Source organism: Psychrobacter sp. PSi21, assembly GCF_054960615.1.
Genome location: NZ_JBHNYR010000003.1, coordinates 57,672 through 173,014 on the forward strand (window position 1 = coordinate 57,672; position 115,343 = coordinate 173,014).

Below are 115,343 nucleotides of genomic sequence, written 5' to 3' on the forward strand. Positions count from 1 at the left end.
ACGCCAGTTTTGATCGTGGCAGAAACCGCAGGCCGCCGTGAAATCTTGATTGAGCTGTTTAAGGGTAAAATTGATACCAAGGCGTATGGCAGTTTTGCCGACTTTTTAGCGGCGGATAACGCTACCTTTATCAATGAAAACCACCGTCCGCATGTTGGCTTGACCGTCGCGCCCATCGAGCGCGGGGTCTATGTGCCTGAGCGACTGGTGTTGATTAGTGAAACACAGCTGTTTGGCAGACAAGTGCTACAGACGCGCCGCCGTCGCCAAAGCGGGGTGTCAGAAGAGTTTTTGGTCAAAAGCGTTACGGAAATGACTGAAGGCAGTCCAGTGGTGCATATTGAGCACGGCATTGGCCGATATAGTGGCTTGATTACCCTTGATGTCGGTGATGGTGAGCAAGAGTTTATTCATCTAAAATATGATGACGATGCCAGTATTTATGTGCCTGTTGCCAGTTTGCAGATGATCAGTCGTTATAGCGGTGGTGATCCCGCCCTAGCGCCGCTACATAAAATCGGTAGTGGCAAATGGGATAAGGCCAAACAAAAAGCGCTGCAGCAGATTCATGATGTTGCCGCTGAGCTGCTAAACATGCAAGCGCGCCGCTCAGCGAAAGAAGGTATTCATTTTAAAGTCGATATGTCGCAATACGAGCTGTTCGCCAGCCAGTTTGCGTTTGAAGAGACGCCTGATCAGGCCAATGCCATTCATGCGGTCATCCATGATATGAAACAAAATCAGCCGATGGATCGCTTGATCTGCGGAGATGTGGGCTTTGGCAAGACGGAAGTGGCGATGCGTGCGGCCTTTATTGCCGTTAGTGCAGGGTATCAAGTGGCCGTATTGGTACCGACCACCTTGCTGGCAGGCCAGCATGAGGACAATTTTTTAGACCGTTTTGCTGATTGGCCGGTACGTATTGAAACCCTGTCGCGTTTTGGTGGCAAAAAGCACCAAGACAGCGTGTTGGCTGATTTGGCCGAAGGTAAAGTCGATATCGTCATCGGCACGCATAAGCTGTTGCAACCTGATGTGAAGTTTGCCAATTTAGGACTGATGATCGTGGATGAGGAGCACCGCTTTGGCGTGCGCCACAAGGAGCGTATCAAGGCCATTCAGACCAACGTCGATAGCTTATCCATGACTGCCACGCCCATACCGCGAACGCTCAATATGGCGCTCTCAGGCATGCGCGACATGTCTATTATTGCCACCCCGCCCGCCAGACGGTTGGCTATTAAGACTTTTGTCATGGCAAAAACTCAAGCGCTGATGAAAGAAGCCATTTTGCGTGAGCTGTTACGCGGCGGACAGGTCTACTTGCTGCATAATGATGTTGCCAGTATTGAACGGATGGCAGAAACCATTCGGGAATTGGTGCCTGAAGCGCGGGTAGGCGTGGCGCATGGGCAAATGCATGAGCGTCAACTTGAACAAATCATGCAGCAGTTTTATCATAAGAAATTCAATGTGCTGGTCTGTACAACCATTATTGAAACGGGTATTGATGTGCCCAATGCCAATACCATTATTATTGAGCGTGCTGATAAATTTGGTTTGGCGCAGCTGCATCAGTTGCGCGGGCGCGTCGGGCGCAGTCACCATCAGGCGTACTGCTATTTGTTAGTGCCTTCTATCAAAGGTCTTAAAGGCGATGCCAAGCGCCGCCTACATGCCATTGAACGTGCCAATACGTTGGGCGCGGGTTTTATGCTGGCGAGTGAAGATTTAGAGATTCGCGGGGCAGGCGAGATATTGGGCAAGCAGCAAAGTGGTAATATGCAGGCCATTGGCTTTAGCTTATATATGGATATGCTGGAACGGGCAACCAAGGCCATCAAGGCAGGTAAAGAGCCTGATCTGAACACACCGCTATCTTTGACCAGTGAGATTAACTTGCACAGCTCAGCACTGATACCTGAAGCGTATTTGCATGATGTGCATCAGCGACTGCTATTTTACAAACGTATCAGCAATGCCGATAACAGCGAGGCGCTTACTGATATTCGTACTGAAATGATCGATCGGTTTGGGACACTGCCTGACCAGACCAAGCAGCTTTTTGCTATTCATGGACTGCGCCTGCAAGCAGAGCCGCTACAGGTGAATAAGATTGATGCCAATGGTAGCGCCCTGAGTTTGGAGTTTGCGCCAGACACGCCAGTCGATGCGCTGGCCATTATCAAGCTGATTCAAAGTGACGGCCAACATTATCGCATGAACGGCGCCTCTGGTATTCGCTACAGTCACCCAAAAAAGCTGGAAACGGTGCAGCAGCGGGTTGATATTATCCAAGAACTGCTACAATACTTTAATGAACATTTGGTCTCTGAACCTGCCTAAGCCCTGCGCGATGGCAGTATTCATAAGAGAATCAGGTCAATGCGCTATTTTATCGGTCAGATACCTGATAAAATGGCGTGATTCGCTATCGTATTTACTTTTATTGCTATTTTATAACAAGAGAAACCGTCATTATGTTTCAACTGCATCCTAAGCTTGCTGCCGATAGTTTTTTGGTGGGTGATTTTCCATTATCAACATGTCGTTTGATCAATGACTGCCAGTTTCCTTGGTTGATACTTGTGCCGCGCGTGTCGGGTATTAAAGAGTTGTATGAGCTATCAGAGTCAGATCAGGCACAGTTCTTGCGTGAGTCAAGCTGGCTATCAAGTCAGTTGGCAAAAACGTTTCAAGCTGACAAGATGAATGTCGCTGCCCTTGGTAATCAAGTCCCGCAGCTACATTTTCACCATATCGTGCGCTACCAAAACGATCTGCAATGGCCCAATCCAGTTTGGGGCATTCCCGCTGTACCTTACACCAAAGAAGTGCTTACCCAAATGCAGCAGCCGCTTATGATGGCACTGCGTGGTCACCATCAAATGCCATTTGACTGGAAAATGTAGTCTCCTACCGCCAGTACGATGATGGGCCTCTGCTCCTTTTGACTTAGATAGTACATTTTTCTGTTAAAACAATAGTAGACAAATGTTTTTATATGAAGTCGATTCGAGTTTTATCCTCTATCTTATCAACATTCGTATTGGCAAAATATCTCTGTCTCTACCTCAAAAGTATCACTATGTCGTTATTTACTGTTTTTTTAGTAAATAATGCTGATTAGTGGTACTTTTTTGGTGGTTAGCGGCATATATCACCATTAGTGAAGTCCGTATAATCAATACTACGAACCACACTCTAAGGTGAACTAAAGTTGTCTTGTCAGCAACTTTGCGTGATCAATATTGTCTTATTAATCGTCTATATACTTACTTAACTAAGTGGGTGCAAAGCATGCCTTTTACCAATCCGCTGACCATGCTGCTACCGTCTAAAAGAGATGGCATGGGTAGTTTTGATTATCCAGAAGTATTTGCGCTGCTATCAATCGTTATTGCCATAGCAATATATCTTAAGTTCAGTCCACTGGCGATGGCACTGTTGCTGGTTATCGCGTTACCAAGCGTACTGATTCTTGTTTACAATTATTATCGTCCAACCAGCTTTTGGACCTCTAGTATTGTGGTGGTTTTGCTCTCTACAGTCATTGGTATGATGCAACCATATTCGGCAATGGCGCTCAGTTTAGTGCTGCTTATTGGTAGCCGGGTCATTGTCAGCAAAGCCAATAAACGCTTAAAGCTATTGATGGTTGCGGTGGTCACTGCTTTTATATTCTATTGCGTTAGTAGGATATTAAATGCCGAGATTATCGATTATCATAGTGCGCCCTTAACGGCTATCGCGCTAATTGCCAGTATGGCCTCAGTGCTGTGGCAGTTTTGGCAGATATATCATCAATATATGGAATGTCGTAGCGCATCGGAGCAGGCGACCAAACGCTTAGGTACCATGGTAGCGGTGATTAACAAGTTGACGCGCTTCATACCGCTGCAAATATGGCAGCCGATAGTCACGACCAATACGCCAGTCCATGTTGCTAACAAACGTGCAAAACTGACGATTATGTTTTCGGATATCGTCGGTTTCACTGATTTGTCAGACAGTTTGAGCTCAGATAATTTGGCTGATATTTTGAACACTTATATGCACCATATGACAACCATTGCTAACAAACATGGCGCGGTGCTTGATAAGTTTATCGGTGATGGTATGGTCTGCTTTTTTGGTGAGCCAAACAGTCGCGGGGCGCGGCAAGACGCGCTTGACTGCGTGGCGATGGCCATCGATATGCGCCGCGAGATGCGTACTTTGCGCCAAAAATGGCGGCTGATGGGCTTTGAAGGGTTATACGTGCGCATTGGTATTACTACGGGGTATTGTCACGTTGGTAACTTTGGCAGTAATAGCCGCCTGAGCTACACACTGATTGGTAAAGAAGCCAATTTGGCCGCGCGTTTGGAATCCGCGGCAGGAAAAGGCGAGGTGCTAATCAGTCAGAGTACTTATGATTATATTTGCCATGACTATGAGTGTGAGTGTGCAGGCGAATTTCAACTAAAAGGGTTTGATCAGCGGGTGGCGGCGTGGCAGGTGCTTGACCCTGATATGCATAAAGGTCAGTCTTCAAAGTGGGTTGACCATACCTTACCAGGGTTTAACCTGCATTTGAATTTTAAAGACATGAAGAATTATGATTATCAAGAAATCAAAAATCGTCTGAATTTCGCTCTAGAGCGACTGGAAAAAGAAGAGCGTGTGGCCATGCTGGGCGACGATGAATGATGCAAATTTTAGCTCAATACGGCATAACTAAAAAGCCCGCAATGACATATGTCAAGGCGGGCTTTTTAATAGCACCAGTGTCGATCATTTATCGATGCCACCATGATCAATCAATGGTTTTCTTTAGCATGGTTTAGGGTATATTTAGGAATCTCAATCGTCAGATCTTCGTCATCAAGCATGACTTGGCAAGACAGACGTGAGTCAGGCTCAAGTCCCCATGCACGATCCAGCAGATCGGCTTCAATATCGTCCATTTCTTCTAAACTATTAAAACCTTTACGGACGACCACATGACAAGTGGTACAAGCCTTTGACATCTCACAAGCATGCTCGATCTTGATGCCCTTATCCAGTAGCGCATGGCACAAGTTGCTGCCTGATTCTAGCTCTACTTCAGCGCCTTCAGGACAGATTTCGTGATGGGGTAGTACAGTAATTTTTGGCATAGGGTATGGGTCCGCTGCTAATCAATTCAAAATATAAAAAGGTTACGATGTGCGTTTTGCTCAATCATCGCAACCGATACGATAAAGTTACCAGTCTTGTGCGCTGGTGCCTGCCATGCTGGTTTGGACACTTTGGTTCATGATGCGTGCGGCAAAAGCATCACTGTGCGGCTTTAAGCTGGCCTGCTGTGCTTCAATATCTGCAAGGGTACCACTATCGATAGCTGCTTTCAGCGCTTGCATTTCTACTTTCAGCGCCGTTTGTTCTGGTTCTGATAGCAGATGACCAAAGTCTGGTAAGGCCGACTGTAGTGCCAACAGCTCACGCTCAGCTTCGACTTTGGTTTCAATCAATGAGCGGGCATTTTTATCTTCTTCAGCGTGCTTAAAGCCTGCAATCAACAGTTGCTCTTTTTGTTCATCAGACAGACCATAAGACGGTGTGATTTCGATCTTGCTTTCGGTTTTGGTAGTAGTTTCAACCGCACTCACTGTCAACTGACCATTGGCATCGATTGAAAATGTCACTTCAATACGGGCAAAGCCTGCTTTCATTGGCGGGATACCATACAACTCAAAACGGCCTAATGAGCGGCAGTTGTCTACTGTTTCACGCTCACCCTGCACCACATGAATCACCATACCAGTCTGACCATCTTGATAAGTGGTAAAGACTTGGCGTTTTTTAACTGGAATCGGTGTATTACGCGGGATTAAAACTTCAACCAAGCCGCCCATGGTTTCAAGCCCCAGCGACAAAGGCGTCACGTCAAGTAATAACAGGTTATTGTCGCTATCACCGTTAACCAGTTGGTGCGCGGTTTGAGCCGCCCCAAGTGCGACGACTTCATCAGGATTTAAGCGGCATAATGGCTCTGTACCAAAAAAATCACCGACCACTTGCTGAATGGCTGGCATGCGCGTAGAACCACCCACCAAAATCACATCATCAAGGGTATCTGCGCTCAGTTTGGCGTCACGTAAGACTTGCTCACACACGCTCAAAGTGCGGCGGCTCACAGGTGCGATGATGGCTGACAAATCACTGCGGGTCAGTTCACCTTGAAAAGCCTGTCCATTGACTGTGATATCAATGGTAACTTGCTCTGATTCTGTTAACGCTTGCTTATAGGTTTTGGCTTGCTGCGCCAATACAGATTTGTCATGGACACTCACCTCAGCAGGATCAATATGCAACTGCTTAATCAGCCAATTGGTCAATAAGCGGTCGATATCATCACCGCCCAACGCGCTATTACCACCAGTGGCCAATACTTCAAACACACCATCGGTCAGCTTTAAAATAGACACATCAAACGTGCCGCCGCCCAAATCATAAATCAGATAATAACGCGCTACATTGTCCTCAGTCTGACGATCAAGGCCATAGGCTACTGCTGCCGCTGTTGGCTCGTTTAAGAGCCGCAAGACCTGAATACCTGCTGCCTGCGCAGCATCTTTGGTCGCCTGACGCTGTGCCTCATCAAAATAAGCAGGAACGGTAATGACCGCGCCTTCGATGCTGTCATCTGGTAGTGCACTGGCCGCGCGCTGCTCAAGTGCCGCTAAAATCCGTGCTGACACCTCAACAGGGGAGACTTCTCCTTGCGCGGTAACGAAAGCAGGCATGCTGTCAGCAGCGCCGCTGAGCTCGTAAGGGTGAGAGAATTTGATGTCTGCTTGACTGCGACCCATAAAACGCTTGGCTGAGATAATGGTATTTTGGGGATCATCGGGCTGATAGGCTAGGGCAGAGTGACCCACAACCGGATTGCCAGTACTGGGATAATACACCACAGACGGCAATAGGGTATCTTGTGCTGTCTTAGCCTCAAGTACTTGCGCTTTGCCAGAGCGTACGACCGCGACTAATGAGCGCGTGGTACCAAGATCAATGCCCAGACCAAAACGATGTTGATGCGGCTGGGTACTTTGATTGGGTTCAGCAATTTGCAATAAGGACATAAGACAACTCAGATTTAAAATGAATAAGTAGGTAAAAAGACGTGGCGCTATATATCCAGCGACTACTGTACTGATAGTAAGCTTACGCGAATACTAATTGGCTATGAATTATACGACATTGCGCAGATGAAATTAAGCTGCTTTGTGCATGTTAGTGGGTCATCACACATATAAGTCGTCATCATCATCTTGCTGCATATGAGCAAGGTCATCGAGGCCTGTGGTGATATCAGCATCAAGTTTGACCAAAAACTTGAGTTTTTGGGTCGCATCAACGGCATTTGGCCACGCTTGCTGCGTATAGGCAGACTTAAAACGCGCCGATTGTATCTGCAGGCGCTCAGATACTTTTGGTTGCAATTCGCTAAGTGCCGCAAGATTGTTATCTACCAGTGCCTCATCGAGATCAATGCGCATTTGCATGGCGTCATCCAAAAAGTCAAAATCAGCGATAGAGTTTTCAAGTTTTTCAGCGTGACCTGCCATCTCTAAAAGGTAAGCGGCGCGGCTATCAGGTGCACTTAAAGTCTGATACGCGTGATTGATGATGGCTGATGCTTGCTCAGATTGTTGCTGCGCGGCGGCTTGGTTAGAGGTGTTTTTGGCAACGTTATCAGGGTGATAGCGTTTTTGTAAAAGGCGTAGACGCTGGTCTAGACTGTCTTGGGACAGCTCAAACTGGATAGGCTGCTCAAACAAAGCAAAAAAATTATCAAATTGTGCGTCTTGGTTTATATCAGTCATATCATACGCCTTGCATTAAACGGTTTGTGAAGTCAGTCAAAGTAGCTGGCTACATCGTTAAGCAACGACAAGCCATGGCCAGCTGGCCATTAAACAGTAAATGACTCACCGCAGCCACATTCGCCTTTTTGATTTGGATTGGTAAATTTAAAGCCTTCGTTGAGACCTTCAGCCACGTAATCCATCAACAAACCATCTAAATACACCAAGCTTTTTGGATCAACAAAAATACCCACGTCATGGCTTTCAAACCGTGTGTCGTTATCGTCTGGTGTATCAACGAACTCCAATACATAAGCCAAGCCTGAACAGCCTGCGGTACGGATACCGACGCGGATGCCTGCGCCTTTACCGCGATTGTCCAAAAAATCTCGAACATGCTGAGCGGCGCGTTCTGTCATTTCAATCATGCCAACCCCTATTGAGTGCAAATAATGATAGTGAGCCAAAATCATTAAACAAACGACTTAGCTCATAAATAACGGTGTGATAAATGCGCGCTAAGCGCCGTTTATCAGTAAGCCACTATAAAAATTAGAAAATAAAAAGTGACAACCACCAACGTGTTATTGTCACCTTTGTTGAACCATCGGCCACGTGTTGCGGCCTGATGATGTATGGCAAATATTATTGCGCTGGCGCTTCGGTGCTTTCAGTACCGTGCTTGCCTTGATAGTCGCTAATAGCTGCTTTAATGGCATCTTCTGCAAGTACAGAGCAATGCACTTTTACAGGTGGCAAGGCCAATTCTTGCGCGATGTCATTGTTTTTGATTTCGCCCGCTTGATCCAAGCTTTTGCCTTTTAGCCACTCGGTGACAAGTGAGCTTGAGGCAATTGCTGAACCGCAACCATACGTTTTAAAGCGAGCATCTTCGATGATGCCATTATCGTTGACTTGGATTTGTAGGCGCATCACATCACCACAAGCGGGCGCGCCAACCATACCCGTACCAACGTTTTTGGCATTTTTATCAAGGTTGCCAACGTTGCGTGGGTTTTCATAATGATCAATAACTTGGTCGCTATAGGCCATGGGTTTTCTCCTGGTTAGGTGATGAGTGGTCTGTCTGTTACTCATCGATAATTGGGGTCAAACGCTGTTTTGCTAATGGTTTGATTGATTAAGTAATGGTGGCCTTGCTGTCAGTTGTTATCTGATATTAATTTAAGACCACCACAAAATGTGCTTAGTGCTCTGCCCACTCAACAGTGTTCAAATCGACGCCTTCTTGGTACATATCCCAAAGTGGTGACAGCGCGCGTAGTTTATCAACGGCTTCATGCATTTGCTTGATAACGGTATCAATGTCTTCTTCTGTGGTATAACGACCGAAGCTGAAGCGAATAGAGCTGTGTGCCAACTCATCCGGACGACCAATGGCGCGCAATACGTAAGAAGGCTCTAGGGTGGCCGACGTACAAGCTGAACCAGAAGACACCGCTAAGTCTTTGAGCGACATCATTAAAGACTCACCTTCAACAAAGTTAAAGCTGATATTAATGATGTTTGGCACGCTGTGCTCAAGATCACCGTTGAGATAGATCTCTTCGATGTCTTGCAGGCCGTCCCATAGGCGCTGACGTAGGGCAGCCACATGCGCATGGTCTTCTTCAAAGCGCTCATTAGCGAGGCTAAATGCGGCGCCAAGGCCAACGATTTGGTGCGTAGGCAAGGTGCCTGAACGCATACCACGCTCGTGACCACCGCCATGCTGTTCCGCTTTTAGGCGAATACGTGGCTTACGGCGTACAAACAATGCGCCGATACCTTTAGGGCCATACGCTTTGTGACCTGAAAAGCTCATCAAATCAATTTTGGTGTTTTCAAGGTCGATACGTACTTTACCAACCGCTTGGGCACCATCAACATGGAAGATCACGCCAGCGTCACGAGTAATGTCACCAATTGCTGCAACATCGGTTATCGTGCCCAGCTCATTGTTGACCATCATAAGCGATACTAAAATAGTGTCTTCACGCAAAGCCTCTTTCACTTGCTCAGGCAAAATCAAACCTGTGCTGGTCTGAGGCTCAAGATAAGTGATGTCAAACCCTTCTTGCTCAAGCTCACGGCAGGTATCAAGAACTGCTTTATGTTCGATTTTGCTGGTGATGATGTGTTTGCCGCGTGACTGATAAAAATGCGCCGCGCCTTTGATAGCTAAATTGTCTGACTCTGTCGCACCTGAGGTGAATACAATTTCACGTGGATCAGCGTTGATGACTTCAGCGACTTGCTGACGCGCCGTTTCAACCGCTTCTTCTGCTTGCCAGCCATAGCCGTGCGAGCGTGAGGCCGGATTACCAAAGATGCCATCCACGGTCAGATATTCACTCATTTTGGCAGCAACCGATTTGGCGACTGGCGTAGTAGCGGCATAATCTAAGTATATAAGGTGGTTATTCTGGCTCATGCTGGGTTTGCCTCGCTGGTCGATAAAGTAATGGTAGTGATGTCTTTAACAGAGGGAATGTGCTGGCGTTCGGAGACAGACTGCACGTTTTCCATGTCTAATAATTGTGCTAATGTAATATTTTTCAAGTACTGCTCAATATGATTCGATAGCGCACACCAAAGGTCGTGGGTCAGGCACATGGTGCCGCCTTGACAGTCGCCGCGCCCTTCACATTGCATGGCATTGACTGACTCGTCAACGGCTGAAATGATGCTCATCACATCGATTTCATCGAGCGGTTTTGCCAAATAGTAGCCACCAGATGCACCGCGAATACTGGTCACCAATCCACGCTTACGCAATTTAGAAAACAACTGCTCAAGATAAGAGATTGAAATAGATTGTCGTTTTGCAATATCAGACAACGATACCGCTCCTTCTTGCTGACTGGTCTGCAATGCCAAGTCCAACAAAGCGGTTACTGCATATCTGCCTCGGGTAGTCAAACGCATAAAATGTCTCCAAACTGATCAGTAGTAAGTCGAATTCAATAACGACTGTGGTCTCCATACCTTAATATTTTGCGCCTATCAAGTGAGATGCCAAGTCAAACGTCATCGCTCTTAGACAACAGATGGTTAGCCCGGTGTGTACTGCGATAAGGATATTATACGTAATCCTGAGTAATTTAGTCAAGATTAAAATAAGAGCGAAACAGTTAATCTTATCTATGATTATGATTGATAAAAGCAATCATGCCAAAAGCAGCATCATAAAAGGCAGTCGGCAATGTGACATCAAACCATCGAAAAGCGCTAGCGCAAAAAAGTAGCACGTTATCGCGAGAGGCTAATCGACGATGACTAAATAACATAGCGAACAATGGGTCAACATGATGCTGTTAAAGGTGTCAGCGGTATGATTAGCTGACAAAAGAGAAAATCAGTGCAATAACGGTCACGATGACGGCCACCACTGCGACGATCATCAGTGTTTTTTGCTTGCTTTGTAGTTCTTTTACCGCTGTTTCAAGCTCACGGTTTTTCATGGTTAAGGTATTGATCTGCGTTTGCTGTTCAGTGATACGTTGTTTGTAATGGTTCTTTTTTTCTTCCATAGCGGCGGCATCTGGTTTTTCTTTGCCGCCTTCACCTTTGACCTTTTTGATGAGGCCTTGTACCAAGCTGCCGACGCCCAGCTGCATAATGAATTGTTTGACCAGCTGTACTTGATTGGACTCGCCGCGCATTTGTAACTTTTCTGTGGCGTCACTATCATGAGTGGCAATGGCGCTGAGCACTTGGATGCTATACGCGTTAATGATGACATCTGGCTCAGTACGAGTCACTGGCAAGTCAGAATCGAGCAGCACGCCTTTGTTACTAAAGGTAGCAAACACTTCCACATGAGGCAGGTATAAACGCAGGCATACCACCGTGCCTTTTTTGGCAAGCGGATAGGCCGCTTTACGCAGCTCAGGGTCTAAGCGCAGCAGGAGCGTCAATGCCGACTCAATGAACACCAAAATGATATTAAGAAAAGAGTGGGACAGTGTAGAACGCTTCATGTAAATCATCCATTGTTTATGTAATAAGTGAATAAGCAGTAAAAATCGTGCAAGTGTCTAATTATCTAACATTGTGCTTATCATAACGTCTTCATCATAAAAAGTAACGCATACCGCTGTCAGTTAGCAAATTGTTGCGCGGTCGATATAGGGTGATATAACCACCAAAAACGCAAAACGGCGCTTATGAGCGTTATCAGTGGCGACAAACGGTAAATAGCAGATATAGTGGGCAAAAGTCCGACAAACTGGTAATTACAGGCGTTTTGCGTAACGTTAGGTGTCAAATACGTAGCTTGGACGGCAAAAAAATGTAAAATCACTTGCGCTGTCTATGTGCCCTTGATATAAAGGCGTTAATAACACGCAACCCGTGCTCGCAGAGCCATATTGGTGGTCGTTGCCCAAATTGAATAAGGGTGATACAACCTTTGGGTTAGCGTTTATTTTAGCCCTTAAACTTGAAGGAATTTTTATGAATAAGTCAGAACTGATTGATAGCATCGCAGACAAAAGCGGTTTAAACAAAACTCAAGCTGGTGATGCACTCAATGCTGTAATGGAAAGCATTGGTGAAGCACTAGAGTCTGGTGACAGCATTTCACTAGTTGGCTTTGGTACCTTTAGTGTAAAAGATCGCAAAGCGCGCACGGGCCGTAACCCTAAGACTGGTGAAGAACTTAACATTCCAGCAAGCAAAGTACCAAGCTTCAAAGCAGGTAAAAACCTAAAAGAACGCTTGAACTAATTTTGTATAGAGCGGCAGCAGTATCAGCGCATTTAATACCATTAAGTGTTTAAGCTGTGGCTAAAAAAAGCACCTCATTGAAGGTGCTTTTTTTATTGGCGAATTTTGTAGTGCAGATGAAGTGAATATTTTGAGTCTACAACAAAATTCACGTATTATAGAGCCCGCGTTATATTATTGCACCAAATGGGCCAATCAAACGACACGGTAATCTGGCCATTTGATGGGTTTAGATAACGATAGTGCCAAAAATAATATGACTTTTCTTTTTTCACCATTGTTTGCCGCGTTGCAAAAAACAGCAATGGTTTTCATCAATATAGGTTAATAGAGCAGAAATAACTATGGATAAATTGCGCGATTTTTTAAAAAGCTGGCCTGGTCGCATTTTATTGATTCTATGCTTATCGCCACTCGCTCTATTGGGCATCGAGAGTTACCTTCATAAAGGGGTAGATCCCAATCAAATTGCGCAGGTGGGTGATGCCAGTGTTGGACTCTCAGAATATCAGACAGCGGTCAATAACCGCCGCACTGAGATCTTAAACGACTTAGATGATGCCAGCTTATTAAATGAAGACGTATTGCATGAGCAGGTACTCAGAGGCTTGGTTGATCGTACGTTGCTTGAGCAGCAGGCCGGTAAGCTTGGCATGACGGTCTCTGATGACACCATCAACCGTCTACTGCGTGAAGAGGCTATCTTTAAAGATGAAAATGGTAACTTTTCTAACGAACAGTTTGCTTATTTTCTACGTCAGCGTGGCATGAACAAAAACCAGTTGTTTGCTGAATTTCGCAACCAGCTGAGCATTGATCAGCTCAACGCCAGTATCGTTGGTACTGCCATCTACCCAATGCAAGCGGTAAACCAGCTGATCGATTTGCAGCTAGAAGCCCGCAACATTTGGCTGCATCGTTTCAACTGGCAAGATTATCAGCAGCAAGTCACAATAACCGATGCTGAAGTCAAAGCTTATTATGATGCTAATAAAGTCAGCTTAAAAAGTGATGCGATGTTGGATCTAGCCTATATTCAGCTCGATCCTGCCGCCATCAAGATTGACGAGGTCACAGAAGAAGAGCTGCAGCAGCAGTATGAAAGCTATAAGCAAAAACAGGCCTTAGTTGATGAGCGCCAAATCAGTCAGATTTTGCTGAGTGATGATGATGCTAAAGTGCGTGCAGAGAAAATCAAAGCGCGCCTTGATGACGGTGAGTCATTTGCCAGCTTGGCCAAAACAGAATCTGATGATCCGTCAGGTGAGACAGGCGGCGCGATAGGCACATTTAACCCTTCAGTATTTGGTAACGATGCGCAAAACGTACAAGCAGCGCTTACAGGCCTTAGCGTGGGTGAGGTGACGGATCCAATCAAAACCAGTTTTGGTTATCAGATATTTATGGTCACTGAAGACAATGGTGACAAAGTACCGAGTCTTGAGAGCATGCGCGATGAGCTGACGCTCAAAGCAGAAGCTTACAAGCGTCAAGCGATTTATGCAGACAAAGTCACCGCCATTAATGACTTGGCAGCTGATGGGTTTAGTATTGATGATATCGCTCAGCAAGAGAATGTAGCGCTAAAACGTATTAAAGATTATCGCAAAGAGAACAACACTTCAGTACTTGCTCAGCCAGCAGTCGTCAAGCAAGCATTTGATGAATTTACCATTCAAGATCAAGCAGTGACGGCAGGCATTGAAGTGGGTGACGGTATGGTATGGCTACAGCCAAGCAACTATCGTCCAACCAAGACGTTGACGTTGGTAGCGGCCACGCCGCAAGTCACCCAAACCTTGCGTCAGCAAAAAGCCAATGCGCTAGCGCTTAAAGACGCCCAGCAGTTGGCGGCAAATATCAAAACGGTAGCAGATATCACCAGTCAGCCTGTCACCATGCAAGCGCTTGGTGAAGTTAAACGCCAGACCTCACTGCTGACCGAAAAAGAGCGCAGTCTGGCCTTTAGCGAACAAGCCCCTGCTGATGGTATCGTAGCGCTGGCAGACAATACCGAACTGGGTGCAACAGTCATCGTTGGTGATCGTATCAAGACTGAGCAGCAATCGCAGCTATCAGACCTTGAAAAGGCCAGAACCGCGGGTATTATTCGTGATAACTTAGGGCAAGATCAATTGCAAGACTATCTGGACTATTTGCGTATGGTGTATCAGGTAGACGTGAATGAAGCCAATATGGCTGATGCACAAGGCCAGTAATCGCCATTAATATTGTGAATATTTAGGTGTCTCGTCCGAGCATGTCTCAACTTATTCTAGGACGGGACAAGGCTATTAAAAAAGCCACTATCATGTGATAGTGGCTTTTTTGATGTGCGAAAAACAAGGGCTTAAGCCTAAGTTTGAGGCTTAGTGACGGAAATGACGCATGCCAGTGAAGACCATCGCAATGCCGTGCTCATTGGCAGCTTCAATGGTTTCGTTATCGCGCATAGAGCCACCAGGTTGAATAATAGCAGAGATACCCACGTCAGCGGCGTTATCAATACCGTCACGGAATGGGAAAAAGGCATCAGATGCCATGACAGCACCTTTGGTTGCCAAACCAGCATGCTCAGCTTTAATGGCAGCGATGCGTGCGGAGTTTACACGGCTCATTTGCCCTGCGCCCACACCGATGGTGCGCTGGTTTTTACCGTAAACAATGGCATTAGATTTGACATATTTGGCCACGTTCCAAGTAAAGAGCAAATCAGCGATTTGAGCTTCTGTTGGCTGCACGTCTGTAACAATTTTTAAGTCATCGGCACCAATGATGCCCAAATCTTGCTCCTGTACCAACAAGCCACCGTTAACGCGCTTGTAGTCCATTTGAGCGATGCGTGCATCTGGTGCTGGCAGCTTACCACACACCAATACGCGAACGTTTTTCTTGCTGGCAGTGGCTTCTAGTACGCCATCTTCAACGCTTGGTGCGATGATGACTTCTACAAATTGGTTGTCAATAATCGCTTTAGCAGCAGCCAAGGTCAATGGGCGGTTAAAGGCAATGATACCGCCAAAAGAAGATTCAGGATCGGTGCTAAAGGCAGTGCGATAAGCCGTGACTTGATCGCTATCGATGGCCACACCGCATGGGTTGGCATGCTTGACAATCACACAAGCAGGCGCATTAAAGGCTTTAACACATTCTAATGCTGCATCAGTATCGGCAATGTTGTTGTAAGACAGTGCTTTGCCTTGTAGCTGCTTAGCGGTAGCAATAGAGGCTTGCTTGTCTTGTAGCGGCTGATTTTCGACATAAAAGGCCGCTTGTTGGTGCGGGTTTTCACCATAGCGCAAGTCTTCGGTTTTATCGAACTGCAGGTTCAGTGTACGCGAAAAGGTGTCAGCGCTTTGTGTTTTATTGACGCGGCTACCCAAAAAGTTGGCAATCATACCGTCATATTGAGCAGTATGTTCAAAAGCTTTGACCGCTAAGTCGTAACGCAGCTCAGTGCTCAGCGCCGTACCACTATCAAGGGCATCTAATACGCGAGTATAGTCTGCAGGATCGGTGACAATACCGACATGAGCATGGTTCTTAGCAGCAGAGCGTACCATGGTAGGGCCGCCAATATCGATATTTTCGATAGCATCGTTCATGGTCACGTCAGCGCGTGCAATGGTTTGCGCGAATGGGTATAAGTTGACCACCACCAAATCAATACGATCGATAGCATGATCACTCATAACCGTATCGTCTGTGCCGCGGCGACCCAAAATACCGCCATGAATCTTAGGGTGTAAGGTTTTGACGCGGCCATCCATCATCTCTGGAAAGCCTGTGTAATCAGAAACCTCAGTCACTGCCACGTTATGCTCTTGCAGCAAGCGGTAAGTACCACCGGTAGACAGTAAGCCAAATCCTGAGTCAACCAAGCCTTGAGCGAACTCAACAATGCCTGATTTATCAGAGACGGAAAGTAATGCAAGTGGTTTTGTGCCCATAAGAAATTCCATAAAAAAAGCCCGACGTGATCGTCTGGCAAAATGATGAAGACGCTCACAACCCTGATATCAGCTGAAGATGAGCGCCATATATGCCTATCTTGACATAAAAACAGGTGATAAGACTAAGCTGAAAGCGCCAACACAAAAAATCAAGCTGCTATGATAAAACATCTGGGCATTTTATACAAAAATGATCATACGAAATGTGTACGCTTAGTCCATCAAATCATAAGTTTTGAGCTTTTTACGCAGCGTGCCACGGTTAAGTCCTAGTATCTTGGCGCATTTCGTCTGGTTGCCGCGTGTCTGTTCCAACACGACAGTCAATAAGGGCAGTTCGACTTCTTTTAAGATTAGATCGTAAAGATCCGTTGGTATTTCATCACCAATCGCAGCAAAATATTCACGAACCACACGCTCAACATGTACACGTAAGGGTGCCTTTATTTCAGGAGGTGCCGCATATGAATCATCATAGACGATATGGCCCAGATCATCTGAGGGTTCTATGCTTTGGGCAAAACGGTTGGCAGAGTATGGTGCATGATGTGCCATAAGCTGATGTCCTCAAGAATCGTGGGTTAAGCCTGAATCAGTAAAGTGTTTGCATCAAGCCATCTTATCAATAAACATCGTATCAATAAATAGGTACTATGGTGACATCTTTAATTTGCTTATTTGCAATAGGGATAGTGAACATCACAGCCTTGCTGTTGTTTGCCGCCATTTGACTTTGAGTGCTGAGCAAATAATCATGAGGCTGCGCGATAAACTCGCCGATTAAGCCGTTGGCACCATAAATACTCACTTTGAGGCTAGGCAGCAGCTGCATATATTCGCTTTGATTGACCAAGTTGGCAGTTACATCGCTAGCGCCTGAGTTTTTTTGTACACGGCTTGCTTGATGAGCAACGTCAGAAAGAGTAAATGCCTCAATATCGGCATGAGGTAGACTGCAGGCAGCCACTGCACAAATAGACTGTAGCGTGTCTGCATGATCAGGATTTTTAACGATATTATCTAAATTAAAAATCAGATATTGTGCAAATAATAATAATGCCAATACAATGCAGCCTATAGCCCACAAAATGGTTGCAATAGACGTTTGTGTGCGTGATTGTGATGGAGTAACAGTAACGGATGCTGACTGAGGATCCTGCGCAGTATCAGAGGCCATTCCCATATCGGTGAGCAGTTGTGAGAGGTCTGTTTCGGGAGACTGGAGAGTAGGCGCTTCTGCCTGTTCATTTTGTTCTTTGAGCAAGTCCTCAAGCCAAGAGTTTTCCTTATTGCCACTATTCATGGGCGTATCGGCATAGATGCTATTAGCATCCGCCGAGCTCATGGTAGATGATTCTGGGGCTAAATAGTCTTGAGTATGGGTAGGATTTGTCTCTGTTGAGGTGTCAGAGTCCAGCTGTGTCAGCCATGCATCCATATCTTCTAACGAGCCATAATCCAATTCAGATTCTGCTGTGTCCTCTATTTCCATATCATCATAGATTAGCGCATCATCATCGATGTCATCTTCCTTAATCATAGATGGCTTGGTTACGTCAGTCTCAGGAGCGGTGTTCTCTAGGGTAGGAATATTGTCTGTCTGAGGAGCGGGAGTGGTTTGAGGCTGCAAGGTTAAATGATCATTAATGCGAAAAACATGTTGGCAATTACTACAACGACCCTTGGCATCTTTTTGATCTAGCTGTGCGCGAGGTACGTCAAAAACTGTCTGACATTGAGGGCACTGGGTTTCGATAAGCGTGGTCATAGGTTTGAATCCAAAAAAACGCAGTAATGGTACCGATGATGCACTGATGAACCATCATTTATGAATGGGTTACTCGGCCTATCCTTAGTGCTATTGCCCGTATAAGACAAATTGTTAGCCAAAAATACTGTTACATGTGATATGGCGTCTGTAAAAATTTTAAAAAATAGGATAGTGCCACAAAATATCAACTAATGTTGTTGCACTATCCTAACAGATGTAATTAAATGTTGCTAGCCTGTAAATGTACCTGATAAACGTTGCCAATGCTGATCTTCTTGAGCAGTAAAGGCATGCTGTGCATCAAGCAAAAAATAGGGTTCATAGGCCTCTTTTACTTGCTCCGTTTGTGATTCAATGAGTCCTGCCAGCACAATGCGCCCCTGCGGGGCAATCAAGCTGGCAAGATAAGGTGCTAGTTCGATCAATGGTTTGGCCAGAATATTCGCTACCACGACATCGACGGGAATAACGTCATGCTCTTTGCAATAATCGTTAAATGCTTCTGGCAAAAAGGCTTGGAGCTTGTCTTTGACCTGATTACGCTCGGCATTTTGATTGGTGGCTAAGACGGCTTGGGGGTCAATATCGACAGCATAGACATGACGTGCGCCAAGGAGCAGGGCGGCAATACCCAAAATACCTGAACCACAGCCATAATCAATCACCACCTTATCAGTCAAATCTTGCTCAGTGAGCCAGTCAAGACACAAGCGCGTGGTGGCGTGATACCCTGTACCAAAAGCAAGGCCTGGATCCATGATTATGTTGGTGGCATTTGGGTTGGGTGGTCGTAGCCAGTTGGGAACAATCCATAAATCATTAGCACATTCGATAGGGTGGTAATGGGTCATCCATTCACGCTCCCAGTCTTTATCATCGACGGCGCTGAGCCAAATACGACTGGCGTGAACTTGTGCTGCAATGTCGTGGCTCAATGCTTCGACCGCTTGGCGATTGCCAATATCTGTGTTGGCATCAAAGAGTCCAGTTAGGATGACCTCATCCCATAGTGGCGACTCACCCGGTAGCGGCTCAAACAGCGGCTGATCACCAGCGTCATCTAGTGCAATAGATAAAGCACCCGCTTCTAACAATAGCGCTTCTGCGAAGTCGACATTTGATTTTTCACATTGTAAGTGCAGTTGTTGCCATGCCATAACGATAACCTTATTAAATAAAAGGAAGATAAAATAAAGGATTGAGCGACAGATTAAAAGCTGTTCATTGCTTTTATGGTCATTCTAACGCTTATTTAGCGCAGTGCTTGCTGTGCTTCGCGAATAACGCGGGTATTATTTTGCATTTGCCCCGATCTTAGTACCAGTTGCCAAAGCGTGCGGCGGCGGATGCTGTCTTCTGAAACACTCAGTCCGCGCCGCGCCATGGCTTCAGCCTTGCGTGGTTGATTCTTTTTAATCGCCACTTGTGATAGGTAAAAGTATACCGCTGAGGATTTTGGTGCCAGACGCTGCGCTCGTGTAAAACTATTTTCAGCACTGGTTAAGTTGCCTGCGCTCAGCTGATTGATCCCAGCTTGCATTAAGTTGCGAAAGGCGGGCAGGTTGCTGTTGCTGGAGGTTGTTTGCGGTGTCCGCTGAACTGAGTTTTGCCGTGCTCGTTCTAACAGCTCGTTGTGTGAGGGCGTAGGCAGGGTTGGTGGTGTGACCACAGGCGGCAAAACAGGTGGTGAAATAGGCGGCGGCGTTGACGGTACTACAAGCACTGGCGGTTGTATGACCACGTCATCTTCTGCAGGTGTGATGATGACGCGACGTGGTGGCTCAGGTTCGGGTGTCGCACGGTCTGGCTGAGTCATTGGTGGTGTATCAGGCTCGGTAGGGTATGTTTCTTGATCTACCTCGTCGCTGCTATCTGCTGGTATTGCGACTGTGGTTTTTTCTACGGTATTAGTAGCTACTGGTGCTGGTGATCCTGTAGCAGGTGGTGATGGTACGGTTTGGCAGCCGCTGAGTATCAGCAGGCAGGCTGTAGAGACGGCCGTCAGTAGTATTGGCATTCCTGCGGCTTTATTAGCCTGTGCTAAAGGACATGATTGCTGTTTTGAAGTTGCCATATCGTATTCCGCTTTATGATATTAGTGATACTGCCACATCCATATTTAGGGTTTAGAACCATTCAAGAGCACGATCATACCAAGTGTCAGCCTGTCTTGAGTTATCCTCTTGATCGCCCTGCTCAATTACGCTGCTGTTAGGAATATTGAGTCCCTCACGGCGGCGCTGCTGATTGATACTGTCTTGCTGCCGTTGCCACTCCATTTGCTCGCGCGCGCGTTCTTGCTGATAGATAGACAAGGCACAGCTGCTGGCTTCTTTTGGTAGATGTGTTGACATCACGGGTAAGTAGCGTGCATCGGCGCAGTTTTCATTTGATAATTTACCAGAATTATTTTCCAGCCACAGCCATTCAATGCCCTCAGGTTCAGGCAATGCCACAGGTGTCAGTTTCAGGCGATCCATATAATCTTCCCATACTGGCAAGGCCCCAGTCCCACCGCTTAGACCAATGGGCTCATTGTCATCGCGTCCGACCCATACCACGCTGACATAGTTGCCACTATAACCTGCAAACCACGCATCACGGTAATCATTAGTGGTGCCGGTTTTACCTGCCAAATTGAGCTTGCTGCCCAATGACTGAATACGTTTGGCAGTGCCTTTTTTGACCACTTCTTGCAGCGCATAGTTGATCAAAAAGTTGGTCTCAGGAGGAATGCTGCGCTGAGTATTGAGTCCAGTGCGCTGTAAAATACGTCCGCGATCGTCAATCACGGTACGAATACTGTGAATCGGCGTGCGAAAGCCGCCTGTGGCAAATACCTGATAAATACCGAGCATATCCATAGGACTCAAGTCAACCGAACCCAGTAACACTGATGGGTAAGACGGTATTTTTTCTTTTACGCCCAATCGGCGCAGTTGTTTGGCAAAGGTATCGACACCAAACTCCATACCTAAGCGTACCGCGCTTTGGTTATAAGACTTGGCAAGGGCTGTCGTAAACGGTACATAGCCGTGATCGCGGCGGTCGTAGTTTTTAGGTGTCCAAGGTTTGCTGCCACTGATATTCACGGTGATGGGTGAGTCGTTAACCGAGCTGGCCAAATTATAGCGCCCACTTTCAAGTGCGGTCATATAAATCACAGGTTTGAGCAAAGATCCAACTTGGCGCTTGGCATCGACTGCACGGTTAAACCCTGTAAACTCACTACCGCTACCGACCACAGCGACCAACTCGCCAGTCTCTGGATTGGCACTAACCAAAGCGCTTTGTAAGTCTTTGGTTTTGCTGCCTTTACGGCGTAGCTCGCCCAATTTTTTCTCGACTGCTTTATCTGCTGCCATCTGAGCAATGGGGTTTAAGGTACTGATGATGGTTAATCCTTCGTTTTTTAGATCATCAGAGTAGTACACGTCATTTAGCTCACGCTTGACGATGTCCAAAAAGTCAGGAAATAAAGATTTGCCTTCGATCGCTTTATCAACCACGCCCAGTGGCTTTTCGATGGCCGCGTCATAGTCCTCTTGTGACAACTTACCAATAACCAGCATGTTGTTGAGTACGGTATCACGGCGCTGTTTGGCCGCTTCTGGATGGCGACGTGGATTATAAACACTTGGGCCTTTTGCCATGCCTACCAACAGGGCTTGCTGATCAACACGCAACTCATTTAACGGCTGATTAAAATAAAACTGCGAAGCCAAACCAAAGCCATTGATAGAGCGCTTGCCATTTTGACCCAAGTAAATCTCGTTAAGATACGCTTGTAGTATCTCATCTTTGCTATAATGCAGCTCAAGCAAAACTGCCATCAAGGCCTCATTGGCCTTACGTTTTAAGGTACGATCTGAGTTGAGATAAAAGTTTTTGATCAACTGCTGCGTGATGGTAGAGCCGCCCTGTCGTGAACCGCCAGTAAAGTTGTTAATAACCGCGCGGCCAATACCACGTATCGACACCCCTTTGTGCTCATAAAAGCCGCGATCTTCGGTGGCAATTAAGGCATCAATCAATGGCTGCGGCACATCGTCTAGCGATACGACCATGCGGTCTTCATTATTATCGGGATAGATGCCGCCGATACTGACTGGTTCTAAGCGAATAATACCCGTCTTGTTTTGCTCAGTGCTCTGAATAGACTTGATCTCGCCGCCTGAGAGCGTCATTTTGATGACTTGTCCCGGGTCGACATCATTGGCACTATAAGTGAAGCCGCGCGTATGGATAAAATAGGTGCTGCCTGATTTGTGGAAGCTGCCTGTCCGCGCATAGTCTTTGCTGCTGCGATAATTGAGCAACTCAAGCCATTGTTTGATTGTAGCGTTGTCGACACTTGCGCCTTGATACAGCTCTAGTGGCTGAGAATACACCTTGGCAGGAATGTCCCAGCGTTTGCCTTCAAACTTGTGGGTAATGGTGCGATCAAGCTTGACCAAATACAATGCCAATAGCACCATGCCTGCAATGACGATAATCAGCAAGATGGTGCTGAACACAAGACCGCGCTGCTGCGAGGGTAAGCTGTTAACAGCAGACTGAGACGATTGTGAGGGAACAAACTGGGACTTTTGCACTGATAACGCACCGTTTTGGGATAAAAAAACTGCCTCATAATGACGCAAAATGACAAAATTTTCAATCTATCATCAGTAGCATGATCATTCATGAGCCTGCTACTGCGGCCAAAGCTTGTATATACTGGACGGAGATCACTGGTAGATACTTGAGTAAGCCGCTATCTATAATAAAGCCAACCTTAAATGCTGGCGATGTTTTTTATGTGAATTTAGAGCCATCTGTTTGTGTTTCCTGCGTTTTTTCGCTTAGCGCTTCTTTATTTATGCTGACGCTCTAAGGAGTCTGTATCTACCATGTCTAGTGCCATTCCTACTACCTCCACAGTTCAGACCAAAGATGATGAACTAAACCATGGGCTGGTACTGCCGCCTATCGGCCACTGCTTTCATTGCGGAGACCCCGTGCCAAAACCGCCATTTGAAGCGTACATATTGGGTGCGCCGCGTGAGATGTGCTGTATGGGTTGTCAGCTGGCGGCACAAAGTATCATGGAGGCAGGACTTGAGCAGTATTATTTGGATCGCTCCGAAATCAACCGAACAGCCAGCTTGCCCACAGAGATGACTCGGCTGGAAGCATATGATCATGATGAGATCAAATCACAATTTGTGTATGCCCAAGATGGGTTGTCGGTGGCTGAGCTGTCGGTGAATAACCTACGCTGTGCGGCATGTACGTGGTTGATCGAATCTCGGCTGTATGAGGTTGATGGCATTGATAGGTGCCAAGTTAATTTAACCAATCAGCGGATGCGAGTGATTTGGGATGAAGCAAAGCTGCCCATCAGCCATATTCTTGCGGTGATTAACGAGATTGGTTATGAGGCCAAGCCCTATCGCCAAGACACTCATGAGGCCATGCTGGCGCGTCACAATAACAAAATGCTGATACGCTTAGGTATTGCCGCGCTTGGGGCGATGCAATCTATGATGTATGCCGTGGCGCTATATTTTGGTGAATATAGTGGCATGCTGATACTACAGCGGGATTTTTTGCGCTGGGTGTCGCTGTTTGTCAGTGTACCTGTATTTTTTTATGCAGGTATTCCATTTTTTGTCTCCGCATGGTCTGCTGTGCGCGCGCGTCAAGTGAATATGGATGTGCCTGTCAGTGTGGCCCTGGTGGTGACTTTTTTTGCCAGTCTTTATGCCACCATCACAGGCAGCGGGCATACTTATTATGACTCTGTGAGCATGTTTATTTTCTTTTTGCTGGCAGGGCGCTATATCGAACACAATGCACGGTTAAAAGCGGCGACTATGGCCAATGACTTGGTAGTGGTTGACCCAGTGTTGGTACAAAAAATCGCGGCAGACGAGCTAGCTGTGCAGCGAATACTGGCTCAAGTTGCAGCCGAGACGTCCGATACCAATGCGGCTACTGCGATTGATAGCCCTGCTCAAAATAACAAGTCGACACCGCCAATATCAAATACGTTGCAGCACATGAGTGAGGAGGTGCGCCGTATCACTACGCGCATCGCCCAAGACTGGCAACAACAAAACCATCTGCAAACCGCAACGCCAGAAAACACAAACATGGTGACCACGCAAAGCTTACAAGTGGGCGACATCATCATGGTTGAGGCTGGTGCTGAAATCATCAGCGATGGTATTTTGCTCAGTACCTCAGCAACCGTGTCACAAAGCCTGCTGACAGGTGAGGGCGATCTGATCGTCAAGCATCAAGGCGAGTATATCGTGGGCGGCGCGCAAAATGACAGCCAACCGTTTGTGATGCTGGTCACGGTAGCGCCTGAAGACAGTCAAATTGGTTTGATTGATCGCCTTATGAACCGTGCAATGAGTGAGAAGCCCAAGCTGGCACAGCAAGCTGATAAGCTGGCGCGCTGGTTTGTGGCGCGCATTTTAGTTTTATCAGTATTGGTCTTTGCAGGCTGGTATGTGGTGGATCCGAGTCAAGCTATTTGGGCGACAGTGGCCGTGCTGGTCGCGACCTGTCCTTGTGCGTTGTCACTGGCCACGCCGATCGCGCTGACAGTTGCCACCAACCGGCTGGCAAGCTATGGCTTTTTGACCACACGTGGACATACCCTGCAAACCTTGGCTGAGATCACGCATGTGGCTTTTGATAAAACGGGTACATTAACCTACGGTAAGCCCAATCTATTAAATATTGAGCTGTTTTCAGCGGCCAACAATGCGTCTGCCGCAGACAGTGTTGCCAAAAAAGACACCGTACTGGCCACGGCAGCAGCGCTTGAAGTGGGCAGCCGTCACCCCATTGCGCATGCATTACTGACAGCGGCCTACCAGCTACACTTACCAACGCCGCAGGACTTGACCCATTATCCTGCAGGCGGAGTAGAGGCGATGATCGACGGCGTACGCTATCGTATCGGGCATATGGATTTTGCGCTAGATACTGAAGCGGGTGCGCCGCTTCACAAGCCGACTATTGATTTAGAAGCGCACCGTGCCAGTTCAGCGGTCGTACTGTCTTACTGCCACATTGAGCAGGCAGCAGAGCATCAATGGCAAGCGTTGGCCTGCTTTTATTTTAACGACAAGGTGCGTGATACTGCGCCCCCTATGCTTGACCAGCTCAAGGTACTGGGTCTTGAATCGGTGATGCTCACGGGTGATCCAAGCCCGCAAGCCCTGACAATGGCTGATTCCTTGGGTTTACAGGCAGCCTATAATGGCTTATCCCCACTGGAAAAGGTACAGCATATCAAAGCGCTACAAAGCGATAACGCTGTAGTACTGATGGTCGGTGATGGTATCAATGATGCCCCCGTACTGGCGGCAGCGGACGTGTCGACCTCAATTGCAGGTGCGGCTGATCTGGCGCAAGTCTCAAGTGACAGTATTATATTAAATGGTCAAATCGAAGCCATTGCGGCCGCAAAACGCATCGCCGACAAAACGCAGCGTATTATCAAGCAAAATTTCCGCTGGGCGCTGGCCTACAACGGCATCGTATTGTTCCCTGCGGTGCTTGGTTATGTACCACCTTGGCTGGCTGCCATAGGCATGTCACTCAGCTCGCTGGTGGTGGTGTTAAATGCTTTGCGTCTAAAGCGCGCCTAACTGGATAAAGTGGTGAAAAAAAAGCCGCCTAATCAATAGGCGGCTTTTTGAATACAGATATGTAGTACGATATTAGTCTTGTAGGTAGCTGAGCAGACGCATAAATTCGATATACATCCACACGAGCGTCGCCAAAATACCAATGCTAAATACCCACTCGTAATCTTCAGAGATACCTGCTGCCACGCCGCGCTCAACGTTATCAAAATCAAGCAACAAGCTAAATGAAGCAATCACGACCACAAACAAGCTAAAACCAATGGCAATCATGCCGCCATCAAACAAAAATGGCAAACTTGAACCAAAGAGAATAAAACCCCACTGCACGATATACAGCAGCATAATGGCAAAAATGGCAGACATCATGATCGAGCGGAATTTTTCAGTGACTTTAATCAAGCCTGAACGATATAGCCCTAGCATAACCGCTGCGGTAACAAAGGTCGCACATAGTGCAGTTAGCGGTACACTTGGGTACATGCGCATAAAAAATAGTGAGATACCACCTAAGAAGATACCCTCTAGCAACGCATAAGGTACGGATAAGCTCTTAGCCGTATGTGGTTTAAAAATAATCACTAGGCTCAGCGCAAAAGCAGCAAACATGCTACCGAAGGCGGCTATGGTAATAAAACCTGCTGACAAACCAGCCATCATTGCATAAAAGAAAAAACCGATGCCCGATATGGCAGACAAACCGAGTAGCATACTGGTTTTTTGTACCACACCCTTGACGGTCATCGACTTACCGCCGACCGCAAGTTCGGCGCGACTGACAATAGGATTGGCCATACATGTATCCTTAATAATATAAATAAAATGATATAGATGTCGCTACTTTAGCAAACCCGAAATGATTGTCAACTGTGTTTGCGTGAGCGAGAATTTATAGGGTTTCAGCCTGATTGCAATTTGTGAAAAGTGTAAGCGGTCAAAGAAGCTGCCTGCGCCGCACTAAATCACTATCGTGTACCTGTGAAGGGTTAATAGACTGTTGTTAGTAATTATAAATAATATATGGGGTCAATTACTACAGTTAACAACAACCATTGGCAAATTATGCTAGTTTCGCTACTCATTTATCGCTATCATTATCGTGTGATTTAAACGTTATGCCGAGCCGTTTTATGGAAAACTCAGCGCAGTCAGCACGGCTGCCGCACTTACCCGAATCAGAATTGTTTCGCGCCATTAAGAACCCAGCGTTTCGCCGTATTGGGTTGATGGGACGTGCGGGTAAGCGCAGCGTAACCACCAGCCTGATACAAATCGCCCAGACCATCAATGAGATAGGGCTGACTCTAGTGATGGATGTGCAAACGGCGCATCTACCCACGTTAGACTTGACCGAGATCGAACGTATCAAAATCGTCAAGCGCGGTTTGATTGGTGAAATATGCGACTTGGTTATCGTGGTCGGCGGTGATGGCTCAATACTGCATGCTGCCGAAGCGCTCGCGCGCTACCGCGTGCCCGTATTGGGTATTAACCGTGGGCGCTTAGGGTTTTTGGCAGATGTTAAACCTGAAGAGGCGGCGTTCAAACTGCGCCAAGTGCTGATGGGTGATTACCAGCTAGACCATCGTTTTTTATTGACGATGGAGATTCGTGACGGGCGCAAGATTATTTATGAAGACATGGCGCTGAATGATGTGGTCTTGCATGCAGGCAAGTCAGTGCATATGATTGACTTCCAAATGAAAATTGATGGTCATGATGTTTATCGTCAGCACAGCGATGGCTTGATCGTCGCGACACCGACAGGGTCGACCGCATATGCACTGTCAGGCGGTGGGCCTATTATCCATCCGAGTATGGACGCCATTTGTTTGGTGCCTATGCATCCGCATACCTTATCCAGCCGTCCTATCGTGGTTAGTGGCAATAGCGAAATCAGCATTCGTATTCATGAGGACAACCGCACCCAGCCCATGGTCAGCGCCGATGGCAAACAAGGTATGCCGCTTGAACAAAATCAGCGCTTGTATATTCGCAAGCATCCTGACAAATTAACGCTGCTACATCCACCAGGTTTTGATTTTTATGAAGCTTGCCGCACCAAGCTGCATTGGAATGTACACGCGGACGAATTCAGTCTTGATCATGATGACGATGATGAGTAGGTTATTTGATGGTCATGCATTAGGGACACGCCCTAGCATATCAAGCGCGCAGAAAACAGTAGAGAGAAAAGACTATGAACAAAGAGACGATATTAGCGAGCCTAACCCCTGAAGTGGTAGAAAAATTCCGCTTGGCCATTGAGATTGGCAAATGGCCAGATGGTCGCCGTCTGACGCCTGAGCAGCGTGAGACCTGCATGCAAGCGGTCATGATTTGGGAACACGAGCATCTGTCACCTGCTGAGCGTACAGGCTATATCCATAAGCCTATCAAAGAGGACGGCAGCGTGGTTGGCGAGGCGTGTGATGTTGAACATGAGCACCACTATCCCAATATGCCAAACCCCAAAGGAGAGATCCAACCCGTCAAGTTTCAAGATAAATAAAAGATCGCTCACTCATGCGCATCTCTGCTTGAGTGAACGCATCAAAAACGCCGCACTATCTTTAGATAATGCGGCGTTTTTATGGTCTATATTGTCGACATTCGCGACAACTAGGCAGTGATTATAATGACGCGGTATCCACACTTGGACGCAAGGTCAGTGGATTGTGCTGCATCAAAAATCCTTGCCAACCCCAATGCAAAAAGTTACGGATATTGGCATGGTCGGTACCATTTGGTGTGGCACGTACTTTTTCATAATGCTCACCAAACAACTGCAAGGTATCAATTTGGCTTAAGCTATGATGTTTGGCAAATCCAAAAATCTTAGCGCTGCCTTCATTTTCTCCTGCATCATTGTGTACCATGCCATTAACAAAAGATACAGGAGTATAGCGATAAAAATCATCAATAAAGCTGATGACATCATTAAATCCAATGGCTTTTTTGTTCAAACCATTAAGCAATGCCGATACGTCTGACTGGCGGATACTCATAATTAAATGACCTCAAAGCAAGTTAAAAAGCAAACACTATATTAAACGCATATGACTTAACGATTAAAATAGTCTTCGTCATCAAAAGAAGGCGCAAAGTTGCCTTGTTCTAGATGCTGCATTTGCGATTGTACAGAACGTTCATGCTGAATACGCTGATAAATCTCTTCACGGTGTACAGCGATGTCTTTTGGCGCATTGACGCCCAGACGTACCTGATTGCCTTTAACACCCAAGACAGTCACACTCACTTCATCACCGATCATTAATGTTTCGCCCACACGGCGTGTCAAAATCAACATGCGTCACACTCCTTATGTCGCATTAGTAAATTATTACTCATTACGTTACATCTCAATTGCAGGATATCACCCATTAGCAGCAGTTGCTTGGTTTTTATACGGATAACCTTATCAGCATATAACCAATATCAATCACACTCAACCCGAGGGCGCTGCCTTGTGGTGACAATAGGTAAATTCATTTGGCCCAAATGAAGTGTCCATTATAGGTGGCATAACCGATACTGTCACGGCTTTTCATAACATTCACTGGTGGCTATGTATTTTATGAACCTCTATATGTATAAAAAATAGGATCTTAAAAGACCCTATTTGGTATGAACCATCAATGTTGTCCCAGCCCTAACAGCATAGTGCTGACATAGTGCTTAGCTGGCCACTTTGCTCTCGCCATCTTCACGGTCAAGGCCAAAAGCGGTGTGCAGTGACTTAACAGCTTTTTCTAAATGCTGCTCTTGAATCAATACAGATACTTTGATTTCACTGGTAGAGATCATTTGGATGTTGATGTTATTTTCTGCCAAGGTTTGAAACATCAAGCTGGCTACGCCCGCGTGTGAGCGCATGCCAACGCCGACCAAAGAGACTTTGACCACGTCGCTGTTACCAACCACTTCTTTGGCACCAATGTCGTCTTTGACTTCATTGTTCAGCACAGACATCGCCTTGTCCATATCGTTGCGGTTTACAGTGAAGCTAAAGTCAGTGGTACCGTGTGCTGATACGTTCTGAACGATCATATCAATCTCGATATTGGCACGACCGATAGGGCTGAGGATGGCTGAGGCGATACCAGGGTGATCAGGCACACCGCGTACTACAATTTTCGCTTCGTCGCGGTTAAAAGCGATACCTGAGATGATTGCCTGTTCCATGTTGTCTCCTTCGTCTATCGTAATTAGGGTGCCGACGCTGTTTTTAAAGTCGTCATCAAAACTGCCATCAGTATCTTCATCAAAGCTTGACAACACGCGTAACGGTACGCCGTATTTGCCTGCAAATTCTACTGAGCGAATTTGTAAGATTTTTGAGCCAAGACTTGCCATCTCAAGCATTTCTTCAAAAGTGATCTTTTTAAGCTTTTTGGCTTTTGAGGTGACCCGTGGGTCTGTGGTGTATACGCCGTCAACGTCGGTATAAATCTGGCATTCATCCGCGCCAAGCGCTGCTGCAATCGCAACCCCAGTGGTGTCTGAGCCGCCGCGTCCTAGGGTGGTTGAGTTGCCTTCATCATCAATGCCCTGAAAGCCTGCGACGATGACGATATTGCCCGCATCAAGCTGCTCGCGGATGTTTTCATCATCAATACTTTCGATACGGGCTTTGTTGTGCGCATTATCGGTTTTGATCGCAACTTGACGCCCTGTAAATGAACGTGCGCCAATACCCAACTCTTTAATCGCCATCGCCAGTAAGGAGATAGAGACCTGCTCACCCGTTGAGACCATTTGGTCGTATTCGCGTGGGTCGGGCTGCTTACTGATTTGGCGCGCCAAGTCAATCAAGCGGTTGGTTTCGCCGCTCATGGCTGAGACCACGACCACTACTTGGTGGCCATTGTCATGCCAGCGTTTGATACGCTTGGCGACGTTTTTGATGCGGTCGATACTGCCCATGGACGTACCGCCGTATTTTTGTACTATTAACGCCATAAAGGTTTACCTATGATTCATCAATGGCCATTGCTTCGTACCAATTATGCAACAGACTTATGGTGCATATCTGTAAGACCCTGCTTACCAGATAAAGCTCAAAACGTATGCATTGGCACTCGTAACAATCGCGCTGGATTATAGAAATTGCAAAACTCGTATGAGAGGGTGATGTATTTATTGTCTGACCGCTGTACTTTATAGCACACTTGCGCGGCAAATTTAAGTCGCAGTCTGGGTTAGACCTATGGCGATTGGTTATAGTCCTTATAACCAGTCGCCATAGGCGTGAGCTATTGAACCCATTTTAACCCAATTGGGTCTCAATCCATGCAGGCAAGGTACCAATGACAGCGGCGCTATTGTCCGCCTTGGGTGCGCCGCCTTGGGCATAGTCAGGCTTGCCGCCGCCCTTACCACCCAGCTCACCCGCCAGATGACGAATGATATCACCTGCTTTGATGCGGCTGGTGACTGATTTTGCCACACTGGCAGCCAGTGCCAACTGACCTTCTTTATCACCGATTAGGACAATGACGCTATCTGGTAGTTTGGATTTGATATCGTCCATTAGGGTACGAATGGATTTGCCATCAATGCCTGCAAGGGTACTGACCAAGACAGGCGTACTGGCGATGGTTTGTACCTCATCCAATAAGTCGGCTGCTTGTGCGCTGGCCATTTTTTGCTGCAAGCGCTCTAATTGTTTTTCAAGCTCGCGCTGCTTGTCTGCCATGGTGCGCACACGCTGTGCCACTTCGGGGCGTTTGACTTTCAGTTGTCCTGCGAGCTCGCTTAATTGCTGCTCGCTTTGCTGAACGTATTTTAAGGCGTTCATACCTGTGAGGGCTTCGATACGGCGGACACCTGCGGCAATACCTGCTTCACTGGTGATCTTGAGCATACCAATATCACCAGTACGCTCAACATGCAAGCCGCCGCACAGCTCAATAGAGAAGGGCTGGCGCTGTCCGTCAACGATATGATCTGTACCCATGGTTAAGACACGTACATCTGAGCCATACTTTTCGCCAAAGAGTGCCATCGCGCCTTGATTCATAGCCGCATCGATACTCATGTGCTCGATACGAGCTGGGGTATTGGCTTGGATCTGCTCATTGACCAAGCGCTCTACACGAGCAATCTCAGCATTGCTAACTGGCTGATCATACGAAAAGTCAAAACGTAGCACGTCACTGGTGACCAGTGAGCCTTTTTGCGTGACGTCATTACCCAAGACGTGGCGCAGTGCCGCATGTAACAGGTGAGTGGCTGAGTGGTTTTTGGCACTGGCCGCGCGAATGCTAGAGAGTACTTGGGCAGAGGCGCTTTGAGCCGTGGTCATTTCACCCATAGTGACCACGCCATAATGAATAATGGCTTGCCCTGATTTTTTGGTATCTTGTACTTCAAAAACACCCGAGCTGCTACGAATCTCACCCAGCTCGCCTGCCTGTCCGCCGCCCTCTGCGTAAAATGGCGTACGATTAAGGACGATCACGCCTTCGCTGCCTTCGGGTAGGCTATCGACGGCTTGGCCATCTTGATATAGCGCGTCGATGTGTAAGTTTTCTTCGCTTAATTGTTCATAACCGACAAATTCAGTCGGTGTTTCTACCTGAATGACACTGCTGTAATCGACATCGAACTTACCCGCATCACGAGCGCGTTCACGCTGCGCTTGCATGTGCTCGTCAAATTCGTCTTCGTCAATGATGATGCCGCGCTCACGAGTGATATCAGCAGTCAAATCAACAGGGAAGCCATAGGTGTCATACAATTTAAAGGCCGCTTCGCCTGAGAGCGTGTCGCCATCTTTGAGGTTTTCAAGCTCGCTGGCAAGTAAGCGCAGGCCCTGTGCCAAGGTTTTGGCAAACTGGGTTTCCTCTTTTAAAATGGCATTTTCAATACGAGCTTGCTGCTCTACCAGCTCAGGATAGGCATCACCCATCTGCGCAACAAGCGGCGCAACCATCTTGTAGAAAAATTCACTATCAGCGCCCAGCTTATTGCCATGACGGACAGCGCGGCGAATAACACGGCGTAGCACATAGCCGCGCCCTTCATTACTTGGCATCACCCCATCAGCAATCAAAAACGATACGGCGCGGATATGATCGGCGATCACTTTCAGCGATGCTTGCTGCTCATTGGTGATGTCCAAGACGTCAGCAGCGGCATCCATTAATTCGACAAATAAATCGATCTCATAGTTGCTGTGTACGCCTTGCATGATGGCACTGATGCGCTCAAGGCCCATACCTGTATCCACACTTGGGGCAGGTAATGGCAGCATAGTGCCATCTTTTTGGCGATTAAACTGCATAAAGACGCAGTTCCAAATCTCAATATAACGGTCGCCATCTTCTTCAGGCGTGCCAGGTAGGCCGCCTTCGATATCTGCACCGTGGTCATAAAACACTTCGGTACAAGGGCCGCAAGGGCCAGTGTCACCCATGGTCCAAAAGTTGTCTGAGGCGTAAGGTGCCCCTTTATTATCGCCAATACGAATGATACGATCGGCACTGATGCCAATATCGTTGTGCCAAATATCAAAGGCTTCGTCATCGGTTTCATAAATGGTGACGTACAAGCGATCTTTATCAAGACCCAGTTGCTCTTTAGAAGTTAAAAACTCCCAAATATAAGCGATACCGACTTTTTTGAAGTAGTCGCCAAATGAGAAGTTCCCCAGCATTTCAAAAAACGTGTGATGACGCGCGGTATAACCAACATTGTCCAAATCGTTGTGTTTACCACCAGCACGTACGCATTTTTGTGAGGTCACGGCGCGGCTGTAGTCGCGTGGCTCCATCCCCAAAAAAGTCTCTTTGAACTGGTTCATGCCCGCATTGGTGAACAGCAACGTGGGGTCATTGTGCGGAATCAGGCTTGATGAGGCGACATTGGTGTGCTGCTTGCTTATAAAAAAATCGATAAAGGCTTGGCGAATATCGGCTGAGCGAAAAGGCTGGCTCACAGCGGCTCCTTACTAACAGAGAAGATGAAAAGAATAATAGAGTAAATAATTTTGCAAGCGATTTTAGCACAATCATCTATGACGTGTGGGTTATTCCTCAGTAAGCAATCGATAACGCGCCACTGATAGCGCGTGTTGCGTAGAGCAATATGGTTGGGCTGGCAGGCTTGGTTGGTTACATCAGTTGGTCAAAATGGCAGCATCAGTTTCATCAAGCTTGTCTTTGATGAGAGGATCGGACTCAATCACTTGCACAGGTAGATAACGCAGTTGCAGCTTGATAGGAGGATACTTGGGGAAGCGCTCAGTCATCTCTTTGGTGATCACATTTTCGATCTCTTGTACATCTTGTGAGTTTGGCGAGGTTTCACCGCGAATCACGGCGCGGATGATTTGAAAGCCATTGTTTTTATCAAACTGAGTATTGGTTAATACATTTCCCTGATCTTTAAAATGGGCATTGATGGCTTCTTTAACCTGATTTTCGAAGGCTTGCTGTTTGGCATTACTATTTAGGTTCAGTGTCAAATAAATACCCAGACCGACCAATAGACACAAAGTGACTGCATTACGGCGTAAAAAGGTCAAATAGGTGCCTGATTTATAATCATCATCGACCAATCGGCGAAACCCTAGAAACCACAGTACCATTGCGTTGGTAAACTGAATGGCAATGATGTTGGTTATGGCAAGTAGCAGCGCCCCAAGCCCCATTTGTAGCTCACCGTTGGCAAACAAGATGCCACTGGCAGCCAGCGGCGGCACCAAAGCCGTGGCAACGGCAACGCCAACAACCGCCACAGATAAGTGCGGAGACACCATCGCATAAGCGCCTGCAGTACCACCAGCAAGGGCAATCATCAAATCCATTGAGGTTGGCTGTGTGCGTGACAATATCTCAGAGGTTAAAGGCTGCCCCTGATGCAGTAGTCCAACCACGAAGCCCACCACTATCACCAGTGACACACCAGCAGCCACGGTTAACAAAGATTTGCGCAGTAGCGGCATGCGATAATCGATAATCGCTAGCGCCACGCCCGTGATGGGGCCGAGCATCATGGCGACGAGCATCGCACCGATCACCACCGCCGCTGAATTGGTCACCAAGCCATAGCTGGCAATAATGGCGGACAGCGTATTCATGACAAAGTACATTTTACTTGGTAGTGCGTTGGCCTCAATGGTAACGCGTACTTCAGGGTAATCTATTTTTTTATCACTAAATTGCTCAGCAACAAATTGTTTGTAAGCCTCAAGTTTGGCTTCTTTTTTCTCTTGCTCAGCCGCTTCTTTTTCAGCTTCTGCACTGACGGCATCTTCTGGGTCAATACTGCCTTCTTGGGTATTTGGATCGGCGCTGATGACCTCTGCGGGTATGTCGTCACCACTATCGGTTGCAGGTGTCGTTGATGACTTCAAGCCTGCTTCTGTATGGGTTGCTTCTGATGCCGCTGGCGGGTTAGTGGCGTGAGATACATCCGTATGGGTATCTGTCGTGCCAGCAATATCCGTGTTCGTGGTAGAGGCAGGCTGTGCCGCTGCACTAGAATCGTTGAGGCTTTCGTCTACAGGTACGGAGTGGCTATTATTGGCATCATCTGTATGATGCGCCGTGGTGGTTGGTTCTTGTTTGTCGATGGTGTCTGAGCTGTCTTGATCTGAGTTGTCTTGAATAGTACGGCTATCAGTGTCTTCAGTACTTGAGATGTCCTCTGTTTCTGCCTGCGCGGCTGCATTCGGGTCAGGGGTTTCTAAGGTGGCAATGACCACATCGGGGCTGGGCGAGGTGATGGTGACCTTAGGTTCTGGAGGCTGTGCGCCTGAGCGTGCTTCTTGTTCATAGTCGTCTTCACTGACACCAGATAAGGTATCAGAGGCAGCATAACCTGTGTTGTCGAGCAGTATTTCAGGTGTTTCTGTGCTTTGCTCATCCATTGCAGGTGTGGTCGCAGGGTCAGTATCTTTTGGTGGCGGTGCGGCGTCAGAAGCAGTCATGGCAAGTAGGCTTTATCAAGAGGGTGACAGAGAGTCATTATTGTAATGATAAAGCGCTGCGTACGTGTCTTTTTTTTGTGCAAGAGCATTCAACCATATCCAAAAAATGATGGTTTTGATCAAAAGTGAGGCAGTTTGAAGGTAAAAATGCGTAAAAAAAGTAGGTTAGGAAAGTATGAGAGTAAATCCATAATATTAACATGGTTTTGAACACAAGTCAGCTATTATGCGTAAACGTGGCGTTTATATTAAATACTTACTATTAGTATGGATATGGCGTATAAAGTACTTATACCCACACAATGTATGAGGATTAAATCATGAACTGGCCATTATTCTCTATCGTTTACTCCATGGCAGCAACGGTCATTACTGGTTTATTTATTATTGGCGTATTGGTCGCAGGCTATGATGGCATTTGGCATATGCAGGTCACAGTAGTTGCAGGGTTGGTCGCTTCTATCCCTGCTGGAATTTTCTTTACCAAAAAAATCAGTAGCATCACTGGGAATGAAGATGTTTATAGACTGTAGTCGCATGATGACAAGTTAAGAGCACAGTATTGGTCAATGCAAAGGCCATGAACAAAGAAAAGACCTTTAGCGTATAAAGGTCTTTTTTTGTACAAATATAAAAGGCTTATGAACGTTATTTGAGCTCAACGGTGGCACCATTTTCGATGTTGGCATATACCTCAAGTACATCCCAGTTGGTTAGACGGATACAGCCATGCGAGGCTTGACGACTGATACCTTCAGGTTTTGGTGAGCCATGTAGACCATATGAGGGTTTTGATAAGCCCATCCATACCACGCCAACTGGGTTGTTGGGGCCTGGTGGCAGCATAAAGACTTGTTTTTGAGCGTCTTCACCAACGGTAGCTTTGTACCACGGCATTTTGACTTTATTAACGATTTTATAAGTACCATGCGGTGATGGGGTGCTGTCACTACCGACGGTGGTCGGATAGGTGGCCACCAGCTGGTCACCGTTATAGGCATATAGTGTTTTGTCAGCTTTGTTGGCCACAACGCGATTGATGCGCTGGTTTAGCGCGCCACGCGTGTTAACCACGGTGATGGTTTCACCTGCTTGGTAAGTTTTGTTTTTGTTCAACTTATCAAGGTAACGTACGTCCATATGAAAACGCTCACCCAGCATCTCTTTGATATCTTGGTAATAGAGACCTTTCATCTTAGATTTGGATTCAGCCCCTGATGGCGTGGCAGCAAAGTTGGTATTGATGTCATCTTCGGTTAGCGTGTACGTCACCAAGACTGGTTTGTTGCTTGATATGTTTCTGTTTAACGCATCCCAAGTCTGTTGATTCATGCGACCAGTCGTCGGCAGACCCTTCATTGCTTGGAAGTTGGTCAGGGCTTTTTTACTGTTCATGCCCCAGCCGCCATCAATTGGGCCAGGAGAGGCGTGATTCCAATCCAGCAGCGCCTGCATCTTGATGGTCATCGCTGAGTTGACTTTCATATTGGGTGACCACGCAGCGCTGTTCACTTTTTGAGCGTAGTCAGATAAGTTTAGCGTGGTGTGACGTTTACCATTGATGTCTTCGATGCTTTTGATGGTGGGGTCATCGCTAAAGTCTTGTAAGCGTTCGCTTTCAGGCAGCTCAAACGACAGGGGGTCAGCAGAGCTTGCGCTGTCGCTCATTGAGCTGTTTGGCGCGGCAACGGCTTGGCCTTCGTCGATGTCATCGACTCTGTCTGATTGCTCATCCTTACGGGTCAGCTCTTCGGCGCTCATATTGTCAGCCGCAATTGCAGGTGTGGGACTGGGTGTAACAGGCTTGGCTCTTTGCTTGTTTTCAATCAGCTGACCCATGCGGTCGGTAGGGTTGACATTGGGGGTTGGCGCGTCTGTCGCACTATTTAGTGAGTTACTGCGGTTTTCTTGGACATTGAGGCTTGCCAGTACTGCCATAGAGGGCATTTGATTGTTACTAGGCGCGGCAAGCGCACTAACGTTAATACCCACCGCGCATGCAGCGATAGAGATGGCGGTAATCAGAGGCTTTTTTGTCATCATATTCAATCACAGTCAGTAATTACAATGCGGTTATTATGCGCATAATTCTGGCGCTTCGCAAACTTTTGTCTCAGCTTTTGGTTATTATTGAATGCTGCAGTGTGCTTGTTGACGTATTCACTACAATAGGGTGAGAATCGGGTCAGGATTTGACGCTTATATTGCGCAAAAACCCAGTAAAGAAAGGTTTTGGAGAGGCATTCTAGCGAATAGATAAGCACATTGGTTGAAACGGTTTGGATTTTAAGCGCGCAGCGATGGTGGCTGGCAAGTGGAACTAATATGTACAGTGGTTGGCGCTCTCTGATGTTTATGTCTATAATGCGCTAATAGCCTATTACTTAACCCATTAGACGTGCTTATCAGGTGCGTAATTAAAAGGTGCGATATGTCAGATCATGAGACCATAAGTGCAGAAGAGTTTCAAAATCAATATTTTAGCGGTCAAGAGGCTCATGATTTAGCGCTTGATGGTGATGAAATACTAGACGCTGATGAGTTGGTTGAGCAGGATCAGTTTGCCACGTTGCATGCTGAGCTTGAGGAAGCCAGAGCTCAGCTGTCTAGCATTCGAGATTTTATCCGTTTTGCAGTCACCCAGCTGCGTAACTACGATGTGGTGGTGGCGCAGGGTACGACAGATGAGTTTGCAGAAGCGTCAGCGATTGTATTACATACGCTGTCGTTAGATTGGGCTGCCAATGAGCAGATATTGGATTGCCGCTTGACCGATTCTGAAAAGCAGGCGGTACTTGGCTTGCTAGAAGAGCGTATCGCTGAGCGCAAGCCGCTCAGTTACCTCATTAACTTGGCTTATTTTTGTGAGTTACCATTTTATGTTGATGAGCGCGTCCTGATTCCAAGATCGCCTATCGCTGAGCTGATCCGTCAACAGTTTTATCCGTATTTTGATGTCAATGAGTTGGCCAAGCCTTTGGGCACAAAACCGAATGATCAGTCAGCGATGTTTTTTGATCATGGTCTTGAGATGAAACAATTGTCCCAGCCTGAGCATATTTTGGATTTGTGCACTGGTTCTGGCTGTATTGCGATTGCCTTGGCGACGCGTTTTGTGGATGCTATGGTCGATGCCACTGATATTGATAAAGGCGCGCTTGAAGTAGCGGCGGTCAATGTCGAGCATCACGGACTGAGCCATCAGGTCAATGTGATCGAGTCCGATTTGTTCGCCAAACTGCCAGCCGATCATCAGTATGAGCTGATCGTGACCAACCCACCGTATGTAGATGCGGCTATTATGGCGGATCTGCCTCCTGAGTTTTTGTATGAGCCTGAGCATGCCTTAGCCGCAGGGCAAGACGGTCTAACCTTGGTACATCATATCTTATTTGAAGCGCCAGATTATCTCAGCCCTGAGGGTCTGCTGGTGTGTGAGGTAGGCGATAGTGAGTGGGCGCTGAGCCAAGCTTACCCTGATATTCAATTTGACTGGCTCAAATTTGCTAACGGTGGTCATGGTATCTTTGCCATTACCTTTGATGAGTTGATGGCGCACCGTGATAAATTTGCCCATTATGTTCAGCTGCTAGATGCCAGCCAGCAATAAGTGTAATCAATAATCAACGGGGCTACTGCGCTCTATAGACGGTATTATTTTAAGGATAACCATGTCAGGCAACAGTATTGGACAACTTTTTTGTGTGACAACCTGCGGTGAGTCGCACGGCGCGGGTTTGATGGCCATTGTCGATGGCGTACCGCCCGGCCTTGCGCTATGCGCTGACGATCTGCAGACGGATTTGGATCGACGCAAACCCGGCAGCTCAAAGTACTCAACCCAGCGCCGCGAGTCAGATGAGGTGGAGATCATCTCTGGTGTGTTCGAAGGTAAAACCACAGGCACATCGATTGGATTGCTCATTCGCAACACCAATCAAAAGTCAAAAGATTATAGTGATATCAAAGACACCTTTCGTCCTGGCCACGCTGATTATACCTACAGCATGAAATATGGCTTTCGCGACTATCGCGGCGGCGGCCGTTCTTCAGCCCGTGAAACAGCGATGCGCGTTGCGGCAGGAGCCATTGCCAAAAAGTACTTACAAGAGCGTTTGGGCGTACAGGTACGCGGCCATGTGACCCAAATCGGTACTGAGCACAGCCACGTCAAAGACCCAAGTCAAATTGATTGGGACTTTGTAAACAGCAACCCATTTTTCTGCGCTGATGCTGAAGCTGTGGGTCGTTTTGAGGTCTTGATTGACAGACTGCGCCGCGAAGGTACCAGCTGCGGTGCTCGCCTTGAAGTCATCGCCAGCGGTGTACCTGTCGGCCTAGGTGAGCCTGTGTTTGATCGTTTGGATGCTGATATTGCGCACGCGATGATGAGTATCAATGCAGTTAAAGGGGTTGAGATCGGTGATGGTATGGCAGTTGCCGAGCAGTTCGGTCATCGTAGTCGTGATGAGATGACACCAGATGGCTTTACAGCCAACCATGCGGGCGGTATTTTGGGTGGGATTTCTTCTGGCCAAGACATTTGCGTCAGTATTGCGCTCAAGCCAACCTCTAGTATCACTACTAAGGGCAAGAGTATCGATACTGAAGGCAATGCTGTCGATATGTTGACCAAAGGTCGCCATGATCCATGTGTCGGCGTCAGAGCCACACCCATTGCCGAAGCCATGTTGGCCATTGTTCTGCTGGATCACTATTTGCGCCACCGTGGTCAAAACGCCGATGTTAAGCCGCCTGTGAGTGCCATCAATTAACGTGATGTGCTAATGGTGCGGTCTTGTGAGGCCTTATAACAGACCGGATAAGTGAACATAAAATTATTAGCCCTAAAACGAACCCCTGAATATTTTTGCGCGGCTTAGTCACTCAAAAATGTTCAGGGGTTTTTAGGGCGTGTCCCTAATAGTTATACTTGGTCATGTGCTGCTGGTTAAGCGGCTTGCAAGTCGCTACGGTCTGATAACAGTGCATGCTGATCTATCGCCACGCACTGCTGGTTGCGAAAAACAAGCAGTACTTGCTGGCTGGGAATGGCCAGCCAGTGACCAAAGGGAATACTGTCGATGCCTTGTGCTGAGAGTGTGTGTAGACAGTGTCTGCGGCTATGACCAAGCCAGCTTGATGTTGATGATGCCATGTGCGGATACCTTTTGGATAATGATGAAATCGATTAAAAAAAGCAGATCAAAAGTCTTCTGGTGATGGCGCCTTTTGATCCTTTCCTTTTTTGATTGTCTTATCCTAAAGCAGTGGTATATAAAACCGATGCAAAAAGTATGAAAAACCAATGAATCAGGCGGGCGTTTGCTGTTCTGCTTTATTGATTTTAGCTTTTGTTTTGGCTATCGGTAAGCTTACAGTGACCTGTACGCCAGCGTCCCGTGCGAACATGGCATCTGCTGCCATATTGCTGATACCAACAGACCCGCCATGATGCTCGATCACTTGTTTGACCAGCGTCAGACCCAATCCTGTGCCTTTTTTACGTTGACTGTTTTTTGATGGTGATTGCGCTGTTGTTTGTGACATTGTTTGCTGATTGCTTTGATGTGACAAACTAAAGTATCGATTAAAGGCTTTGTCCACCGCATAGTCGGGCAGCAATTTGCCATCATTAAAGATAGCAAGGGTGACCATGGATGCTGAGGTGTAAAGGCGAATAGTGACGGTGGTTGCTGCAAAATAAATGGCATTGTCGAGGATGTTTTGTAGCGCTTGTATCAGCCAAAAAGAGTCAGCAAAAACAGTGGTTGCATTGTTATATTGCTGATGCGTGCTAGCAGATAGCGGCACATCATTGATATAAATAGCAATGGGCGGCAAATGCTGCTGTTGTAGCTTGGCACTATTATCAATACTTAAGCTGTTGAGTAGCGGCAATAGTGGTAGCAATTCACGGTTGAGCTTAAAGGTTGGCTGCTCAACCGTTGCCAGCAATAGTAAGCGATCGATCAGCTGTTGCATTTTCAGCGCTTGTTCGCTGATGGTTTGACTGAGCATGTGCCGATCTTCATTATCGAGTCCATCGTCCTCAAGTAGCTCACTGCTGGCACGAATGGCCGTTAGTGGGCTTTTTAACTCATGGGTTAAGGTATGGACATAATCATTGACGTAAGCACGATTTTCTAACCGATGTTTCATGGTTTCGATAGTATCGGTCAGGCTGTTAAGCTCACAGCCAAGATAAAAATAGGGTTTTTTGGTGTTTTCTGCCAATGCGCCAGTATACTCGGTCACCAAGGTAATGCTTTGTTTGAGCCACCATGCCACAAGCCCTGCAAGAGTAAGCGCGGCAATACTCATTAGCAGCGCGGTAATCAGCATTCGCTCACGGGTGTTATTTAAATAGGGCAGTACGCTAGAGACTGATTTGCCAACACTGACCACACCAACCAGAGATCCTGCATTATCTCGAATAGGCTGCGCCACATACATGACGGTGTCGTTAGGGTTTGATGCTTGTATGGTGCTTCTGGCTCCATATTTGCCGCGCAAGGTCAGATAGACGTCATTCCAGCGGCTATAGTCTTCGCCTTCGGCATTATTAGGTGTCGGCAGTGAGTCATAGATTACCATGCCTTGATCATCGGTCACATAAACCCGAAAGCGACTGTCTACGCCTTCGGCTGGATAGACATCGATAGGTGGCGTATCTGCAGCTGGCTGGACATTTGCCAATGACCCACCCAAAAAAGCGGCATCAAGCTGCTGCTGATAATCGGCATCATATAACTGCTTGGTTTGCATTGGTGCTTGCAAACTTGCCGCTAGTAAATGACTGGTATCTGAGAGCGTGTCTTCAATCACTTGCTGCGCTGTGGGTTTGACGTAACCAAATAGCTGCGAGAACACCGCCATACCGCAAAGTAACAATACCAAAGCAACTGCCAGCCAAATCCGAAAAAATATACTCAGATTCAGCAGGCGCTTGGGTGCTGGCGTTTGCTGCGGTGAGGTGCCAATAGGATGCAACTTGGCGTACCAATTGGCAGCCTCTGGCTTGGCAAGGCGCTTTTGGTCACCTACAGACGCAGACGAAGGAGCATTATCAGGCGACATCGACGTGGTTACTCCTTAGCATCAGGCAGGACAAAGTCCATAGCCTAACCCTCGGTGTGTATGAATCACATCAATGCTGTCATCAACGCACGCCAGTTGTTTGCGAATGGACTTGACGTGGCTATCAATGGTACGTGCTAAGCGGTGATCAGGATAGTCGCTCACCGCATTGAGCAGTTGCTCTCGGCTAAAGACTTGGTTGGGTGCTTGCAGTAGCGTCAGCAATATTTTGCGTTCCGTATTACTCAGATCCAATTTTTGGTTTTGCCACAGCAAAGAATAGTTAAGTGGCTGATAATGCCACAGCCCCGAGCGACAATGAAAACTGACCACCTGAGTTTCGGTTGAGGTTTGTCCCGATCCGTTACCCGATGCATCTTGATTCGGCGCATCGTCCCTCGGTGTACTGGTTCTCGCTTGTTGTAAAAATAACTGCTCACGCCGCCAAATGGCCTTTAATCGTGCGACTAGTTCCCGAGGACTAAACGGCTTGGTACAGTAATCATCACCGCCCATCTCAAGCCCTAAAATACGGTCTACTTCTTCACTGCGTGCTGTCAAAAACACAATTGGCAAGTCTTTTAGATCGCCAATATCAGGCGCGCGGCGGATATCTTGACATAAGCTTAAGCCATCACCATCTGGTAGACCCACATCCAAAATAACGGCCGACAGTATGGGCGCTGGCTCATGCTGTAAAAAGGGTAAGACATCATGGGCATTATCTAGCCACGTTATTTGCCAGCCTTCGCGTTTACAGGTGATTTTTAATGAGGTAGCGATGGCAGGATCGTCTTCTACCAATAAAATATGGGTCATGAGCGTTGTGACTTCTGTGGTTAAGATAGATAAATGGCGGCAGCAATAGTCATAAAGTATAGATTGATAGCTACCCAAACACTTGTCAGTTATCCTAACATAAAAGCCGATAGATAAAATCAGTGGGCAGCTGCAGTGCTGTGAAAAATCAATGAATCACGCGGCTGAACTCAAACGGTGCTTGTGTATGGCGAGTAGAGACTATGAGTAGCAGTCGCCAGTCCTTATCGAGGTATAGTATACTGCTGGTTTTGCACAGACACCTATAAATGCTATTGCTTCATTGGTGGTACCAATGGCTTTAATAGTAAACGTCAATTTGTCAGAATGAAAGGACATAACATGAGTGACTATTTATTAGAATGCCTAGAATGCGTTATTACCGAGCACAACCCTAAGCAAAAGGTTATCGACCGTGCGGTTATTTGGCTACATGGCTTAGGCGCGAGTGGTCATGATTTTGAGCCTGTTGTGCCGCAACTGGGTCTCAATCCTGAATATGGTATCCGTTTTGTTTTCCCACATGCACCCAAACGTGCCGTTACCGTCAACGGTGGGATGATCATGCCAGCATGGTACGATATCTTAGAGATGAGCATTGAGCGCAAAATCGATGTGGCTCAAATTGAAATATCAGCGCAGCAGATTGGCGCGCTGATTGAACGTGAAATCGCGCGCGGCGTAGCCCCTGAGCATATCGTCATTGCGGGGTTCTCACAAGGTGGGGCAGTGGCTTATCATACCGCGCTTGCCTACCCGCAGCGTTTGGCAGGACTGATGGCACTCTCTACTTATCTCGCCACCAATGAGCAGTTAAGCTATAGCGCAGCCAACAAAGACTTGCCGATTTTAATTCAGCATGGCAGTCATGATCCTGTCGTGCCAGTGATGCTAGGCGAGCAAGCGTACGATACGCTATCCAAAAAAGGCTACGAGGTCACTTATCAAACTTACCCGATGGCGCATCAAGTTTGTATGCCGCAAATCCAAGATATCGGTAAATGGCTGAATAACGTTCTTGGGTAATACAGTAGTTACAGATATGTTTATTAATAGTCAAGAGTATCTACTGCCATAGTGGTTGTTAGTAGTACTGCTAGTGATGTGTGATTTGAGCGATAGCAAATTTGTCCTTATTTTTTAATAAGAAGCGTAATATTGTTATCGCTAAATCTGTTAAATGTGCCAAAAACTATCCAATGTATCAACGTACAATCTTGGTGTTGATCGCCTCTGCCCAGCCCAAACATTTTTCATCGCAGCGCTCGCAAGGTGCATTATGTTCTGACAGCAAATGCTCCACATAACCACAATACATACAAGCGTATGGCTGCTGGGCTTTGACTTCTCCCACTGACTGGTAAGCCTTAGGAAATATGGGTAATCCATAACGTATTTCATTATCAGCAAACATCAAAATGCTAAACGTACCGTCGGTTTCTAATAGCCCAACGCGCACCTGTCCCAAATGCTCGATGCCTTGCTGGCGCATCTCGGCAAAGAACTCATCATGTGACATCTTTCCTTTGTCGATTTTTTCCAGCACCAGCTTGCCATCTTCGACAATATACAATGACCTGCCTTCTAATAAGTCTTCAATAAGCTGATACTTCATCATCAGCCATGTACATAAGCGATATAGAGCGATAACTAAGCTCATAATCAATATAGCTTGGATAATCGGCAGCTCCTTGGTGAACATTGGATCACCAGCGATAGAGCCGAGGGATAGAATAATAGTCAGCTCAAATATGGATAACTGGCGTACACCGCGCTTACCTGTAAAGCGCAAAAAACCAATGATCAGCACAAACATCACGATCACACGAACAGCAATTTCAGCAGCAAATGCCCAGGTTGTATCGTATAAAAAAATATCTACTAAATTCATTGATGAGCATGCCTATTATGGTATTAGCCGCACAATATAGCCAAGTACATCACGCAATAACAAGAGGAGATGTGTAGTGGTAAACTAAGCGTATGGATCGAAGTTTATCATGGCCAATAAAATAAGAACCTATAGTACAGACTTTAAAGCCGAAGCCGTTAAGAAGATAGCAGACAATCATGGCAATATTTCAGCGACGGCGTACTTCGCCAATGAGGAACATTAAGAAACAGTGTAGGAGACTGTTTTAGTGATGCAAGACGTAGGGCTATGCCCGCAGTGACAGCTAATCCGGTACGCCTTTATCAAAGATAACCAACACTTCTTTAGCATCACCACCATGTGCTGATTACTAAATGTTAAGCCATCAAGATATTACGACTGGATAAACCGCGATATTAGCTTGTATATGGCCAGAGGTATTAAAAAAGAAATGGCATTAAATGCCGTCGCCACAAGCGTTTTAAAGTCACCACGGACTCCGAGCACAATAAGCTTGTCTATTCACACATACTAAATCAGCACTTTGATGCTAAGCGTTCTAGCCAAAGGTTAATTGTACATTGTCGACCACAAGGTAACATTAGCTTATTGGTTCAGCGAGCGCTAAAGGCAATATCTGTGCTCGCAGTGGAACGAGAATTAAGAAAGACTTGGGCTATAAAACGCCAAGAGCGGTAACGGACAAAGACAATACCGTGCTTTGGCGTTGGGAGGGTGATGCGTTTGGGACAAACGCGCCAAGCATCGCTACGATAAAAATGCTTCTGCGTATGGCGGGACAGTATGCCGATGATGAGACGGAATTGTTTTACAACTATTACCGCTTCTATGATCCTAAGACGGGACGCTATGTAACCTCTGATCCCTTAGGATTGACTGATGGTACTAACCCTTATAATTACGTTCATGGTAATTTTTTATCCAAGGTTGATCCTGATGGGCAGTTCGCTTTTCTAATTGTGAATCCTTATACCATAGGTTTGGCGATTAACACTATTGGCATTTTAGCTACAATTGCGATAGATATATCCATCGACGACGAGTTTAATAGATTAAAAGAAAACACTTGTAACAATTGTAGCTCAATGAGTAAGGGTGGAACGAAGAATGTGGATAATGAATATGTTCGTATGATCCAATATAAAGAATGTGGCGATGAAGATCCATGTAAGTTTTTGAAAAAATTATACGATTCAAATAAAAATACTAACGAGCGCAAAAAAATTAAAATAGCACTAAAACGCTATAATTGTGATGGTAAAAACAGAAATGATAGGAAAAAATAGCTTTATACATACATTTATTTTTTAAGGAGTAAATAATGACTTGGGTAGTTGCCAGCTTTATTAATGTAATAGAAGTAGTTGAAGGTAATCAAACTGAATTCCCAGTTTTTGAAGACTTTTATTTATACCAGATAGTATCTGACGAAGAACTTATAGATAAGATTAATCAAGAAATAAAGTCTATAAACGAAGCAGGAGCTGAAGGTACGCGCTACTATAACCAGAAAGCTAAATTACATTGTTTAGGAGTAAGAAAAGTTAAATCAATAATGAATGCTAATCCTGAATTAGATATTGATGAAGATCCACCTACTGATGGTACGGAATTATCACATTGTTATATGACAGTTAAATCTCTAGATGATGCTCGGCTTTTAGCAGAAGGAAAGGCTGTTATGGTTCATTACATAGATGATGACCAAATGGACGAATAATGACGGTATTAATGTATGGAAATTAGCATTCTTAAAATAGCTAATAAAGCTGATCTGATGGATAAAATTGCTTTCATGAAGCCGAAAGGCATTTTTGCAAATGAACTCATCGTAGACGTGCTCATGTCCTACTATGTTATCGGAGATTTGACGATACCAAGTATGTCGTCAGAAGATATCTATTACGAATGTTTGAAAATTGCTTGTAATCAAATTGCTATAGGAGGCATTCGTAGCAAGCGATATATTGCAGAGCAACTAATGAACGTAGAAAATAGATATTTAAAGCCTGACAAAGTGTTAGCTGAATTCTTAATCAATTTAGCCGCTTATGAGAACGAGCCTGACGCTTGTGATATTTTAGAAATACATTGTTTAGAAATAGAGCGTCATGATCTAGCAAAGTTTTGGAATATCAAAAATCAAATAGGGTGTCTTGATAAAATTGGAGTACCGTTAAATTTAGTTGTTGATAAAAAAGGGAAATACATTGAACTAAGCTTGTTTGATTGACTGCCATATGCTTATAAGCAATGCGAGGTATTACAAATCCATAGCGATCATTTGGGTAAGCCAAGGGCAGTAACAGATAAAGATAATGCGGTACTTTGGCGTTGGGAGGGTGATGCATTTGGTGATATTACTCGACAGATAGATGCTATCGAAATGCCTTTAAGAATGGCCGGACAATATAGAGACAATGAGACTGGGCTATTTTATAATTATTTTAGGTTTTATGATCCCCAAACTGGACGGTATGTGGAAAATGATCCAATTGGATTGAAAGGTGGTTTAAATATTTTCGCTTATGCAGATAACAACCCCTTAAAGTTAACTGATCCAAAAGGAAAGTCACCTGTAGTTATAGGAATTGGAGTTGGGACGGCTACTTGGTTAGGAGCTTGCAGTCTGTATTCTTTTGTCTTAGGGCAGAACTTTGAAACTACTAATGCTGTAAATGATGACCTACTTTCAAATGATACCGATAAAAAACATCATTGCTATGCTAGTTGTGTACTTATCAAATGTATGGTTGGTTTACCCTTCGCACCTTCTGTTGGAGTTCTTAAAGAAGCTGTGGATTATTTTAAGACAGATGGAGAGTTCAGTATTGATGATATTAGAGCCAACAACGTAGGGGTAACATATGCCTATGCAGGAAAGGAATGCAAAGAATGTGATGGCGAATATTGTGATTAGCTTTCTAATTTTATTTTCAATACTTCTTTATTTAGACCATAATAGATTGTTGTTATTTTTACCTCAATCAAAAAGTCAGGTTAGATATGAAGTTGAAGAAATATATAAGAAAGTTAATGTGGGACAATCAAGAGCGACTGTAGAAAATTTTGTTAAAAATTATACTAAAGGTAAAAAATTCAAAGTACATGAAAAAACCTCAAGTATATATATAATTCCACCTACAGAGCTAGATGGTTTAACTTGGTTTTGGACTATTTTAATATTTTTTGACGATGATAATGTAGTTGAAGGAGTTGCTATTAGACCAACAGATGGATATAAGTATTGGTTCTGTGAAGCCCCTAAAGATAAAGGCTATATTGCAGAAAGATATAAAGGCGATGGGGATTGTATTGAATAAAATAGTTTATTATAAGTATACCCCACTGAGATCACTCAAATAGATTCAATAAGCCATAAAATGCCCACTTATAACAGACTGTTCTAAGTGGTCGTTTTTTGTTGTTATCTTGAGACATCATAGTCTGCTTCATTCTCGTTTTAAGTATACATGCCAGAAAATTCTACTGAGTAATTTTCTAAAATCTCTATATCGTAGATATACTAAGCAAGACCCTTAACAAAACCCTGCATCTGAGTAGGGTTTTTTTACGCCTCCAAACCACGGAACACGCCTCAGACAAGCCATTTATCTTTGCGACAATAGCCTTATCAACATACATAAGGCTACTATCATGAAACCGAAGCTAAGCGCCAGTAGCGTAGGCATGAAGAAAGTCTCTGCGTATGGCGGGACAGTATACGGAGGATGAGACGGAATTGTTTTATAAATAGCATCGCTTTTATGATCCTAAGACGGGACGATATGTAACCTCTGATCCTTTAGGTCTAGCGGATGGCACTAATTCCTATAATTATGTCCATGGTAATTCTTTATCCAAGGTTGATCCTGATGGGCAGTTCGCTTTAACAATAGGCGTTGGTGTTGCAGCAGCAGGAGTAATATGTTATGCCGTTGACTGTGGTCAAGCTGTAGGCGATGCTTTAAGTGGCTTAGGAACATGGATGCAAAGTGTTACTAACTCAAAAGATACTACCGATACTAAAGCTAAAGAAAATACTTGTCCTGACAGTAAGTGCCAGATGATAATAGATCAAATTCTTGCACAAACTGGCGTAGTTAGAAGAAGATATTACTTAATGTTACTAGATGAGCACAACTTAGCTACTAAGGCTAAAAAAACGCCTCATCCAGATGGACACGGCTCTTGGAAAGGACATCAAGATAAGTATGAAGCGGAGAGAAAAACATTAAATGGTCTAATAATGGAAGCTTGGTTTGCTGGTTGCTCTAACTATGTGCCACAGGAGTCTAGAAGATGGGCAGAAACGAAAGCTCCTAAGAAACCAAATCCTACTGAAGCAAATAATAATAATTTTTTTGTAAGATAATAAGGCTTAAGAGGTATTAGCATATGAAGATTAGCATGTTTGAGATTGTCGATAGAGCTGAGTTAATGAATAAGATTACCTTTATAAAGCCCAAGGGTATTTATCCAAATGAGCTGATGGCAGATTTACTTTTGTCCTCTTACGTTTTTGGAGACTTAAATATACTCGATATTTCATCGAAAGAAATATATTACGAATGCCTAAATATTTTTTGTGATCAAGTTGCCGTAGGCGCTATTCATAGTAAATGGCATATTGCCAGGCAGCTTATTGATATCAACAATGAGTATCTAATTCCTGATAAAAAATTAGCAGCGTTCTTGATAGACTTAGCTGCTTATGAAAATGAACCTTATGCCTGCGACTTTTTAGAGAATAAATATCTTGAAATAGGACGTCATGATCTAGCAAAGTTTTGGAATATCAAAAGTCAAATAGGGTGTCTTGACGAAGTAGGAATGCCGTTGAATTTAGTTGTTGATAAAAAAGGGAAATATATTGAGATAAGCTTGTTTGATTGACCGCCATATGCTTATAAGCAATGCGAGGTATTATAAATCCATAGCGATCATTTGGGTAAGCCAAGGGCAGTAACAGATAAAGACAATGCGGTACTTTGGCGTTGAGAGGGCGCTGCGTTTGGGACAAACGCGCCAAGCATCGCTACGATAAAAATGCCTCTGCGTATGGCGGGGCAATATGCGGATGATGAAACGGGATTGTTTTACAACTATTACCGCTTTTATGATCCTAAAACAGGACGGTATGTCACTTCTGATCCCTTAGGATTGACTGATGGCACTAATCCTTATAATTATGTTCATAGTAATCCTTTGAGCTATATTGATGCATATGGGTTATTAAGCGAAAGTGTCAAAAAGTGCGTCTGTGATCTAATGCAAGAAAATAATTACAATGCGGATAAGGCTCTTTACTCAGCCCAAAAATTACGTTGGAGCATAGGTTGGAATGATAAAGTAGCCAGACCATGCGAAAACTACTTAACAGCTTACTCTGAAGTTTCATCGGGAAGAACAAACCCAATACTAATGTTTGGAGGTATTGCACTACATAATGCAATGAAGTTTCTACCAAAAAAAGTTAGAAAAACCTCACCCTATAGTCAAGAAGCTACAGATGCACAAATTGAAGGAACTCTAGATGGATCGCGACAAAAGGATTGGCGTCAAGTCTGTGAAGGAAGTATCTGTTTCCTTGCATAATAATAAACATATAGCTTGTTTACTTCTTTCTTATATGTTTATAACACTCAGTATTTTAGTCAGTCGTGATACATGGGGGGATACATCAACAGTTATATTATTCACTACAATTATTTATACAATATACTTCGTACTAATAATTAAACTGCGCCCAAAAATAATTTTTACTAGGATTGTAATTTTTTATATATTTGTGCTTTCGCTAGTATGTTTACCTAATATTTTAAGTACAGCCGATGATGGGATTCAATATAATATATATGACAGTTTAATTTCTCTAACCTTAAACTCTATATCAATAATTTTTATATATTTTGTTGAAAGACAAAATAGTCAACATCGTAATTCGTGAGCATGTTCACATGGGGATCAGGCTTGGTGGGAGTTTGAATACCTATGGGTATGTGGGAGCTAGTCCGCTTGGGTTTGTTGATTCTGATGGACTGAATCCTTTAGCAGGCTGTGCCGTTGGTGCTGGTGCGGGTCCTGTTGGCTGCGGTGTTGGAGAGGCTATTGGACTTGCCATCAATTCTCTTGGTATATATGCAATTAGTCAGGCGTTTGACGATGCGAGTGCAGAGACTAAAGCTGATGAGAATACTTGTACAGAAGAGGGCTTTCCGCCTTGTAATCCAGTTAAAGGTACTATAGGTTATCGTCCTGATCCCGCAGATTCTAGTCCTCATAATAAAATAGGAGGTGTTAGAGCAGCACAAGCGCTTGGTATTCATGTTACTGTTGGCTATGAGCCTGCTCCACATTTCAACATGTCTCAGATGAATCAAAAACCAAACAACTGTAATTTTTTTTGGAAAAGCTTGAAAGTAGCCGTGCCACCAGCTCCTAAGCCCAGTTGGTATGGGCCATTATCGAAACAATTTTCAAGATAAGGTGAATTAAAAATGGATACCATTTTAATGGGCTATTCTATACATATGCTTAATGATGATTGCGAATGGACTAATGAACGAAGATTGCAGTTTTTAATAGACCCTCATATTAGGCTACCTAAGTCAGTAGATAGTAATGTTTGGGAGGAAAGTTATGATTTTTTCGATGAGTTATCTGAACAAGAAAGGATGGATAACTACATTAAATGGCGTGACAAAGAAAGACTTATAGATTTAACAGGTTATAGAATTACAGAAAAAAATAGAGTGTTAACTGCAAGTTATTTGCACTTTTTAGACTATGTTCCAACTGAAGTATGGGCAATGGAATATCGATCAGAACCTGTTGATAAAGATTTAATATTTCTTGGATATGATATTGCCAATGGTGGCACATTGAGTGGATTATCAAACTGTGGTTACAGAGATATAGAACTTGTCTATTGTAGAGAGCATTATTTACAGCATCTGAATGAACACGGTTTATTTGAAAGCTTCAATGTAGCTTGGGACTTCTTGAGTTATACCAATCAAAGAACACCAGCAGATTCACCTTTTTACGTCTATAGCCTCTATACAGATAAGAAGATAGATTGAGCTATGCTGAAGAAACCGTACAACTGAACTTGGTAAACTAGCGACTCGACAAGGAGTTTATCATGACTAAGAAAGTAAGAACCTACAGTGACGAATTTAAAGCTGAAGCTGTCAAGAAAATAGCGGATAACAACGGCAATATTTCAGCGATCGCAAAGCAGCTTGGCATCGCCATGCAAACGCTATCAAACTGGCACAATAAAGCCAACCAAGGCAAGCTTATCGGCACAGAACAATATGAACCTGATCTTATGACAGCTCTTCAAGAAATAAAGCAGCTCAAGCGACAACTTAAAGTTGCTGAGGAGGAACGCGAAATTCTAAAAAAGGCGACGGCGTACTTCGCGAAAAACAGCCCGTAAAGTATGCCTTTATCAAAGATAATCAGCTGCTTTTTAGTATCGCCACTATGTGCCGTGTATTAAGCATTAAGCCGTCGAGCTACTACGATTGGCTGAGTCGTGATCTTAATAAACAGCAGATACACCGCAACCATTGTGAGCTACTTGTCAGAGCTGCTCACAGTGAAACTCGTGGGCGCTATGGTGTTGAGCGACTGCACGCAAAGCTGATAGAGCAAGGACATGATATTAGCCTATATATGGTCAGACGTATCAAAGAAAAACATGGTATCAAATGCCGTCGCCACAAACGCTTTAAAGTCACCACGGACTCAAACCATAATAAAATGGTTTATCCAAATGTGCTCGACCAGCAGTTTGATACTAAGCGTCCTAATGAGTCTTGGGTCAGTGACATCACCTATATCTGGACCAATGAGGGTTGGTTATACTTGGCAGGCGTTAAAGACTTGTACACTAAAGAACTGGTCGGCTATGCCATCAACCTCGATGAGTGGTCGTGGCAACTGCTTTGATAATGCTCCGATAGAAAGCTTCTCGGGTGAGGAGCACTGCTCCGCAAGGAGAAATGAATTGGTATATCACCAAGACTATAAGACAAGGTTTGTAGCGATCAGCGATATCATTGGCTATATTGAGCTGTACTATAACCAAACGAGGATTCAAAAGAATCTAGGTTATAAATCGCCAAGACAGGTGTGGTTTGACTTTTACCGTCAAGCTGCGTGACTAAAATCTCCCAAGTTTAGTTGTACGGATTTGACGGCAGGGATCAGGATACTCGAAGGTGTGGGATATAAAAGAAGAGAGTTGTGATTGTGAGTAAAAAGTTTTTATTAGTAATATCTACAATTGTAGTGAATGTTTTAATACTCGTTTTCGTCGTCGTTTTCGTCGATTCTACATACTGTAAACCAGCATGGTGGCTAATTATTTTAGGTTTTTCAGTACAAGGTGTTTGTGCGTTTTTATTACTACAAGGGGGACTTTTGCCTAAAAAAGAAACTTCTCATTTACAGCTTTCTAGAGAGGGTGCAGTCATAATGTTACTAGGAAGCTTCTTTATGGTTTATGGCGGTAGTTTGGGAATTGACGAAACAGGTAGAATAAACGACTGTCCTAATACTTTGATTCAACATATGTATAAGTAGCCCAGTAAGCTGGATAAATATACGATTATCATTTATATCTATATTCCATTGCTGGACCACTAGATATTTTTTGGGAGCCAAGCCTATACTTTTCAAAACAATCTATAAAGAGATGTTAAGTCATTTAGTTTTCGTTGGATGGAATGTTGAAATGGGGTCTGGGTCAGCATTTACTGATGGCATATATCCTATATATTTATCAGAGGGAATATCTGGAAAGCTATGCTTCGATAGTAGTATACCTATTAATGTGAATAGATATGGCTTGTTAGATAATTTTACTGATAGTGAAGCTGTCTATAAGCTTAATAATGAGTATCCAAATAATGAAGACTTCTGGTACAGCTCAGTAATGACTATGTCATGATATGCCCAGAAACGAGCCAGCCGCTTTTTAATGAAAAGCCTGCACGTAACAGGATTGCTGAAGCAATGAAGGGAACAAGGGTGGGGCATCGGCCAGCATACAATACGCGTCATACTTACGCGACTATGCTTTTGATGGCAGGGCTCAATCCTGTTTTTGTGGCCAATCAGCTGAGCCATAGCTTGCAGATGCTCATAAAGCGATATAGACGCTGGATACATGGCGACCAAAACAAGATAGAAATATCTAAGTTGATCACAGACTAAAACGGCTTTTGAATGATGTTCAAATTTAAAAGTTGCCATAAAAAAAGCCAGCCACCTAAGTGACTGACTTGATTTAATATATTTGGTGGAGATGGCGGGAGTTGAACCCGCGTCCGCCAATACTACACTCATGACTCTACATGTTTAGGGTCTGTCTTTGGTTTTAGCCTGCACCGATCCGACAGTCAGGATGGATTAGGCGAGTCTCTAAGTTTGAACCCAAGCGGTTGAGACAACCACTTGTGGCGAACCTATATGCGTGCGCTTCAACTGAGTTAACCGACTATAGGTGATCAGCAACTGAGTAAGCAGGGTTTAAGCTGCTAGAGCGTAAGTTTCGTCGTTTGCGACTATTACATTATATACTTGATTAACGAGAGGGCATACTCTCTCGACATGCATCATTGAGTTTCGTTACCAGCGTCGAAGCCAGAACATCCCCAATAGAACGACGTATTATATAGGCAAAAGGTATGTTTTGGCAATAGCCGTATGGGTGGTGGTTACATTTCATAACACAGAGCAAAAAGCATGGGTTCAAATTATACGACAGGCATAAAAAAAGCCAGCATTATGCTGGCTTTTTTAAGACCTAAAAGGGTCATCCAAAGCTTATGCTTCAGAATCGTCTTCTTCGTCTTGAGCAACAAAATCTTCGTCGCCATCTTCAGACAAGATAGTAACAAGGATGTTTGCAGTTACATCATGGTGCAACTGGATATCAACGTTGTATTCACCAACTTGACGTAGCGCGCCTTCTGGAAGCTTAACTTCAGAACGGTCAACTTCTAAGCCTGAGCTGGTCAATGCTTCAGCGATATCACGAGTACCAATAGAACCAAATAGCTTACCTTCGTCGCCTGATTTAGCGCGCATGATGACGTTAACGTCAGTCAATGCGTCAGCACGAGTTTGAGCAGCATTTAGTTCTGCAGCTTCTTCAGCTTCAAGTTCAGCACGGCGTGCTTCGAACTTTTCAATGTTAGCTGCAGTAGCAGGCAATGCTTTGCCTTGAGGGATAAGAAAGTTACGTCCGTAACCTGGTTTCACATCGACAGTTTCACCGAGCTTACCAAGGTTGACGATACGCTGTAACAAAATAACTTGCATGAGTCACTCCTAGATAAACGTCAATTACTGATGGTTGTCAGTATACGGAAGTAGCGCAAGGTAGCGGGCTTGCTTAATAGCAGTGGCCAGCTGGCGCTGATATTTATTAGATGTACCAGTAATACGGCTAGGTACGATTTTACCATTGTCACTGATGTACTGTTTTAGCAATTCAACATCTTTATAGTCGATGTGAGTGATGCCTTCAGCAGTGAAACGGCAGAATTTGCGACGGCGATAGAAACGTGCCATGAGTATTCTCCTTTAATTAGTCTTCACTGTTGTCGTCGTTGTCGTTGTCAGTACGACGGTTAGCTTTGCGTGCGCGTTTTTCATCGGCATTCTTAGCTAACTGCGACTCTTCAGTGATTGCGTCGTCACGGCGCATGACTAGGCTACGAATGATCGCGTCATTATAACGGAACAGCTCTTCAAGCTCAGCCAAAGTGTCACCGTCAGTTTCAATATTGAAAAGAACATAGTGAGCTTTGTGAATCTTGTTGATTGGGTAAGCCAACTGACGACGACCCCAGTCTTCTAGACGGTGGATGATGCCATTGTTGTCTTGAACCAACTTGATGTAGCGTTCAACCATGCCAACCACTTGGTCGCTTTGGTCTGGGTGTACAATTAACACCACTTCGTAATGTCGCATAATGGACTCCTTACGGTTTAGTCAGCTATCAACCCAATGTCGATAGCAAGGAGATTTATAAGGTAAGCCAATGTTGCCCATATAAATATGAGTAAAGGCTTAGGATATAAAGCGCCGTATTATAGCAGTATCAGTCAATAAAAACAAAGGCCAATCTATCGGTAATGGCCGATAAGTGAAATAAATAAAGACTGCAAGGCGTTTAGGCAAAAAAAATGCGGTGCCAGAGCACCGCTTTCTTATGGTGATAACGGCATATGATCTATTTATCGTTTTTCTTTAGCTGACTGTTGTCTGCCTTAACGACTAAGGTCTTTGCTAACTTATCATGTAAGCCAATATTCTCAGCACTTTTTGATGCCATGTAATAGTTAATAACCAAAAGTATGAGCATGATAGGTGAGGCAAACAGAGGAATATAAATCAGTGCCAATAGAAAAGTGCGTATAACAACCAATCTAAAGAAAGAAGGTAAACGATGGGTAGTTTGATCAACGACGCGAATGCCAGTAATTAGCTTGCCTAGTGACTGACCGCGTAAGATAATAAAAAGTAATTGTAAAGCGATGAGACCGAATACCATAACATTGGATGTCAGCTGTGTCGCTTGTGGAATACTTTCTGAAAGGGTTGCCGAATATTGAATTACCGCGTTTATATCTTGAAGGTCTGTCGGTATATTGCCTAAGTCTTTGACGGCTAACATTAATGGTAAAAATGCTATTATCAAAAGTAGCATATCAAGCGCTGTAGCCAGTACTCGTGACATAATTGGAGCGAGCACGACATTACCGATAACTTTGTCTTTATCCGTAGCAGACTTGCTCAAAGACACATTGCCTTGCGGGGTATGCTGACGATTGGTGGTCATGTCTGCACGACTGCGCTCAGGCTTGCCATAGAGTCTATCAGTAGACACTTTGCCACTGTTTTGGTCATGAGTGTTATTGGTGGTTGTGCTGTCCTCAGGAAATACCGTGACGTTGTTGATCAAGTGATCATCTGGCGTCGCTTGAGCAGGGCGATAGACGTACTGGTTTTGCGTTATATCTCCAATACGTTGCCATTTGCTAAAGCCTTCATGCCACATTAAATCATCAAGCTGTACTTCACCAGATGCGAGCATGATATTGAGCTGATCCAAACGGTATGGACCGGCTTGTACATTATTTCGAGCAAGAAAAATCTGCATAGTCGCCTACATAGTTAGTCATATCTTAGATCATTATATGGGGGTCTGTTAAAGATTTAACAGACCCCAATGACAAAGTGGCTTACTTTATGGCCTTTATAGCTTATTGGCTTTCTTCACCAGCTAAGAAGAACCAAGTATCAAGCACTGAGTCAGGGTTCAACGATACTGATGTGATGCCTTGCTCCATGAGCCAATACGCAAGATCTGGATGGTCAGATGGGCCTTGGCCACAAATACCGATGTATTTGCCTTGTTTGCGACAGGCTGCAATGGCCATAGATAACAGCTTTTTAACCGCAGGATCACGCTCATCAAACAGATGTGAGATGATACCAGAGTCACGGTCAAGACCGAGAGTCAACTGAGTCAAATCGTTTGAACCAATTGAGTAACCATCGAAGTACTCTAGGAACTCTTCAGCCAGTAGGGCATTGGTTGGTAGCTCACACATCATGATGATGCGCAGACCGTTTTCGCCACGTTTTAGACCATTTTTCTCAAGTAGCTCAATCACTTGTGCTGCTTCATCGGTGGTACGGACGAATGGAATCATGATCTCAACGTTGGTCAAGCCCATTTCATCACGAACGCGTTTTAGTGCTTTACACTCAAGCTCAAAGCAGTCGCGGAAGTTTTCAGACACATAACGGCTGGCACCGCGGAAACCAAGCATTGGGTTTTCTTCTGATGGCTCATACAATTTGCCACCAAGTAGGTTGGCGTATTCGTTTGATTTAAAATCAGACATACGCACGATTACTGGCTGATCCATAAAGGCAACGGCGAGGGTTGAGATACCTTCGACCAATTTATCAACATAAAAATCAACTGGTGATGCGTAGCCAGCAATACGTTCGCTGATGGCTTGTGACACTTCACGTGGTAGGGTATTCATGTTCAGTAGCGCTTTTGGATGCACACCGATCATGCGGTTGATGATGAACTCAAGACGCGCAAGACCAACGCCTTGGTTTGGCATTTGTGTGAATGAGAAAGCACGGTCTGGATTACCCACGTTCATCATGATTTTGAAGGCCAAATCAGGCATAGACTCAATAGAGTTGGTCTGTACGTCAAAGTCAATTTGGCTCTCGTAGATAAAGCCAGTGTCACCTTCGGCGCAAGACACAGTGACGTCTTGACCGTCGACCAACAATTCAGTGGCGTTACCACAACCAACGATAGCGGGCACACCAAGCTCACGGGCAATGATAGCTGCGTGACAGGTACGGCCACCACGGTTGGTGATGATGGCTGACGCACGCTTCATGACTGGTTCCCAATCTGGGTCTGTCATGTCTGAAACCAATACGTCGCCGTCTTCAACCTTGTCCATCTCGTTTAGATCGCTGACGATACGCACTTTACCTGCGCCGATACGCTGACCGATTGAGCGGCCTTCGCACAATACTTTAGCGCCAGTGGTGTCAATGACATAACGCTCCATGATGTTGCTGTCTTGACGGCTCTTAACGGTTTCAGGACGTGCTTGTACGATGAAGATTTCACCTGTGTCGCCATCTTTAGCCCACTCGATGTCCATCGCTTGACCATAATGCTTTTCAATGGTCATGGCTTGCTTAGCAAGAGAGGTTAGCTCTTCTGTAGATAGTGAGAACTGCAAGCGATCTTGCTTTTCAACGTCAACAGTCTTGACCGATTTGGCTGTGCTGCCTTCGTCGCCATAGACCATTTTCTTGTGCTTGCTGCCAAGGTTACGGCGAATCACTGCAGGTTTGCCATCAGCGAGTAGGCGTTTTGATAAGTAGAATTCGTCTGGGTTGACTGCGCCCTGTACCACCATTTCACCTAGGCCATAGCTTGAAGTGATGAAGACCACTTGGTCAAAACCACTTTCTGTATCTAGGGTGAACATCACGCCCGCAGCGCCTGTCTCTGAGCGTACCATGCGCTGAACACCTGCTGATAGTGCCACACCAGCGTGCTCAAAGCCTTTATGTACGCGGTATGAGATGGCGCGGTCGTTGTATAAAGAAGAAAAAACTTCTTTAATGGCGATCAATACGTTATCAATACCGCGAATGTTCAAATAGGTTTCTTGCTGACCAGCAAATGACGCATCTGGCAAATCTTCTGCTGTCGCAGATGAACGTACCGCTACCGCGATGTCTTCGCCGCCGCTCATTTCTTCAAAGGCTTGACGAACTTCTTGCTCAAGATCTTTTGGCAACTCTTGATCGATAATCCACTGACGGATTTTTTTACCTGTCGCCGTTAGTGTATTGACATCATCAACGTCCAAATCCTTAAGCTCGGCATTGATCTTGTCAAGCAGGCCTGTTTCGGTTAAGAAACGGTTAAAGGCGTCAGCGGTAGTGGCAAAGCCGCCCGGAACACTTACGCCCAAATCAGATAAATGGCTGATCATCTCACCGAGCGATGAATTCTTGCCACCGACGGTATCAACGTCATTTTTGCCCAGTTTATCAAGATTGATTACAAGTGCTGTAGATTGCGTTGCCATGATAACTCCAAAAAATAAGGTTATTTAGTAAGGATTATAACGCCGAATTATACCGTTATATTCAAACAATTTCGATAGCCAAAGCCAAAAACTTTTGAAAAAGATACAAAATGTGAGTATCGGCAAGTAATCGATTGATGGAAATTTATAAAACAAGGTTTTCTTATAGATTTTTAAAACGATAAAATCAAGTACGCACGTTACTCAGTTTGTCACCATTGCTACTGGTTATGGCTTTCTCTATTGCCAGCCGCCCGAGTATGGTGCGGCGATGTCGATAGCAAGGTGATTGCCGTAAGAGCCGTAAGAAAGTAGGGTTATGCTAACATTGATTCCTATTGCCTTGCGATTGTGCGTATAATATGAAGCATAAAATAACCCGCTACTATGGCGTATATGTGGCAACAAGTTGCTAGGGCGTGTCCCTAATTCAAACGTTTATCACCATTTTTAAAGAAATAGGGACATGCCCTAGTAAAAGCAGGCGCTGATGTGGTCAGGTCAGTAGATTTTGTCTCATTCGTCTCATCAATCAGTCGTGGTGCTTGGGTCTATGGGTAACTTCATGGCTTAAGTGCATACAAACACATCATTACTGTTTTTTATCGCGCTATCATTAAGGTCTTTCATTTATGTATTCAAGCACGTCATCTGAGCAAGACAAGCCTACCATTCAAAACCGTCATGCGCTGAGTCTCGATAACTCTCAGGCTGTCAGAAGCGCTTTTTTTATCTCTGATGGTACGGCCATCACCGCGGAGACGTTGGGTCGTTCTATTTTGAGCCAGTTTGCCTCTGTACCGTTTGAGACGCGGGTATTGCCTTATGTCGATACCTTAGAGCGTGCCCAAGACGCGGTGGAGCAAATCAATATGGCTTATCAGCGCGATGGCTTGTTGCCGTTGGTATTTGACACGATTGTCAATGCTGACATCCGCGAAAAGATCAATTCTGCAGACAGCTGCAATCTGGATATGTATGAGGGACTGATTGGCCGTATTGCCGAAGAGACTGGTATTGAGCCTGATGGGCATTCAGGACACGCGCATGATCATGTCGATTCAGAAACTTATAAAGAACGTATTGATGCTGTGCACTTTGCTTTGGATAATGATGATGGTGCGCGCACGCGGCATTATAGTCTGGCTGATATTATCCTGATTGGCGTATCACGTTCAGGAAAAACACCAACGTCGCTATATTTGGCATTGCAATTTGGTATCCGCGCCGCCAATTATCCACTAACCGAAGATGACTTGTACGACAATCAGTTGCCCAAAGCATTGCGCGAGCATAAAGATAAGCTGTTTGGTTTATTGATTGATACCGACCGTTTAGTAAAAATCCGTCAAGAACGCCGAGCAGGTAGCCGATATTCAAGCTACCAGCAGTGCCAGCAAGAGCAGCGTGCGATACAAGGTATCTATATCTCACAAGGTATTCCTAGTCTTGATGTCTCAGAAATGTCGGTAGAAGAAATTGCCACGCGCATTCTACAAATGACGGGGCTCAAACGCCGTATTGGCTAATCCAAATGATAGCGCAGGTGGATCATATAAACTGTAAAATAGGTGCTTATCGCATAGGTCGATGCCTATACCATAAAAGCGCCTAAAGACCGCCTATCATAGCGACACCACCCAACCTACCAATCAACACACAAATGGACGATGAACCAAAGAGGACAAGATGGTAAGCAAACGTAAAAACGATACCACCAACGATACCGGTCTGGATACCCATACCGAAGTATCCAACAAAGACAGCGGCGTTGCCCCTGTGACCACTCCTGAAAAAACCACTGACAACAGCAAAAAAGAAAAAATCGAACAAACGCATGAGCAAGTTACTGAAGACATCATGCACCACCCTGATCTGATCAGCCCACTCGATGATAAGCGTATCGATGTTAAGTCAGGTTCGACTCGTGATTCCAAGCGTCTAAAAGCGGATGCGCACGAATACGACTATGATGCGGTCGTTTTGGGCGCAGGGCCTGCTGGTGAAGCTGCTGCGATGAAGCTGTCTAAATCAGGCAAAAAAGTGGTGGTGATTGATCCACGCGAGCAAGTTGGCGGCAACTGTACTCACGTCGGCACTATACCCAGTAAAGCGCTGCGTCAATCCGTCTTTAACCTGATCAACTATCGCCGTGATCCGATGTTTACCCAAGCGATGGATTACCATCAAGTCCCGCTCAACAAAGTATTGGCAAGCGCGCGTCAAGTTATTCGCAGACAGGTCAATACCCACACACGTTTTTATGAGCGCAATCAGGTTGATGTGATTCAAGGTTGGGCGAGCTTTATCGATGGTCATACGCTACGTGTTGAAGTCGACGATCACATGTTTGAAGTGTTGACCTTTAACAAAGCCATCATCACCGTGGGTAGTCGCCCTTACCGTCCTGAAATTTTGGACTTTGATCATCCTCGCGTCTTTGACTCTGATAAAATCCTACAGATGGATTACACGGTCAAAAAGATTATCATTTATGGTGCTGGCGTGATTGGCTGTGAATATGCGTCTATCTTTACTGGTTTGGGTTATAAAGTCGATTTGATCAATAACAAGGATCAGTTGCTCAGCTATCTAGATAGTGAAATCAGCGACGCCATCGCGCACGATTTTAGACAGTTTGGCGTTTTGATTCGCAGTAATGAAGAGATTGACCACTTAGAGACCCACGATGACTGTGTGATTTTGCATCTAAAAAGCGGCAAAAAAATCAAGTCAGATGCTATTTTGTGGTCTAACGGTCGCTCAGGTAACACTGAAGGCTTGAACCTAGAAGCCGTTGGTCTAAAAGCCAATAGCCGTGGACAGCTCAAAGTCGATGACACCTATCGTACTGACGTTGAAAACGTCTATGCTGCTGGCGACGTGATCGGCTGGCCATCATTGGCATCAGCTGCCTACGATCAGGGGCGCTGTGCGGCGGCATTTATGGTCGGCGACCGTGATGCTGAGCCTGTCTCAAGCGTACCAACGGGTATCTATACCATTCCTGAAATCTCAAGCATTGGTAAAACTGAGCAAGAGCTGACCGATGAAAAAGTGCCTTACGAAGTGGGTCAAGCCTTCTTTAAACATTTAGCGCGCGCCCAAATCATCGGTGAGCGTACAGGTGTCTTGAAGATTTTGTTCCACCGCGAGACGCTTGAGATATTGGGTATTCATTGCTATGGCAACCATGCCTCTGAGATTATTCATATCGGTCAGGCCGTGATGAAGTGCAACCATACGCTAGAGTATTTTGTTAATACTACCTTTAACTATCCCACCATGGCAGAAGCATACCGCGTGGCCGCGTTAAACGGTCTTAACCGCGTGTTTTAAGGTCTCTTGATAAATCACCATAAAAAAAGCGTCTGCCTCTATGCAGGCGCTTTTTTTATGGTGATTTATCGTTGCTGTCCTAGGGCGTGCCCCTAATATTTTGCTGCTCACGGCAGTTTGTATGGCTGCTGCTGACGCATCCGCTTGCACATTAAAAACAGCAAAATACCATAGCTCAGCCACAGTCCAGCCAAGGCATAAAAGCCAGTCGCCACGTGCATGACAGATGCGCCCATCTGGTTGAGCTGTACTGAGGTGTTGATGGCTGGCGTGGTCGGCACGAGCCAACGCATCACTTGTAGTATTTCAGGTAGTTGACTTGCAGGCCATGGATAGCCACTGACAAAAAAGAGTGGCAATGAGCTGAATATCAAAATCTGCATGCCGCGTTCACGCTGGCGGAACCACAGTCCAAGTAAGCAGCCCAGCGTGGCCACAGTGGGACAAAACAGTGCCAAAAATAGCAAGCTGCCCAGCATGTTCGCGCCGCGCGGATAATGATGTAGCTCAAACGCCCAGCCGTAATAAAAACAGCCAATCACAAAGCTGAGCATACTCAGTGCCAGTACGCGCCCAATCCAGCCACGCAAAGTGGTCAGGTGTCTGCGTTTTTCATACCATGTACCGACCAGCATGGTTGCCGCCATCAGGAGCGTCTGCTGCAGGATGATGATAGAGACCGCAGGCACAACATAGGCGCCGTAGCCCTCAGTGGAATTGTACAGTGGTATGATTTGTAACGGAATGGCTTGGTTTTTTTTGGTCGCTGTCGGCAAATAGGCGCCCTGTGCTACATTTTTTCTGACTTCAATACCTGCTGATACGGTGCTGACGGCCTTTACGAAACCCGTCTGTACGTTTTTATTTAAAATAAAGTAGCCACCGTTACCAAGGACGCTGACATGAGCCGTTTTGCTTGACTTGATTTGCTGCTCAAGGCCGCTGGGTATCACCATATAGCCTGCAATATCATTGGTCCACATGGCGTGCCGCGCTGCTTGCTCATTGGCGAAACGCCGAGTGTCCAGCTGCGGACTGGCACTGACATAGCGGGTAAGGGTTTGAGATACATCAGTATTATCATAGTCCACAACGCCCACAGGGACGTGGTCGACCACTTCAGACGAATACGGCCATGGATAAAAAAATCCATAAATCACAGGTGCAATGATCAACATCAACACCACGCCTTTATCTGTAAAGATATCTTGCAAGGTATGGATAAAACCATGCCAAATCGTTGCTCTTGTATCGATATGTGGCATCAGCGCGCGCCCCAGCGTTCAGGGTGCTGTAGCGCACGCTTGGTTAGTACAGCCATCAGTAGCAATGCAATAAGTGCTGCCAAAAATAAGCCATAAACAATCGGCAGCGATATCGCAAGCGGCGCACGCATCTGTAGCTGTGCAATATGCAATTTAAGATAATGGGTGAGGGGCAACATATCTGACCAGTGTTTGGCACTGTCACTGATGGCAATATAAGGAAAGGTCACGCCTGCAAAAGCATAGGACGGTGCAGAGATAAACCCTGTCGTCGATAGCCCCATTCGTAAGGAAAACGCGCTTAATGTAAAAATAGCCCCCAAGGAGAAAGACAGCAGCAGTAAGATCACCAGCCCTGCATAAACGGCAATGAGTGAAGCATAATCAATGCCTTGTCCGTAGCCAGCAAGCCCTATCGCCAGTGCTGCCCACAGGCTATAGGCCAGCATGGGCCAGCAATATTTGCCCATCAAACCAAAGAGCAATATGAGCATAGAAATAGGTGTCGTGTTAGTGGGCACAGATGGTGTGTGTTTATAATCTGTCGCCAATGATACATTTTTGGTGGCTAACAAGTCAGGGTTGCCGGTATCGATAAAGCGATACCAACGGCCAATCTGCTTATCACGCAGCTCACGTCCGATGGTGGTGGCACCAATGACCATTGCTAGAATATGCAGTAGCGCTGGAATGACCGTCGATGCCAAAAACTGCTGGTAATTGGTCGCCGCGTTAAACAAACTGACCCGCTGGATATTGATCGGAGAATAGTTAATCACCGCTTGTGAACGCGGCAAGCCTTGCTTGACCAAGCGTTGTATTTCCGCGCCAGCTGACAGCGTACCGACGACCGATTGGACGCTTTTTTGGATGATGCCAGAATGTGTGCCGTATTGGGCATTGACCTGTAGTATCAGCGGCGCAGGCTGATCGCTAAGTAAATCGCGGGAGAAGTCTTCTGGGATAATAACGATGCCATAAATATGGCGCTCAAGCATGGCCTGTTGTGCGTCCATTTGGTTGCTATAAAGCGCGGTGACACGGATATCAGGACTGGCATCCAAATAGCGCACGGCTGTATTGGCGATGGGGCTGTTATCACGATCGATCACACCAATAGGCAGGTCTGTGATTTGGGTACGTGAAAATATCCACCAAATCAGCAGTACCGTGACCAGCGGTATCCATAGCACAACAGCCAAGTCCCAAGGGTTTTTGGCCAAAAACCGCCGCTCGTAAGCTGCACTGCGCAAAAAAGCTTGTAGACACGACATGCGTTACTCTTGCGCTTGGGTAGTAGCAGGTGCATTGATATTGACCACCACGCTCATGCCTGAGCGAATACGCGCATCAGGCGTGCTTGGCCGCGCTTTGATCTCAAAAGTACGCACATCGAAGCCATCATCATTGTTGGTCGGTCGCCATGTGGCAAAATCTGACAACATCGACGAAGCGTAGACTGTAAACTTTTTGGTATAAGGGGTGTCAGGAGTAGAAAGGGCAGGAATGGTGCCACTAAATTGCTGACCAATCGCAAATTGATTGAGATAGGTTTCAGTGACGTTCAGCACCACCCACTGATCGCTGGTATCGACTAGGGTCAATATCGGTACGCCTTGACCGATAACCTCGCCGACATTGACAATGACATCATCAACCACGCCTGCAATTGGACTTTTTAAATTGGCTTCTTGTTTAGCAATCAGCGCCTCGTCAAGTTTGGCATCCACTTGCGCCACTTGCGCACTGGCAGCCGCCTTGTCTTCGCGGCGCGTACCTTCCATGGCGATTTCATACTGTAGCCGCGCCGCTTCGGTTTGGTCTTGTGTGGCCAAATAGTTGGCATAGGCTTCGTCACGTTTTTGCCGTGCCATCAGCCCTTCTTCATATAGACGGTTGACCCGCGTATAGGTATTTTGAGCCAAATCTGAAGCGGCTTTGTTGGCTTGCCAAGCCGCTTTTGCTTGTGCCACCTCCTGCGGCCGCGCTCCATTTTCGGCTTTATCCAGCTGACTTTGTGCCATCTCTTTACCAGCACGGGCTTGATTGATTTTGGCGTTGATCTCAGGAGAATCCATCTCAATCAGCGCTTGGCCTTTGCTGACGGTATCGCCTTCAGTGACCAGAATGTTAGAGATGCGCCCAGCGACTTTGGCACCAATGGATGTCTGCTGCATTTGCATTTGTCCCTGTAATGTCACCGTGTCAGGCGCGCTATGCTGCTCACTTTGCAACAGTCCATATGCAATGAAGGCAAGGAGAGCGAGTATCAGCAAGGTGATGATGGCCTTTTTAAGTACCACGGGCTTTTTGCTGGCAGGCTGATATGGAGACGTTGCTGTCACAGGTACAGGATCGTTGTCTGAAATATTTTTATCTATTTCAGGCTCACTGTTGACAGGGTTGGGCGGCACACGATTTGTTGATGTGCCGTTAGTATGATTTTGTGGGTCTGTCATGACAGTGAGCGTCCTAAGGCAATAGGGTTGGGAGTAAAAAATGAAGGGTCAATACACACGAACCGCATCATGCTGGTCTTTTTGCAGCGCTTGGGAGTTAAAAATAGCACCAAAGGCGACGATAAAAGCGGAATAGTATAGCCACAGCATGATGACCACCGCCGCAGATAGCGCACCAAATTCGGCGCTATAGTTATTAAAATTTTGCACATAAATTGAAAACAGTACCGACAACACAATCCACAGTACCGTCGCTACTAACGCACCGGGTATCAAGCGCTTGAGCTCAACTGCGCCGCGATTTGGTGCTAAGCGATATAAGCCCAAATAGCTTAAGAAAATAATACCAGCCAATATGGGCCAGCGGAGCCATAGCGTAATCGTTTCAGCCGCTTGAGGAAAGGGGAAGTAGTCCGCCAAGACAGGAACAATAGCAATAGAGGATATGGCGATGATCAATACTACCACGGCTGAAAATGTCAAAATAAGCGCGCGAATATTGCGCTGTATAAAGCCGCGCTCCTCATTAATATGAAAGGCGATATTGACCAAAATCATTAAGGACTTGATACCTTTAGATCCTGCATAAAGCGCCAAAAAACTGGATGCCAATAGGCTAAAGGTCAATGTGGACTTGGTATTGGATACCAGCTCATCTAAGCGTGAGTTGAGTACTTCATACACACTATCAGGGATGTATGGCTGCAAAACAGCGACTTGCTGCTGCATCTCAGTTGGTGAAAAGGCAAGACCATAAATCAATACAAACACGGCCATGACTGGAAAAATAGACAGAAACCCAAAAAAGCCAACACTGGCGCAATGCGCCCATATATTAGAGGTATTGGTATCGCGCCATGCTGCTAACAAAGGCTGTATCCCAAAAGCTGATTTGTCAGGTAAATTTTTCATAAAGTTGTTATTCATAATCGTCTTTTTTATCTGCTGGTTATTGGTCACTTTATGATAAACATTATGAGCGCCTGTTTATATAGCTTATGACGGTTCATACACACTTGTTACTCAGTGTATAACGTTGGCAAGCGAATATCAGCTGCATTGAGATAGGTATTAAACGCCAAAGGGGTGCCGCAGCTTTGCATCAACGCCGCCAGCGACTGCACATATTGATTGGCAGCTTGGGCTTGTTCGGTTCGTGCCTTTAGATATTGTGTTTGGGCTTGTACCACATCGACGGTGGTATTGACGCCTTCTTGCAAGCCTAAACGGCGCAAGCGCAGCACTTCTTCAGCCAAGTCAACGTTGCTTTGTAGTGCTTGATAGCGTGACTGGGCATTACTGACATCATGCCAGTTTTTTTCTACCAGTAGCAGCAGGTTGTCACTGACTTCAATTTCGGACAAATTCGCTTGACGTATTTTTGCTGTGCTTGACGCCAGTGTGGCTTGTTTGTCCAGACCGCCCCACAATTTCCAGCTGGCAGAGACGCCTGCAATCCAGCTGGGGTCTTTTTCGACTTGACCATAACCATAGAGCAGTACCGTTGGCTTGTACCCTGTGTCCGAGAGTGCGTGCAGCTGCTGCGCTTGAGCGCGTTTGGCGGCGACTTTTTGTAGACCGGGATGATGGCTGAGCGCCAAGTCTTGAAAGTAACTGACATCAGGTAGCGCTTTACTGGATACAAACAGCGGTGTGGTCGGCTTGATACGATAGTCGGTGCGCAGCAGACGCTGCAACGCAATCATGGCCAAGCGCGCATCGTTATTGGCATTAATCGCTTCGCTTTTGGCATCGGCAAGCGCGGACTGTGCCTCTAGGCGATCGACCCGCGCGATAAAGCCTTCTTCAAATAGGCGCTGCGCCATATGATCGGTTTGCTGCAGGGTATCATAGGCATCCTCACGCAGATACGCGGCGATGATGGCCAGTTGCGCATCAAAATAGCGCTTGATTAGGGTACTGTATAGATCATTTGTATCTGACAGGTCATCAGCGATGGCTTCTTGGGTACGCGCTTTGGACAGTCCTGTTAGCGCTTGGCTGCGCCCTGCGGTATAAATGGGCCACACCGCGCCAACCCCCGCACTGCTTGTGGTGCCTGATTGCTTAAAATCATAAGTATCTGGAATCTGCTCATCAATCAGTTGGCCAAAATCTGGTAGCGTAGGCGTCTGTGGTAAGGTGTTGCCAAACTGATCCAACCCGTCAGCCACGTTGTGTTTGATCGTGGATAGATCGATATCTTGTTGAACGGTATAGGCAGCGGCAGAGAGACGGGCAAAAACAAAGGGATCGTCAATAGTCTTGACCGCATCGGTCTGGTACTCACTAGCCGCGATGGCCGCTTGGTTGGCGGCCAGCTTTGGTGAAACATGCTGCAACAGATCCTGCGCTTGAGCCAAGCTTAAAAAGCTGTCCACGGCCAAAGGGTAGCTGTTGGTGACGGATTTGTGCGTGATGGGGTCGGTCAAAGTGCTCAGCACAGGTAAGCTGGTATTCGCTGTACTTGAGGATGCGACTGGTAACGAGCCATTATTTGCGGCATGATTTATCACCGCGCTATTTGTCATCGGATCAGCTGTGGTCTGATGACTGCTTGCGGCAACGACTGGCGTCTTTAGATTATCACCTACAGGCATCTCTGCGGTATCTGCCTCGGCCGCAGCAGCATGACCAAATTCCAGCAATAACGTTGCCATTACCGCAAGCGATAAAGACGATCGTGCATACTTCATAAGACGTATCAGCCATTAAAAAAAGAAGGATGGCAGTATCAGCACAGCCGAGTAGGGCTACACTGTAGAGCCACAATCACGGCAGGTCAATACTTACTATTGTCTGGCTGTTGTCTGGTGCGCCATTGCATCGCGTGCCACTTTATGCTATATCGCACTATGGGCGTTTGATTACGCCCCCATTTGCACCAGCACATCAATAAGGAGCCGCTCATGGCAGGATATATTTTGGCCTTAGATCAAGGCACGACCTCCAGTCGAGCCATATTGTATGATGACAAAGCGCAGCCGATCAAAATAGTCCAGCAGCCGACCACATTACAAACCCCCAAAAGTGGCTACGTTGAACAAGATGCGCAGCAAATCTGGCAAACACAAATCAGCTGCGCACATGATGTCATCAATAGAGCTGGACTGCTAGCGACAGATGTGTCCAGTATTGCCATTACCAACCAGCGTGAGTCTATCGTGGTTTGGGACAAGCAAAGCGGCAAAGCATTAGCTCCTGCCATCATTTGGCAAGATCGGCGTACCGCAGGCTATTGTAAAACGTTAGCAGCCGATGAGGCCGTCGCAAAAGAAGTGCAGAGTATCACAGGTCTACGTTTAGATCCTTATTTTAGCGCCAGCAAGATCGCTTGGCTGCTCAAACACCACCCAAAAATCAGAGCACGAGCCGCCCACGGACAAATCGCGGTCGGTACTATCGATAGTTGGCTTATCTATAAGCTCACAGGCGGCGAGCATGTCATTGATGTGACCAATGCCTCGCGTACCCTTTTGTATGATATTCATCAGCTGGCGTGGTCGGATGAGCTGTGCGCGCGTTTTGATATCCCAATGAATATTTTGCCGCAAGTATTGCCCTCCGACGGCGAGTTTGGCAAAACCAAAAAAGGCCTTTTTGCCAAACAAATTCCCATTCATGCGGTACTGGGCGATCAGCAAGCCGCGCTGTTTGGTCAAGGCTGTCTTGATGCGGGTATGGCAAAAAACACCTATGGCACAGGCTGCTTTATGCTGATGAATATCGGTGACACTCCCAAACTCAGTGAGCATCAGCTATTGACCACCATTGCGTGGCAACGAAAAACATCCAGCCCGCGTCCTGATATCTCATCCTTTGGCCACATTGTAGAGTCAGGCAAGCGCATGCTCCAGCCGACCAGTCATAAAAGCAAACGCAATATTACTTATGCGCTAGAGGGCAGCGTCTTCATGGCAGGGGCTATTGTGCAATGGCTGCGTGACAATCTAGGCATGATTGAGCAAAGCGCGGATGTCGAAGCCCTTGCCGCCCAAGTCGCGGATAGCGAAGAGGTGGTCTTGCTGCCTGCTTTTACTGGTCTTGGCGCGCCGTACTGGCGATCAGATATTAGTGCCAGTATCAGTGGTATGAGCCGCGGCACCACCAAAGCTCATATTGCTCGTGCCGCACTAGAGTCGATAGCTTACCAAACCTATGATGTACTGATTGCCATGCAAAAAGACAGCCCGCATCCCTTGACCGAGCTGCGGGTAGATGGCGGTGCCGCCAACAACGATCTCTTAATGCAGTTTCAAGCAGACTTATTGGGCGTGCCCGTAATACGACCAAAGGATACCGAAATTACTGCCAAAGGCGCGGCGCTGCTGGCAGGGCTTCGGACAGGGCTGTATGACGACAGTAGTATGCAAGCGTCATGGCAAGTGGCGCATACCTTTGAGCCGAATATGGCTGCTGAGACACGCTTGCGGCATTTGGACAAATGGCAACGCACCTTGCAGCGAGCGCTGACGGAACTCTAATCAGTCATGAAGCATTGTCATAAGAACCTAATAGTAAATGAAGCAAGGTATTGATTATGGCTAACTACAATATGAAAATACATATGAAAGCATAAAGGCCATCAGCCAAATTGAAAATATGTGCGGCTTTCATAACCCTAATAAAAATAGGGACATAAGCATAAAAAATTGACCAAAAGGTAAAAAATATTGATGAATAGCTCAAATAAGCGAATGAATAAATTGAGGCTGATTACCCAACGTTATTTATCAAATATACTGACGTGACAAAGATACATCTTGTAACGCAAGGTCATCGCGAACTGGACATAAATTACATAACCGGTGTATCGCAAGCGATGGCAGCGTCTTATACTTTACGTGTGGTTTGTTAAATAGATAGTTAATAAATTTTAAAAACATTAAAATAAACAGTTAATTAAAGGATAGTATAATGAGTAATTATGATGATATCGATCGTGATGAAGTGAAACATATGTCAAAAGAATCGAAAGATGACTTAAACGCTGATATGATCACTGGTGAACCAGGTTCTCATCCAGTAGGTACTGGTGTTGGTGGTGTTGGCGGCGCAGCAGCAGGCGCAGCTATTGGTTCAATGGCAGGTCCATTAGGTACCTTGATTGGCGGCGCGATTGGCGCAGTAGTCGGCGGCGGTGCAGGACATGCAGCTGCTGAAGCCATCGACCCAACACATGAAGAAGCCTACTGGCGTGCCGAACATGCCAATGTTGATTATTACAAAGAAGGCTATGACTTTGATCGCGATTACCATCCAGCTTATGCAGTGGGTTATGCAAACCGCGCACGCTATCCTGCTGATGCTCGTTTTGAAGACCATGAAGAAGATCTGAAACGGTCGTGGGAAGAAGTAAAGGGTGAGTCACGCTTAGCATGGGATGACGCTCGTCTAGCGACACGTGATGCATGGCACCGTGTCAGTTAATATCAAATCACTGGCATAACCTGCGATGATGTCATATAGCATATAAAAAGGCGAAGGTGACAGTTACTAAATTGTTAACCAGTAGCAAAGATATGCGTATTCTCACAATAAATGACGTTATAGGTTTTTAATCTGTGTTATGTTAAAGCTCCCAAGTCTTATCTTGGGAGCTTTTTTTTATTTATAACAATAATAAGCCTGTTTTGACGAATTATTATTCCAAAATATAAAAAACATATTAAAAATGGTTATTTACAAAACCAACTGTACTCAGTTTTTTTATTTTTATAATAGAAACTTATGTTTATATCTGCTATAAACTTAGTATGGCAAGAATATAAAGTACCAGCCATACAGTACCAATCATACATAGCAAGGATTGGCAAAATATTAGGTACTATGGATAGATGGCATTGATAACTGTGGTTATCAATGCCTATAAAAATTATAAAACAGACGATAGGGATCAGTTATGACGGCACGCTTTGACCGCGATCATCGGCAGCAATTTTATATTGCGACGGCTAATTTGCTCAATTTTGCAAATCCTGATCGCATTTATTATGACAATGCGCCTGCGTATACTGACGCTGCTTATCAGCATAAACTACGCGGTATCAGCGAATTGCTCAGCAAGGCTCATGCAGACATTATTGCAGTACAAGAGGTATGGGACAGCGAGGCGTTAGAAGCGCTGGCGGTATCGTTAGGGTTTAAAGCAGAACAAGCGATCATCCCACTGGCAAGCAACCGCCAAGACAGTCCTTATACCAAGGGACAAGGGGCGCAAGATACCCCTGCTGTGGGCATTATTAGTCGATTTGACGCTATTGAAACCAGCTTACTAGAGTCGGTCACCAAAGAAGCAGTCATCGACATTCCTGATGTTGGGCCTTATCATACATTCAAACGTCCGCCGCTACTCGTGCGTTTGGATGTCTTTGGTCAACCGGTAACGGTTATTACGGCGCATCTAAAAAGCAAACGTGCTTATTTTTTACGCGATGCAGCAGGTAATTTGTTAGAAGATATGGATGACCCCAATATCAGGGTTCGTGCCAAGCTGCGCAGTTTGTGTATGCGCGCGGCAGAAGCCGCCTCTATTCGTATGTCTATCATTGAGCGCCTGCATCACACGCGTGAGCCGCTGATCTTGCTGGGCGATATGAATGATGTGACAGGCAGCGTGACCACGCAATTGATGGCGGAGACTGGCGAGGTCAACTACGACAAAAGTATGCGTGATGTGGCGTTGTTTGACGCCGCACGTATCCAAGCGCGATACGAATGGATGAAAGATATGGCGTATACGCATATCTATCAAGGAATGCCAGAGGTGATCGATCAACTGTTTGTATCTGAAGAGTTTTTGCCCGACAGCAAGTTTTCACTTGGGCAGATTGAGCGTGTCGATTATTTTAATGACCATTTGAAATGGGACTATGAAGATCGAGTCACAGATCATGGCATTATCCGAGCAAAGATAACATTGAGTGATTAAATGGGTTAATCACCACATTATTATGTCAACCCATCCAACGCCCCTTGATTGATAATGTGCAAGTGTTTATGATACGTCTTCATTTTTATCCGGTAGCCGTAATATTTGCAGCAGAGGCTACCTTAGTGATGATGGTTCAACAATACTTGTAGCTATAACCACAACAGGGCGTAACATTAAGAGGTTTATGATGACTGAATACAAAGACGAAAAAATCGAAGATATCTTGGTAGATTCGGAATTGGCCAAGCAACTGGTGCCAAACAAATTTAAGTTTACCAGCCAACAGGGACGTGCACGTCGTCAAAAACTGTTGATGGGTGCAAAAAAGTTAAGCGAAACCAAAGCGATCAATGACATCAGCCTAGCCGATGTGTGTGAAGAAGCGGGCATCCCACGTGCGTCTGCTTATCACTTTTTCCCTAATGTCGAAGCCATCTTTTTGGCGCTGCGTTTCTTAAACGCTATTGAGATTTTGGAAGTGTTGGCGACGGTAGACGCGGGCGACTGTGACAGATGGCAAGGGTACTTGACGGCTTTGATCGAGCGCTGTGTACATATCTTCCATATGGATCAGACCAAAGCCAAGTTGATCTATGATACCAACACGCCTGACTTTGAAGGTGACGGGTTTGGTGAGGATATCGACCATCAGATCGTGCAGTTGGTCTATAAGCGTTTGGCTGAACGTTATGAGATGCCTAAGTACGAAGACATTCAAGACACGTTGTTGATCACGCACAGCTTGATCAATGGTATCTTTACCTTGTCTTATCGCCGCCATGAGCGCATCACTGATAACTATCTACAAGAAGCCTTAACTGCGTCTATTGCGTATCTACGTTGCTACTTACCAGAAAAATTGCCACGTAAAAATCGCTAATTGATCATTCCCATAAAAAAAGCTGGCACGGTGCCAGCTTTTTTTATGGAAAATGGTATTTGAAATACTGTGCAGAGCGCAGCAAGTCAGCTTGCTTGGGCTTAAGTCATGTTAGTGATTACGGGTGAAATGCTCGTTTGATCAAGATCGGTTAACGCTTGGCCTTGGCACATATCGTCTACCGCATCTAGCGGCGCGTACTGCTGGTAATAATTGTTGATTGAGTCTTCTAGTGCCGCATTGGTTGAGCTGTCATGGTTGTTGATATAGGCCACCCGCGCCTGTGCAAGCCAGCGCTCAGCCATTCGAAACTGAGGACTTGACTGCCGCCAGCCATGTTCGCAGTGGTCAGCTGCCGCCCAGATAAGCGCTACTTCACTCAGTGCCATCTCACGTGGTGTTATGGTGACGCTGCCACTGTCCTTTAGGGCGCTAAGCTGCGCCCATAAATCAGGCTGCATCAAGGCTGAAGACGTGGGAATATCTGTTATCAGCGCTACATGTTCTGTGTCGCTATTGAGCAGTGCTTGAATAAGCAGGTGACCTGCGTGCAGCGCCTGCGCGCCGGCATCCGATTCGCTGCTGATGCCATACTCGAAGCGTGCATACGTCAGCCAAGCTTGGGCTTTGTAAGCAAAGTATTGTTGTAAGGGGGGCAGTGAGCGGCTTTGATAGTCGCGCAGCTGTGCCGATAAGCAGGCGAGTGTCTGCCGATTATATATGATGGTATCAGGCGCCGTGTTAACACTGGTACAGGTGGCTGTCGGCATGCGGTTGACGGTTGAGTCGGGCGCTGCTTGGCTGGGTATGCTAATAACTGCCAGTAGGCCAAGTAGTACCGCATTGGCAGACCGTTTGCGTGCGGCTGCCATATGCTGATACATCGATGAGGCCAATAGAACTGGAGTAAACATATCACAAACCTTGTCTGATCATAAGCAGCTCGCTGGGCATAAGGTGAGCGCTATCGTCTGATGATTGAGCCGCTTTGGTCAATCAAGCGGCTGGTACTGATGAGAGCCTGGCTACTATTTTGCCATGCTATCGGCGATACGTGGATTTTTTCTTGAGTCTTTGGCTTTAAATAAATCTTCGTCAAACTTAAAGCGAACTCTAAAATAAGCCCCTTCTTGGGTACTGTCGTCATAGGCGATGTCTTCATCTTCAAAGCCCATAAAGTTATATCCTAAAGACAGCCATAAGTTAGTCATGGGACTGTAACCAACCTCTGCGCCGAGCATGTAAGATAAATCTTCAGCTTGCTGGTTCCAGTAAGTTCCTGCTTGTAGACCCACATCCCAGCGCTCGCTGATGTCGTACAAGCCGCGTACATAGGCCGCGTGCGCCGTATTACTACTGGTCAACTCATCAGCAGTATATTTGGTATATTTACCCGCATAGCGTCCAGACAATGTCAGTGGGCGAGTGGGGTGATAGTTACCGCTCCATGACCAAATAAAGGCATCTTTTTGATACGGGTCGGTGCCTGTTGCATTGTCATCTAAGCGGTATTCAAATTTGGTGAGCATATCCAGCTGATTGCTGTCGTAATCACGGTAAGCGCCGCCCAGCTGAAAACGGTTAAGCGCGCGGTGACCATCATTGTAGTCCACACGTGAGTAAATATCCTTTGCCAATAGGGTGATGTCATCATTATAACGATAGGCGATACCCGCACTACCCAGTACGGTATCACTGGTGTCACCCCAGCGCTGCTCGAACCGAGCCGACGCTTTGTAGTCGTCTTTGGCAAGGTATTCAACGCCAATACCTGCGGCAGTTGCGGTGCTGTCTGTTTCGCCTTCTAGCGACTCAATGCGCTCAAGCAAGGTGTTGACCGTGAGTCCCTCTTGCACATACCATTTATTTTTAAGACCAATCGCGGCTTCTGCGTCGCGTGCGCTGATGGCATCACGGGCGCGATATTCACTATAGATTTTACCATCTTTCATATAGTTGGTATCAAATCCAACGACCGTACGTTGGCGCTCATCGGTGTCGTCCAAACCATAGCTGCCCGACAAGCTGTTGATTAGGTCGTGACGGGCATAGAGGCGACCTAAGCTGCCAAGCGGTGTTTCTCCGCCAATCGAGGTGGCATTGCGGGCACTGTTATCAATGTCTTGCTCGTATTCTGCAAATACCAAAGACTTGTTTAATTTGGGCAGGTGGGCGGTGACACGCGCACGGGCAGTAATGCCTTCGATATTCTTATCAGCGCTGCTGACGCCGTTGAGCGCTGACTGGTTGATAATGTCGTCATTAAAAATGGTGTCATCAGTAACATCGACAACGTCAGTAGCCCCTTGAATATTGCGTGAGGCAGGTGTCGCGTCTTGTTTGTAGTAGCGTAAACCGACTTCACCAACCACGTTTTTGCTCAATTGATGCTCGGCGGTGGCTTTGATGCCTTGGCGGCTAGATTCTGTCGTATGGTCTTTAGTACGCACGCCTTCTAGTTTAAAGGCAGTCTGTTTGCTGGTTAACGTGTGCGTCAGCTCGACACCTGTTTCAGTACGCCCAGCGGTCAATGGCGACGCGGCAGTGAAAAAACCAACATCAGCATCGTTATAATAAGCCTTGGCACGGGTGCGCTTTTTGTCATCATAGTGCAGCTCAACGCGCACTGCGTCACCGCTCACATCGGTCTTATCGAGTGTGTCGGCATTGATTTGGTTGCTGGCTTGGTAATCTGGGTCTTCGGCTTTATTTTTGGCGTATTCTGCGACCAGTTTTAGTCGGTCATTGATTTTAATGACACTATTGACGCTGGCAAGCTCTTCTTTGTTTAGCGGATCATCACTATTGATATAGCTGCCGCCAATAGACACTTTGTCATTGACCAAACGCTTGGCTGCGATGCCGCCGACCCAATATTTTTCGCCGCCTTCATCAACTTCGACAGTAACACGTAAATAGATGGGGTTGCCGTCAAAATCTTGACTGGCGATAGGTGTTTTTAGATATAAGCTGCGACTGATGGGGTCAATTTCATAATCGGCAAAGCGGGTCAATGTCTTGCGGCTGACGATCAATCCTGGGTTGTCTGCATCACGTACCAAGACCTCAACGGTTTCAGAGTTTTCAAGTACAGCATCAAAATCGTCAGCGAGCGGGTACGGGCCTGAAATACCAAGGCCACGAGTCTCATTGACACGCTGTGAGGATGCGGTCTGGGCGGCGAATGCGGTGACGCGTGTCCGATCGTCTTCAAACTGTGTTTTTAGACCCGTAAGCGTACGGTTGTACTGGCCGAGCTTGATGCCTTCGTCATCCTGAATTTGGGTTTTTAAATCGCCATACATGGCAAATGAGCGGCCTTTGTCAAGGCGTACATACAGTTTGCTGGTAGACTGCGCATCAAAACCTTTGGCCGATGAGTCGCCATAAACTGGATAGTATTCACCAGGCTCAATATCGCGGAACAGACGCTCGCCTTTTTTATCACTATCATAAGCCAAGGTCAGCAGATAATCGCCGCGTACCTTGCCTTTTAAGAACATTGCCGCGCGTCCAGTGGCTGAGTAATCATCATTGCCAGCAAACTCGTGCAGCTCTTGTTCAAAAGCGCCTTGCGCATCGGTGATATTGCCGCCGTCAAAGTCTTTTAGTGAGATATTACCTTCGACAATACCAACCGCAATCAGTGGGCGCAGTTTGGCAGTGAACTGTAGTGGTATCCGTTTTTTACTGGTACCCGTATCAATAATCAGCTCACCAGTGCCGGGCACGCTGGGCGCTGTGATAGGGATCAGTATCTCTCCGCCTACGATGGTAACCTGCGTACCTGCTTGGTTTTTGTTACCGTCAGGTAGGTTAATGCGACCGATATTGGTGTCGACGGTCAGCGGTGTTGAGGCTATATAGGGTAGGTTGTCAACATCCTTGAGACTGACCACGACTTGATAGTCACTGATGCCATCAGCCTCAACCAGACTGTCTTGAGTGCGATAGTCAATCGATTGCAAGCTGTCGGGTGTGATCACTTCGATAGATTGTTCAGAGACGATACGACCTGTACTGTCTGTTGCCACGCCGCGTAGCGTATTATGCCCACGCTTTAGATCCACTGAGTAGTAATCAAAAGCCGTCACTTGCTGCTTTTTTTGTTCCGCCGTTTTACCGATTTGCTGCTCAGAGACACGTTTGCCATTGGCATATAGGGCAAAGCTTGTACCCAGTGGTGCTTGCACCTGTACCAACTGTCTATACGTCGCCAGCTGCTGTCCTGAGCTGAGGTTAATAAATGCTACGTCGTTGTTTGCAACTTTTTTGAGATATTCCTCAAGCTCTTTAGGCTTTGGCTGGGCAACGGTTTTTATATCCATGACAGCGCGGGTAGCGGTCTCATCGATCGTGCTGGCAACGATGGCTGAGTCACAAGCGACGCCGTGATCTAAGGCATCATTTGACTTACAGCCACTGGCATCAATATTATCGCTATAGTCACGGTCATAGTCAGGCTCAAGTACCAAGTCTCTTTTGACGGCTTGTTCAAGCGCATCGTTTTTCGCGCTCACTTGTTGACTGCGCTGCAATAACTGTTGGTTTAGTTGCTCAGTGCTGTCACCCATGCCACCCACTAATGCAAAATCGCCACGGTGCAATTCGCCATATTTTAGATCGACAAAACGGCTGCCAGCGTCACCAGCATTGCGGTTGCTTTGGGTGATCAGTTCTGTACCAACAGGCAAGGTGGTACGGTCGACTTTGAGTACGTGGGTCTTTGCGCTTACACCATAAAAGTTATACTTACCTTCAGGGTCGGTCACGGCAAAATTACCGTTCTCCATATAGACGCGTACCCCTGCAACCCCCAGCTCACCATCCTCTTTTTGTTGAATGCCATCACGGTTGATGTCGTGATAAATTTTACCAATAATGATGCCATCGGTGTTCATTACACCGCGATCAACGTCTACTTTCCACTGCGCTTCGCGAGACACAAATGGTTGATCATTGTCATCAGTTGAGGTGGCGATGGCGCGGTTAATACCATCGCCGCCTAATGCGGAAGCGCCAACGACCACCCGATAAGTGACTTCTTTACTGCTGCCTTGGGGTATGGTGCCTACGTTGAGTACTTTATATTTACCCTCGGTACTGAACTCAGTCGTTTGTGTGGTATTAATCCGTGTGCCATTTTCGATATAGCTGAGGCTGCCGTCGACATAGTCAAACCCGCGCGGCAGTGCGTCTTTTAGCTCGACGTTGTAAGCGGTAGCGTTGCTATTGTTATTGATACGAATGTGATAGCTGACATAATCACCAAGCTCAGCGGTTTTGGTATCGCCTTCTTTGATGACTTGTAGACTTGCCGAGTTGTTAATCATGCTGACTTGGCTGACATAACCACTGATACTGGCGGTAAAGTCACTTTGCGTCGGCGTTTCGTCGAGACCTACAGACGAATCAATACAAGCCACCAAGTCAGCTTGCAGCATGTCGCCATTGATGGTTTGGACCGTGTCATCTACGATCGTATTGGCATTGTTCTCAGTCGGTGCAGTGAGGTGATATTTGCCTGTATTGTTGCCCGTTTCGATCGCTTTTAGAGCATAAGTATCATCTGTTGCTGTTGAGGTGATGTTGACCCAAACTTGATCTTGCTTGTCTGCCTGCACATTACATCCAGCATAGCTGGCTTCGACATAGAGCATTTCGCTCACTTGGGCGTTGGTTTTGTCATCGGTAAAATTGGGCGTCATAAACCCAATACCCGGTTCAATGATGGCCACGCTATCGGTTGCAGTGGCTGTCACAGACGGATCTTCTAAGACCACAGCACCGATCTTGATATCAGCGATATCATCGCCAAGCGTACTGGCGCTTATCAATGCTTGTACGATCAGTTGGATGCTTTCACCCTGACCGATTTTGATTTGGTTGACATTAGTCAGTACGGTATCAGCCGCATCCACGATACCGTTCTTATTGGTATCCTGATACACCTGAAAGTTAGATATGGCACTTGGATAGTCATAACTTAGGGCAATGGTTTCATCCAAAGTACCATTGTTAGACAAGACGTTTACCCAAGTGGCGGTGTTACCAGCATCTATGGTCTGTAGTGCAGGTTGCGTCAAGGAGATGTCATATTTGGGTAGCGTATATACTTGAACGTTAACCTTATTTGATACGCCTTGTAGCTGTGTAACCCCATCTTTGGTATAGCTGACTTCAGCCATATTATCAATATTGACGATATCTGAGCGGTTTGCCGCATGGGTAGTATTTGCTTGCATAAGTAGCATAGAGGCGGCTAAGGTTGTGAGCACACCAATGTGATAACGATTGTTACGAGTCGAGGAAACGACTTCAAGCATAATCAGTAATCCCACTTATGAAAAAAAATAATGTATCAACACACAGTATTGATATGAGACAAATCGGTGTTTCTCTAACCTTGCATCAGAAAAACACCATAAATAGAATAATCAGTAGTTAAGGCTATAGTGACTTAGTTGGTACCTGTTTGAGAGATTTGCGCTGAGAAATAAATAGTACCTGTTTCTGTTGGTGCTAATGTGGCGAACGTACCGCCAACAACATTACCTGATGTATCATCAGAGGCTGCTGGTGAGTTGATTGACGTCTCAGAGCTAAAGTTGTTTTGATACGTGAGGGTAGAAGCTAACGTATCTGCAATAGCAACACCTGATATGCTGGTACTGGTGAACGTATTGGTAGCTTCTAGCTTGTAGAAGACACAGGCCCCAGCAACGGCCCCAGAAATCGAGGTGGTGACCCAAGCTGAATCAGCAATGGCAGTTGGTACTGTGGTACAGGTGTCAACCGCCTGATATTTGAATAAATCAATACCCTGCATTGTTGTTGTCGTCGTTGTGGCCGCATCAGATGGCGCTGCTGTGCCGTCAACCGTGGTCACCGGTGATACCGTGACGGTCATGTTTTCAAAAGTACCAATAGCGCTATCGGTACCGAGGTTGCTGCCTGAGCCATTGGCAGTGACTTCAACACCGATCACGACGGTCGTACTTGGCGCGAGGCCAGCAGGTGCCGCATCGTTTAGGTCATACTGGTTGCTTGCATTGGCTGTCAAGACTGTTTCGCCAGCATCAAAGGCACCGTTACCGTTGGCATCGACGAATACTCTACCAATGGTAATGTCGGCATTGTCAGCAGTCGGATCGATGGTGAAGAACACTTCATCTTGGTCATTGGCTTCGGTAATGTCGGAGCCTGCGTTGGTGATGGTATAGACGTAAGTGCTGTCGCTTTGTAGCGCCACTTCTTTATTATCAGGTGTGCTGATCGTCAGGTCACGCGTTTGAGCTGCTGGGGTGACTTTGGCATCGGTATTGTCATCGGCACCATCATCAGGTGTGGCTGGGTTTTCGTAAGTATTTTCAGTGACACTGGTGTCACTGGTGCCACCCGAGCTGTCAACTAAGTCAAATGTGCCATCATCATTGACATCGTCTTCAACCACCGCATAGTTATTAAATTCACCACCTACAGCGGCTGTGGCTGACGCTTTGGCACGGAAGGTCAAGGTGATGATTTCATTTTGCTTGATGTTTTGTCCGGTTACTGTCACCGTCTTGCCATCAGCAGAAATGTTAGCGGTATTGGTGGTACTGGCGCCACCGATAGGATTGCCACCTGCTGTCACTGTGGGGGCGACATAGTTGGCTTCACCACTTTTGATGGCAACCAACCCTTCAGGTAGAGCGTCAGTGATGCGCACTGAGGTACCATCGGCATTACCTTGGTTTTCTACCGTGATGGTATAGTCAATATAAGCGTCTGAGTTGTTCAAATCAAGACGATTGTTTCCTAAGTTGGTCTGGGCAGACTTAGTAATGCCGTACACAGGTGTGGTGGTGACAGCACTGTCGGTATTACTGGCAGTAGCGCTTTGGTTTTTGCCGCTTAGATAGGTACTGGTCGCTGCAACGTTCAACACCCCTGTTTCTCCAAGTACACGAGCTGAGGCTGCTTCTGCGCTTACGACGATCTCAGCATACTGACGGGCTTCTAGCGTAATGCTGCCATTGTTGGCGATAGTGACTTCGGTACCAACGTTAACACCTGAGGCATCTTTTATTTGATAGCTGATGGTTGTGTTCGTAATATCATAATCAAAATTATCACTTGCGCCATTTTCGATCTCAATGGTGTAGGTGTCAGCCACGTTACCATCGTTGGTTAACGTGTGTGTGAACTCAACCGTTGAGCCGTCTTCTGGATCGATTGCAAGATCGGCGTTGGTGTCTTGATTGTTATCACCATCAAGAACCGTCGCGACTAAGCTAAACGCGCCCGTCTCAGAGACAGAGATGGTGACTTCGTTTGACTCAGCGGTCTGCTGTGTGGCATTGCCATCCACAGTATAGGTGGCAGAGGCTTTGTTATTTACGGTAAAGGCATTGGCGGCATCATAAGTGACGTCAGCGGCGTTGGCAGTCATCGTCATACCCATCGCTGCGACCACGGCGACAGTCAATAACGAGCGGTTAAATAGCTGGTTTTTCATTTGCATCTACTCCTGAATAAAAAGGTTAATTTACTGTCGCGTTTAATGAGACATCGGCGGATTTGTTGGCTGGAAGTAAGCGGATATTCCAGCGTAGTGACTTGTATTCTGATAAAGGGACTTTCACAACTTTGCCATTCACTTTGCGCATCAACGGCATGTCAGCATAGTTTTTACCATCGATACTGGCTTGAGCACTGGCAGGCATCGCGCTACCAGTGAATGTCATGTTTGCAGGAATGGGAAGCGTCACTGCTAGATCACTAATACTTTGGTTGATCGTGTTGGTGTAGGTCGCTTTGTACTGAATGACAGTGCCTGCAGGCGCAGTACGTACTGGCGTGTAAGTGGTTTTGCCATCGGCATTTTGTGTGACTTGGTTCGCTACTAAATCCATTTTCAACGCATCTTCAGCGTGCGCCGCCCCTGTACATAGGGCAGTGCCAATAATAGCGTACTGTAACGTTTTAAATGATTTCACGTTGTACTCCTTGGTTAGAGTGGCTCTAACATGTGTTTGAATCAAAATAGAAAAAAGTTATAAATCGATATGAGCAAATATTATGCCAAACATACTGGCACAGTAGATACAAAAAGACACCAAATAACGGATGAATCGCGATTTGGTTATGACTAAAGGCAGGTCAGAAGCGTAAAAATTGACGCTTTGTTGACGCGGCGGTCAAGGCCTATGGGGCATCGTTGGTGGCTCCGTATTTGCTATTAAAATAAAGTGTGGCTTGGGCTGGGTTGGATGTTGTGGCTTTGCTTAGATTAAAGATGTCAGAGACGATGGTGCCATTGCTGCCGATGACCGCTGACGTATTGCTGCCTTGATAAATACTGGCTGGCACACCCAGCGGACTGGGCAAGCGAAACACTGACTTGACTGGTGTCAGTTGCAGTTCATCGGTGATTTGTACGTCTGTGATATTAATATGGCCGCGATTGTGAGCCTCTACCTTGTAAGCAATACAGTTGCCCGCCTCGATGTCGCTGGCAGGGTTGACACTAAAGCCAGTAGTCGGCTGCTCTGTACCGCTGGGTACAGCAGTATAATCCAACGCATCATCGCATTGATGAACATATTGGTATTTTTTGAGGACTAACGGCGCATTCTGAGGTTTTAGCTCGCCAAAGTCTAGGTTACGTATGATAGCGCCAGAAGTGTCTTTTGCCGTACTGTAGTTATAAGTATTGGCCACTAACGTCACCTCTCTGGTGTCTGTGGTGGTATCGACCACATAATCCCAGCCAGCTGGTTCCACGACGACTAGGCATACTTTAGTTTTACCACTAAGCGCACTGGGTGAGACGTTAAAGTTATAGCGTCCTAACGTGCTACTGGTATTTGAGACCGTTTGCGGATTGCTTGGGCTGGCGGCTAGGGTGTTGCCACTGCAGTCGGTCAATCTGACTTGCAGTCCACTGGCAAAGATGCCGTTCTCATTGCTATCAAAGAGGCCATTGGCGTAGTTGGCGTTACTGGTAAAGGTGGCAGAGGTGTCGTACTGAGTGGCGCTACTGGCCGTGATACCGCCATTGTCATTGAACACAATCCCTGAAAAGGTGTAGCTGGCAGGGCTGTTGGTAATGGTACAAGTGATCTGGTCGCCATAAGCCACGTTAGATAAGGTAAACGAGCGAGTTTTGTTGCTTGCATTATAAGTCATCGCGGCAGTGGGCATGACTGTTGTGCTGCCTGAGGTGCTGTTGGTACAGGCATAAGTGGCACTGTAGTTGGCAATATCGCCCATAGCGCTGCTGGTGACGCGCTCGGTGATGGTATAGGTGGTATTTTCAGCCAAGGTAATGGCGCCGCTGCTGTTGGTAATATTTTGACCTGAGCCTGTGGTTTCAAAGCTGGATAGGGGTGTACCGCCGTTATTGACACTGATGGTGAACTGATCGCGATTGCTTGCAGTGTCATTGACACGGTTGCCAGTCAGCTGTTTGTTGATCACTACTTTGGGCGGTGCCATACAAAAGTAAAAGTCGGAGTAGGCGACCGCATGCGGCGAATCATATTGACTAAAAATATTGTTGTGTAGCAACCGAAAAGGGCTATTAGCGGCTTTGTAGCCCCAAGTGGCATTGATGGAGCAAGCACCAACGGTGTTGCAGTTGAGTCCGCTAACGGAAGTGACAATATTGTTAGCAGCGTTGATCGTATGATAAGTGGTATTGTGGGTTAATACCCCTGCAGACCCTGACACATCGACTTGCTCTCGGTAAGGTACCTGCGAGCCATTATCGGTAGAATCCACATCTTGTATCACAAAGCCTAGCTTTGAGACAGGTCTGTTGACGGTCGCGTTTAGGATGTGGTTGGTTCTGTTTGAGGTTGAGTCGTGTATCAAGTTGATGGCATTTTGCGAGGCATTAGCAATATCGCCATAAAAAGGTGACGACTGGGTATACTGCGTATACAAGTCCAGTATGGATGTAAAATTCAACGTAAAGGTTGGGCCATTAGTAAACGCATATTCTCTACTGGTCGCCCCTGCAGTCCAACCAGACAGCGGCAGTGATCTATAAGCACTGCTTGGTGCCGCAGCGCCAATATAATACATACGATGAGTTGCAGGGCAAGACGCTGGGGTCAGTGCTGAGCCGCCATCAAAAACAGATTTTGGACTGTTGGTGATGGTACAACTGATATCATCACCATACGCCACATTGGACAAAGTGAATGAGCGTGTTTTGGCGGTAGCGTTATAGGTCATTGCTATTGTTGGCATGACCGTTGCGCTTCCCGTTGAGCTATTGGTACAGGTGTAGCTGGCATTGTAATTGGCAATATCCCCATTTGTGCTGCCCGTCACCCTCTCCGTGATCGTGTAGCTGGTATTCTCCGCCAGACTGACGGCGCCACTACTGTTATTGGTAACACCTGATCCAGAGCCTGTGGTTGCAAAGCTGGCTAGTGATGTGCCACCGTTATTGACGCTGATGGTGAACTGGTCGCGATTGCCACTAGTATCATTAAAACGCGTACCGCTTAGCTGCTTATTAACCGTCACTTTTGGCGGCGCCAGACAAAAATAAAAGTCTGAATATCCCAAGACATGTGGGCCATTATATTGGCTGAACTCGTTACTATGTACCAACGACAACGGGCTGTTGGCTGCTTTGGCACCCCAAGTCGCCTCAATGGGACACGCGTAGGTGCTGTTATTGTTATCACAAGCAATACGCAAAATAGAGGTGACCATATCCAAATTTGCATTAATGGTATGAAAAGCTGGATTGTAGGTCAGCTTGCCACCTGTGGAAGCCACATTGACGGCTTCCTGATAGGGAACGGCATCATCAGCATTCTTTGCTGAGTCAATATCTTGGATGATATATCCTGCTCGTGTGATAGGTCTGTTGATCGTCACATCCAATCTATGATTGATTTTGGTTGGTGTCGAATTATGTATCATAGTGATGGCGTTTAGAGTGGCGCCAGTCAACGTGCCGTAATATGGTGGCTGTTCTATATAGGTTGTATATTGATCCAAAAAAAGTGGGAAATTAATTGTGACATTTTTATCACCAGAGGCTTCTGAAAACGTATAGGTACGAGAAGTATTACCAGAAACCCAGCCTGATAATGACTGCGTGCTATATGCCGAGCTTGGTGGCGTGGCACCGATATAATATAGGCGCTGCTGTGATGGACAAGACGCCGCCGCAAATACGGTATTGCTAAACAATAGTAAGGACGTAAAAATAACAGTCGTACCGATATGACGGCGTGCCATATTATGCAAGCGCGATCTAAGTAAGAACGATCTGTTATAAACGTTATCCATAAAGGTATCCCAAAATAAAAATGTCTCTAAACTGACACAACAATTAACCGTTTAAATACAAAAAAAAGGATTCTATCTCATATTAATCAATAATGATGATAAAGACTAGAATTTTTTTTCGGGTTGTTGGCGTTATCGTTCAAAAATGCTGAGGCAAACATTGATACTATGAGCAGTTGTTTTTATATTTATTGGCTAGCAAATATTTAAATCTACCATTTTTATTAAACAATTGCCTATTTTTATAGTAAATAAAGTAGTACACATTAAAGAGGGCTGGGCTGGGAGATGTGATTAAGAGCGCTTGGCTATGAACAAAAAACGAGCTGAGTGAAAAGCACGCTGACACAAAAAAGGCCTATAAACACCATGGTTTATAGACCTGTAATTTAGGATGTGTCCTCATTGTTATCATCGTATTCAAAATGAGGACACGCCCTAGAGTGAATACCTTATAGGTAGGATGTTTGCCTTTTGGGCTATTGCGCTGCACCCGATGCGTCAAGTTGAATGGCGAACGTCAGCGTAGCCACATCGCCCGCCTTTAGCGTATTTACCGTGGTATAAACAGCGGCTTCATTGATGTCTGTGTTATCGGCATCGTTGTTGACAGGGTTGCTGGCGACAGAGTCGTTGCTGCTCACCGTGATGGTGCCACTATTTGAGACGTAAGAGGCCTTATTCGAAAAACGACTGGTCGTATCATAGATCAGCAGATCTGTAATATCCAAGTTATCAAAACCACTGGTGGCGACGATTTGATAGATCACACACTCGCTTGGATCAGCTGATAAAGCGGTATCCACAAAAGAGCCTTCGATCGTACCATCACAGTTGGCATCCAAGGCTTGGTTTTTTTGTAGTGTCAGCCCGTGTACCTCAGTGGTATTGATAACGACGAAGTTACCATTGTCAGCAGGCGCATCAACGCCACCTGGCACCAACTGTACTGTGGTGGTCTCAGTATCATTTATAGTGGCTTGCGTTGAGGCCATGTTATAGGTAATGGTAACCGTACTGTCAGGCGCCATACCCGTAGGCAATGCGCTATTGATATCATAAACCCCATTCACGGCTGTGATGGTAACGGCACTAGCAGGTGCATTACCACCTGTGCCATCAGCATCATAGGTGATGGTGACGTCACCATTTAGGCTGATATCTGCATTATTGCCTTCAGTGATCGTAAAGGTGACTTCGCCTGCACTGTCACCTTCAACCTCTTTACCTGTATTGGTAATCACTGTCTGGTATGTGGCTTCAGTTGTCGCACTAGATGTGTTGGGTATTTCTTTGGTGGCGCTACCAGATAGGGTTAATGCACGTTTGTTAGCGGTCAGTGGCATAGTGGAGTCGCCGCTTATCGGATTGGGCGTATTACCATCGGTACTTTCTTCATCCGTAACGTAATAATCATTGGCATTTTCATTAGTAGAATCGGTACTGTCACGCAAGACCTCATTAGCCGTATCAGGATCGTTATTGTCTAGCACATATTCAACGCTGGCATGGTTGATGGTGTTTTGGGCCAAGGCTTCATTGGCATCCTTTTGTACTTGATAGGTGACGGTGATACTGTCACCCACTGCCAAGTTTACGCCAGTTATTTCAAAGCCATCGAGCGTTGTGCCAGTGCCCGCGCCATTGGTATTTTCGATGGCGTTGCCTTGTGATATAGAGGTGGAGCCTTCGACCAGTTTTAGACCAAGGGGTAGGTTGTCAATAATCGTGAGGTCAGTGGCGTCTACTGCGTAATCAGCACGGTCGTCATTGGTTACGGTGATGGTATAAGTGGCCGTATCGTTGGGATCGTTCAAATCTAACGTGTCTGAGACAGATTTGACGATATTAAAGACAGGTAGCCTAGTGATGGCGTAGTCAGTATTGGTCACACTATCATTATCAGGCGTGCTGTCGTTGGTCAAATACTCGCTCGATGCTGTTAAAGTAAGGTTTTGTGTATCTCCGCCTTTATTGCCACTGGTCTTCGCATTGACTGAGATTTCAGCCCGTTGCCCTTTTGTTAGCTCAATAGGGGTTGCGTTAAATGTGCTGGTAGTCTGACCTGAAACGGTTGCAGAAACCGTGTCGTCTTGATTGTAGATGGTATAGCTGACGGTCGTATTGGACAGATCATAGTCAGCCGTATCTGCTGGCGTTGAGCCATCTTGTGCCAGTGTCATGGTGTATACATCAGTCAGGTTACCTGTATTTTCTAATGTATGCGTAAAGACGACCGTACCTTTTGGAACAACAGATAGATTTTCATTTTTATTGTCGTCTTTGGTGCCATCAGCATTGGTGGCGGTTAGTGAAAACGCAGCGGTTTCTGAGATATTGATGGTAACCGTATTTGAATTGACGGGCGTTTGCTGCTCGCTACCTACTTTATAAGTAGCGCTGGCGATGTTGTTGATAGACGCTGTGGCTTGTGCAGATTGTGTGGTGACTGCCATAGCATTTGTGGAAAGCCCCAAAATAGCAGTAATACCCAGTGCTAACAGGCTGTAATTGAAAGTATTTGATTTCATTTCGGACTCCATGCTGGCAAAGTTATTCACCTTATAAGCAGTTAAATGATGGTATAGAAGGACTGCCGCTCATCGGCAATCACTTGGTAGGCACAGGTAAAACACAAAATTTTAAAAATAGAGATCCTGCCATTGGTGCTATGCATCAATGGTTGCTGACTTCCTAAATCGGTAACGTGTGTCTCGTTTATCTGCTTTTAGGCAAAAAAAAGACAGCAGAAACCGCAAAATTAGAGAACATAAGTTCCTTAATTTTTTTACGTAAAGTTACATAGTAGTTTGCAATCAGGTCGTTAATGACCTTTTCAAAATCAATTTTTAATAAAAAATCCTGTTCCATGTGCAAAAAAATACAGCGACCTTGAGTAGTGAAATCAAGGTAACTGCATTATTACAGGAAAAATATAAGGCGTCATTAACAACAAGATAGGTAACACAATAGATTGTATTAGCGGTAAATAACCAGTTACATTAACTATACTTTTGGCTATAAGGCGGATAAGCGGTTGGTTTTTTAATCGACATTTGTTTTACCGTATTTGCTGTTAAAATAAAGTGTGGCTTGGGTTGGGTTGGATGTTGTGGCTTTGCTTAGATTAAAGATGTCAGAGACGATGGTGCCATTGCTGCCGATGACCGCTGACGTATTGCTGCCTTGATAAATACTGGCTGGCACACCCAGCGGACTGGGCAAGCGAAACACTGACTTGACTGGTGTCAGTTGCAGTTCATCGGTGATTTGTACGTCTGTCAATTCGATATGTCCACGATTATAGGCCTCGACTTTATAAGCAATACAGTTCTCAGGTTCGATATCGCTGGCAGGGTTGACACTAAAGCCAGTAGTCGGCTGCTCTGTACCGCTGGGTACAGCAGTATAATCCAACGCATCATCGCATTGATGAACATATTGGTATTTTTTGAGGACTAACGGCGCATTCTGAGGTTTTAGCTCGCCAAAGTCTAGGTTACGTATGATAGCGCCAGAAGTGTCTTTTGCCGTACTGTAGTTATAAGTATTGGCCACTAACGTCACCTCTCTTGTATTCATGTTGGTATCGACTGTATAGGCCCAGTCAGAAGGCTCAATTTCAATCAAACAGACTTTGGTTTTACCACTGAGTACACTGGACGAGACGTTAAAGTTATATCGTCCTAACGTGCTACTGGTATTTGAGACCGTTTGCGGATTGCTTGGGCTGGCGGCTAGGATGTTGCCACTACAATCGGTCAATCTGACTTGCAGTCCATTGGCAAAGATGCCGTTCTCATTGCTATCAAAGAGGCCATTGGCGTAGTTGGCGTTGCTGGTAAAGGTGGCAGAGGTGTCGTACTGAGTGGCGCTACTGGCCGTGATACCGCCATTGTCATTGAACACAATCCCTGAAAAGGTGTAGCTGGCAGGGCTGTTGGTAATGGTACAGGTGACCTGGTCACCATAAGCCACGTTAGATAGGGTAAAAGAGCGGGTTTTTGCGGCTGGATCATAAGTCATTGCTGAGGTCGGCATAACAGTATTACTACCTGCAGTGTTATTGTTACAGGCATAAGTGGCACTGTAGTTGGCAATATCACCAGCCGCGCTACTGGTCACGCGCTCGGTGATGGTATAGGTGGTATTCTCAGCCAAGGTAATGGCACCGCTGTTATTAGTGATGTTTTGCCCTGAGCCTATGGTTTCAAAGCTGGATAGGGGTGTGCCGCTGTTATTGACACTGATGGTGAACTGATCGCGGTTGCCTGCGGTGTCGTTGACTCGCGTACCCGTCAAGGCTTTGTTGATCACTACTTTGGGCGGTGCAAGACAAAAATAGAAGTCGGAGTAGCCGACAACATGTGTACTATTTCTTTCAGTGAACGTATTGCTATGTTTTAGATTTAAAGGCGTATTGGTTGTGTTGTAACCCCAAGTTGCATCGATGGTACACTCGCCAACGCCGCAGTTCCTTTCTCTGATAGCAGTAACAATATTTCTATTAGAATTGATCGTATGAAAAATTTCGTTGAAAGTGAGTAGACCACCATTAGTAGAGACATCGACCTGTTCTACGTAAGGAATCTCACCTGAAATAATTGTAGAATCTAAGTCTTGTACTTTGTAGCCTGTCTTACTAACAGGGCGGTTGACACGGATGTTTAGTTCATGGTTAGTCTCAGCGCTAGGCGAGTTGTGTCGTAAGTTAATAGCTGACGTTGTGACACCATTAATAGAGCCAAAATAAGGAGGGGTACCTCCACTACTATTCAAGTTTCTCAAATTATCGAAGCTAATAATAAATGTTTTATTACCTGTGGACTCTGCAAATGTAAAAGTCCTTGATAGGTTTCCAGTAGTCCAGTCCAGCGGTTGGGAGTTTATAGGACTAAAGGACGGTGGATTAGCACCAAGGTAATACATTTTATGCCCACTTGGACACGTAGCTGGCGTGTTAGAAGAACCACCAGAAAACACAGAGCCAACACTGTTGCTATCACTGGCACTTTTTAAATCTAGATTGCTGGTCTTTATGGTAGCAGTATTGGTGACGGTTGATCCCTCAGATGCTGTCACTTTAGTGGGCACTTTGATACTATAAGTTCTACCTACCGCAAGACTCGGTATAGTAAAACCATTTGTACTTTCTAACTGCGTTTTAGTGGGTGCCGTAATGCAAGTATTAGTATTATCTGTCGCATCACAGGTAACGTTATTTTCTTTAATCAGACCTGTAGCAACAGGATCTTTTAGCACAATATTCGTTAATGCTGTCTCACCCGTATTAGTCACCTTGATAATATAGGTGGTCGTATTATTTGTACCAACACTGTTAATGCCATCATCTTTAGTGATGCTATAAGAAGATGGAGGTGGGACGTAACAATAATTATCAACACGCAGTTGTATTTCCTGACTAGTGGGGTTGCTAGTAATAAAGTTGGTATTGTTTGTATAGCGAACGGTTACGGTACTGACAGCTTGTGAGAACTGAATGGAACCTTGGCAACGGGTATCTAGGTCTCTTGATGCGCAGTTAAAAGTAGTGGTATTGTTCAATCCACCAGGGTAAGCGACATTTGATCCCGCTATATTTTGCAATGTGCCATCGATAATAGAGCCATTCTGGGTAACACCCGTAATGCGTACATAATCATCAAATAGGCTACTGCCATTATTTGAATAGTCAACGTCAAAGGCACTCATAGCAACGTTGGTTAAGTAGATAGGTTGTTGGGTCGTACTATTACGAAAATTTAAGGTCAGGTCTGTATAGTCGTTTGCACTAGGAAAGTTTCTACCAACAACGACTGAATTGTTGACCGCACTGAAAGTGTCATTAATATTGTTGATACTCGACTCTGTAACTGTCATTTTCATCTGAAGTGGAATACTGCCAGAAGCATTGCCCGCCACATTAAAATAGTTATTGTTGCTACTGCTAGCGACCAAGTTATTATAATCACTACTAACAAAACTGCCTTGAGCTGCCCCAGCAGGACAGGTCGCGCCAGGGTTCGGAGTGGCTGCAAAAGATGCATTGTTAACCAGTAGTAACATCACTGTAGCAATAAGCATGTTTAAATAGTGATATGTAACACCAAAATGTATCGAGTGTGGCAGTGGCATAAACCGATAAACCTTATTCATAGTATAAGCCCAAAATAAGACACCCTTTAAGGAGACTAACCAATAGCAATGAGGGGTTAATATTTTATTTTATACAATGATAGGCGGTGATGGAGACAAAAGCAGAGCGAATACCACTAGTGGTTGTTTTTAGATGATGAAGGGATAAGGTAGGAGACGAACCTCAGCAATTTTTGACTAAAACCTTTCATCAGTCAGGGTGGTATAAAGAGAGAATAATGCTAAGATGGTTTGATAGCAGGCTGTCGCAAAGGCATTTTCAAAACAACTAACGACTATTTTTTTGAAAAATACTTGTTATATTACCATTTCTCCACAGCCATAAACATTTTTACAATAAGTGTTTATAATAGCTTGCCGTAATTTCTTAAATAGTTACACAAAACAGATACTACCAGCGACACATGGCTATACTGACATTGATAGCATAGACTGTGTACTCTCGTAAGGTCACTTCCTGATCGTTTGTATTGTCTTATTGACAATACAGACCACTTTAGACAATACACTACTTAAAACAGCAAGGACGTGGATAAGTAAACCGTTGTCTGATACTCCATTCCATAACCCTGTTATTGTACAGGCATGATTGACAAAAAGGATTAGCACAGATGAATTACTATAAGGATGATGACAGCACTGAAACCCAAGAGTGGCTGCAGGCTTTTGAGTCCGTCATTAAACATGCTGATAAGGATCGCGCACAGTTTTTGCTAAAAGCGCTTTATAACATGGCCGTCCAAGAAGGCCTGCCATTTAACCGTCTAGACACCGCCTACGTAAACACCATTTCTGTCGAAGATGAGCCAATGTACCCAGGTGACTTGGGTATCGAGCGCAAAATTCGCGCCCTTATTCGTTATAACGCCTTGGCAATGGTGATGCGTGCCAACAAAAACGACGACGATTTGGGCGGTCACCTGTCCTCATTCGCCTCTAGTGCGACCCTTTATGAAACAGGGTTTAACCACTTCTTCCGTGCGGCAAGCGATCACTTCGGTGGTGACATGATTTATTATCAAGGTCACTCAGCACCAGGTATCTACGCGCGTTCTTACTTAGAAGGTCGTTTAAATGAAGACCAGCTGGATAATTTCCGTCGTGAAGTCGGTGGTAAGGGTCTATCTAGTTATCCGCATCCGTACCTAATGCCAGATTACTGGCAGTTTCCAACGGTATCGATGGGCTTAGGGCCGATCATGTCGATCTACCATGCTCATGTCCATCGTTATATGGAAAACCGTAAATTATTAGAAAAAGAAGGCCGTAAAATCTGGGCATTCTTGGGTGATGGCGAGACGGATGAGCCAGAAAGCTTGGGTGCCATCTCTTTGGCGGGTCGTGAAAAATTAGACAATCTGATCTGGGTGATCAACTGTAACTTGCAGCGCCTAGATGGGCCTGTGCGTGGTAACGGTAAAATTATCCAAGAGCTGGAATCGGTCTTCCGCGGTGCAGGCTGGCGCGTCATTAAAGTCATTTGGGGCGGTAAGTGGGACAAGCTGCTGGCAAATGATGAGACAGGTGTCCTAAAACATCGTATGGAAGAGGTCGTCGATGGCGAATACCAGCTATACGAGACACGTAGCCCTGAATTTACTCGCAAAGAGTTCTTTGGTAAATATCCTGAACTTGAAGAGATGGCTGATGCCATGTCTGACGAAGACATTACGCGCTTGAATCGTGGTGGCCACGATCCAATGAAAGTGTATGCCGCCTTTAGTGAAGCGATGAAAACCAAAGGTCAACCGACGGTTATTTTGGTTAAGACGGTTAAAGGCTATGGTCTGTCTGAGCAAGCACAGTCAGTCAACAAAGCACACCAAATCAAAAAGTTGGATATGGAAGCGCTGATGTATTTCCGCGACCGTTTTGACTTGCCATTCACCGATGAGCAGCTAGAAACGCTACCGTTTTATCGTCCAGATGAAAACTCGGTAGAAATGAAGTACCTCAAAGGCCGTCGTGAGGCCTTGGGTGGTCACTTGCCAAACCGCCGTAGTGGTCATATTCCGCTAAATATTCCTGAGCTGTCTATCTTTGATCGCGTATTAAAAGGCAGTAATGGTAAAGAGCAGTCGACGACTATGGTCTTTGTTCGTCTCTTGTCAGCGATGCTGAAAAACAAAGACATTCAAGATCGTGTGGTACCTATCGTACCGGATGAGGCGCGTACCTTTGGTCTAGAAGGCATGTTCCGTCAGTTGGGTATCTACTCTGCGGCAGGGCAAACTTACACGCCTGAAGACAGCGAAGCCTTGATGGGCTATAAAGAAGCCATCGATGGTCATATGTTAGAAGAGGGTATCAACGAAGCGGGTGCGATGAGTGCATGGATTGCTTTGGCGACCAGTTACTCTGTGAACGCGTTACCGATGATTCCGATGTACATCTACTACTCTATGTTTGGCTTCCAGCGTATCGGTGACTTGGCGTGGGCGGCAGGTGACTGTCAGGCGCAGGGCTTCTTGCTTGGTGCGACAGCTGGCCGTACAACGCTAAATGGCGAAGGCTTACAGCATCAAGATGGTCATTCACAAATTCTATTTAACGTGGTACCAAACTGCGTGACTTATGATCCTTGCTTCGGTTACGAGTTAGCTGTGGTTGTGCATGATGGCCTACGCCGTATGTATGGCGAAGGTGAGCGTGTTTATTACTACTTGACTCTGATGAACGAGAACTACGAGCAGCCAGCCATGCCAGAAGGCGCGGAAGAAGGTATCAAGCGTGGTATGTATCTGCTAGAAGACAATGGATCCACACAAGTACAGCTGCTGGGTTCAGGGGTTATTTTACGTGAAGTACAAAAAGCGGCTAAGATCTTGAAAGAAGAGTTCAATATCACCTCTAACGTATGGAGTGTGACCAGCTTCAACGAGTTGACCCGTGATGGTATGGCCTGTGATGACTACAATCGCTTACATCCAATGGAAGAAGAGATCGTACCTTGGGTAACCGAGCAGCTCGCGCCGCATGAAGGTATCGTGGTTGCTGCTACTGACTATATGCGTAACTATTCAGAGCAAATCCGTGGCTGGTTACCAGACAACCGTCCTTATACCACGCTTGGTACAGATGGCTTTGGCCGCTCAGATTCACGTGAACAACTGCGTAGCTTCTTTAATGTTGATGCCGAACACATTGTGGTTGCAACGCTCAAGCGCTTAGCTGATGAAGGCGAAGTTGAAATGCGTTTGGTTAAAGACGCTATCTCAAGTTTTGATATCGATGTGGATCAGCCGCCAGCATGGCAGCAGCAGCCACATTATGACCATTTCCCAGATGCACCAGCGCCAGCGCCTGAAAAGGTCAACCCAAACCCAGTCCCTGAATTTGTTGGCGAAGATGACGATGAAATCACCACTGAAGGTCGCGCTGAAGATCAGGCCGACGCAGCTTTACTCAATGATGATGACGTCAAAGAATAAAACCAATAAATAAGGAGAAATAGGATGGAGATTAAAGCCCCCGATTTGGGTGTGGAGAGCGCCGAAGTTAGCGAGATTATGGTTGCTGTGGGTGATGTTATCGAAAAAGATGACAACATCGTCCTACTAGAGTCTGACAAGGCTTCTGTTGAAGTACCAAGCTCTGCTGCTGGTAAAGTAACTAAAATCAGTGTGGCCGTTGGCGACAATGTCAGTGAAGGTATGGTACTGATTGAAGTGGATAGCGCAGATGCCAGTGATGATGCTGACAACAGTGCTGAAGACACGTCCGCGCCAGAACAAGCCGATGACCGTGCCGAAGAAGCGCCTGCTGAAGACACCACCGACGCAGAAGATGACACCAATGATAATGCGGGTGAAGGCGCATCAACCACGCACGCACTACCAGACCTTGGTGTTGATGAAGCGCAAGTGGCTGAAATCATGGTCAGCGTTGGTGATACAGTGGCAGCGGACGATTCTCTTTTACTGATTGAATCTGACAAAGCATCGGTTGAAGTGCCTGCACCAGAAGCTGGCGTGGTCGAAAAAATCTTGATCAGCGCAGGTGATATGGTTGCCAATGGTCAAGACTTCATTGTCATTAAAGCAGCAGGTAGCGCAAAACCTGCGCCTAAAGCAGACAATGCCAAAAAAGAAGCTAAGGCCGACAAACCTGCTGCCAAAGCCGACAGCAAGACTGAAAGCAAGGCGCAGCCAGCACCAACAGGCGAGCCAAAACAAGCACCAGCGCCAAGCACCAGTGCTGCCCCTGTATCTGCGGATAAAAAGCTGAGTGAAGCGGAAGTTAATGAAAAATTGACCGACGTTTATGCAGGTCCTGCGGTACGTAAGCTGGCACGCCAGCTTGGAGTTGATATCACACAAGTGATTGGCTCAGCGGTTAATGATCGTATCTTGAAAGAAGATTTATTCGCTCATGTCAAAAACCGTTTGACCACGCAGCAAGCAGCGCCAGCCCCTCAGGCTGTGGCCAGCTCAGGTTTACCAAAGCTACCTGATATGGGCAATGTTGAGATTTGGGGTGAAACAGAAACCCAAGACTTAAGCCGCTTGCAAAAAGTGTCTATTCCGCAGCTGAACTACAATACCTATCTACCACAAGTGACGCAATTTGATGTTTCAGACATTACCGAAACTGAAAAATTACGTGGCGAGCTAAAAGGCGGTATGAAAGCGCAAGGTATTGGCTTGACCATTTTGGCCTTTATCGTGAAAGCAACGGCTTACGCCTTGACTCAGCATCCACGCTTTAACAGTCACTTAAGTGATGACAATACGCAAGTTATTTTGCGCAAAAGCGTGAATATGGGTATTGCGGTGGCGACCGATGATGGCCTAGTGGTTCCTGTGATTAAAAATGCACAGGACAAAGGTATTAAGCAGATCGCGATCGAAATTGGTGAGCTTGCAGGCAAAGCCCGTGACAAAAAACTCACCACCAAAGACATGCAAGGCGCTAGCTTTACCATTTCAAGCCAAGGTGTCTTAGGCGGTACAGCATTCACACCACTGGTCAACTGGCCACAAGTGGGTATCTTGGGTGCTTCAGAGGCGACCATGCAACCAGTATGGAACAAAGGCACACAAGCCTTTGAACCACGCTTAATGTTGCCATTGTCATTGTCTTATGATCACCGCGTGATTAACGGTGCTGATGCTGCCGTATTTACCCGTTACGTTGCCACTTTGCTTGCAGATCCACGCCGTATTTTGTTATAAGTCATGCTATTAGACGGACGTGATAAAATAAAAAGACTGCCTTAGGGTGGTCTTTTTTATGGGGATAGCTTAATTATAGGTAATAGGCAAATTCCAGCCACAAAAAAGCCAGCATGCGTGCTGGCTTTTTATATCTATGTCAACGAGCTAATACGGTTCTTGATTAGAACTGTTTAACGAATGCGACACCATATACCCAAGGGCTGATATCCACTTCACCGATGTCGTCACCATTTAAGCTGGCATCGGTTTTGATGTCCATATAGCGGCTATCAATACGGAAGTATTCGCTGTCAGATAACGGGATATCAAGTCCAACATGACCTGCGACACCAACACTGTCATCAAGCTCTAAATCCGCTTTGACATTATTAATGTAGATTTTTTCCTTGAAAAAGGTTGTATAGTTAACACCAACACCAACAAAAGGCTTAACGTTCATAGGCATCATGTCGTTGTCAAAATGGTACTGTAAGGATAGGGTGGGTGGCAGATGTTGAGTTTTAGCATCAACCTCACTACCATTAGCGGCGGTCAAAGTAATGTCATGATGAAAAGGGATCGCTGCCAATACCTCAACACCGACATTGTCAGCAAAAAAGTATTCACCACTGATGGTGGGGCGAATATCACTGTCTACATCAACTGAAAAGTTACCCAAGGCAGTAGATACAGTACCGTTGTCACTTTTGGGATCAACCATGTGTGCACCAGCAGCAACTGACCACGTACCTGCTGGAACCGCAAAGGCAGAAGTCATGGTAAGGGCAGTAGCAGCAGCTAAAACTAGGGATTGTAGTTTCATCGTTTTGTTCCTTAACGTAGTAAATGATGAGCAGCCAGACAAATGAGGGATGACATTTGTGGCTGGTCTATAAAGATATGGCGTAATATCGGATATCCTTACTGTCATTATAGTATTAATTCCATACAAAAAATAGTGGATTAGAGAGAAAGTAGCAATATATTTACTATTGCTCTTTTTGGCATATTTTTTGCGAAAAACTGAGCATAATATTCGTTTTTTACTATCCCCTTAGGGTAAAATTGGTAATAACTATCGAGGTAGTGATGTTTATGGCAGGTTATTGTAGTAACTCTCCATTGCGGTGTCCGAATGCACGCGCCATGATACTGCTGAGTCAGACGGATAATGACTGTCCCCACTGTGGTATGTCACTGGTGCCTGCCAATAATTCAATCAATAGCAGTCGTACTGAGCAGCGAATATTGCAAATCGGGCTGAGTGTTACGGGGATCTTATTGCTATTGTTGGTCTATATTTATTATTCCAACTTTTCATAACGTAGCCACCACGCTTGGGCATGTCAGCATTTATGGCTATTTTCTGCTAATCTTGTTGTTTTCAATTGCGCCATAATGTGGTTTTGAGTTTATTATTATGCTGATTTTTGGTTTGTAGACCACGATAGGCTTAGAAAAAATCAGACACGGCCATATTATTATTTTCACTTCAAATCATATCGGTATTACACCGTATAGGGATGGCATGCTGTTTCAATCCGTCAAACGCTTTCGCCACTTTGTATACAACGTTCTGCAAAACGATGAGCATGACACTCGATTTAGTCGGTACGTGGATTACTTTTTAATTTTTTTAATCATGACTAATGTCGCTGCGGTGATTGCAGAATCGGTTGATCAATGGTATTACCCGAACCAAAGCTATTTTACGTGGTTTGAAAACTTTTCTATTGTGGTGTTTTCGATAGAGTATTTGTTGCGACTGTGGAGCGTGGCGGAAGCGAAACCCGATGACACCACGTGGCGACAGCGCTGGGATTGGCTCAGGAGTCCGTCTGCATTGATTGATCTGGTGGCGATTGCTCCTGCATTTTTGAATTTCTTCGTCAGTATCGATTTGCGTTTCTTACGAATTTTGCGTCTGTTTCGGATTTTAAAGCTGACGCGTTATTTTGCGTCAATGCGCATCTTACTGGTGGTTATCAGTAAGGAAAAAGGCTCGTTTCAGGCGGTGATTTTTATTTTAATCATCATGATTGTGACGGCATCAAGTGGTATTTATCTGGTCGAAAATCATGCCCAGCCAGATGTGTTTGAGTCGATTCCCAAAGCCATGTGGTGGGCGGTGGTGACACTAACAACGGTAGGCTACGGCGACGTGATACCTGTGACAACTGCGGGTAAAATATTGGGTGCTATCATTACGATTTTGGGTGTGGGTTTGGCGGCACTGCCTGCAGGTATTTTGGCCACTGGTCTTGCCAATGAGCTAAACCAGCGCCGCGAAGGACTGGAGCAACATTTTCGCGAGCTACTGGTCGATGGTGATTTTAATCTGGTACAAAACCAAAGTATGGTGGAAAAAATACGCCGTGAGTTGGGGCTAGATAGAGAGCAGGCGCAAAATATTGTATTACAAGTACTGCGTGAGCAAGAGCTGGAGCGACGTGAAAAAGAGGTCAATAAGAAAAACTTTTGTCCGCATTGCGGTGAGCCGCTCGAATGATAATGCCCAAGTGCGAAGATAAAAAAAGGATGAGCCGCTGACTCCTCCTTTTTTGTGCCTAATCTATCTATAGTAGCTAAAGACGTTAGCTGGTCGGTAAGGCTCGTGCGAGTTCGTGAGCCACCTCTTGCGCCGCTTTTGACAAATCTTTGTCAGACAAGGGCAAGTTGTGGACGGTCAAATACCAGTCATCAACTTCGCGGTGCAAACTGGCGACCCAAACCGCTTTGCAATCAGCGGGTAACTGCTTGAGATTGACATCAAACGCATGATTGCCTTCATCATCGCTCAGATGTACTTCGCCTGCTTTGACGGTATGAAACGGCTGACCGTGATAAGAGCTGGCAAGGAGCGCCAGATGACGGATGTTGACGGGGATATCTGCCAAATAGAGGCGGATTTGCTCTTGATCGAGCGGAGCGCGGTAGAGTGCCTGCTCGCCGCGATCTTTGCCTGTTAAGCTGTCACCTTGATGACAGACAGATTCGGCCTTGTCGCGAAGCTGCTTAAACCAGACCAGATCTGAAATGGTGCAGTTGGCATCATAAAGCACACAAGCGATATCAAGATCCATATTGCCTTGGTCTTCCTTAAATCGTGCCAGTAGGCCCTTGCTGGGCACGGCATCAAACTCATAGTTCAAGGCAAAATATAAGGTGTCAGCATTTAGACCAAGCGCAGATAAATTGTCTGAAACCAATGATAGTGGGGCGGTCGTCGACATGAAAGTCCTTAGGTTCTCATTATTTTTATAGTAGCCACATAGTATGCGGCATCATTGTTTTTTATCATTAATGCGTAGATGGCACGCGTGTTTCGTCAGCCATATCTTCGTCCAGCACGGCTTGATATAAGATGGCTGGCTTGGCACTGAGTAAGCCTTTGCCAAATCCACGTAGCCACCAAACCAACTGCGAGTTGAGATTGACCGTTGCTTGTACGGTTAGCGTGCCATCTTCGTTGATATCTACGCGTTGATCTTCACTCAGTTTACTCTCGGTCAAGCTTCTACCCGCTTTGGCGGTAAAGTGCAGTTCGACAGGGGTGTTTTTGCCATGATCGGGCAATTGGCTGAGCACAGAATGGGTAAAGCCCATGCCGCCTGCATCCAAGTAACGATCCAGCTGAAAGTCTGCTGGGGTTTGAGCGCTGCTATCGAGTATCTCAACACTGGCAAAACGGTGCAGTGCAAAGGTGCGAATGATCGCTTCTGGGTCATCAATACGCGTGGCCAGCAGGTAGATGATGACGCCGCGCTGAATAATCGCAATGGGGTTTAAGACATATTCGCTGGCTTGTGACTGATTGCTACGGGTATAGGCGGCTTTGATTTGTAGCTGATAAAATAATGCGTGATAGATATTGTCTTTGCTATCAAGGTCGATATGCGGCGCGATAAGTGGCTGCGTGGCAGGCTCAATGCGTACTCGATCCAGCCATGAGTGGGTCACTTTGCTGTTTTTAAGTTGCCGCCGCGCCAAATCAAACCACGGAAACAGCTCGTCCAAAATCGCAGGGGGGAGCAGTTGGGTGAGGTTGGCCTCTACCATGTTAAAGGCGACCGCTTGTGATAGGTTCATGTGCGGCAAGCTTTGTAAGGGTGCGTCATCTTTCCAGCGCCAGCCTTGCGGATTGGCATTATTTTTTTCGATAGGGAAGCGTTTGGCAAGGGCGTTGAGATCACGCTGTACGGTACGCAAACTGATATCAAAGCCTGCCATCATGAGCTGCTCATAGATGTGGGTGGTGCCTACCCAGCGGTTACGCTGTAGCTGGGACAACACTTGCCATTGCCGCGCTGTGGTCGCCGCGCCGTGCCGACTGGCCGCACTTGTGCTATCAGGTGCGGTTTTGGCCTCAAGAGGCGTTGCTGTGAGTTGCGCGGTAGGGGTTTCATCAGTCATGACAAGATAGCCTATGTGAACGGGTGGTGATGATAAGATAAGGCTGCTGCACCATTGCCCATGATGTAGCGTGCAGCCATTTATCATCGCAGAAAAGGGCAGTAGCGTCTAGCGACGTTTTATGACTCATCCTTTGGTAGGTCATTTGCCAATGCTAGGTCATCACTGCTCAATGGTGCGCCGCTGTCCAATATTGACTTGGATAAGTCATCGGTATCCATATCGCTTTCTGCATCAAATGTGTCAGTTTCATTAGCTGCTGGCTGAGTATCGGTTTGACGCTGACGCCGTTTTTGTTTTTGCTTGGCACGCTGTTGTTTACGGGCAGCACGGTTTTTGGCTTTACGCTTTTTTTTGCGCGCTTTTTTCTTTTTATCACTATCTTTTTCAGATTCTTCCTCTACAGGTTCTGCATGTAGTTCTTGATTGTTGTCCCACAGCATGAGGCGGCGCAACACTTTGCCAAACAAGGTATCTTTGCGGTAGCGTTTTTTCTTATTCATATCGTCAATAGGCAGGCCTGTCATTAGAGTTAACGCTTCACTCAGAGTACGCACGCCGTAAATGTGAAAGTGCCCTGCTTTGACTGCTTCAATAATATCATCGCGTAGCATCAGCTGTTTGACGTTGGCCATAGGGATAACCACGCCTTGCTGTTCAGTCAGGCCTTGCTCGCGGCAGGCATCAAAAAAGCCTGCAATCTTGGCATTGATACCGCCCACCGCCTGTACTTCACCAAGCTGGTTCATGGAGCCTGTGATGGCAAAGGACTGGTTAATGGGTACGTCTGCCAATGCTGAAAGCAGTGCGCAGGCTTCGCTAACGGTGGCACTGTCGCCATCAATATGGGCGTAGCTTTGTTCAAATGCCAGTGAGGCGCTAAAGTTCAGTGCATGGTGCGCGCTAAATAGGGCGCGCAGATAGCTGGTCATGATCAGCATGCCTTTGGCATGTAAGCTGCCGCCCAAATCCACGTCGCGCTCGATATCTAAAATCTCGCCAGCGCCTGTGTTGGGCTGGATGACAGCAGTCAGGCGGGCAGGCATGCCAAACTCGCTATCGGCATAACTGACTACCGTTAAAGCGTTGACTTGTCCTACCGCTTGACCTTGGGTATTGATCAGTTGCTGACCATTTTTAAGCTCATCCCAGTATAAGTCGCGCAAATAGCCTGAACGCTCATCCATGTCAGCGATGGCTTGGGTAACGTGGCTGGCATCAACGATCTGACGCTGATCAAGGCGGGCGTGACGGTTGGACTCGTGCAGCAGCTTGATTAGGCGGTCGCTATGCAGCGTTAGGCGGTCTTGGTCTTCTGCCTGTAAGCTGAGATGCTCAAGCAGTGTGGCCTGCGCGCTATTGTCAAAAGGATATAAGTTGGCATAATCGATGATGTCTGCCATTTTGGCCACCAGCGCCAGTTCATGTTCACTGGTACGTGCCACGTCATCATGAAAATCAGCACGAACTTTAAATACCGCATCAAACTCTGGTTCAAGCTCAAGCAGCTCATAATACAGATCCGCTTCGCCAAGCAAAATGACTTTGACACTCAGGTCAATCGGCTCAGGTGCGAGTGATAGGCTACCCGTCAAGGTCAGCATTTGCTCCAGACTGGAGAGTTTGATTTTGCGCGATTGTAGGGCGCGTTTTAGCCCCTGCCACGCGTAAGGATGCTCCAAAACGTGACTGGCCTCTAGCAATAAAAAACCGCCATTAGCACGGTGCAATGCCCCTGTACGAATCATACTCACATCAGTGGTCACAGTACCAAGCTGGGTGATTTGCTCAACATGACCCAGCAGATTTAAATGCGTGGGCAAGTCTTCAAACACCACAGGTGCGCCGCTGCCTGCTGTATGACTGACCATCACGTTAACGGCATAGCGACTGGGCGTGCTGGCGAGCACCGCAGCGACAAACTCTTCATCATCACCATTAACGATACGCTCAACGTGCGCCACCATGTCATCGAACACCTGCTGTAGATAATCAAGCACTGGCGGATGTGCTGAAAAATGCTCACGAATACGGTCAAATAATGGCTGCAAGGTGCGGTGTGCAATGGTGCGGTGCAGCGCCTCTATCTGGTCATTGGCTTCGTCTTCTAGTTCCTCTAGTGCAATAGTGAGCTGATTGAGCCGTTTTTGCATGTGATTTTTTTGGACAAAGTTGTTCAGCTCGGTTTTGTGGCCGTGACTGGACTCATCACTGGATGGGCTGTCTATATCAGTAGCCACATCGTCAGCCAGCTGATGGTTGTCATCTGACGTCAGATTGGTCTCTGAAGGCAGTTGACTGGGATGGACAAACATGGCCTTATTATCAGAAGGACGAAAAATCAACGCCAAATCATACTCTTTGCCTTCAGCGCTGAGCGCATCATAGGCGTGGCTTTCTTTTTGATGAGTGGCGTTTTTGATGCTTTCGATTTTGCTTTGGTAATGATCGCTACGAAAACGCTGACTGAGGCGCTTTTTGGCCTGTAGCCATAAATGGTTGACTTGTTGCTCCAGTTGTAGCGCTTGGCCAGCAGGCAGGCGTAGCGATACTGGGCGGCGCGGATCAGCAAAGTTATGTACATAAACCCAGTCATCTGGGGTGGGGGCATCAGTGGCGATACGCTTCAGTAAGCGGGTGATGATGGTGCGTTTGCCCAAGCCATTTTCGCCTGCAGCAAACACATGGTAGCCACTGGCATGAATGTCTAAAGCAGTTTGCAATGCTTTGAGCGCGCGCTGTTGCCCAAAACCGATATCAAGTGCTGGGGCACTGCGCGTGTCTCTTGGCAGATGGCGCGTGTGACTGTAGCGTTTGAGCTGATCGGCATTGACGCGGCAGCGCTTATGAACGGTAGCTAGGGCAGGATGTATCGCCTCAGCGGTAGTAGTGTCATTGGTTGTCGTTTTTTGAATCGGTGTGGTTAATTGGTCGATCATAGGCGTGTGATTGGTCATCTCAAAGTCTTACATCAAGTGGAATAAGGGGTTGGGCATCAGGGTAGCGTCGGTTACGCCTTTGTTGTCAGCAGCATATCGTCATATATTTGCCATCATAAGCAAGAATAACGCCTCAATCTAGGCATAGATAGTATAAGATGGCGGACATTGGCGCAATCTGCAACTATTCAACACGCAGCCTGCGTGATAAAATAGGCGGTTCACGTGCCAAAATTGGATAACCCACTGTATGTCAGCCTCTGCCAAGCCATCCGCGATGCCCCCTGCTAATCAGCCAAACAGTAAGCAAGCCGCGCAGCCTCATATTGATTCTACGGGTTTTGTTAGATTGGGTGATAAGCTGCCCATGTTGGCCAATATCTTATCGCAGTCTGTGCAGGCGATGGGTTTGACACTCAGCAGTGAGCAGCAGCGTATGCTCCTGTTGTATTTGGATCAGCTGTTACTGTGGAACAAAGCGTATAATCTGACCGCCATTACCGACCCAGTAGACGCGCTGGTAAAACATATTATTGACTGTTTGTCGATTATACCGCATTTACCGGCAGGGTCGCTGCTTGATATTGGTACAGGGGCTGGGCTACCATCGGTGATTATTGCCATTTGTCAGCCTGAGCGTCCTTGTAGTGCGCTTGACAGCAATCAGAAAAAAATTCGCTTCATTAAGCAAGTTGGCAGTCAGCTTGGGTTGACAAATCTAACCCCGATTGCCAGCCGTATTGAGGCGCATGAAGGCGAGTACGATGTGGTCACGTCCAGAGCCTTTGCCAGTTTGAGCGATTTTGTGACCGCCGCAGAGCCGCGTTTGGCTGCAGGTGGTCAGCTGTGTGCCATGAAAGGTAAGGCACCACAGGCTGATGACAATGACGATGATATGCAAGCACTGGCAGAAACGTGGGAGATGAACATCATTAAGCTGACGGTTCCGCGTTTGCACGACAGTCGTCATTTGATTGAATTGTCGCGAAAATCTGTCTAAGCTAACTACTAATAAAGTAGCGGATGCTTTGTGACAGTTTAAAAAATGGCTACCTTAAAAAATAGCTACTTTTAGCCACTTATAGTGACCAAAACAGACCATTATCACCGCCGCACTGACGGGCATGACATTAATTAATTTGAGTGAGTGTATGGAAATCATAGCAATTGCGAATCAAAAAGGCGGCGTGGGCAAAACCACAACGGCAGTAAATTTGAGCGCAAGCTTGGCAGCAAAGCGCAAGCGTGTCCTGCTGATTGACCTAGACCCACAGGGCAATGCCACCACTGGAACGGGCCTGGACAAAAATGAGCTGGCGGTCAGTATGGCAGATGTGTTGCTTGATGGTGTCTCATTGCAAGATGCCATTGTCAGAAGTCCCGCAGGATTTGATGTGATCGGTGCCAATCGTGAGCTGGCAGGTATGGACATCACTTTGATGGGACAAAGCAACAGCCATGAGCTGCTAAAAAGTGCCATGGCAGAACTGCTTGAGGCACAAACACGCGATCAAAAAAAGCCTTATGATTATATTGTCATGGACTGCGCGCCAAGCCTCAATTTGTTAACGATCAATGCTTTGGTAACCACTGATGGCGTGATTATTCCCATGCAATGCGAATATTACGCGTTAGAAGGTTTGGCGGATTTGTCCCAAACCATCGATCGACTGACAGAATTGAACCCCAAGCTGCATATTCGCGGTGTGGTCAGAACCTTATTTGATGCGCGTAATACGCTGGCTAACGATGTATCTGCTGAGCTGCAAGCGCATTTTGGCGATATCATGTACCGCACCCACATCCCTAGAAACGTACGTTTGGCAGAAGCCCCTGCGCATGGTATGCCTGTGCTGGCGTTTGAGAAAAGCTCAAAAGGCGCGCAAGCGTATCACAAGCTTGCCGCTGAAGTGATTAAACAAAGCCGTCAGCAATAGGCGGCACTTGAAACGCAGTTGTATCGCAACAATCAGTTATTAACTAGTGCAAGTGTTCATTCCTGCATTTATCAATGGTCATTTGGCTTTTATTTTAGCGTTAGAGGATAGGTAATCATGGCGAAAAAACGAGGATTGGCTGCCAATCGAGGTTTAGATGCCTTACTAGGATCAATCAAGAAAGAAAAGCAAATTACCGCCTCTGCATTACAAGATGATACCGCCGCGCCTGATGTCAGTTCCGCTTCGGTAGCGCCCACTCACGTCCAACCCACGCAAGCCGCTGAAGACAATGTATCCAGTAGCCGCAGTACTCGTGCGCCGCGTAGCCATACCAAAGCGCGTAACAGCCAAATCAATAGCGATGGTAGCGAAGACCAAATCAGTTTGGTACAAATCGAAGTCGGTCGTTTGCAGGCGGGTAAATATCAGCCGCGTCGTGACATGAGTGAGACCGCACTGGCTGAGCTGGCATCTTCGATCAATCAGCACGGCGTCATGCAGCCTATTGTCATTCGCCCTTTACTGGCGAGAGAAGATAAGAGCAGCGCGGACGTGACCCACGAGATTATTGCAGGTGAGCGCCGCTGGCGTGCGGCCAAAATGGCAGGTAAAACCGTCATTCCTGCCATCGAGCGGGCGCTATCAGATGAGCTTGCGATTGCGCTTGCCTTGATTGAAAATATCCAGCGCGAAGATTTGTCCGTTATCGAGCAGGCCGCCGCCTTGCAGCGCTTTCATACTGAGTTTGGTATGAGTCACGCCATGATTGCTGATGTGGTGGGAAAAGCCCGTACCACGGTTTCTAACTTACTGCGTTTAAACCAGTTGCACGATACGGTCAAAGACCACTTGGCAACGGGTGCCCTTGATATGGGTCATGCGCGTACGCTTTTAGCGCTCTCGTCTGATCAGCAGCCCATCATTGCCCAAAAAATCATCGACGGTGGTATGACGGTGCGCGAGGCCGAAAAGCTGGTCAAATCTATCTTGCAGCCCGCCAGCAAGCCCAGCCACAGTGAGCAAGCCGATGATCGTGATGCCAAGCGCTTGATGCAGCGTTTAACCGATGCGCTAGGCGCAGAGGTAAAGCTCAAACACAAAAAAGACGGTCAGGGCAGTTTGGAAATCTTCTTTCATAATCAAGACGAGCTGGCCGCGTTGATTACCCAGCTTGAGGCGCATCAATAAGCCGATACGGTTATTGAGACGCTGTATATGCGTTATCGTATCGTCCGCGATTGCTAAAAAATAACGGACCTGACTTAGTTATGGGTTTGATAGTAGCCTAAAGAGGTTAGGCTCAGGGTCTATTTTTTGGTGTCATCGTCTATATTAATGGTGACAAATGATTGTTATTTATTAATAACGTTGCGGCGTTACTCTCTTCTTTGTTCTCCAATCCGAGGCTTTTATGAGCCAATCTTGGTCATCTGATACACCTAAAACTGCCCCAATAACCCCGCCGCCTAAGCACAAAACGCTGCTACGGCTGCTGAGTTATCTAAAGCCTTATTGGTGGGCGCTGCTCTTGACCGTGCTTGGTTTTGCGATCAATGCGGGTACTGAAATTTGGATTGCCAAATTATTGCAATACATCACCGATGCCATTAACCAAAACGATCAAAGTCGGCAAAATATGTTTCCGCTACTGATCATCATGCTGTTTTTTGTGCGTGGTTTGGGCAGCTTTTTGGGTAATTATTATTCAGCATTGGTATCCCGTAATCTGGTGTATGAGCTGCGCGTTCAGGTTTTTAACAAACTACTGCGCCTGCCCAGCTCGTTTTATTTGGCCAATCCTGCAGGTACCATCTCCTCCAAGCTGATCTTTGATGTGGAGCAGGTGACCGCTGCCAGCACCGATTCGATGAAAACCCTATTGCGTGATGGTTTGACCGTTGTGGCACTGATTGGCTTTTTGTTTTATAGCAATTGGCGGTTGACCTTGATTTTGTTTTTGGTGTTGCCGCCGATTTTGTGGTTGATTCGGGTCGCGTCAAAGCGCTATCTTAAGTTGTCCAAAGGCATCCAAAAGACCATGGGTGATGTCAGTCACATTACCAATGAAGTCATCACTGGCTATCAAGTGGTCAAAAACTATGGCGGACAGGCATATGAGTCTGAGCGCTTTGATACCACCTCAAAAAAGAATTTGCGCCAAGGTATGAAAGTGGTGGTCACCAACAGTATCAATACACCAGCGGTGCAGCTATTGATGGCGATGGCGATGTCTGTGGTGGTGTGGCTGGCCCTGCGTCCTGCGGTGATTGACAATATCTCGGCAGGTGAGTTTATCTCCTATATTGCGGCTGCGGGTTTGCTCAGTAAGCCAGTACGCTCATTGACCGATGTGAACCAAAAATTGCAAAAGGGCATTGCGGCAGGTGAGTCTATCTTTGCGCTGCTTGATGAGCATGAAGAGCAGGACAGTGGCACGTTATCACCAACGCTGTCAGGAGACGTTAAGTTTGATGCGGTCAGCTTGGTCTATCCTGACTCTACTGTGGCACTGCGCGACTTTAGCTTGGATGTGCGCGCAGGTGAGACAGTGGCATTGGTAGGCCGTAGCGGTGCAGGCAAGTCTTCACTGGTGAATTTGCTGACGCGCACATTAGCAACGTCTTCGGGCAGCATCACGATAGATGGTATGCCGATTGAAGACATCACGCTTGAGAGTTTGCGTGCGCAAATTGCCATGGTCAATCAGCAAGTGGTGCTGTTTAATACCACGGTATTTAATAATATTGCCTACGGCGGCTTGGCGGATAAGTCGCAAGCTGACGTTGAAAGCGCGGCCAAAGATGCTTTTGCCCATGATTTTATCGTAAAAATGCCGCAAGGTTACCAAAGCGAGATTGGTGCTGAAGGGTTGCAGTTGTCGGGCGGTCAGCGTCAGCGCTTGTCTATCGCGCGTGCGCTGCTCAAAGATGCGCCGATTTTGATTTTGGATGAGGCGACCAGTGCCCTTGATAATGAGTCAGAATTTTATATTCAAAAAGCGCTTGATAACGTGATGAAGGATCGCACTACTTTGGTGATTGCGCATCGTTTGACCACGATTGAGTCAGCTGATCGTATCGCCGTGATGGATGGTGGCCGAATAGTCGAGCTTGGCACTCATAGCGAGTTGATGCAGTTACAAGGCCATTACGCGCAAATGTATGCCCGCGATTTTGACTAGGGCGTGTTCCTAATAAATATGACTGAACGATGACGTAAAGGTTAAATCCGTATGCAACTGTGCATGTTAGATCAGTGAGTATTGAGCAATGAGTATGGAAACGGCGATTACGCGTGCATGGCAGCGGCAAGCGGCGTGGCTGTGGTTGCTGTTGCCGCTAAGCTGGTTATATGGCTTAGTTTCACGCGTGCGCCGTTACGGCTACCGAGCGGGTGTGTTTAAAAGTTATCGCGCTCCCATACCTGTGATGGTGATCGGCAATATCACCGTGGGCGGCAGCGGCAAGACGCCGTTGATTATCAATCTGGTCAGTCATTTGCAGCAGCGCGGCATTAATGTTGGGGTCATCAGTCGCGGTTATGGCGGTGATAGCGCCCAAATGCCAGCACTGGTAACCGCAAGTAGTCAGCCGAATGTCGTTGGCGATGAGCCTTGCTTGATCGTTTCCATGACCAGCGTGCCAATGGCCGTTTGCCCCGATCGCCGTGCTGCCATCAGTCTATTGCTTGAGGCCCATCCTAAGTTGCAGCTGATCATCGCTGATGATGGTTTGCAGCATTATGCGCTTGCCCGTGATATTGAATGGATCGTGGTTGACAGTACGCGCGGTTTTGGTAACCAGCAGTTGTTGCCAACAGGATTTTTGCGTGAGCCAGTGTCACGCTTGCAGGATGCGACGGTGATCTATCATAAAAAAGGCCATGAAGTGTCGCTAACGGACAATGAGGAGCTGTCCAAGGAGCCGCTGGTGATGCGTTTGCAGCCTGATGGCTTACATCATATATTACAGGGTATAGGCATAGTAACGACTGAATACGACAAAGCGTTATTGCCGCAACCGAGGCAAACCGTTCATGCCGTCAGTGGTATCGGCTATCCGCAGCGGTTTTTTAACACCCTGAGTGAGAGTGGTTTTGAGGTTATCCCGCATCCTTATCCTGATCATCACGATTTTTTGTTGGATGAGCTGCTGCCTTATACCCAGCAGCCTATTGTGATGACCAGCAAAGATGCGATCAAGATTCGTGCGTTGGTTGCCGCGCTGTATGACGCTAAGGGTAATCCCACCGCTGCGCTAACACCGACGTATCAAGCACTTATCGAGCGCCTGTTTGTGTTGCCCGTCACTGCGGTATTATCTGAGCCATGCTATGAAGTGCTAGATGAGCAGCTGCATGATCTGAGTGTTTTGTCATAGCATTTGTGAAAACTACCATTAACTGCCATCCAATAAAAAGTATAATAATGCATCGTGCGCCCCATCATTTAGGGTTCGCACGCCACCTCTGATAGGAGCAGTCTATGCCCACTGATGCCACTTCGGCAAAAACGCATATCGTGATCCCAGCCCGCTTTGCCAGTAGCCGCTTGCCGGGTAAACCGTTATTGTCTATCCATGGCAAACCTATGATTTTATGGGTTGCTGAAAAAGCTCAGGCGGCGACGTTTGCTGACGATATGTGTATTGCCACTGATGATCCACGTATTGCAAAGGTCTGCACCGAAGCAGGGTTTGATGTGGTCATGACGCGTGCCGATCATGCGTCGGGCACAGATCGATTATCAGAAGTGGCGGCTATAAAGGGCTGGGCTGCACAAGATATCGTCATCAACATGCAAGGCGATGAGCCATTAGTACCGCCGCTATTGTTAGAACAAGTCAAAAATTTGCTATTGGCTGATAGCGATAGTGTGATGGCTACCTTGTGTGAGCCGATTGAAGATCAGCATAGCTTTATGCGTCCCTCCGTGGTAAAGGTGGTCAGTGCGCAGATTGAGGATAAGCAGCGCGCGCTATATTTTAGCCGTGCGCCGATACCATGCGATCGTGATGTGGCGTTGGCTGTCGCCGATAAAACGCTAAGTGATTCAGATGATAGGGTAAGAGTCTGTGCTGACGCTTTACCCGCACCCAAAAATGCTTATCGTCATTTGGGGCTATATGCCTATCGCGTCAGCTTGTTACAGCAGTTTGTACATTGGCCGCAAACACCTCTCGAGCAACTTGAGCATTTAGAGCAGCTGCGTATTTTAGAAAACGGTGGTCATATCGCAATTGCCCCTGCGGCGCTACAATTGCCAGCAGGCGTAGATACCATGGAAGATCTAACGCGCCTAAATGCCATGAGCGCAGATGATTTTTTGCTTAATCATGGGACTAAATAGCCTAAGTGTTAAATGAGTTTAACTGAAGGGGTTACCCATGATGCCCAACGACACGGAGCAGTAACGATCGATACTTTGAGCGACAGTATGTACTTTGCGCCGCTATTGCCGTGGCAACAAACGCTATGGACGCAAATGACGCAGCGCGTATTGAACCCGCCGCACGCATTGCCGCATGCTTTACTCGCGGCAGGCATGCAGGGCCTTGGTAAGCGCGCCTTTGTCTGGCGTCTGGTCGCTTGGCTGTTGTGCCGCGCACGTGAGCAACATCCGCTAGGTGCCTGCGGTGCGTGTGAAAGCTGTCAATGGCTAAAGTCGGGAACGCACCCAAGCTTACAAGTACTGCCTGTCAGCTGTTTACCAATGGATGCAGCCCATAGTGACAACAGCGACGCGCTTAAAAGTAAAAAGAAGACCAAAGCGGAGTCGCCTGCTACAAAGACCAATCTGAGTATCAAAATTGACGATATCCGTGCCCTTCAGCCGTTTATTTATCAAGGCGGGCAAGGGGTTCGTATTTGTGTGCTTGATCATGCAGAGCGCATGACCATCGCGGCGGCCAACGCACTGCTAAAAACGCTAGAGGAGCCACAAGCTCAGGTACACTTACTACTGATCAGCGACATGCCCGCAAAAATTTTGCCCACCATCAAAAGTCGCGTACAGCAATTGCCACTACAGACCATCACGCCTGCAGACGCACAGCATTATGTAAAAACGGCGCTTGGCGGTACTGTCAATCGAGAGGCCGCCACTGATGTGCAAATGGCACAGCTGCTACAACTGGCCAATGGCGCACCGCTGGCGGCAGTAACGCTAGCCAGCGCTGCATGGTATAGTAAGCGTGCGCTTTGGATGACCACATGGCAGGCATTACGTAGCGGTAAGCGCAGTAGCGTTGCAGCCAGTGACTATTGGCAAACGCAGCTTGCGCTCAGTGATTTTATGACGTTATCTGAGCTGATGCTGCTGGATATTCGCCGCGTCTGTTTGGAGCTTAACAGTATGCAGCAAGACATTGATTTTACTATGCTGCAAGGAGAATATGCGCCAGCGGATAACGCTTTGAATGCGCTAATCAGTCAAGTGCAGCAAATGAAGACCGCACTACAACAAAATGTGCAGGAAAAATTTGCTTATGATAAGCTGATGCAAGCACTGGCGCAGATGTAGACAGCGATTAGTCGTCCACAGGGTGGTTGTAGCATTCGATACCATAAAATAATGTGGTGGCTGTAAATACCATCAGTGTGATCAAGCAATACGTAATATTAATGACAAGGAGCATATCATGGCGATGCCAGGACGCGGCGGGATTTTAACCTGTCATATTGAAGACATGGCGACGTTATATGCCAGTTATTTGTCTTTTGTGGAAAATGGTGCGTTGTTTGTACCCAGTAATCATCCAAAAAAACTTGGTGATGAAGTGTTCATCGCCATTACGCTACCCAATTCCAGTGAACGTTTGCCGATGAATGGCAAAGTGGTGTGGGTTAATCACAAGGCGCAAGCGCATCGGCCTGCAGGCTTTGCGGTACAAATCGGTACCGATGTGGCGGGACAAAGAATCAAAAACGAAGTCGAACGCTTGCTGGCAGGTAAGATTGACAGTCAGCAGCCGACGTATACCATGTAACCAACCACTGATCTCGGCTTTTCATCCGTGATAAGCAACGGGGCATTATCGTTATCAATCGATAATGCCCCGTTGCCGTTTGCGTCATTTGTATGCTGCCAGTAAATGTGGTCAGTCGCCTTTAGGGACACGCTCTAGTAGCGAGGCGGCACATACATATCATCTGGAATTGGCTCACGATAATACTCGTCATCACGCTTGCGCTCAGGCAGTTCTATGTCATCGCGTGGCACT

85 protein-coding genes, 1 other RNA gene and 7 pseudogenes (2 of these 93 cut by a window edge) are annotated in these 115,343 nt (G+C 46.3%); 44 read left to right on the top strand and 49 right to left on the bottom strand.

Translation table 11 applies throughout. From position 1 onward, the window contains the following. The 3 genes from mfd to ACFI32_RS03085 all read left to right on the top strand — a co-directional run. On the top strand, positions 1-2,346 hold the 3' portion of the coding sequence (mfd, locus tag ACFI32_RS03075; RefSeq protein WP_462625036.1) for a transcription-repair coupling factor. 1,308 nt of this gene lie to the left of the window's left edge; the window shows 2,346 of its 3,654 coding nt (coding positions 1,309-3,654); its start codon lies beyond the left edge, outside the window; the stop codon is at positions 2,344-2,346. Positions 2,347-2,480: 134 nt separating this feature from the next. Next, positions 2,481-2,912, top strand: a complete 432-nt coding sequence (locus ACFI32_RS03080) for an HIT domain-containing protein (RefSeq protein WP_462625037.1) — start codon at positions 2,481-2,483, stop codon at positions 2,910-2,912. A gap of 388 nt (positions 2,913-3,300) precedes the next feature. Then, on the top strand, positions 3,301-4,692 hold the full coding sequence (locus ACFI32_RS03085) for an adenylate/guanylate cyclase domain-containing protein (protein ID WP_462625038.1): 1,392 nt from the start codon (positions 3,301-3,303) through the stop codon (positions 4,690-4,692). Between the two features lie 110 nt (positions 4,693-4,802). Here ACFI32_RS03085 and fdx read toward each other — a convergent pair whose 3' ends face one another. From fdx to ACFI32_RS03125, 8 genes are all read right to left on the bottom strand, one after another. Beyond that, the gene (gene fdx, locus ACFI32_RS03090) at positions 4,803-5,141 is read right to left on the bottom strand and encodes an ISC system 2Fe-2S type ferredoxin (RefSeq protein WP_462625039.1); all 339 of its coding nucleotides are present in this window, start codon (positions 5,139-5,141) and stop codon (positions 4,803-4,805) included. An 87-nt stretch (positions 5,142-5,228) separates the two neighbouring features. Beyond that, positions 5,229-7,106: a Fe-S protein assembly chaperone HscA gene (gene hscA, locus ACFI32_RS03095; RefSeq protein ID WP_462625040.1), complete on the bottom strand. Its 1,878-nt coding sequence runs from the start codon at positions 7,104-7,106 to the stop codon at positions 5,229-5,231. A gap of 162 nt (positions 7,107-7,268) precedes the next feature. Continuing rightward, the gene (gene hscB / locus ACFI32_RS03100; RefSeq protein ID WP_462625041.1) at positions 7,269-7,850 is read right to left on the bottom strand and encodes a Fe-S protein assembly co-chaperone HscB; all 582 of its coding nucleotides are present in this window, start codon (positions 7,848-7,850) and stop codon (positions 7,269-7,271) included. Between the two features lie 89 nt (positions 7,851-7,939). Further along, positions 7,940-8,260, bottom strand: coding sequence for an iron-sulfur cluster assembly protein IscA (gene iscA / locus ACFI32_RS03105; protein ID WP_462625042.1), 321 nt, complete (start codon positions 8,258-8,260; stop codon positions 7,940-7,942). Between the two features lie 217 nt (positions 8,261-8,477). Further along, positions 8,478-8,885: a Fe-S cluster assembly scaffold IscU gene (iscU, locus tag ACFI32_RS03110; RefSeq protein WP_462625043.1), complete on the bottom strand. Its 408-nt coding sequence runs from the start codon at positions 8,883-8,885 to the stop codon at positions 8,478-8,480. Between the two features lie 154 nt (positions 8,886-9,039). Continuing rightward, positions 9,040-10,266 carry an IscS subfamily cysteine desulfurase gene (locus ACFI32_RS03115; RefSeq protein ID WP_462625044.1) on the bottom strand — a complete coding sequence of 409 codons (1,227 nt, stop codon included), beginning with the start codon at positions 10,264-10,266 and terminating at the stop codon, positions 9,040-9,042. Continuing rightward, positions 10,263-10,760, bottom strand: a complete 498-nt coding sequence (locus tag ACFI32_RS03120; RefSeq protein ID WP_462625045.1) for an Rrf2 family transcriptional regulator — start codon at positions 10,758-10,760, stop codon at positions 10,263-10,265. The genes ACFI32_RS03115 and ACFI32_RS03120 overlap by 4 nt, the downstream gene beginning before the upstream one ends. A gap of 410 nt (positions 10,761-11,170) precedes the next feature. Then, entirely contained in the window at positions 11,171-11,815 is a 645-nt protein-coding gene (locus tag ACFI32_RS03125; protein WP_462625046.1) for a hypothetical protein, read from the bottom strand. Positions 11,816-12,290: 475 nt separating this feature from the next. On the opposite strand from ACFI32_RS03125, the gene ACFI32_RS03130 reads away from it, so the two are divergent. Together ACFI32_RS03130 and ACFI32_RS03135 are read left to right on the top strand one after the other, a co-directional pair. Beyond that, on the top strand, positions 12,291-12,563 hold the full coding sequence (locus ACFI32_RS03130) for an HU family DNA-binding protein (RefSeq protein WP_462625047.1): 273 nt from the start codon (positions 12,291-12,293) through the stop codon (positions 12,561-12,563). 344 nt (positions 12,564-12,907) lie between these two features. Then, positions 12,908-14,782: a SurA N-terminal domain-containing protein gene (locus ACFI32_RS03135; protein WP_462625048.1), complete on the top strand. Its 1,875-nt coding sequence runs from the start codon at positions 12,908-12,910 to the stop codon at positions 14,780-14,782. A gap of 150 nt (positions 14,783-14,932) precedes the next feature. Here ACFI32_RS03135 and purH read toward each other — a convergent pair whose 3' ends face one another. From purH to mrcB, 7 genes and pseudogenes are all read right to left on the bottom strand, one after another. Further along, on the bottom strand, positions 14,933-16,513 hold the full coding sequence (gene purH / locus ACFI32_RS03140) for a bifunctional phosphoribosylaminoimidazolecarboxamide formyltransferase/IMP cyclohydrolase (protein WP_462625049.1): 1,581 nt from the start codon (positions 16,511-16,513) through the stop codon (positions 14,933-14,935). Positions 16,514-16,729: 216 nt separating this feature from the next. Beyond that, entirely contained in the window at positions 16,730-17,071 is a 342-nt protein-coding gene (locus ACFI32_RS03145) for a helix-turn-helix domain-containing protein (RefSeq protein WP_462625050.1), read from the bottom strand. Positions 17,072-17,153: 82 nt separating this feature from the next. After that, positions 17,154-18,146, bottom strand: a complete 993-nt coding sequence (locus tag ACFI32_RS03150) for a DUF3426 domain-containing protein (RefSeq protein WP_462625142.1) — start codon at positions 18,144-18,146, stop codon at positions 17,154-17,156. 30 nt (positions 18,147-18,176) lie between these two features. After that, positions 18,177-18,284: pseudogene (locus ACFI32_RS03155) on the bottom strand (zinc-ribbon domain-containing protein); the annotation flags it as partial. Between the two features lie 233 nt (positions 18,285-18,517). Continuing rightward, a complete protein-coding gene (gene prmA / locus ACFI32_RS03160; protein ID WP_462625051.1) occupies positions 18,518-19,444 on the bottom strand; it encodes a 50S ribosomal protein L11 methyltransferase in 927 nt (308 codons plus the stop codon). Between the two features lie 95 nt (positions 19,445-19,539). Beyond that, positions 19,540-20,361 carry a tetratricopeptide repeat protein gene (locus tag ACFI32_RS03165; protein WP_462625052.1) on the bottom strand — a complete coding sequence of 274 codons (822 nt, stop codon included), beginning with the start codon at positions 20,359-20,361 and terminating at the stop codon, positions 19,540-19,542. A gap of 52 nt (positions 20,362-20,413) precedes the next feature. Then, on the bottom strand, positions 20,414-22,765 hold the full coding sequence (gene mrcB / locus ACFI32_RS03170; protein ID WP_462625143.1) for a penicillin-binding protein 1B: 2,352 nt from the start codon (positions 22,763-22,765) through the stop codon (positions 20,414-20,416). A gap of 414 nt (positions 22,766-23,179) precedes the next feature. On the opposite strand from mrcB, the gene ACFI32_RS03175 reads away from it, so the two are divergent. After that, on the top strand, positions 23,180-25,939 hold the full coding sequence (locus ACFI32_RS03175; protein WP_462625053.1) for a heavy metal translocating P-type ATPase: 2,760 nt from the start codon (positions 23,180-23,182) through the stop codon (positions 25,937-25,939). 72 nt (positions 25,940-26,011) lie between these two features. On the opposite strand, the gene ACFI32_RS03180 is transcribed toward ACFI32_RS03175, so the two are convergent. Further along, positions 26,012-26,731, bottom strand: coding sequence for a Bax inhibitor-1/YccA family protein (locus ACFI32_RS03180; RefSeq protein WP_462625054.1), 720 nt, complete (start codon positions 26,729-26,731; stop codon positions 26,012-26,014). Positions 26,732-27,051: 320 nt separating this feature from the next. Here ACFI32_RS03180 and ACFI32_RS03185 point away from each other — a divergent pair, with 320 nt between their 5' ends. Beyond that, positions 27,052-28,062 carry an NAD(+) kinase gene (locus tag ACFI32_RS03185; RefSeq protein WP_462625055.1) on the top strand — a complete coding sequence of 337 codons (1,011 nt, stop codon included), beginning with the start codon at positions 27,052-27,054 and terminating at the stop codon, positions 28,060-28,062. A 74-nt stretch (positions 28,063-28,136) separates the two neighbouring features. Next, on the top strand, positions 28,137-28,448 hold the full coding sequence (locus tag ACFI32_RS03190) for a YeaC family protein (RefSeq protein ID WP_462625056.1): 312 nt from the start codon (positions 28,137-28,139) through the stop codon (positions 28,446-28,448). 121 nt (positions 28,449-28,569) lie between these two features. Here ACFI32_RS03190 and ACFI32_RS03195 read toward each other — a convergent pair whose 3' ends face one another. The 5 genes and pseudogenes from ACFI32_RS03195 to ACFI32_RS03215 all read right to left on the bottom strand — a co-directional run bounded on the left by ACFI32_RS03195 (position 28,570) and on the right by ACFI32_RS03215 (position 35,873). Further along, positions 28,570-28,944 (bottom strand): HopJ type III effector protein, encoded by a 375-nt coding sequence (locus ACFI32_RS03195; protein ID WP_462625057.1) that lies wholly within the window; start codon positions 28,942-28,944, stop codon positions 28,570-28,572. 134 nt (positions 28,945-29,078) lie between these two features. Then, positions 29,079-29,246, bottom strand: a pseudogene (csrA, locus tag ACFI32_RS03200) (carbon storage regulator CsrA); the annotation flags it as partial. Positions 29,247-29,614: 368 nt separating this feature from the next. After that, entirely contained in the window at positions 29,615-30,898 is a 1,284-nt protein-coding gene (locus ACFI32_RS03205; protein WP_462625058.1) for an aspartate kinase, read from the bottom strand. Between the two features lie 307 nt (positions 30,899-31,205). Further along, a complete protein-coding gene (gene alaS / locus ACFI32_RS03210; protein ID WP_462625059.1) occupies positions 31,206-33,878 on the bottom strand; it encodes an alanine--tRNA ligase in 2,673 nt (890 codons plus the stop codon). 180 nt (positions 33,879-34,058) lie between these two features. Continuing rightward, the gene (locus tag ACFI32_RS03215; protein WP_462625060.1) at positions 34,059-35,873 is read right to left on the bottom strand and encodes a DUF389 domain-containing protein; all 1,815 of its coding nucleotides are present in this window, start codon (positions 35,871-35,873) and stop codon (positions 34,059-34,061) included. Between the two features lie 320 nt (positions 35,874-36,193). Between ACFI32_RS03215 and ACFI32_RS03220 the strand changes: the two genes are divergently transcribed. Further along, positions 36,194-36,406, top strand: coding sequence for a hypothetical protein (locus tag ACFI32_RS03220; protein WP_462625061.1), 213 nt, complete (start codon positions 36,194-36,196; stop codon positions 36,404-36,406). Positions 36,407-36,521: 115 nt separating this feature from the next. Here the strand turns inward: ACFI32_RS03220 and ACFI32_RS03225 are convergent, their stop codons facing one another. Then, the gene (locus ACFI32_RS03225) at positions 36,522-37,913 is read right to left on the bottom strand and encodes a L,D-transpeptidase family protein (RefSeq protein ID WP_462625062.1); all 1,392 of its coding nucleotides are present in this window, start codon (positions 37,911-37,913) and stop codon (positions 36,522-36,524) included. 391 nt (positions 37,914-38,304) lie between these two features. Between ACFI32_RS03225 and prmB the strand changes: the two genes are divergently transcribed. Then, entirely contained in the window at positions 38,305-39,483 is a 1,179-nt protein-coding gene (gene prmB / locus ACFI32_RS03230; protein WP_462625064.1) for a 50S ribosomal protein L3 N(5)-glutamine methyltransferase, read from the top strand. Positions 39,484-39,544: 61 nt separating this feature from the next. Next, on the top strand, positions 39,545-40,648 hold the full coding sequence (gene aroC / locus ACFI32_RS03235; protein WP_462625065.1) for a chorismate synthase: 1,104 nt from the start codon (positions 39,545-39,547) through the stop codon (positions 40,646-40,648). A gap of 176 nt (positions 40,649-40,824) precedes the next feature. On the opposite strand, the gene ACFI32_RS03240 is transcribed toward aroC, so the two are convergent. From ACFI32_RS03240 to ACFI32_RS03250, 3 genes are all read right to left on the bottom strand, one after another. Next, positions 40,825-41,031 carry a hypothetical protein gene (locus tag ACFI32_RS03240; RefSeq protein ID WP_462625066.1) on the bottom strand — a complete coding sequence of 69 codons (207 nt, stop codon included), beginning with the start codon at positions 41,029-41,031 and terminating at the stop codon, positions 40,825-40,827. A gap of 155 nt (positions 41,032-41,186) precedes the next feature. After that, the gene (gene creC, locus ACFI32_RS03245; protein ID WP_462625067.1) at positions 41,187-42,953 is read right to left on the bottom strand and encodes a two-component system sensor histidine kinase CreC; all 1,767 of its coding nucleotides are present in this window, start codon (positions 42,951-42,953) and stop codon (positions 41,187-41,189) included. A 21-nt stretch (positions 42,954-42,974) separates the two neighbouring features. Continuing rightward, positions 42,975-43,772: a response regulator gene (locus tag ACFI32_RS03250; protein WP_462625068.1), complete on the bottom strand. Its 798-nt coding sequence runs from the start codon at positions 43,770-43,772 to the stop codon at positions 42,975-42,977. A 342-nt stretch (positions 43,773-44,114) separates the two neighbouring features. Between ACFI32_RS03250 and ACFI32_RS03255 the strand changes: the two genes are divergently transcribed. Beyond that, entirely contained in the window at positions 44,115-44,798 is a 684-nt protein-coding gene (locus tag ACFI32_RS03255; protein ID WP_462625069.1) for an alpha/beta hydrolase, read from the top strand. Positions 44,799-44,976: 178 nt separating this feature from the next. Here ACFI32_RS03255 and ACFI32_RS03260 read toward each other — a convergent pair whose 3' ends face one another. Beyond that, positions 44,977-45,663, bottom strand: a complete 687-nt coding sequence (locus ACFI32_RS03260; protein ID WP_462625070.1) for a DUF421 domain-containing protein — start codon at positions 45,661-45,663, stop codon at positions 44,977-44,979. A 394-nt stretch (positions 45,664-46,057) separates the two neighbouring features. Between ACFI32_RS03260 and ACFI32_RS03265 the strand changes: the two are divergent. The 15 genes and pseudogenes from ACFI32_RS03265 to ACFI32_RS03335 form a co-directional block, all read left to right on the top strand. Continuing rightward, a pseudogene (locus ACFI32_RS03265) lies at positions 46,058-46,212 on the top strand (IS3-like element ISPar1 family transposase); the annotation flags it as partial. A gap of 104 nt (positions 46,213-46,316) precedes the next feature. Further along, positions 46,317-46,952 (top strand): RHS repeat domain-containing protein, encoded by a 636-nt coding sequence (locus ACFI32_RS03270; protein WP_462625071.1) that lies wholly within the window; start codon positions 46,317-46,319, stop codon positions 46,950-46,952. Positions 46,953-46,987: 35 nt separating this feature from the next. Then, the gene (locus tag ACFI32_RS03275; RefSeq protein ID WP_462625072.1) at positions 46,988-47,386 is read left to right on the top strand and encodes a hypothetical protein; all 399 of its coding nucleotides are present in this window, start codon (positions 46,988-46,990) and stop codon (positions 47,384-47,386) included. 15 nt (positions 47,387-47,401) lie between these two features. Then, complete coding sequence (locus ACFI32_RS03280; RefSeq protein WP_462625073.1) at positions 47,402-47,899, top strand: hypothetical protein; 498 nt, start codon at positions 47,402-47,404, stop codon at positions 47,897-47,899. Positions 47,900-47,935: 36 nt separating this feature from the next. After that, the gene (locus ACFI32_RS03285) at positions 47,936-48,586 is read left to right on the top strand and encodes an RHS repeat domain-containing protein (protein WP_462625144.1); all 651 of its coding nucleotides are present in this window, start codon (positions 47,936-47,938) and stop codon (positions 48,584-48,586) included. After that, positions 48,564-48,989 (top strand): hypothetical protein, encoded by a 426-nt coding sequence (locus ACFI32_RS03290; protein ID WP_462625074.1) that lies wholly within the window; start codon positions 48,564-48,566, stop codon positions 48,987-48,989. Before ACFI32_RS03285 ends, ACFI32_RS03290 begins: the two co-directional genes overlap by 23 nt. 446 nt (positions 48,990-49,435) lie before the next feature. Further along, a pseudogene (locus ACFI32_RS03295) lies at positions 49,436-49,537 on the top strand (RHS repeat-associated core domain-containing protein); the annotation flags it as partial. A gap of 117 nt (positions 49,538-49,654) precedes the next feature. After that, positions 49,655-50,041, top strand: coding sequence for a hypothetical protein (locus ACFI32_RS03300; RefSeq protein ID WP_462625075.1), 387 nt, complete (start codon positions 49,655-49,657; stop codon positions 50,039-50,041). A gap of 35 nt (positions 50,042-50,076) precedes the next feature. Beyond that, positions 50,077-50,562 carry a hypothetical protein gene (locus ACFI32_RS03305; RefSeq protein ID WP_462625076.1) on the top strand — a complete coding sequence of 162 codons (486 nt, stop codon included), beginning with the start codon at positions 50,077-50,079 and terminating at the stop codon, positions 50,560-50,562. 126 nt (positions 50,563-50,688) lie between these two features. Further along, positions 50,689-51,264: pseudogene (locus ACFI32_RS03310) on the top strand (RHS repeat-associated core domain-containing protein); the annotation flags it as partial. 386 nt (positions 51,265-51,650) lie between these two features. Next, the gene (locus tag ACFI32_RS03315; RefSeq protein ID WP_462625077.1) at positions 51,651-52,154 is read left to right on the top strand and encodes a hypothetical protein; all 504 of its coding nucleotides are present in this window, start codon (positions 51,651-51,653) and stop codon (positions 52,152-52,154) included. 12 nt (positions 52,155-52,166) lie between these two features. Continuing rightward, complete coding sequence (locus ACFI32_RS03320; RefSeq protein WP_462625078.1) at positions 52,167-52,751, top strand: hypothetical protein; 585 nt, start codon at positions 52,167-52,169, stop codon at positions 52,749-52,751. Positions 52,752-52,813: 62 nt separating this feature from the next. After that, positions 52,814-53,842 (top strand): annotated as a pseudogene (locus tag ACFI32_RS03325) (IS3 family transposase). A gap of 89 nt (positions 53,843-53,931) precedes the next feature. Further along, positions 53,932-54,264, top strand: a complete 333-nt coding sequence (locus ACFI32_RS03330; RefSeq protein ID WP_462625080.1) for a hypothetical protein — start codon at positions 53,932-53,934, stop codon at positions 54,262-54,264. Positions 54,265-54,618: 354 nt separating this feature from the next. Then, a pseudogene (locus ACFI32_RS03335) lies at positions 54,619-54,897 on the top strand (site-specific integrase); the annotation flags it as partial. A gap of 83 nt (positions 54,898-54,980) precedes the next feature. Here ACFI32_RS03335 and ssrA read toward each other — a convergent pair. The 6 genes from ssrA to ppsA all read right to left on the bottom strand — a co-directional run bounded on the left by ssrA (position 54,981) and on the right by ppsA (position 60,342). Next, positions 54,981-55,339: a transfer-messenger RNA gene (gene ssrA, locus ACFI32_RS03340) on the bottom strand. Positions 55,340-55,509: 170 nt separating this feature from the next. Further along, positions 55,510-56,007 carry a 50S ribosomal protein L9 gene (gene rplI / locus ACFI32_RS03345; protein WP_462625081.1) on the bottom strand — a complete coding sequence of 166 codons (498 nt, stop codon included), beginning with the start codon at positions 56,005-56,007 and terminating at the stop codon, positions 55,510-55,512. 24 nt (positions 56,008-56,031) lie between these two features. Beyond that, positions 56,032-56,259 (bottom strand): 30S ribosomal protein S18, encoded by a 228-nt coding sequence (rpsR, locus tag ACFI32_RS03350; protein WP_007395263.1) that lies wholly within the window; start codon positions 56,257-56,259, stop codon positions 56,032-56,034. 16 nt (positions 56,260-56,275) lie between these two features. Beyond that, a complete protein-coding gene (gene rpsF, locus ACFI32_RS03355) occupies positions 56,276-56,662 on the bottom strand; it encodes a 30S ribosomal protein S6 (RefSeq protein WP_462625082.1) in 387 nt (128 codons plus the stop codon). Positions 56,663-56,924: 262 nt separating this feature from the next. After that, positions 56,925-57,854, bottom strand: coding sequence for an RDD family protein (locus tag ACFI32_RS03360; protein ID WP_462625083.1), 930 nt, complete (start codon positions 57,852-57,854; stop codon positions 56,925-56,927). Positions 57,855-57,957: 103 nt separating this feature from the next. Next, positions 57,958-60,342 (bottom strand): phosphoenolpyruvate synthase, encoded by a 2,385-nt coding sequence (ppsA, locus tag ACFI32_RS03365; RefSeq protein WP_462625084.1) that lies wholly within the window; start codon positions 60,340-60,342, stop codon positions 57,958-57,960. A 632-nt stretch (positions 60,343-60,974) separates the two neighbouring features. Between ppsA and ppsR the strand changes: the two genes are divergently transcribed. Both ppsR and sthA read left to right on the top strand, forming a co-directional pair. Beyond that, positions 60,975-61,871, top strand: a complete 897-nt coding sequence (ppsR, locus tag ACFI32_RS03370; protein WP_462625085.1) for a posphoenolpyruvate synthetase regulatory kinase/phosphorylase PpsR — start codon at positions 60,975-60,977, stop codon at positions 61,869-61,871. Positions 61,872-62,031: 160 nt separating this feature from the next. After that, the gene (sthA, locus tag ACFI32_RS03375) at positions 62,032-63,681 is read left to right on the top strand and encodes a Si-specific NAD(P)(+) transhydrogenase (protein WP_462625086.1); all 1,650 of its coding nucleotides are present in this window, start codon (positions 62,032-62,034) and stop codon (positions 63,679-63,681) included. Positions 63,682-63,788: 107 nt separating this feature from the next. Here sthA and ACFI32_RS03380 read toward each other — a convergent pair whose 3' ends face one another. The 5 genes from ACFI32_RS03380 to ACFI32_RS03400 form a co-directional block, all read right to left on the bottom strand. Next, entirely contained in the window at positions 63,789-64,946 is a 1,158-nt protein-coding gene (locus tag ACFI32_RS03380) for an ABC transporter permease (protein WP_462625087.1), read from the bottom strand. After that, on the bottom strand, positions 64,946-66,220 hold the full coding sequence (locus ACFI32_RS03385) for an ABC transporter permease (RefSeq protein ID WP_462625088.1): 1,275 nt from the start codon (positions 66,218-66,220) through the stop codon (positions 64,946-64,948). The genes ACFI32_RS03380 and ACFI32_RS03385 overlap by 1 nt, the downstream gene beginning before the upstream one ends. Positions 66,221-66,223: 3 nt before the next feature. After that, on the bottom strand, positions 66,224-67,405 hold the full coding sequence (locus ACFI32_RS03390; protein ID WP_462625089.1) for an HlyD family secretion protein: 1,182 nt from the start codon (positions 67,403-67,405) through the stop codon (positions 66,224-66,226). Positions 67,406-67,453: 48 nt separating this feature from the next. After that, on the bottom strand, positions 67,454-68,332 hold the full coding sequence (locus ACFI32_RS03395; protein WP_462625090.1) for a YihY/virulence factor BrkB family protein: 879 nt from the start codon (positions 68,330-68,332) through the stop codon (positions 67,454-67,456). Positions 68,333-68,424: 92 nt separating this feature from the next. Then, a complete protein-coding gene (locus ACFI32_RS03400; protein WP_462625091.1) occupies positions 68,425-70,101 on the bottom strand; it encodes a TolC family protein in 1,677 nt (558 codons plus the stop codon). A gap of 213 nt (positions 70,102-70,314) precedes the next feature. Here ACFI32_RS03400 and glpK point away from each other — a divergent pair, with 213 nt between their 5' ends. The 4 genes from glpK (at position 70,315) to ACFI32_RS03420 (ending at position 75,219) form a co-directional block, all read left to right on the top strand. Further along, positions 70,315-71,889 carry a glycerol kinase GlpK gene (gene glpK / locus ACFI32_RS03405; RefSeq protein WP_462625092.1) on the top strand — a complete coding sequence of 525 codons (1,575 nt, stop codon included), beginning with the start codon at positions 70,315-70,317 and terminating at the stop codon, positions 71,887-71,889. Positions 71,890-72,322: 433 nt separating this feature from the next. Then, positions 72,323-72,835: a hypothetical protein gene (locus ACFI32_RS03410; protein WP_462625093.1), complete on the top strand. Its 513-nt coding sequence runs from the start codon at positions 72,323-72,325 to the stop codon at positions 72,833-72,835. A gap of 472 nt (positions 72,836-73,307) precedes the next feature. Further along, positions 73,308-74,336, top strand: a complete 1,029-nt coding sequence (locus ACFI32_RS03415; protein WP_462625094.1) for an endonuclease/exonuclease/phosphatase family protein — start codon at positions 73,308-73,310, stop codon at positions 74,334-74,336. Positions 74,337-74,526: 190 nt separating this feature from the next. Beyond that, a complete protein-coding gene (locus ACFI32_RS03420; protein WP_462625145.1) occupies positions 74,527-75,219 on the top strand; it encodes a TetR/AcrR family transcriptional regulator in 693 nt (230 codons plus the stop codon). Positions 75,220-75,320: 101 nt separating this feature from the next. Here the strand turns inward: ACFI32_RS03420 and ACFI32_RS03425 are convergent, their stop codons facing one another. The 7 genes from ACFI32_RS03425 to ACFI32_RS03455 all read right to left on the bottom strand — a co-directional run bounded on the left by ACFI32_RS03425 (position 75,321) and on the right by ACFI32_RS03455 (position 93,585). Then, positions 75,321-76,133 carry a hypothetical protein gene (locus ACFI32_RS03425; RefSeq protein WP_462625095.1) on the bottom strand — a complete coding sequence of 271 codons (813 nt, stop codon included), beginning with the start codon at positions 76,131-76,133 and terminating at the stop codon, positions 75,321-75,323. A gap of 114 nt (positions 76,134-76,247) precedes the next feature. Next, positions 76,248-81,545, bottom strand: a complete 5,298-nt coding sequence (locus ACFI32_RS03430) for a hypothetical protein (protein WP_462625096.1) — start codon at positions 81,543-81,545, stop codon at positions 76,248-76,250. A 134-nt stretch (positions 81,546-81,679) separates the two neighbouring features. Further along, positions 81,680-83,719 carry a beta strand repeat-containing protein gene (locus ACFI32_RS03435; protein ID WP_462625097.1) on the bottom strand — a complete coding sequence of 680 codons (2,040 nt, stop codon included), beginning with the start codon at positions 83,717-83,719 and terminating at the stop codon, positions 81,680-81,682. Between the two features lie 25 nt (positions 83,720-83,744). Beyond that, on the bottom strand, positions 83,745-84,200 hold the full coding sequence (locus tag ACFI32_RS03440) for a hypothetical protein (protein WP_462625098.1): 456 nt from the start codon (positions 84,198-84,200) through the stop codon (positions 83,745-83,747). Positions 84,201-84,408: 208 nt separating this feature from the next. Continuing rightward, positions 84,409-87,519 carry a hypothetical protein gene (locus tag ACFI32_RS03445; protein ID WP_462625099.1) on the bottom strand — a complete coding sequence of 1,037 codons (3,111 nt, stop codon included), beginning with the start codon at positions 87,517-87,519 and terminating at the stop codon, positions 84,409-84,411. A gap of 479 nt (positions 87,520-87,998) precedes the next feature. After that, the gene (locus ACFI32_RS03450) at positions 87,999-90,050 is read right to left on the bottom strand and encodes a hypothetical protein (RefSeq protein WP_462625100.1); all 2,052 of its coding nucleotides are present in this window, start codon (positions 90,048-90,050) and stop codon (positions 87,999-88,001) included. 514 nt (positions 90,051-90,564) lie between these two features. Beyond that, entirely contained in the window at positions 90,565-93,585 is a 3,021-nt protein-coding gene (locus ACFI32_RS03455) for a hypothetical protein (RefSeq protein ID WP_462625101.1), read from the bottom strand. A gap of 701 nt (positions 93,586-94,286) precedes the next feature. Here ACFI32_RS03455 and aceE point away from each other — a divergent pair. Further along, positions 94,287-97,106 (top strand): pyruvate dehydrogenase (acetyl-transferring), homodimeric type, encoded by a 2,820-nt coding sequence (aceE, locus tag ACFI32_RS03460; protein WP_462625102.1) that lies wholly within the window; start codon positions 94,287-94,289, stop codon positions 97,104-97,106. Between the two features lie 24 nt (positions 97,107-97,130). Beyond that, the gene (locus ACFI32_RS03465) at positions 97,131-98,849 is read left to right on the top strand and encodes a 2-oxo acid dehydrogenase subunit E2 (protein WP_462625103.1); all 1,719 of its coding nucleotides are present in this window, start codon (positions 97,131-97,133) and stop codon (positions 98,847-98,849) included. 163 nt (positions 98,850-99,012) lie between these two features. Here the strand turns inward: ACFI32_RS03465 and ACFI32_RS03470 are convergent, their stop codons facing one another. Next, the gene (locus tag ACFI32_RS03470; RefSeq protein WP_462625104.1) at positions 99,013-99,654 is read right to left on the bottom strand and encodes an OmpW/AlkL family protein; all 642 of its coding nucleotides are present in this window, start codon (positions 99,652-99,654) and stop codon (positions 99,013-99,015) included. Between the two features lie 705 nt (positions 99,655-100,359). Here ACFI32_RS03470 and ACFI32_RS03475 point away from each other — a divergent pair. Further along, positions 100,360-101,340, top strand: coding sequence for an ion transporter (locus ACFI32_RS03475; protein WP_462625105.1), 981 nt, complete (start codon positions 100,360-100,362; stop codon positions 101,338-101,340). Between the two features lie 85 nt (positions 101,341-101,425). Here ACFI32_RS03475 and ACFI32_RS03480 read toward each other — a convergent pair whose 3' ends face one another. The 3 genes from ACFI32_RS03480 to ACFI32_RS03490 all read right to left on the bottom strand — a co-directional run bounded on the left by ACFI32_RS03480 (position 101,426) and on the right by ACFI32_RS03490 (position 106,201). After that, on the bottom strand, positions 101,426-102,064 hold the full coding sequence (locus tag ACFI32_RS03480) for a TerD family protein (RefSeq protein ID WP_462625106.1): 639 nt from the start codon (positions 102,062-102,064) through the stop codon (positions 101,426-101,428). Positions 102,065-102,131: 67 nt separating this feature from the next. Beyond that, positions 102,132-103,244: a helix-turn-helix transcriptional regulator gene (locus ACFI32_RS03485; protein WP_462625107.1), complete on the bottom strand. Its 1,113-nt coding sequence runs from the start codon at positions 103,242-103,244 to the stop codon at positions 102,132-102,134. 119 nt (positions 103,245-103,363) lie between these two features. Further along, positions 103,364-106,201: an AAA family ATPase gene (locus ACFI32_RS03490; RefSeq protein ID WP_462625108.1), complete on the bottom strand. Its 2,838-nt coding sequence runs from the start codon at positions 106,199-106,201 to the stop codon at positions 103,364-103,366. Between the two features lie 232 nt (positions 106,202-106,433). Here ACFI32_RS03490 and rsmG point away from each other — a divergent pair, with 232 nt between their 5' ends. The 8 genes from rsmG (at position 106,434) to ACFI32_RS03530 (ending at position 115,109) form a co-directional block, all read left to right on the top strand. Continuing rightward, positions 106,434-107,183 carry a 16S rRNA (guanine(527)-N(7))-methyltransferase RsmG gene (rsmG, locus tag ACFI32_RS03495; RefSeq protein ID WP_462625109.1) on the top strand — a complete coding sequence of 250 codons (750 nt, stop codon included), beginning with the start codon at positions 106,434-106,436 and terminating at the stop codon, positions 107,181-107,183. A 151-nt stretch (positions 107,184-107,334) separates the two neighbouring features. After that, entirely contained in the window at positions 107,335-108,120 is a 786-nt protein-coding gene (locus ACFI32_RS03500; RefSeq protein ID WP_462625110.1) for a ParA family protein, read from the top strand. 117 nt (positions 108,121-108,237) lie between these two features. After that, on the top strand, positions 108,238-109,311 hold the full coding sequence (locus ACFI32_RS03505; RefSeq protein ID WP_462625111.1) for a ParB/RepB/Spo0J family partition protein: 1,074 nt from the start codon (positions 108,238-108,240) through the stop codon (positions 109,309-109,311). 223 nt (positions 109,312-109,534) lie between these two features. Next, positions 109,535-111,304 carry a lipid A export permease/ATP-binding protein MsbA gene (msbA, locus tag ACFI32_RS03510; RefSeq protein ID WP_462625112.1) on the top strand — a complete coding sequence of 590 codons (1,770 nt, stop codon included), beginning with the start codon at positions 109,535-109,537 and terminating at the stop codon, positions 111,302-111,304. A gap of 88 nt (positions 111,305-111,392) precedes the next feature. Further along, entirely contained in the window at positions 111,393-112,502 is a 1,110-nt protein-coding gene (gene lpxK / locus ACFI32_RS03515; protein WP_462625113.1) for a tetraacyldisaccharide 4'-kinase, read from the top strand. Positions 112,503-112,606: 104 nt separating this feature from the next. Next, the gene (kdsB, locus tag ACFI32_RS03520; protein ID WP_462625114.1) at positions 112,607-113,470 is read left to right on the top strand and encodes a 3-deoxy-manno-octulosonate cytidylyltransferase; all 864 of its coding nucleotides are present in this window, start codon (positions 112,607-112,609) and stop codon (positions 113,468-113,470) included. A 12-nt stretch (positions 113,471-113,482) separates the two neighbouring features. Beyond that, positions 113,483-114,643, top strand: a complete 1,161-nt coding sequence (locus tag ACFI32_RS03525; protein ID WP_462625115.1) for a DNA polymerase III subunit delta' — start codon at positions 113,483-113,485, stop codon at positions 114,641-114,643. Positions 114,644-114,761: 118 nt separating this feature from the next. Beyond that, positions 114,762-115,109, top strand: coding sequence for a PilZ domain-containing protein (locus ACFI32_RS03530; protein WP_462625116.1), 348 nt, complete (start codon positions 114,762-114,764; stop codon positions 115,107-115,109). Positions 115,110-115,243: 134 nt separating this feature from the next. Here the strand turns inward: ACFI32_RS03530 and ppk2 are convergent, their stop codons facing one another. Continuing rightward, positions 115,244-115,343, bottom strand: partial view of a polyphosphate kinase 2 gene (gene ppk2, locus ACFI32_RS03535; RefSeq protein ID WP_462625117.1) — the final stretch only. The gene runs 914 nt beyond the window's last position; 100 of the gene's 1,014 nt are visible here — the last part of the coding sequence; its start codon lies beyond the right edge, outside the window; it ends in the stop codon at positions 115,244-115,246.

Coding starts and splice junctions, on each gene's coding strand:
- ACFI32_RS03080 (WP_462625037.1), top strand. CDS start 2,481: ATGTTTCAACTGCATCCTAAGCTTGCTGCCGATAGTTTTTTGGTGGGT.
- ACFI32_RS03085 (WP_462625038.1), top strand. CDS start 3,301: ATGCCTTTTACCAATCCGCTGACCATGCTGCTACCGTCTAAAAGAGAT.
- fdx (WP_462625039.1), bottom strand. CDS start 5,141: ATGCCAAAAATTACTGTACTACCCCATCACGAAATCTGTCCTGAAGGC.
- hscA (WP_462625040.1), bottom strand. CDS start 7,106: ATGTCCTTATTGCAAATTGCTGAACCCAATCAAAGTACCCAGCCGCAT.
- hscB (WP_462625041.1), bottom strand. CDS start 7,850: ATGACTGATATAAACCAAGACGCACAATTTGATAATTTTTTTGCTTTG.
- iscA (WP_462625042.1), bottom strand. CDS start 8,260: ATGATTGAAATGACAGAACGCGCCGCTCAGCATGTTCGAGATTTTTTG.
- iscU (WP_462625043.1), bottom strand. CDS start 8,885: ATGGCCTATAGCGACCAAGTTATTGATCATTATGAAAACCCACGCAAC.
- ACFI32_RS03115 (WP_462625044.1), bottom strand. CDS start 10,266: ATGAGCCAGAATAACCACCTTATATACTTAGATTATGCCGCTACTACG.
- ACFI32_RS03120 (WP_462625045.1), bottom strand. CDS start 10,760: ATGCGTTTGACTACCCGAGGCAGATATGCAGTAACCGCTTTGTTGGAC.
- ACFI32_RS03125 (WP_462625046.1), bottom strand. CDS start 11,815: ATGAAGCGTTCTACACTGTCCCACTCTTTTCTTAATATCATTTTGGTG.
- ACFI32_RS03130 (WP_462625047.1), top strand. CDS start 12,291: ATGAATAAGTCAGAACTGATTGATAGCATCGCAGACAAAAGCGGTTTA.
- ACFI32_RS03135 (WP_462625048.1), top strand. CDS start 12,908: ATGGATAAATTGCGCGATTTTTTAAAAAGCTGGCCTGGTCGCATTTTA.
- purH (WP_462625049.1), bottom strand. CDS start 16,513: ATGGGCACAAAACCACTTGCATTACTTTCCGTCTCTGATAAATCAGGC.
- ACFI32_RS03145 (WP_462625050.1), bottom strand. CDS start 17,071: ATGGCACATCATGCACCATACTCTGCCAACCGTTTTGCCCAAAGCATA.
- prmA (WP_462625051.1), bottom strand. CDS start 19,444: ATGGCATGGCAACAACTGCACTTACAATGTGAAAAATCAAATGTCGAC.
- ACFI32_RS03165 (WP_462625052.1), bottom strand. CDS start 20,361: ATGGCAACTTCAAAACAGCAATCATGTCCTTTAGCACAGGCTAATAAA.
- mrcB (WP_462625143.1), bottom strand. CDS start 22,765: ATGGTGCTATTGGCATTGTATTTGGTCAAGCTTGATCGCACCATTACC.
- ACFI32_RS03175 (WP_462625053.1), top strand. CDS start 23,180: ATGTCTAGTGCCATTCCTACTACCTCCACAGTTCAGACCAAAGATGAT.
- ACFI32_RS03180 (WP_462625054.1), bottom strand. CDS start 26,731: ATGGCCAATCCTATTGTCAGTCGCGCCGAACTTGCGGTCGGCGGTAAG.
- ACFI32_RS03185 (WP_462625055.1), top strand. CDS start 27,052: ATGCCGAGCCGTTTTATGGAAAACTCAGCGCAGTCAGCACGGCTGCCG.
- ACFI32_RS03190 (WP_462625056.1), top strand. CDS start 28,137: ATGAACAAAGAGACGATATTAGCGAGCCTAACCCCTGAAGTGGTAGAA.
- ACFI32_RS03195 (WP_462625057.1), bottom strand. CDS start 28,944: ATGAGTATCCGCCAGTCAGACGTATCGGCATTGCTTAATGGTTTGAAC.
- ACFI32_RS03205 (WP_462625058.1), bottom strand. CDS start 30,898: ATGGCGTTAATAGTACAAAAATACGGCGGTACGTCCATGGGCAGTATC.
- ACFI32_RS03215 (WP_462625060.1), bottom strand. CDS start 35,873: ATGACTGCTTCTGACGCCGCACCGCCACCAAAAGATACTGACCCTGCG.
- ACFI32_RS03220 (WP_462625061.1), top strand. CDS start 36,194: ATGAACTGGCCATTATTCTCTATCGTTTACTCCATGGCAGCAACGGTC.
- ACFI32_RS03225 (WP_462625062.1), bottom strand. CDS start 37,913: ATGACAAAAAAGCCTCTGATTACCGCCATCTCTATCGCTGCATGCGCG.
- prmB (WP_462625064.1), top strand. CDS start 38,305: ATGTCAGATCATGAGACCATAAGTGCAGAAGAGTTTCAAAATCAATAT.
- aroC (WP_462625065.1), top strand. CDS start 39,545: ATGTCAGGCAACAGTATTGGACAACTTTTTTGTGTGACAACCTGCGGT.
- ACFI32_RS03240 (WP_462625066.1), bottom strand. CDS start 41,031: ATGGCATCATCAACATCAAGCTGGCTTGGTCATAGCCGCAGACACTGT.
- creC (WP_462625067.1), bottom strand. CDS start 42,953: ATGTCGCCTGATAATGCTCCTTCGTCTGCGTCTGTAGGTGACCAAAAG.
- ACFI32_RS03250 (WP_462625068.1), bottom strand. CDS start 43,772: ATGACCCATATTTTATTGGTAGAAGACGATCCTGCCATCGCTACCTCA.
- ACFI32_RS03255 (WP_462625069.1), top strand. CDS start 44,115: ATGAGTGACTATTTATTAGAATGCCTAGAATGCGTTATTACCGAGCAC.
- ACFI32_RS03260 (WP_462625070.1), bottom strand. CDS start 45,663: ATGAATTTAGTAGATATTTTTTTATACGATACAACCTGGGCATTTGCT.
- ACFI32_RS03275 (WP_462625072.1), top strand. CDS start 46,988: ATGACTTGGGTAGTTGCCAGCTTTATTAATGTAATAGAAGTAGTTGAA.
- ACFI32_RS03280 (WP_462625073.1), top strand. CDS start 47,402: ATGGAAATTAGCATTCTTAAAATAGCTAATAAAGCTGATCTGATGGAT.
- ACFI32_RS03300 (WP_462625075.1), top strand. CDS start 49,655: ATGCAAAGTGTTACTAACTCAAAAGATACTACCGATACTAAAGCTAAA.
- ACFI32_RS03305 (WP_462625076.1), top strand. CDS start 50,077: ATGTTTGAGATTGTCGATAGAGCTGAGTTAATGAATAAGATTACCTTT.
- ACFI32_RS03320 (WP_462625078.1), top strand. CDS start 52,167: ATGGATACCATTTTAATGGGCTATTCTATACATATGCTTAATGATGAT.
- rplI (WP_462625081.1), bottom strand. CDS start 56,007: ATGCAAGTTATTTTGTTACAGCGTATCGTCAACCTTGGTAAGCTCGGT.
- rpsR (WP_007395263.1), bottom strand. CDS start 56,259: ATGGCACGTTTCTATCGCCGTCGCAAATTCTGCCGTTTCACTGCTGAA.
- rpsF (WP_462625082.1), bottom strand. CDS start 56,662: ATGCGACATTACGAAGTGGTGTTAATTGTACACCCAGACCAAAGCGAC.
- ACFI32_RS03360 (WP_462625083.1), bottom strand. CDS start 57,854: ATGCAGATTTTTCTTGCTCGAAATAATGTACAAGCCGGTCCATACCGT.
- ppsA (WP_462625084.1), bottom strand. CDS start 60,342: ATGGCAACGCAATCTACAGCACTTGTAATCAATCTTGATAAACTGGGC.
- ppsR (WP_462625085.1), top strand. CDS start 60,975: ATGTATTCAAGCACGTCATCTGAGCAAGACAAGCCTACCATTCAAAAC.
- sthA (WP_462625086.1), top strand. CDS start 62,032: ATGGTAAGCAAACGTAAAAACGATACCACCAACGATACCGGTCTGGAT.
- ACFI32_RS03380 (WP_462625087.1), bottom strand. CDS start 64,946: ATGCCACATATCGATACAAGAGCAACGATTTGGCATGGTTTTATCCAT.
- ACFI32_RS03385 (WP_462625088.1), bottom strand. CDS start 66,220: ATGTCGTGTCTACAAGCTTTTTTGCGCAGTGCAGCTTACGAGCGGCGG.
- ACFI32_RS03390 (WP_462625089.1), bottom strand. CDS start 67,405: ATGACAGACCCACAAAATCATACTAACGGCACATCAACAAATCGTGTG.
- ACFI32_RS03395 (WP_462625090.1), bottom strand. CDS start 68,332: ATGAATAACAACTTTATGAAAAATTTACCTGACAAATCAGCTTTTGGG.
- ACFI32_RS03400 (WP_462625091.1), bottom strand. CDS start 70,101: ATGAAGTATGCACGATCGTCTTTATCGCTTGCGGTAATGGCAACGTTA.
- glpK (WP_462625092.1), top strand. CDS start 70,315: ATGGCAGGATATATTTTGGCCTTAGATCAAGGCACGACCTCCAGTCGA.
- ACFI32_RS03410 (WP_462625093.1), top strand. CDS start 72,323: ATGAGTAATTATGATGATATCGATCGTGATGAAGTGAAACATATGTCA.
- ACFI32_RS03415 (WP_462625094.1), top strand. CDS start 73,308: ATGACGGCACGCTTTGACCGCGATCATCGGCAGCAATTTTATATTGCG.
- ACFI32_RS03420 (WP_462625145.1), top strand. CDS start 74,527: ATGACTGAATACAAAGACGAAAAAATCGAAGATATCTTGGTAGATTCG.
- ACFI32_RS03425 (WP_462625095.1), bottom strand. CDS start 76,133: ATGTTTACTCCAGTTCTATTGGCCTCATCGATGTATCAGCATATGGCA.
- ACFI32_RS03430 (WP_462625096.1), bottom strand. CDS start 81,545: ATGCTTGAAGTCGTTTCCTCGACTCGTAACAATCGTTATCACATTGGT.
- ACFI32_RS03435 (WP_462625097.1), bottom strand. CDS start 83,719: ATGAAAAACCAGCTATTTAACCGCTCGTTATTGACTGTCGCCGTGGTC.
- ACFI32_RS03445 (WP_462625099.1), bottom strand. CDS start 87,519: ATGGATAACGTTTATAACAGATCGTTCTTACTTAGATCGCGCTTGCAT.
- ACFI32_RS03450 (WP_462625100.1), bottom strand. CDS start 90,050: ATGAAATCAAATACTTTCAATTACAGCCTGTTAGCACTGGGTATTACT.
- ACFI32_RS03455 (WP_462625101.1), bottom strand. CDS start 93,585: ATGTTACTACTGGTTAACAATGCATCTTTTGCAGCCACTCCGAACCCT.
- aceE (WP_462625102.1), top strand. CDS start 94,287: ATGAATTACTATAAGGATGATGACAGCACTGAAACCCAAGAGTGGCTG.
- ACFI32_RS03465 (WP_462625103.1), top strand. CDS start 97,131: ATGGAGATTAAAGCCCCCGATTTGGGTGTGGAGAGCGCCGAAGTTAGC.
- ACFI32_RS03470 (WP_462625104.1), bottom strand. CDS start 99,654: ATGAAACTACAATCCCTAGTTTTAGCTGCTGCTACTGCCCTTACCATG.
- ACFI32_RS03475 (WP_462625105.1), top strand. CDS start 100,360: ATGCTGTTTCAATCCGTCAAACGCTTTCGCCACTTTGTATACAACGTT.
- ACFI32_RS03480 (WP_462625106.1), bottom strand. CDS start 102,064: ATGTCGACGACCGCCCCACTATCATTGGTTTCAGACAATTTATCTGCG.
- ACFI32_RS03485 (WP_462625107.1), bottom strand. CDS start 103,244: ATGACTGATGAAACCCCTACCGCGCAACTCACAGCAACGCCTCTTGAG.
- ACFI32_RS03490 (WP_462625108.1), bottom strand. CDS start 106,201: ATGACCAATCACACGCCTATGATCGACCAATTAACCACACCGATTCAA.
- rsmG (WP_462625109.1), top strand. CDS start 106,434: ATGTCAGCCTCTGCCAAGCCATCCGCGATGCCCCCTGCTAATCAGCCA.
- ACFI32_RS03500 (WP_462625110.1), top strand. CDS start 107,335: ATGGAAATCATAGCAATTGCGAATCAAAAAGGCGGCGTGGGCAAAACC.
- ACFI32_RS03505 (WP_462625111.1), top strand. CDS start 108,238: ATGGCGAAAAAACGAGGATTGGCTGCCAATCGAGGTTTAGATGCCTTA.
- msbA (WP_462625112.1), top strand. CDS start 109,535: ATGAGCCAATCTTGGTCATCTGATACACCTAAAACTGCCCCAATAACC.
- lpxK (WP_462625113.1), top strand. CDS start 111,393: ATGAGTATGGAAACGGCGATTACGCGTGCATGGCAGCGGCAAGCGGCG.
- kdsB (WP_462625114.1), top strand. CDS start 112,607: ATGCCCACTGATGCCACTTCGGCAAAAACGCATATCGTGATCCCAGCC.
- ACFI32_RS03525 (WP_462625115.1), top strand. CDS start 113,483: ATGAGTTTAACTGAAGGGGTTACCCATGATGCCCAACGACACGGAGCA.
- ACFI32_RS03530 (WP_462625116.1), top strand. CDS start 114,762: ATGGCGATGCCAGGACGCGGCGGGATTTTAACCTGTCATATTGAAGAC.